At 65.3% G+C, this 107198-nt stretch carries 119 protein-coding genes and 3 tRNA genes (1 of these 122 running past the window's edge); 62 read left to right on the top strand and 60 right to left on the bottom strand.

The features are described 5' to 3' along the window. Positions 1–351 (top strand): DUF4013 domain-containing protein (locus tag EKH81_RS07140; protein WP_162224519.1); only part of this gene is annotated, 351 nt, incomplete at its 5' end. Between the two features lie 12 nt (positions 352–363). Here EKH81_RS07140 and EKH81_RS07145 read toward each other — a convergent pair. The 3 genes from EKH81_RS07145 to EKH81_RS07155 form a co-directional block, all read right to left on the bottom strand. After that, positions 364–1989: a methyl-accepting chemotaxis protein gene (locus EKH81_RS07145; protein ID WP_162224520.1), complete on the bottom strand. Its 1626-nt coding sequence runs from the start codon at positions 1987–1989 to the stop codon at positions 364–366. Positions 1990–2219: 230 nt separating this feature from the next. Then, entirely contained in the window at positions 2220–2903 is a 684-nt protein-coding gene (locus EKH81_RS07150; RefSeq protein WP_162224521.1) for an HD domain-containing protein, read from the bottom strand. A gap of 54 nt (positions 2904–2957) precedes the next feature. Next, the gene (locus tag EKH81_RS07155) at positions 2958–3767 is read right to left on the bottom strand and encodes a hypothetical protein (RefSeq protein WP_162224522.1); all 810 of its coding nucleotides are present in this window, start codon (positions 3765–3767) and stop codon (positions 2958–2960) included. Positions 3768–3881: 114 nt separating this feature from the next. On the opposite strand from EKH81_RS07155, the gene EKH81_RS07160 reads away from it, so the two are divergent. The 5 genes from EKH81_RS07160 (at position 3882) to EKH81_RS07180 (ending at position 6099) form a co-directional block, all read left to right on the top strand. After that, the gene (locus EKH81_RS07160; protein ID WP_162224523.1) at positions 3882–4619 is read left to right on the top strand and encodes an MBL fold metallo-hydrolase; all 738 of its coding nucleotides are present in this window, start codon (positions 3882–3884) and stop codon (positions 4617–4619) included. 158 nt (positions 4620–4777) lie between these two features. Further along, the gene (locus tag EKH81_RS07165; protein WP_162224524.1) at positions 4778–5032 is read left to right on the top strand and encodes a DUF8075 family protein; all 255 of its coding nucleotides are present in this window, start codon (positions 4778–4780) and stop codon (positions 5030–5032) included. Beyond that, positions 5029–5238 (top strand): hypothetical protein, encoded by a 210-nt coding sequence (locus EKH81_RS07170; RefSeq protein WP_162224525.1) that lies wholly within the window; start codon positions 5029–5031, stop codon positions 5236–5238. The genes EKH81_RS07165 and EKH81_RS07170 overlap by 4 nt, the downstream gene beginning before the upstream one ends. Positions 5239–5312: 74 nt before the next feature. Then, a complete protein-coding gene (locus tag EKH81_RS07175) occupies positions 5313–5924 on the top strand; it encodes an FxsA family protein (RefSeq protein WP_162224526.1) in 612 nt (203 codons plus the stop codon). A 101-nt stretch (positions 5925–6025) separates the two neighbouring features. Further along, a tRNA-Ile gene (locus EKH81_RS07180) sits at positions 6026–6099 on the top strand. A 249-nt stretch (positions 6100–6348) separates the two neighbouring features. Here EKH81_RS07180 and EKH81_RS07185 read toward each other — a convergent pair. Beyond that, the gene (locus EKH81_RS07185; protein WP_238392141.1) at positions 6349–7002 is read right to left on the bottom strand and encodes a helix-turn-helix domain-containing protein; all 654 of its coding nucleotides are present in this window, start codon (positions 7000–7002) and stop codon (positions 6349–6351) included. A gap of 85 nt (positions 7003–7087) precedes the next feature. On the opposite strand from EKH81_RS07185, the gene EKH81_RS07190 reads away from it, so the two are divergent. The 4 genes from EKH81_RS07190 to EKH81_RS07205 all read left to right on the top strand — a co-directional run bounded on the left by EKH81_RS07190 (position 7088) and on the right by EKH81_RS07205 (position 11101). Beyond that, on the top strand, positions 7088–7993 hold the full coding sequence (locus EKH81_RS07190; RefSeq protein ID WP_162224527.1) for an alpha/beta fold hydrolase: 906 nt from the start codon (positions 7088–7090) through the stop codon (positions 7991–7993). A 477-nt stretch (positions 7994–8470) separates the two neighbouring features. Beyond that, positions 8471–9394, top strand: coding sequence for a DUF106 domain-containing protein (locus tag EKH81_RS07195; protein ID WP_162224528.1), 924 nt, complete (start codon positions 8471–8473; stop codon positions 9392–9394). Positions 9395–9650: 256 nt separating this feature from the next. Further along, a complete protein-coding gene (gene cmk, locus EKH81_RS07200) occupies positions 9651–10226 on the top strand; it encodes a (d)CMP kinase (protein ID WP_162224529.1) in 576 nt (191 codons plus the stop codon). Positions 10227–10231: 5 nt separating this feature from the next. After that, complete coding sequence (locus tag EKH81_RS07205; protein WP_162224530.1) at positions 10232–11101, top strand: RNA-guided pseudouridylation complex pseudouridine synthase subunit Cbf5; 870 nt, start codon at positions 10232–10234, stop codon at positions 11099–11101. A 19-nt stretch (positions 11102–11120) separates the two neighbouring features. Here EKH81_RS07205 and EKH81_RS07210 read toward each other — a convergent pair whose 3' ends face one another. The 3 genes from EKH81_RS07210 to EKH81_RS07220 form a co-directional block, all read right to left on the bottom strand. Continuing rightward, positions 11121–12575 carry a BGTF surface domain-containing protein gene (locus tag EKH81_RS07210; RefSeq protein WP_162224531.1) on the bottom strand — a complete coding sequence of 485 codons (1455 nt, stop codon included), beginning with the start codon at positions 12573–12575 and terminating at the stop codon, positions 11121–11123. Between the two features lie 158 nt (positions 12576–12733). Beyond that, the gene (locus EKH81_RS07215; protein WP_238392142.1) at positions 12734–13042 is read right to left on the bottom strand and encodes a J domain-containing protein; all 309 of its coding nucleotides are present in this window, start codon (positions 13040–13042) and stop codon (positions 12734–12736) included. 412 nt (positions 13043–13454) lie between these two features. Continuing rightward, a complete protein-coding gene (locus EKH81_RS07220) occupies positions 13455–14087 on the bottom strand; it encodes a DUF7504 family protein (RefSeq protein ID WP_162224532.1) in 633 nt (210 codons plus the stop codon). A gap of 591 nt (positions 14088–14678) precedes the next feature. On the opposite strand from EKH81_RS07220, the gene EKH81_RS07225 reads away from it, so the two are divergent. Both EKH81_RS07225 and EKH81_RS07230 read left to right on the top strand, forming a co-directional pair. Next, positions 14679–16385, top strand: a complete 1707-nt coding sequence (locus tag EKH81_RS07225) for a DUF255 domain-containing protein (protein WP_162224533.1) — start codon at positions 14679–14681, stop codon at positions 16383–16385. 58 nt (positions 16386–16443) lie between these two features. Continuing rightward, the gene (locus EKH81_RS07230; RefSeq protein ID WP_162224534.1) at positions 16444–17256 is read left to right on the top strand and encodes a TrmB family transcriptional regulator; all 813 of its coding nucleotides are present in this window, start codon (positions 16444–16446) and stop codon (positions 17254–17256) included. 289 nt (positions 17257–17545) lie between these two features. Here EKH81_RS07230 and EKH81_RS07235 read toward each other — a convergent pair whose 3' ends face one another. After that, positions 17546–18448 carry a Vms1/Ankzf1 family peptidyl-tRNA hydrolase gene (locus tag EKH81_RS07235; RefSeq protein WP_162224535.1) on the bottom strand — a complete coding sequence of 301 codons (903 nt, stop codon included), beginning with the start codon at positions 18446–18448 and terminating at the stop codon, positions 17546–17548. Between the two features lie 232 nt (positions 18449–18680). Here EKH81_RS07235 and EKH81_RS07240 point away from each other — a divergent pair, with 232 nt between their 5' ends. Further along, complete coding sequence (locus EKH81_RS07240; protein ID WP_162224536.1) at positions 18681–19697, top strand: metallophosphoesterase family protein; 1017 nt, start codon at positions 18681–18683, stop codon at positions 19695–19697. A gap of 21 nt (positions 19698–19718) precedes the next feature. On the opposite strand, the gene EKH81_RS07245 is transcribed toward EKH81_RS07240, so the two are convergent. Continuing rightward, entirely contained in the window at positions 19719–20807 is a 1089-nt protein-coding gene (locus EKH81_RS07245; protein WP_162224537.1) for a peptidoglycan recognition protein family protein, read from the bottom strand. 104 nt (positions 20808–20911) lie between these two features. Beyond that, complete coding sequence (gene carA / locus EKH81_RS07250) at positions 20912–21979, bottom strand: glutamine-hydrolyzing carbamoyl-phosphate synthase small subunit (protein WP_162224538.1); 1068 nt, start codon at positions 21977–21979, stop codon at positions 20912–20914. 102 nt (positions 21980–22081) lie between these two features. On the opposite strand from carA, the gene EKH81_RS07255 reads away from it, so the two are divergent. Both EKH81_RS07255 and EKH81_RS07260 read left to right on the top strand, forming a co-directional pair. Continuing rightward, positions 22082–22495, top strand: a complete 414-nt coding sequence (locus EKH81_RS07255) for an Lrp/AsnC family transcriptional regulator (RefSeq protein WP_162224539.1) — start codon at positions 22082–22084, stop codon at positions 22493–22495. Between the two features lie 190 nt (positions 22496–22685). Continuing rightward, positions 22686–24863: a hypothetical protein gene (locus EKH81_RS07260; RefSeq protein WP_162224540.1), complete on the top strand. Its 2178-nt coding sequence runs from the start codon at positions 22686–22688 to the stop codon at positions 24861–24863. A gap of 77 nt (positions 24864–24940) precedes the next feature. Here EKH81_RS07260 and EKH81_RS07265 read toward each other — a convergent pair whose 3' ends face one another. Beyond that, complete coding sequence (locus EKH81_RS07265; protein WP_162224541.1) at positions 24941–25660, bottom strand: CehA/McbA family metallohydrolase; 720 nt, start codon at positions 25658–25660, stop codon at positions 24941–24943. A 53-nt stretch (positions 25661–25713) separates the two neighbouring features. Here EKH81_RS07265 and EKH81_RS07270 point away from each other — a divergent pair, with 53 nt between their 5' ends. Beyond that, positions 25714–26694: a diacylglycerol/lipid kinase family protein gene (locus tag EKH81_RS07270; protein WP_162224542.1), complete on the top strand. Its 981-nt coding sequence runs from the start codon at positions 25714–25716 to the stop codon at positions 26692–26694. A gap of 101 nt (positions 26695–26795) precedes the next feature. On the opposite strand, the gene EKH81_RS07275 is transcribed toward EKH81_RS07270, so the two are convergent. The 3 genes from EKH81_RS07275 to EKH81_RS07285 all read right to left on the bottom strand — a co-directional run bounded on the left by EKH81_RS07275 (position 26796) and on the right by EKH81_RS07285 (position 28969). Continuing rightward, positions 26796–28013: an RNA-guided endonuclease InsQ/TnpB family protein gene (locus EKH81_RS07275; protein WP_162224543.1), complete on the bottom strand. Its 1218-nt coding sequence runs from the start codon at positions 28011–28013 to the stop codon at positions 26796–26798. Positions 28014–28140: 127 nt separating this feature from the next. Next, positions 28141–28362 carry a hypothetical protein gene (locus EKH81_RS07280; RefSeq protein ID WP_162224544.1) on the bottom strand — a complete coding sequence of 74 codons (222 nt, stop codon included), beginning with the start codon at positions 28360–28362 and terminating at the stop codon, positions 28141–28143. Positions 28363–28435: 73 nt separating this feature from the next. After that, the gene (locus EKH81_RS07285; protein ID WP_162224545.1) at positions 28436–28969 is read right to left on the bottom strand and encodes a DUF5815 family protein; all 534 of its coding nucleotides are present in this window, start codon (positions 28967–28969) and stop codon (positions 28436–28438) included. Positions 28970–29128: 159 nt separating this feature from the next. Here EKH81_RS07285 and EKH81_RS07290 point away from each other — a divergent pair, with 159 nt between their 5' ends. Then, positions 29129–29755 carry a superoxide dismutase gene (locus tag EKH81_RS07290; protein WP_162224546.1) on the top strand — a complete coding sequence of 209 codons (627 nt, stop codon included), beginning with the start codon at positions 29129–29131 and terminating at the stop codon, positions 29753–29755. A 210-nt stretch (positions 29756–29965) separates the two neighbouring features. After that, complete coding sequence (gene sod, locus EKH81_RS07295; RefSeq protein WP_162224547.1) at positions 29966–30577, top strand: superoxide dismutase; 612 nt, start codon at positions 29966–29968, stop codon at positions 30575–30577. Positions 30578–30693: 116 nt separating this feature from the next. Here sod and EKH81_RS07300 read toward each other — a convergent pair whose 3' ends face one another. From EKH81_RS07300 to EKH81_RS07325, 6 genes are all read right to left on the bottom strand, one after another. Beyond that, on the bottom strand, positions 30694–31125 hold the full coding sequence (locus tag EKH81_RS07300; protein WP_202935089.1) for a DUF7522 family protein: 432 nt from the start codon (positions 31123–31125) through the stop codon (positions 30694–30696). A gap of 173 nt (positions 31126–31298) precedes the next feature. After that, complete coding sequence (locus EKH81_RS07305) at positions 31299–32204, bottom strand: class I SAM-dependent methyltransferase (protein WP_162224548.1); 906 nt, start codon at positions 32202–32204, stop codon at positions 31299–31301. A gap of 357 nt (positions 32205–32561) precedes the next feature. Continuing rightward, entirely contained in the window at positions 32562–33392 is an 831-nt protein-coding gene (locus EKH81_RS07310; protein WP_162224549.1) for a ZIP family metal transporter, read from the bottom strand. A 120-nt stretch (positions 33393–33512) separates the two neighbouring features. After that, the gene (gene dacB / locus EKH81_RS07315; protein WP_162224550.1) at positions 33513–35003 is read right to left on the bottom strand and encodes a D-alanyl-D-alanine carboxypeptidase/D-alanyl-D-alanine endopeptidase; all 1491 of its coding nucleotides are present in this window, start codon (positions 35001–35003) and stop codon (positions 33513–33515) included. 150 nt (positions 35004–35153) lie between these two features. Next, entirely contained in the window at positions 35154–35840 is a 687-nt protein-coding gene (locus EKH81_RS07320; protein ID WP_162224551.1) for an SDR family oxidoreductase, read from the bottom strand. A gap of 67 nt (positions 35841–35907) precedes the next feature. After that, on the bottom strand, positions 35908–36339 hold the full coding sequence (locus EKH81_RS07325) for an Ig-like domain-containing protein (protein WP_162224552.1): 432 nt from the start codon (positions 36337–36339) through the stop codon (positions 35908–35910). 230 nt (positions 36340–36569) lie between these two features. Here EKH81_RS07325 and EKH81_RS07330 point away from each other — a divergent pair, with 230 nt between their 5' ends. Then, positions 36570–37073 carry a metal-dependent hydrolase gene (locus tag EKH81_RS07330; RefSeq protein WP_162224553.1) on the top strand — a complete coding sequence of 168 codons (504 nt, stop codon included), beginning with the start codon at positions 36570–36572 and terminating at the stop codon, positions 37071–37073. A gap of 130 nt (positions 37074–37203) precedes the next feature. On the opposite strand, the gene EKH81_RS07335 is transcribed toward EKH81_RS07330, so the two are convergent. Both EKH81_RS07335 and EKH81_RS19290 read right to left on the bottom strand, forming a co-directional pair. Further along, positions 37204–37620, bottom strand: a complete 417-nt coding sequence (locus EKH81_RS07335; RefSeq protein ID WP_162224554.1) for a DUF7344 domain-containing protein — start codon at positions 37618–37620, stop codon at positions 37204–37206. A gap of 90 nt (positions 37621–37710) precedes the next feature. Continuing rightward, the gene (locus tag EKH81_RS19290) at positions 37711–37857 is read right to left on the bottom strand and encodes a hypothetical protein (RefSeq protein WP_202935090.1); all 147 of its coding nucleotides are present in this window, start codon (positions 37855–37857) and stop codon (positions 37711–37713) included. Positions 37858–37982: 125 nt separating this feature from the next. Here EKH81_RS19290 and EKH81_RS07340 point away from each other — a divergent pair, with 125 nt between their 5' ends. The 3 genes from EKH81_RS07340 (at position 37983) to EKH81_RS07350 (ending at position 39608) form a co-directional block, all read left to right on the top strand. Then, positions 37983–38402 (top strand): pyridoxamine 5'-phosphate oxidase family protein, encoded by a 420-nt coding sequence (locus EKH81_RS07340; protein ID WP_162224555.1) that lies wholly within the window; start codon positions 37983–37985, stop codon positions 38400–38402. 48 nt (positions 38403–38450) lie between these two features. Further along, positions 38451–38873, top strand: a complete 423-nt coding sequence (gene msrB, locus EKH81_RS07345; protein WP_162224556.1) for a peptide-methionine (R)-S-oxide reductase MsrB — start codon at positions 38451–38453, stop codon at positions 38871–38873. Positions 38874–38936: 63 nt separating this feature from the next. After that, positions 38937–39608 carry a PKD domain-containing protein gene (locus EKH81_RS07350; RefSeq protein ID WP_162224557.1) on the top strand — a complete coding sequence of 224 codons (672 nt, stop codon included), beginning with the start codon at positions 38937–38939 and terminating at the stop codon, positions 39606–39608. A 13-nt stretch (positions 39609–39621) separates the two neighbouring features. Here the strand turns inward: EKH81_RS07350 and EKH81_RS07355 are convergent, their stop codons facing one another. Then, positions 39622–40431 carry a manganese catalase family protein gene (locus EKH81_RS07355; RefSeq protein WP_162224558.1) on the bottom strand — a complete coding sequence of 270 codons (810 nt, stop codon included), beginning with the start codon at positions 40429–40431 and terminating at the stop codon, positions 39622–39624. Between the two features lie 205 nt (positions 40432–40636). On the opposite strand from EKH81_RS07355, the gene EKH81_RS07360 reads away from it, so the two are divergent. Both EKH81_RS07360 and EKH81_RS07365 read left to right on the top strand, forming a co-directional pair. Beyond that, the gene (locus tag EKH81_RS07360) at positions 40637–41164 is read left to right on the top strand and encodes a hypothetical protein (RefSeq protein ID WP_162224559.1); all 528 of its coding nucleotides are present in this window, start codon (positions 40637–40639) and stop codon (positions 41162–41164) included. A 47-nt stretch (positions 41165–41211) separates the two neighbouring features. Continuing rightward, complete coding sequence (locus EKH81_RS07365) at positions 41212–41601, top strand: pyridoxamine 5'-phosphate oxidase family protein (RefSeq protein ID WP_162224560.1); 390 nt, start codon at positions 41212–41214, stop codon at positions 41599–41601. 390 nt (positions 41602–41991) lie between these two features. On the opposite strand, the gene EKH81_RS07370 is transcribed toward EKH81_RS07365, so the two are convergent. Continuing rightward, the gene (locus EKH81_RS07370) at positions 41992–42588 is read right to left on the bottom strand and encodes a sulfite oxidase-like oxidoreductase (protein WP_162224561.1); all 597 of its coding nucleotides are present in this window, start codon (positions 42586–42588) and stop codon (positions 41992–41994) included. A 107-nt stretch (positions 42589–42695) separates the two neighbouring features. Between EKH81_RS07370 and EKH81_RS07375 the strand changes: the two genes are divergently transcribed. Then, positions 42696–43361, top strand: a complete 666-nt coding sequence (locus EKH81_RS07375) for a DUF502 domain-containing protein (protein ID WP_162224562.1) — start codon at positions 42696–42698, stop codon at positions 43359–43361. A 55-nt stretch (positions 43362–43416) separates the two neighbouring features. Here the strand turns inward: EKH81_RS07375 and EKH81_RS07380 are convergent, their stop codons facing one another. Next, positions 43417–43827: a DUF8215 family protein gene (locus tag EKH81_RS07380; protein ID WP_162224563.1), complete on the bottom strand. Its 411-nt coding sequence runs from the start codon at positions 43825–43827 to the stop codon at positions 43417–43419. 1 nt (position 43828) lies between these two features. After that, on the bottom strand, positions 43829–44896 hold the full coding sequence (locus EKH81_RS07385; RefSeq protein ID WP_162224564.1) for an mRNA surveillance protein pelota: 1068 nt from the start codon (positions 44894–44896) through the stop codon (positions 43829–43831). A 281-nt stretch (positions 44897–45177) separates the two neighbouring features. On the opposite strand from EKH81_RS07385, the gene EKH81_RS07390 reads away from it, so the two are divergent. Further along, positions 45178–47937: an ATP-dependent helicase gene (locus tag EKH81_RS07390; RefSeq protein WP_162224565.1), complete on the top strand. Its 2760-nt coding sequence runs from the start codon at positions 45178–45180 to the stop codon at positions 47935–47937. Between the two features lie 28 nt (positions 47938–47965). Here the strand turns inward: EKH81_RS07390 and EKH81_RS07395 are convergent, their stop codons facing one another. The 5 genes from EKH81_RS07395 to EKH81_RS07415 all read right to left on the bottom strand — a co-directional run bounded on the left by EKH81_RS07395 (position 47966) and on the right by EKH81_RS07415 (position 53171). Continuing rightward, on the bottom strand, positions 47966–48349 hold the full coding sequence (locus tag EKH81_RS07395; protein WP_162224566.1) for a single stranded DNA-binding domain-containing protein: 384 nt from the start codon (positions 48347–48349) through the stop codon (positions 47966–47968). Between the two features lie 99 nt (positions 48350–48448). Further along, positions 48449–49360, bottom strand: a complete 912-nt coding sequence (locus tag EKH81_RS07400) for a hypothetical protein (RefSeq protein WP_162224567.1) — start codon at positions 49358–49360, stop codon at positions 48449–48451. A 110-nt stretch (positions 49361–49470) separates the two neighbouring features. Then, positions 49471–50463, bottom strand: coding sequence for a 3'-5' exonuclease family protein (locus EKH81_RS07405; protein ID WP_162224568.1), 993 nt, complete (start codon positions 50461–50463; stop codon positions 49471–49473). A gap of 52 nt (positions 50464–50515) precedes the next feature. Continuing rightward, positions 50516–51775: an outer membrane protein assembly factor BamB family protein gene (locus EKH81_RS07410; RefSeq protein ID WP_162224569.1), complete on the bottom strand. Its 1260-nt coding sequence runs from the start codon at positions 51773–51775 to the stop codon at positions 50516–50518. A gap of 55 nt (positions 51776–51830) precedes the next feature. Then, positions 51831–53171, bottom strand: coding sequence for a lactate racemase domain-containing protein (locus EKH81_RS07415; protein WP_162224570.1), 1341 nt, complete (start codon positions 53169–53171; stop codon positions 51831–51833). A 145-nt stretch (positions 53172–53316) separates the two neighbouring features. Here EKH81_RS07415 and EKH81_RS07420 point away from each other — a divergent pair, with 145 nt between their 5' ends. Then, on the top strand, positions 53317–53730 hold the full coding sequence (locus tag EKH81_RS07420) for a DUF2178 domain-containing protein (RefSeq protein ID WP_162224571.1): 414 nt from the start codon (positions 53317–53319) through the stop codon (positions 53728–53730). After that, entirely contained in the window at positions 53727–53921 is a 195-nt protein-coding gene (locus tag EKH81_RS07425; RefSeq protein ID WP_162224572.1) for a helix-turn-helix transcriptional regulator, read from the top strand. Before EKH81_RS07420 ends, EKH81_RS07425 begins: the two co-directional genes overlap by 4 nt. Here EKH81_RS07425 and EKH81_RS07430 read toward each other — a convergent pair. Further along, entirely contained in the window at positions 53918–54982 is a 1065-nt protein-coding gene (locus tag EKH81_RS07430; protein WP_162224573.1) for a M20/M25/M40 family metallo-hydrolase, read from the bottom strand. The genes EKH81_RS07425 and EKH81_RS07430 overlap by 4 nt on opposite strands. A gap of 449 nt (positions 54983–55431) precedes the next feature. Between EKH81_RS07430 and EKH81_RS07435 the strand changes: the two genes are divergently transcribed. Next, on the top strand, positions 55432–55737 hold the full coding sequence (locus tag EKH81_RS07435; RefSeq protein ID WP_162224574.1) for a hypothetical protein: 306 nt from the start codon (positions 55432–55434) through the stop codon (positions 55735–55737). A gap of 14 nt (positions 55738–55751) precedes the next feature. Here EKH81_RS07435 and EKH81_RS07440 read toward each other — a convergent pair whose 3' ends face one another. Next, on the bottom strand, positions 55752–56618 hold the full coding sequence (locus EKH81_RS07440; protein WP_162224575.1) for an NmrA/HSCARG family protein: 867 nt from the start codon (positions 56616–56618) through the stop codon (positions 55752–55754). Between the two features lie 99 nt (positions 56619–56717). Here EKH81_RS07440 and EKH81_RS07445 point away from each other — a divergent pair, with 99 nt between their 5' ends. After that, complete coding sequence (locus tag EKH81_RS07445; protein ID WP_202935091.1) at positions 56718–56996, top strand: hypothetical protein; 279 nt, start codon at positions 56718–56720, stop codon at positions 56994–56996. Positions 56997–57041: 45 nt separating this feature from the next. Here the strand turns inward: EKH81_RS07445 and EKH81_RS07450 are convergent, their stop codons facing one another. Both EKH81_RS07450 and EKH81_RS07455 read right to left on the bottom strand, forming a co-directional pair. Continuing rightward, entirely contained in the window at positions 57042–58790 is a 1749-nt protein-coding gene (locus EKH81_RS07450; RefSeq protein ID WP_162224576.1) for an adenine deaminase C-terminal domain-containing protein, read from the bottom strand. Continuing rightward, positions 58787–59773: an MBL fold metallo-hydrolase gene (locus tag EKH81_RS07455; protein ID WP_162224577.1), complete on the bottom strand. Its 987-nt coding sequence runs from the start codon at positions 59771–59773 to the stop codon at positions 58787–58789. The genes EKH81_RS07450 and EKH81_RS07455 overlap by 4 nt, the downstream gene beginning before the upstream one ends. A 166-nt stretch (positions 59774–59939) precedes the next feature. Between EKH81_RS07455 and EKH81_RS07460 the strand changes: the two genes are divergently transcribed. The 6 genes from EKH81_RS07460 (at position 59940) to EKH81_RS07485 (ending at position 64241) form a co-directional block, all read left to right on the top strand. Next, entirely contained in the window at positions 59940–60173 is a 234-nt protein-coding gene (locus EKH81_RS07460; RefSeq protein WP_132059835.1) for a DUF7553 family protein, read from the top strand. 78 nt (positions 60174–60251) lie between these two features. Continuing rightward, a tRNA-Val gene (locus tag EKH81_RS07465) sits at positions 60252–60326 on the top strand. A 489-nt stretch (positions 60327–60815) separates the two neighbouring features. Then, on the top strand, positions 60816–61760 hold the full coding sequence (locus EKH81_RS07470) for an ABC transporter permease (RefSeq protein WP_132059833.1): 945 nt from the start codon (positions 60816–60818) through the stop codon (positions 61758–61760). Further along, positions 61757–62950 (top strand): ABC transporter permease, encoded by a 1194-nt coding sequence (locus EKH81_RS07475; RefSeq protein ID WP_132059831.1) that lies wholly within the window; start codon positions 61757–61759, stop codon positions 62948–62950. Before EKH81_RS07470 ends, EKH81_RS07475 begins: the two co-directional genes overlap by 4 nt. Before the next feature lie 233 nt (positions 62951–63183). Next, the gene (locus EKH81_RS07480; RefSeq protein WP_132059829.1) at positions 63184–63390 is read left to right on the top strand and encodes a hypothetical protein; all 207 of its coding nucleotides are present in this window, start codon (positions 63184–63186) and stop codon (positions 63388–63390) included. Then, entirely contained in the window at positions 63387–64241 is an 855-nt protein-coding gene (locus EKH81_RS07485) for a beta-keto acid cleavage family enzyme (RefSeq protein WP_132059827.1), read from the top strand. Before EKH81_RS07480 ends, EKH81_RS07485 begins: the two co-directional genes overlap by 4 nt. Here the strand turns inward: EKH81_RS07485 and EKH81_RS07490 are convergent, their stop codons facing one another. Both EKH81_RS07490 and EKH81_RS07495 read right to left on the bottom strand, forming a co-directional pair. Continuing rightward, entirely contained in the window at positions 64242–64778 is a 537-nt protein-coding gene (locus tag EKH81_RS07490) for a GNAT family N-acetyltransferase (protein ID WP_132059824.1), read from the bottom strand. 102 nt (positions 64779–64880) lie between these two features. Beyond that, on the bottom strand, positions 64881–65213 hold the full coding sequence (locus EKH81_RS07495) for a winged helix-turn-helix transcriptional regulator (RefSeq protein WP_132059822.1): 333 nt from the start codon (positions 65211–65213) through the stop codon (positions 64881–64883). Positions 65214–65387: 174 nt separating this feature from the next. On the opposite strand from EKH81_RS07495, the gene EKH81_RS07500 reads away from it, so the two are divergent. The 4 genes from EKH81_RS07500 to EKH81_RS07515 all read left to right on the top strand — a co-directional run bounded on the left by EKH81_RS07500 (position 65388) and on the right by EKH81_RS07515 (position 67838). Further along, positions 65388–66347, top strand: a complete 960-nt coding sequence (locus EKH81_RS07500; RefSeq protein ID WP_132059820.1) for a ring-cleaving dioxygenase — start codon at positions 65388–65390, stop codon at positions 66345–66347. Between the two features lies 1 nt (position 66348). Beyond that, positions 66349–66990, top strand: a complete 642-nt coding sequence (locus tag EKH81_RS07505) for an alpha/beta hydrolase (protein WP_132059818.1) — start codon at positions 66349–66351, stop codon at positions 66988–66990. A 123-nt stretch (positions 66991–67113) separates the two neighbouring features. After that, on the top strand, positions 67114–67398 hold the full coding sequence (locus EKH81_RS07510; RefSeq protein ID WP_132059816.1) for a DUF7511 domain-containing protein: 285 nt from the start codon (positions 67114–67116) through the stop codon (positions 67396–67398). Between the two features lie 86 nt (positions 67399–67484). Continuing rightward, on the top strand, positions 67485–67838 hold the full coding sequence (locus tag EKH81_RS07515) for a DUF7577 domain-containing protein (protein WP_132059814.1): 354 nt from the start codon (positions 67485–67487) through the stop codon (positions 67836–67838). A gap of 100 nt (positions 67839–67938) precedes the next feature. On the opposite strand, the gene psmA is transcribed toward EKH81_RS07515, so the two are convergent. Further along, a complete protein-coding gene (gene psmA / locus EKH81_RS07520; RefSeq protein ID WP_132059812.1) occupies positions 67939–68706 on the bottom strand; it encodes an archaeal proteasome endopeptidase complex subunit alpha in 768 nt (255 codons plus the stop codon). 7 nt (positions 68707–68713) lie between these two features. Continuing rightward, a complete protein-coding gene (locus tag EKH81_RS07525; protein ID WP_132059810.1) occupies positions 68714–69193 on the bottom strand; it encodes an Rpp14/Pop5 family protein in 480 nt (159 codons plus the stop codon). Between the two features lie 144 nt (positions 69194–69337). On the opposite strand from EKH81_RS07525, the gene EKH81_RS07530 reads away from it, so the two are divergent. Further along, entirely contained in the window at positions 69338–69496 is a 159-nt protein-coding gene (locus tag EKH81_RS07530; RefSeq protein WP_132059808.1) for a ribbon-helix-helix protein, CopG family, read from the top strand. A gap of 29 nt (positions 69497–69525) precedes the next feature. On the opposite strand, the gene EKH81_RS07535 is transcribed toward EKH81_RS07530, so the two are convergent. Next, complete coding sequence (locus EKH81_RS07535; RefSeq protein ID WP_132059806.1) at positions 69526–70140, bottom strand: class I SAM-dependent methyltransferase; 615 nt, start codon at positions 70138–70140, stop codon at positions 69526–69528. Beyond that, the gene (locus EKH81_RS07540) at positions 70124–70840 is read right to left on the bottom strand and encodes an RNase P subunit p30 family protein (RefSeq protein ID WP_132059804.1); all 717 of its coding nucleotides are present in this window, start codon (positions 70838–70840) and stop codon (positions 70124–70126) included. Before EKH81_RS07540 ends, EKH81_RS07535 begins: the two co-directional genes overlap by 17 nt. Before the next feature lie 197 nt (positions 70841–71037). Between EKH81_RS07540 and EKH81_RS07545 the strand changes: the two genes are divergently transcribed. Then, the gene (locus EKH81_RS07545; RefSeq protein WP_132059802.1) at positions 71038–71451 is read left to right on the top strand and encodes a hypothetical protein; all 414 of its coding nucleotides are present in this window, start codon (positions 71038–71040) and stop codon (positions 71449–71451) included. Between the two features lie 219 nt (positions 71452–71670). On the opposite strand, the gene EKH81_RS07550 is transcribed toward EKH81_RS07545, so the two are convergent. After that, complete coding sequence (locus EKH81_RS07550; protein ID WP_132059800.1) at positions 71671–72000, bottom strand: ribbon-helix-helix protein; 330 nt, start codon at positions 71998–72000, stop codon at positions 71671–71673. A 169-nt stretch (positions 72001–72169) separates the two neighbouring features. Here EKH81_RS07550 and EKH81_RS07555 point away from each other — a divergent pair, with 169 nt between their 5' ends. Then, complete coding sequence (locus EKH81_RS07555; protein WP_132059798.1) at positions 72170–72433, top strand: YgaP family membrane protein; 264 nt, start codon at positions 72170–72172, stop codon at positions 72431–72433. A 31-nt stretch (positions 72434–72464) separates the two neighbouring features. Here the strand turns inward: EKH81_RS07555 and EKH81_RS07560 are convergent, their stop codons facing one another. Then, entirely contained in the window at positions 72465–72710 is a 246-nt protein-coding gene (locus EKH81_RS07560; protein WP_162224578.1) for a hypothetical protein, read from the bottom strand. Between the two features lie 256 nt (positions 72711–72966). Between EKH81_RS07560 and EKH81_RS07565 the strand changes: the two genes are divergently transcribed. The 3 genes from EKH81_RS07565 to EKH81_RS07575 all read left to right on the top strand — a co-directional run bounded on the left by EKH81_RS07565 (position 72967) and on the right by EKH81_RS07575 (position 76644). Next, positions 72967–73908, top strand: a complete 942-nt coding sequence (locus tag EKH81_RS07565; RefSeq protein ID WP_132059796.1) for an HhH-GPD family protein — start codon at positions 72967–72969, stop codon at positions 73906–73908. Between the two features lie 100 nt (positions 73909–74008). Further along, positions 74009–75100: an aminopeptidase gene (locus tag EKH81_RS07570; protein ID WP_132059794.1), complete on the top strand. Its 1092-nt coding sequence runs from the start codon at positions 74009–74011 to the stop codon at positions 75098–75100. A gap of 101 nt (positions 75101–75201) precedes the next feature. After that, positions 75202–76644, top strand: coding sequence for a serpin family protein (locus EKH81_RS07575; protein ID WP_132059792.1), 1443 nt, complete (start codon positions 75202–75204; stop codon positions 76642–76644). A 143-nt stretch (positions 76645–76787) separates the two neighbouring features. On the opposite strand, the gene gdhB is transcribed toward EKH81_RS07575, so the two are convergent. The 3 genes from gdhB to EKH81_RS07590 form a co-directional block, all read right to left on the bottom strand. Then, positions 76788–78062, bottom strand: a complete 1275-nt coding sequence (gene gdhB / locus EKH81_RS07580) for a glutamate dehydrogenase GdhB (protein ID WP_132059790.1) — start codon at positions 78060–78062, stop codon at positions 76788–76790. Position 78063: 1 nt separating this feature from the next. Continuing rightward, complete coding sequence (locus EKH81_RS07585; RefSeq protein WP_132059788.1) at positions 78064–78213, bottom strand: rubrerythrin-like domain-containing protein; 150 nt, start codon at positions 78211–78213, stop codon at positions 78064–78066. Between the two features lie 82 nt (positions 78214–78295). Beyond that, positions 78296–81271, bottom strand: a complete 2976-nt coding sequence (locus tag EKH81_RS07590; protein WP_132059786.1) for a bacterio-opsin activator domain-containing protein — start codon at positions 81269–81271, stop codon at positions 78296–78298. A 96-nt stretch (positions 81272–81367) separates the two neighbouring features. Here EKH81_RS07590 and EKH81_RS07595 point away from each other — a divergent pair, with 96 nt between their 5' ends. The 4 genes from EKH81_RS07595 to EKH81_RS19300 all read left to right on the top strand — a co-directional run bounded on the left by EKH81_RS07595 (position 81368) and on the right by EKH81_RS19300 (position 83513). Beyond that, positions 81368–81955, top strand: coding sequence for an NADPH-dependent FMN reductase (locus EKH81_RS07595; RefSeq protein ID WP_132059784.1), 588 nt, complete (start codon positions 81368–81370; stop codon positions 81953–81955). Positions 81956–82028: 73 nt separating this feature from the next. Next, positions 82029–82613, top strand: a complete 585-nt coding sequence (locus EKH81_RS07600) for a thymidine kinase (protein ID WP_132059782.1) — start codon at positions 82029–82031, stop codon at positions 82611–82613. A gap of 7 nt (positions 82614–82620) precedes the next feature. Next, positions 82621–83274, top strand: coding sequence for a YIP1 family protein (locus EKH81_RS07605; RefSeq protein ID WP_132059779.1), 654 nt, complete (start codon positions 82621–82623; stop codon positions 83272–83274). 92 nt (positions 83275–83366) lie between these two features. After that, on the top strand, positions 83367–83513 hold the full coding sequence (locus tag EKH81_RS19300; protein WP_202935093.1) for a hypothetical protein: 147 nt from the start codon (positions 83367–83369) through the stop codon (positions 83511–83513). A gap of 352 nt (positions 83514–83865) precedes the next feature. Here EKH81_RS19300 and EKH81_RS07610 read toward each other — a convergent pair whose 3' ends face one another. Beyond that, complete coding sequence (locus tag EKH81_RS07610) at positions 83866–84147, bottom strand: amphi-Trp domain-containing protein (protein WP_132059777.1); 282 nt, start codon at positions 84145–84147, stop codon at positions 83866–83868. Positions 84148–84292: 145 nt separating this feature from the next. Between EKH81_RS07610 and EKH81_RS07615 the strand changes: the two genes are divergently transcribed. Beyond that, a complete protein-coding gene (locus EKH81_RS07615) occupies positions 84293–84580 on the top strand; it encodes a helix-turn-helix transcriptional regulator (RefSeq protein WP_132059775.1) in 288 nt (95 codons plus the stop codon). A gap of 33 nt (positions 84581–84613) precedes the next feature. On the opposite strand, the gene EKH81_RS07620 is transcribed toward EKH81_RS07615, so the two are convergent. Further along, complete coding sequence (locus EKH81_RS07620) at positions 84614–85906, bottom strand: AI-2E family transporter (RefSeq protein WP_132059773.1); 1293 nt, start codon at positions 85904–85906, stop codon at positions 84614–84616. A 135-nt stretch (positions 85907–86041) separates the two neighbouring features. On the opposite strand from EKH81_RS07620, the gene EKH81_RS07625 reads away from it, so the two are divergent. Together EKH81_RS07625 and EKH81_RS07630 are read left to right on the top strand one after the other, a co-directional pair. Then, entirely contained in the window at positions 86042–87310 is a 1269-nt protein-coding gene (locus EKH81_RS07625) for an MgtC/SapB family protein (protein WP_132059771.1), read from the top strand. Positions 87311–87382: 72 nt separating this feature from the next. Continuing rightward, positions 87383–88714, top strand: coding sequence for an aminotransferase class III-fold pyridoxal phosphate-dependent enzyme (locus tag EKH81_RS07630; RefSeq protein ID WP_132059769.1), 1332 nt, complete (start codon positions 87383–87385; stop codon positions 88712–88714). A 451-nt stretch (positions 88715–89165) separates the two neighbouring features. On the opposite strand, the gene EKH81_RS07635 is transcribed toward EKH81_RS07630, so the two are convergent. Next, positions 89166–90134, bottom strand: a complete 969-nt coding sequence (locus tag EKH81_RS07635) for a beta-ribofuranosylaminobenzene 5'-phosphate synthase family protein (RefSeq protein WP_132059767.1) — start codon at positions 90132–90134, stop codon at positions 89166–89168. A 54-nt stretch (positions 90135–90188) separates the two neighbouring features. Next, complete coding sequence (locus EKH81_RS07640; RefSeq protein ID WP_132059765.1) at positions 90189–91145, bottom strand: glycosyltransferase; 957 nt, start codon at positions 91143–91145, stop codon at positions 90189–90191. 176 nt (positions 91146–91321) lie between these two features. Here EKH81_RS07640 and ilvD point away from each other — a divergent pair, with 176 nt between their 5' ends. Then, positions 91322–93031 carry a dihydroxy-acid dehydratase gene (gene ilvD / locus EKH81_RS07645; RefSeq protein WP_132059763.1) on the top strand — a complete coding sequence of 570 codons (1710 nt, stop codon included), beginning with the start codon at positions 91322–91324 and terminating at the stop codon, positions 93029–93031. Positions 93032–93331: 300 nt separating this feature from the next. Here the strand turns inward: ilvD and EKH81_RS07650 are convergent, their stop codons facing one another. After that, positions 93332–94033: a hypothetical protein gene (locus tag EKH81_RS07650; protein ID WP_132059762.1), complete on the bottom strand. Its 702-nt coding sequence runs from the start codon at positions 94031–94033 to the stop codon at positions 93332–93334. Positions 94034–94236: 203 nt separating this feature from the next. Between EKH81_RS07650 and EKH81_RS07655 the strand changes: the two genes are divergently transcribed. Next, on the top strand, positions 94237–94767 hold the full coding sequence (locus EKH81_RS07655) for a hypothetical protein (RefSeq protein ID WP_132059760.1): 531 nt from the start codon (positions 94237–94239) through the stop codon (positions 94765–94767). A gap of 61 nt (positions 94768–94828) precedes the next feature. Here the strand turns inward: EKH81_RS07655 and EKH81_RS07660 are convergent, their stop codons facing one another. Next, positions 94829–95899, bottom strand: a complete 1071-nt coding sequence (locus EKH81_RS07660) for a beta-keto acid cleavage family enzyme (RefSeq protein WP_132059758.1) — start codon at positions 95897–95899, stop codon at positions 94829–94831. Between the two features lie 265 nt (positions 95900–96164). Between EKH81_RS07660 and EKH81_RS07665 the strand changes: the two genes are divergently transcribed. Beyond that, positions 96165–97064 (top strand): polysaccharide deacetylase family protein, encoded by a 900-nt coding sequence (locus EKH81_RS07665; RefSeq protein WP_132059757.1) that lies wholly within the window; start codon positions 96165–96167, stop codon positions 97062–97064. On the opposite strand, the gene EKH81_RS07670 is transcribed toward EKH81_RS07665, so the two are convergent. Together EKH81_RS07670 and EKH81_RS07675 are read right to left on the bottom strand one after the other, a co-directional pair. Continuing rightward, positions 97061–97810 carry a fumarylacetoacetate hydrolase family protein gene (locus EKH81_RS07670; protein ID WP_132059755.1) on the bottom strand — a complete coding sequence of 250 codons (750 nt, stop codon included), beginning with the start codon at positions 97808–97810 and terminating at the stop codon, positions 97061–97063. The two genes, EKH81_RS07665 and EKH81_RS07670, sit on opposite strands and share 4 nt — an antisense overlap. 105 nt (positions 97811–97915) lie before the next feature. Further along, the gene (locus tag EKH81_RS07675) at positions 97916–98245 is read right to left on the bottom strand and encodes a hypothetical protein (RefSeq protein WP_132059753.1); all 330 of its coding nucleotides are present in this window, start codon (positions 98243–98245) and stop codon (positions 97916–97918) included. 381 nt (positions 98246–98626) lie between these two features. Here EKH81_RS07675 and EKH81_RS07680 point away from each other — a divergent pair, with 381 nt between their 5' ends. From EKH81_RS07680 to EKH81_RS07690, 3 genes are all read left to right on the top strand, one after another. Then, positions 98627–98899, top strand: coding sequence for a winged helix-turn-helix domain-containing protein (locus tag EKH81_RS07680; protein WP_132059751.1), 273 nt, complete (start codon positions 98627–98629; stop codon positions 98897–98899). An 8-nt stretch (positions 98900–98907) separates the two neighbouring features. Continuing rightward, positions 98908–99171, top strand: a complete 264-nt coding sequence (locus tag EKH81_RS07685) for a winged helix-turn-helix domain-containing protein (RefSeq protein WP_132059847.1) — start codon at positions 98908–98910, stop codon at positions 99169–99171. Between the two features lie 85 nt (positions 99172–99256). Continuing rightward, positions 99257–99523: a transcriptional regulator gene (locus EKH81_RS07690; protein WP_132059749.1), complete on the top strand. Its 267-nt coding sequence runs from the start codon at positions 99257–99259 to the stop codon at positions 99521–99523. 82 nt (positions 99524–99605) lie between these two features. On the opposite strand, the gene EKH81_RS07695 is transcribed toward EKH81_RS07690, so the two are convergent. The 3 genes from EKH81_RS07695 to EKH81_RS07705 all read right to left on the bottom strand — a co-directional run bounded on the left by EKH81_RS07695 (position 99606) and on the right by EKH81_RS07705 (position 102004). Beyond that, positions 99606–100511: a DUF6414 family protein gene (locus EKH81_RS07695; RefSeq protein WP_132059747.1), complete on the bottom strand. Its 906-nt coding sequence runs from the start codon at positions 100509–100511 to the stop codon at positions 99606–99608. A gap of 290 nt (positions 100512–100801) precedes the next feature. Then, positions 100802–100872 (bottom strand) — tRNA-Pro (locus EKH81_RS07700). Positions 100873–100930: 58 nt separating this feature from the next. Beyond that, complete coding sequence (locus EKH81_RS07705; RefSeq protein WP_132059745.1) at positions 100931–102004, bottom strand: succinylglutamate desuccinylase/aspartoacylase family protein; 1074 nt, start codon at positions 102002–102004, stop codon at positions 100931–100933. 233 nt (positions 102005–102237) lie between these two features. Here EKH81_RS07705 and EKH81_RS07710 point away from each other — a divergent pair, with 233 nt between their 5' ends. From EKH81_RS07710 to EKH81_RS07720, 3 genes are all read left to right on the top strand, one after another. After that, a complete protein-coding gene (locus EKH81_RS07710; RefSeq protein ID WP_162224579.1) occupies positions 102238–103245 on the top strand; it encodes a restriction endonuclease in 1008 nt (335 codons plus the stop codon). Between the two features lie 125 nt (positions 103246–103370). Continuing rightward, positions 103371–105011, top strand: a complete 1641-nt coding sequence (locus EKH81_RS07715) for a GTPBP1 family GTP-binding protein (protein ID WP_132059741.1) — start codon at positions 103371–103373, stop codon at positions 105009–105011. A gap of 145 nt (positions 105012–105156) precedes the next feature. Next, complete coding sequence (locus EKH81_RS07720) at positions 105157–105477, top strand: hypothetical protein (protein WP_132059739.1); 321 nt, start codon at positions 105157–105159, stop codon at positions 105475–105477. A 15-nt stretch (positions 105478–105492) separates the two neighbouring features. Here the strand turns inward: EKH81_RS07720 and EKH81_RS07725 are convergent, their stop codons facing one another. The 3 genes from EKH81_RS07725 to mch all read right to left on the bottom strand — a co-directional run. Then, complete coding sequence (locus EKH81_RS07725) at positions 105493–106191, bottom strand: HAD family hydrolase (protein ID WP_132059737.1); 699 nt, start codon at positions 106189–106191, stop codon at positions 105493–105495. A gap of 444 nt (positions 106192–106635) precedes the next feature. After that, positions 106636–107124, bottom strand: coding sequence for a double winged helix-containing putative transcriptional regulator (locus tag EKH81_RS07730; RefSeq protein ID WP_132059735.1), 489 nt, complete (start codon positions 107122–107124; stop codon positions 106636–106638). A gap of 2 nt (positions 107125–107126) precedes the next feature. Beyond that, positions 107127–107198, bottom strand: the end of a protein-coding gene (gene mch, locus EKH81_RS07735; protein WP_132059733.1) for a methenyltetrahydromethanopterin cyclohydrolase. The gene runs 861 nt beyond the window's last position; the window shows 72 of its 933 coding nt (coding positions 862–933); its start codon lies off the right edge, out of view; the stop codon is at positions 107127–107129.

Raw genomic sequence — 107198 nt, forward strand, 5'->3', positions numbered from 1 at the left:
CGCCCGGCCGCGCTCGCCGACGCGCTCGGAACGACTGTCGTCGTCTTCGGCGGGGGGACCGTCGTGCTGTTCGTCTCGCTGACGTTCGCGTATCTCCTGCCCGCGGCGCTCGTCGAGGTGGCGCGGCGCGGGACGCTCCGCGCCGCGCTGGAGTTCGGTGCGCTCGGGCGGACCGCCTTCGACGCGGGCTACCTCCTCGCGTGGGCGGCGGCGCTGGCGCTCGCGGGTCTCTCGGGCGCGCTTTTCGGTGCGCTCGCGGTGCTCGGCCGTCCCGGTGAAGTGGTCGCGCTCGGGGTCGCGGTCTACGCGGCCGTCGCCGTCGCGCGCTTGACGGGACGCGCCGCGAGATAGCCGAATCGCGAGCTACTCGATTTCCGCAGCCTCGTCCTCGCCGAGTCGGAAGTCGGCGAGCATCTCCTGAAGGGTGTCGGACGTGCCGGTGACTTCGGAGGCGGCGTCGGCGACCTCCTCGGCCGCGTCGGTCTGCTGGTCGAGACCCGCCGCAATTTCCTCGATTCCGGCGCTGACCTCGCCGCTCGCGTCCGAGACGTCCTCGACCAACTGCGACACCTCCTCGGCGTTGGCGGCCTGGTCGTTGGTCGCGTGGCGTATCTCTTCGAGACCCTCGCTGGTCTCTCGGACCGCGGCCTCTATCGTCTCGATGTGTTCGACCACCGTCCGGACCGCCCCGACCCCGGTCTTGACCTGTCGGTTGCTCTCCTCGATGGTGTCGGCGGTCTCGCCGATACCGTCTTTGAGTCGGTCGAGCGAGTCGGAAATCTCCTCGACCGCCTCCTTCGACTCCTCGGCGAGCGACTTGACCTCGTTTGCGACCACCTGAAAGCCCGCGCCGTCGCCGTCGGCCCGGGCGGCCTCGATGTTGGCGTTGAGCGCGAGCAGATTCGTCTGGTCGGCGATATCGGCTATCATCTCGGTCATCCGGTCGATGGTCTCCATCCGGTCCTGGAGGTCGTCTATCATCTCGATGTTGCGCTCGGAGGCGTCGCTCGCCGCGTCGATGGTCTCGATGGCGTCGTCCGCGGTTTCGGTGCCCTCGCGCGCTCGCTCGGCGGCCTCGCCCGACCGGGCGTCTATCTCCTGGACCGTCGCGGTTATCTCCTCGACCGACGCCGAGAGGTCGGCGACGTTCTCCTCGGCGCGTATCGCGCGGTCGGCCTGCCGTTCGGCGACGCTGGCGACTTCGGTGCTCGACTCGTTGATGTCGGAGATGGCTTCGGTGGCTTCGTCGCTCGTCGAATGCATCTCCGCGCCGATGGCGGCGAGTTCGTCGGACTGCTGGCGAGTCCGCCACAGGACTCCCCGGAGATACCGGACCGCGTCGCCGAGGTCTTCGGCCATCGAGTCGTACTCGGCGTAGACGTTGTCGATGGCTTCGAAGTGCTCGTCGGGTTCGGGAATCGAGGGGTCCACCGTGAGGTCGCCGTCGCTCAGGCGCGCGAGACTCGATTCGAGTTCGGCCACGACCGTCTCCTGATACGCTTCGAGTATCTCCTCGCGCTGCCGGAGTTCGACTCGCTCGGTGATGTCGCGGTTGATTTCGAGCGCGCCCACGATTCCGCCCGCGTCGTCGTAGAGTGGCATGACGCTCCTGCTGACCGGCACCTCGCCGCTCTCGACCTCGATGGTGTCTTCGAGGTTCTGAACCGGGTCGCCGGTGTCGAGTACCTCGCGCATCACTGAGTTGTCGGCTTCCTCGAGGTCGAACAGGCAGACGCCGATGAGGTCGTCGCGGGTCTTCTCGAAGAGGTCGAGCGCCTCGTCGTTGATGCGGTCGATGGTCCCCTCCCCGTCCACCGTGAAGATTGGATAGCCGAGACCGTCGAGGACGCTCTGGACCACGGATTCGGCCGTGGATTTCCCGGCGGTCGCGGTGTCGTCCGTCGCTTCTCGGTCGCGTCGTCCGGCGGTTTCTGCGCGGGCGTCGGTTTCCGCGCTCAGACCGACGATTCCAGCGAGCGATTCCAGCATATCTTGGCACTCTCCCGCATAGGTACATAAATATGAGTTCTATTATTTTCCCTGATAACGCGGGTGACGTTCTTTCGAAGTGGGCGGTGTTCAAATTCCACACCATCTCATCTGAACGTGTACATTCGTAGAAACGTAGATTCTCGTGAGCCGACCAGTCGGCCGCGAATCGGCTCTTAGTTGACCGGATTCGGCTCCCAGTCGGCCGCGAACCGGCCCTCAATCGGCGGCTACTCGTCTCTCGGTAGCTCCTCACCGAACCACTCGCGCTCGAACCGCTCCACGAACGCCGTCAAGAAGTCGTGGCGGTCCGCGGCGAGTTCGCGGGCGGCGTCGGTGTGCATCTCGTCTTCGAGTTCGAGGAGTTTGTCGTAACAGTGGCCGATGCCCGAGGGTCCGTCGCCGTCGGGGTCCCAGAGGGGGTTGCCGTAGACTCCCGTGAACGCGAAGTTCCGGGCGATACCGACCGCGCCGATTGCGTCGAGGTTGTCGGCATCCCGGAGGATTTCAGCCTCGACGGATTCGGCCGGGCGTTCGACGCCGCGGTAGTCGTATTCGTCGTGGACCTCGACGCAGTGGAGGACCGCGGGAATCTTCGCCTCGGGGAAGCCCGCGCGTTCGAGGACGGTCCGGACCTCGGGGAGCGATTCCTCGGGGTGGACCGCCTCGGTTCCGTTCATCGCGCGGTGGACGTCGTGGGTGAGCGCGGCCGCGCCCACCACCTCCCGGTCGGCACCTTCGATTTCGGCGAGTCTCGTTGCGAGGTCGAACACGCGTCTCGCGTGGTCCATGTCGTGGCCCGAGGCGTCGTCGCCGAGCCACGACTCCATCTCGGCGGCCACGGCTCGAAACAGGGGTGTGTCGGCGAACTCGTAGTCGTCGCTCGAAGTCGCGTCGGGGTTCGATTTCGGCATGGAGGGTCTCGTTTCGAGTGACGGAAGGCGCGAAAATGTATCTTTCCCCGCAAGTCAGAGCGGGAGTCCGACGCCGAGGCTGGCGACCAGCAGGCCGACGCCGACGAGCGCGAGAATCGCGCCGACGGGAATCCGCCAGACGCCGAACTTCCTGGACCGGACGAGGTCCTCCTCGGGGCGGTCCGAAATCAGGAACATCGGCTCCTCGCGCTCGTCGGCTTTTCGAATCTCCATGTGCTCGGGCTTGGTCGGGCCGACCAAATCGCCCTCCGGGTGGACGGTACCGTAGACGTACACCTCTTCGCCGGGCTTGATGAGGTGATGGTGGTACTTCCGGTCGCCCTCCTGTTGGCCCCAGTCGAGCGCCTCGATGAGCGGGCGGTCGGACGCGCCGGGCGTCGAGTCGGAGGCGAGGAACTTCCGGATGGGCTTTGGCGGGTCGTCGGGACCGCCGACTTCGATGGTGGCCTCTGCGCCCTCGTCGATGTCGAACTCCGCGCCGCCGGGCCGGACCACTATCGAGGCGGTGTCGTCCTCGACCTCGAACGCCGACACCGACACGCTCCCGCTCCCCTCGGTGCGCCAACTGGAGTGCTTGCCACCCTCGTCCCACTCCTCTATCTCCCACGTCGCCGCGAGACACGTCTCGTCGGTGAACGGCGCGCGGAGCGTCTCGCCGTCGATGGGCTTTGCGGTCCCGGTTATCTCGGCCGGGCCGAGGTCGAGATTCCAGATGTCCTCTGTCGGCGTCTCTTCAATCAGTTTCCGCTGTCTGTGGAGGGTCAGCCCGCGGTAGCACAGCCACGCGCCGACGCCGACTGCGGCGAGCGAGAGGACGGTCCAAATCAGGGTTTCGGAGGGCATGCGTTCGTCTGGCGAACCGTATTCGAGCGTCGAATAATTGACGGTTTTTGACGCTTCCGATACGCTCCGCCCGGTCCCAAAGCCGTTATCACCCTCCGGACCGGGGGTTCGCACATGCGAGTCACGTTTCTCGGAACCGGAAGCGCGATGCCGACCGGCGAGCGCTACCAGACCGGCCTCCTCCTCGAAGACGGGGAACGCCGACTCCTCGTGGACTGCGGGAGCGGCGTCCTCCACCGCCTCCAGCAGTCGGGCGTCGGCTACGAAGCCGTCTCGTCGGTCCTGCTGACCCACCACCACCTCGACCACGTCTCGGACCTGCTCGCCCTCCTGAAAGCCCGATGGCTCGCGGGCGAAGAACACCTCGAAGTCGTGGGCCCCGAGGGGACCAAAGACCTCCTCGACGGCCTGCTCGACGTTCACGACTACCTCGACGGCCGGGTAGACCTCCAGGTCCGGGAGGTCGGCGAACACGCGTTCGAGGTCGCCGGATTCGACGTGGAGGGGTTCGAGACCCGCCACTCGATGCCGTCGCTCGCCTACCGGTTCGGGGAGCAGTTCGCCTTCAGCGGCGACACCGCGGCGTTCGAAGGCCTCGCGAACTTCGCCGACGGGTGCGACGTGCTGCTCCACGACTGTTCGTTCCCAGACGAGGTAGACGTTGAAAACCACCCGACGCCGACCCAACTGGGTCGGGCGCTCGGTGACTCCGGTACCGACATCGGGACGGTGTTCCTGACCCATCTCTACCCCCACACCGACGGCCGCCACGAGGACATGCTGGAATCCATCGGGGCGGGGTACGACGGTCCCGTGAGATTCGCGGCCGATTTGCAGACCGTCGAACTGTAACGGCGTTCGGCCGGACTCTGATGGCGTTTTCACCTCGGACCGTTTTGCTTCTCGGACAGTTCGGACTGTTCTGTTTCGGGCCGAGAGCGTTTTCGGTCGAGCGGGGTTCGGGCCGAGAGCGTTATTCGCGTCGGCGTGGTAGCCCCGGTGACACACCCATGCCACTCATCCGTTTCGAGACCGCCGACACCACCGAACGAACCCAAATCGGCGAGGGACTCGTCCGATTCGCGGTGCAGGCCGGGCGACTCGAAACCGGCCGCGACGAGGGGCGATACTTCCTCCAGCACGCCGACGGTTGCGGCGAGAGCGGCGAGCGACTCGCGCCGGGCGACCCCTTCTTTTTCGACACCGAGACGGGCGAGATTCTGTGCGACGAACACGGTCGAACGCGCGAGGAGACCGACCGATGAGGGCGCTTCGGCTCCTCGCAATCGGTCTCGGACTGGCGGAACTCCTCGCGCCGAGACGCGTCATCGACGCGGCGACTCGGCTGGCCTACGAGTCGCCCGAGGAGTTCGCGGTGAAGCCGTGGGTCGTGACCGCGGTTCGAATCGAGGGGCTGGCGTTTCTCGGTCTCGCGGCGTGGCTGACTCGGAGAGCGACGGGCGACGAGTGAGGGCCGGACTCGCTGCGGACGAAGTCGGCACCTAAAGCGTTTTACCGCGCGACCGATTAGTTCGACCCACGAACATGGTGAAACGGGTCCTACTCGCGCTCCTGCTCATCCCCTTCCTCGACGCGCTGTTCCTCGTCTACGTCGCGACGCAGCTCGGCGGCCCGCTCACGGTCGCGCTCGTGGTGCTGACCGCGCTCCTCGGGATGCTGTTCGTCCGCGCGGAGGGCCGTCACACCGTCCGAAAGCTCCAGCGCAACCTCGCGAAGGGCGAGGTGCCGACCGACGAACTCACCGACGGCGCGCTCCTCATCGCGGCGGGCGCGTTCCTGCTCACGCCGGGTCTCGTGACCGACACCGTGGGCTTCCTGCTCGCGTTCCCGCCCTCGCGAATCCTCGCCCGCGAGGCGGTCCAGCGGTGGGTCGTCGAACCCTACCTCGAAAAGAAGACCGGCGGATTCGCCACGGGCAACGTCTACACCTTCGGTTTCCCGAACCCCGACGACGCCAGCGGCGGCGCGACCGGTCCGGGTCCGAGCGCGGGACCGAACTTCGGCGGGTCGGCCGACGCGAGCGATTCGGCCGCTGACGCGACCGGTTCGGGTCGGTCGAGCGCGAGCGACGACACCGTTCGGATGGACGACGACGCCTACGACATCGAGTTCGACGACGAGACCGACCGCGACTGAGGGCGGGACTCGCCCGCCGAACCGCGCGACGGCGACCGGAATTTCGGTTCGAAAGGAAACGCTTAAAGGTCCAACCGCGCAATCATCGAATGCGCTCAATTGGGCCAATAGCTCAATCAGGTTGAGCGCTCGGCTGATAACCGGGAGGTTCGCGGTTCAAATCCGCGTTGGCCCATCCCAATTCCGGGCGGTTTTTCACCGCCCGAACCGGGGCGTACCCCTCCCCAGCCACTTAATCTCGGCACTTAACACCCCGACAGAACCGGGTGTTTTTCGGAGAGTCCACCCGGAAAACGAACGCCTCCCCGCGCACTCTAACGTTTCCCATAGCCGGAGGTGGCGTCTGTGATTGCCGTCGAAACCGCCTCAGAGCGGTCCACCTGCGATTTCTGTGGGCGCACGTCACCCCGAAAATCCATCTGTTTCAGGTGAACTGCCTAATGAGTCGTACTTCTGCCTTTTGCAGATGGTTCGAGGCAGTACTCGTTGCACAGTCGAGAACTTCGGCTACGTCTGCGACACTTCCAGTACGGGGATGCTCGTAGTACCCAACCTTCACCGCCGCTTGAAGCGCCTCACGTTGTCGGGCAGTGAGATTGACAGCAGGGATGCCCGGCCGAGCATCGTACTCGCCGACCTCAGACACCTCTGTAGTAATTTCTTCAGGTAGCCTGTCGAGAACTCCCCCTAGGGCTTCAGGTTCGCCGACGATATCGAAGTCTACTCTCCCGTTCGGCCGATAGGCGAGTGGTGGTACAAGAACCACGGACGGCTGTTCGAACGCTGTACGGAAGCGCTTGAATACATCTTTCTCACGCTCTCGAACGTATGCGTAGAACGAATTATCCTCGACGGGTGTGATATCGTAGTCGACTGTCGGCTTTGCACTGGCAATGTGCTGTTCGTATCGCTTTCGATCTCCGATAATATAAAACAGCGTGTGGACAATGTCACCCTCGCCCAGTAAGTTCCACGTGACGAGCCAACTGCGCTCAAGAGCCTCAGAATCGGTCAGAAGTCGCTGCATCGGATGTTGGACTTCCCGTTCGTACTGCAGTGACAGATGGAGGTATTTCATAGGTAGTGCACCGACCGCCTCGCTTTTAAATACACTAGAACATCCGACAACGATTGAATCCGGTTACGGCCCTAACCCGCAACTGATGGCAGTCACAGAAGCACCCACGGACACAAATGCATCGTTACTTGATGCACACGGTCTCGAATCCTCCTACCGCAAAATTAACGACTTGAAGTTACACGTCGCGGCCGCGGGCGACCCCGAGGGTCCACTGGTCGTCCTTCTGCACGGCCATCCCGATTTCTGGTACGGCTGGCGTGACCAGATCGGACCGCTCGTTGACGCTGGCTTCCGTGTGGTCGTCCCAGACCAGCGTGGTTGTAATTTGAGTGACGCCCCTGATGGTATCGATGCGTATCAACTTTCGAATCTAACAGCTGATGTCTGTGAACTGATCCACAGCGAGGACCGAACGTCAGCCCACGTCGTTGGGCACGATTTTGGTGGCTTTGTCGCTTGGAACATCGCCCTCCGGCACCCGTCCATGGTCAATCACCTCGGGATCTTGAACGTCCCCCATCCGACGGTCTATGGAGAGACCCTACGCTCGAGTCCCCAACAGATCATTCGGAGCTGGTACGTGTGGTTTTATCAGGTCCCGAAGCTCCCCGAGTGGCTCCTTCGCCGGAACGATATGGATAACATGGTTGACTCTCTCAAAATCACGTCAAATGAAGGTACATTCGACAATGAAACGATTGAGCGCTACAAGACGGCCTGGAAAAACACCGGCATCGAACCAAGGATCAACTGGTATCGTGGGTTCCGTCGGTCAGACAGCCCTCCGCGCGACACTGTCACCCAGCCAACGCTGATTTGCTGGGGCGAAGATGACATCGCTCTTCGCCCTTCGATGGCTGAAGAGAGCCTCCACTACTGCGAGGATGGGAAACTTCGAATGTTCCCCAATACGTCACACTGGGTCCATCACGAGCGTGAAGAGGTAACTGACGAGCTAGTCCGGCATCTCACGCGGACCTCATCGTAGGTGTCGCACAGAGTCCTCAAATTTTCATCCGAGTTTTATCCGAGTTTCACCCGAGTCACATCCGTTCGATGGCCAAGTTACAGATGTGTTGTGAGGGATGAAGAGACCGCAATACTGCAGTAGCTTCTGCAGATCTGTGATGAGACGCACAGACGAGAGTTTCGGCCTGAGATTCTCGCGACCGACGAGGTGCCGGTCGAGTACGAGGCCGCGGAGTTGTCGGTCGAGACGGTGGACGAGTAAGGCCGGTTCGAGTATTCTATTTGATTATCTTGGAGTATCATATGGGGAAGGAGTCTGTCTCAAGTAGTGACTATTAGCGCGTTCGTATTCGTTGGAATCATCCAGCACGCGAAAGCGAAGGGTGAGAAGTAGTCCAGTGCGCGATCTATTATTTTCCGAGTCGAGACCGACAGCGACGATTCGGCCCCGACCAAGAGCGAAAGTTGATTAACGGAGGATACTAAACTCGGGGTAATGGCACGGACCGCGGACAAAATCGAGTCGCTCATCGCCGAAGACCCGGCGATGGCCGACGCAGTAGCGGTCATCTACGACCGCACGGACGGCGGCTCCGAGGGCATCGAGTGGGCCGCCGTGAACGACGAGCTCACGAGTGGCCAGTGGGGACGGCTCATCGAGAAGGACGTACTCGAAAGCGCCGGGGACGAGTTCCGACTGTCGGACCCCGCTGCGGTGGAGGCGGCGCTCGAAGACGACCCCACCACGAGCATCTCGACCGGGACAGACGACGACGACGGCGTCGATGTGGACCTCGACGACGACGGTTCGTCGTGGACAAAGTGGGACAAACTGGCGGCGGTCGGCTCGGTCGGGCTGTTTCTCGGCTACTCCCAGCGGTCGGTTCGGGACGTAATCGGGAGCGCGGTCAACGTCTTCGTGGGTCCCATCGAGTCCGTCCTCCCGTTCTACGTGGTCGTGCTCGTCCTGGCGCTGTTCACCGGGCTGTTCTCGACGCTTCTCCAGGCCAACCTCATGGACATGGAGAAGATGGGAGCCTACCAACAGCGGATGAAGGACATCCAGAAAAAGCGCAAGGAGGCCAAAGAGCGCGGCGACGACGAGGCGATGGAGCGCATCCGCGAAGAGCAGATGGACGCCATGGGCGACCAGCTCGGCATGTTCAAAGAGCAGTTCCGCCCGATGGTGTGGACGATGTTCTTCACCATCCCGGTGTTCCTCTGGATTTACTGGATGGTCCTCGACGGTCACATCCCGGCGGCCGAGACCCAAATCGTCGCGCCGCTGGTCGGCGAGGTGGAGTGGCGAGACGGCGTCGTCGGACCGATGCAGATGTGGATCGTCTGGTACTTCCTCTGCTCGATGGGGTTCACCCAACTGATTCGGAAGTCGCTGAACATCCAGACGACGCCGACGTAATCCGCGTTTTCGGTCGCCGTTCTCGTTCTCCCGTTCCCCTTTTTGGTTCGTAGTCACGCGACTTTCGTCCGTCCAAATCTCGATTTCCGTCCGGGCCGCGACGTTCACCGTCCGGTCGCGCGAGCGCCGCTCGCGCGACCGGACCTCGAAGTGGGTGAGAGCCAGACCGCGCGTGAGACACCCACACTGACCCGGCAAACCACGCCGACCCGCCGAAGTTCAAAACCTCTTTTATACTCCCGCTCGGAGAGGGAATATGTTAATCACAGTTTCCGGACCGCCGGGAGTCGGAAAGAGCACGACCGCCTCGGCGCTCGCCGACGTGCTCGGACTCGACCACGTCAGCGGCGGCGACATCTTCCGCGAGGTGGCCGACGAACGGGGCTACTCCGCGCTCGAATTCAACAAACTCGCCGAGGAGAACGACCAGATAGACAAGGAACTCGACCGCCGCCTGCAGGAAATCGCGGCCGAGCGCGACGACGTGGTGCTCGAATCCCGACTCGCCGGGTGGCTGGCCGCCGACAACGCCGACTTCCGGGTGTGGCTCGACGCGCCGCTCGACGTGCGCGCCGAGCGCATCGGCGACCGCGAGGACAAGCCGACCGCCGACGCCCGCGAGGAGACCGCGGCTCGCGAGGGGAGCGAGGCCGACCGCTACGAGATGTACTACGGCATCGACGTGACCGACCTCACCATCTACGACCTCTCCATCAACACCGCGCGATGGGACGCCGACGCGGTCGTGGACATGCTCGTGACCGCCATCGACGAGTACGATCCCGACGCCGACGAGGGGAAGTATCCGGTCGAGGCGACGTTCGAATTTTGACCCCGATGCTCCGCGGCCACCCCGACGAACGCTCGCCCGCCGAACTCTGCTCGTTCGGCGTCGTGAACCTCGACAAGCCGCCGGGTCCCTCGGCCCATCAGGTCGCCGGGTGGGTTCGAGATATGGCAGGGGTCGAACGCGCCGCACACGCCGGAACCCTCGACCCGAAGGTCACCGGGTGTCTCCCGGTGCTGACGGGCGACGCCACTCGACTCTCGCAGGTGTTTTTGGAGGGCGGCAAGGAGTACGTCGCGGTCCTCGAATGCCACGACGCCCCACCCGCCGACATCGACGCCATCGTCGCGGAGTTCGAGGGACCGCTGTATCAGAAGCCGCCGCGAAAGAGCGCGGTCGTCAGAAAGCTTCGGGTTCGGGAGGTGTACGACCTCGACGTGCTGGAGGTGAAGGGTCGGAAAGCCCTGCTCCGGATTCGGTGCGAGAGCGGGACCTACATCAGAAAGCTGTGTCACGACATCGGACTCGCGCTCGGGACGGGCGCGCACATGGGCGACCTCCGTCGGACCGCGACCGACCCCTTCGACGACTCGACGCTCGTCACGATGGAGGACCTCGCCGACGGACTCGCGCGGTGGGAAGAAGACGGCGAAGCCGACTGGCTCCGAGAAGTCGTTAGCCCGGCCGAGCGCGCGCTGGCTCACCTCCCGAGCGTCACCGTCGCGCCGAGCGCGGCCGAGCAGGTCGCCCACGGCGCGCAGGTGTACGCCCCCGGAGTCATCGACGCCGACGACGCGGACGAAGGCTCGCTCGTGGCGTGTTACACGCCCAACGAGGCCGCGGTCTGCTTGGGCACGATGGCCGGGGACGCCGACGCCGAAGACGGCGTCGTCGTCGAACTCGAGCGCGTGTTGGTCTGAGACCCGGACGACGAATTTTTCACGACCGCCGAACCGCCAACAGTCCGGCCGCCGCCAGCGCGACCAGCGCGACGAGCGCGTCGAAGCCCGGCACGCCCCCGCCGCTCGACTCCACGACGGCCCGCTGAGTGTGCGGTCCCGGCGACACCTGCGTGACGCCGTCTCCCGAGGTCTCGGGTGCGGCGGTCGTCGTGTCGGTGGGTTCGGCTGTGTCGGTAGGCGCGTCCGTGGGTTGGGTCGTGGTCTCGGTTGGTTCGTCGGTCGCCGTCTCGGTGGGTTCGGTCGTGTTCGTCTCGGGCGCTTCGGTCGTCGTCTCTACCGTGGTTCCGCCCGCCACGACCGCGTCGTGGCGCTGATTCTGGTCGCGGAGCCGAATCTCGAACTCCCGACCGGGTTCGAGGTCGCTGAAGTCGAACGTCGTGGCGAACTCCCGGTCGTTCGAGATGGTCAGCGTCCGGGGCTTGCGGAACGGCGGAATCTTCTCGTCGCGCGCGGTCACGTTTATCTTCGTCCCCGGAGCGAGCGTCGTGCGCGCGGAGACCCTCGTCTCGCCGTCTACGACCATCTCGTCGCCCTCGTAGTCGAGGTTCACCTTGCGGTCTACGATTCGAACGTCGGTCGAAACCGCCTCGCGGTCGTCGGCGAGGGGGCCGTCGGACCCGACCGAGAACGTCGCGTTGTACCAGTCGCCGGGCTGGATGTCGTGGTCGCTGGTGTCCACGAACAGGTAGAACCCCTCGCCGTCGGGGTGGCGGACGAGGCGCTCGACCGAGTCGCCGTCGAACTCGTTCAGGTCGACGTTCATCCGTCTGTTCGACTGGGTGAACGACATCGAGAGACCGTGACGGTCGCCGTCGAGGACGCGTTTCGAGACGACGCCGTCGAGACCGGTAGCATCGACCCCCACCACGAGCCAGTCGCCCCGAGCGACCGTCCCGTTGGCCGGAAGCGCGGTCGTCGCGTTCGTGACTTCGTTCGCGGCCAGCGAATCGACCTTCGTATCTTTGGGGGCGAGTCGCGTGCTGATACCGTCTGTCGAGCGCTCCTCGACGACGAACCCGCCGACGGCCTGCTCGACGCCGCCGACCGTCACGTTCATCTCGTACTCGGCGGTGTCGAGCGGCCCGTCGAGCGGGTCGGTCCGGAGGTCCACGCTCCGGACGTTCCCGTTGCTCGCCCACACTCGCTCGTTCCGGGCGTACTCGTCGGCTTGGGCGGCTTTGTACGTGTTGAGTCGGAGCGTGGTCGTCCCTTTATTCACGCCGACCTGCATCCAGAAGCCCTGGTCCGGCGAGCCGAGATTCACAGTTCCAGCCGAGTCCGTGTTGACCGTGATGTTCACGATGTCGCCCTGCTGTTCGGTGACGACGCTCGGCTCGAACGACCCGTCGGCGGCGCTCGCGCCGCCGACGAGCCACGGGGTCGCAGGCGCGACGAGGAGGGCGACGACGACGAGCGCCGTCGAGTACTGCAAGGCTGTGAAGTTTCGCGGAAATCTCGCTGACATGCGTGCGGGGGAGAGTAATCGATGTGTTACGACCCATCCGTAATAAATCCGCGTGGTGGTCGCCGCGCTCTCGCCGACTTCCGGACTCGGACTGGCAGGTCACTCCCGGACGCCGAACCGGCGGGTCAGTCCGCGTCCTGGAGTCGCTCGTACGCCTCCTTGACCCGGAGAAACTCGTCCTCGTCGCCGGTGTCGCGGTCGGGGTGGACCGACTTGACTCGCTCGCGGTACGCCCGGCGGACCGCGTCGGCGTCGGCACCGGGGTCGAGACCGAGCGTCCGGTACGCTTCGGCCGCGCTCGGCCCGGTGTCGCGGGGGGGGGGGGGGGGGCGGGCCCCCCCCCCCCCCCCCCCCCCCGCCCCTCGAACCTCGTCCGGCGTCTCGCGCGCCGAACCCGCCGCGACGTCCCGAAAACGACTCTCTGGGTCCGGCACCGAACCCGCCGCGCTCGGTCTCGACCCGACGGTAGCGCCCGGCGTGACCGGCCTCGACCCGCTCGCGGAGGCGACCGCTGGCTTGGTACCACACCAGATACGCCGCCGCCGCGAACGGCAGCGCGACGGCGAGCAACACGGGGCCGTAGACGAACGCCAGCACGAACTCCAGCGTGGCGATGCCCGCCAGGACCGCCGCCAGGCCGAACAGGAGTCGCGTCTGGTTCACGGTCGAATTTGGTGGGCCGGGGTTGTAAGCGTCTCGCCGTCGGTGAGGGTGGCGGTCGCCAGCGCTCCGAATCATACTGTCGGCTGTAAGTACGCGAGGCTCACTCGACAGGAGTATTCGTTCCGTCAGCTCTTCCCCTCGTCTTCTGTGTATCCTCTATTCGAAGAATTACGTCCGACAGTATCAGGGTCGCGACCGCACGTGTTCGAGTTCGAAGTCGAGACGCCCGCTCGCCGACTCCTCGACCCAGAGCAGCAGGTCGGCGAGTTCGCGGACTCGCGCCATCGTGGCGTCGTCGTGGGCGGTGAAGTCGATGCGGAAAATCGAGAAGCCGTCGATGGTCCGGGACTCCTCGGTGGTCCGTCGCACGAACCGGGTTACGACTCCCGAGTCCACCGATTCGAGGAGGGGCGTGAGCGACTGAAACACGAGGTGTCGTCGCCGAACCTCGCGCGAACGCGGCAGGGTCACGTCCCCGAGCGCCATCGAGAGTCGCTCGATTTCGTGAGGGCCGGGGACGTACGCCGTCGGTGTCTCCGCGTAGGTCGCGGGGAGATTCTGGTCTCCCGAGACGGTGTCCACGACCCCGAGCGAGTCGGCGGGTTCGCCGTCGGTGACAGACCGATACCGCCGGACCATCCACTCGGCGTCGGTCTCGGTCGTCACGAGAACCGCGCTTTCTCCCGGGGTGCTTCGACGGCGCGCGAGTCGCAAATCGAGGTTGTAGCGTTCGAGGTCGCCCGACTCCGCGATGACGAGGGTCCGTCCGGCCACCAGCGCGGGCACCTCCGGCATCGCGTCGGCGGGTCGGGTCACGACCCACCACCGCCGGTGTCGCGACGGTCCCCCGATTCGCGTCTCGCGGGCGGTTCGCTCGCGAGAGCGGTCGAGCGACGACGCTCGCGGAGACGCGTTGGACGGGGAAGGGGTGTTTCGTGAATCATGATGCTCCGAAAGTCGGACGACCGAACCGACAGCGCGGGAATCGCGGCTGTCGAGAGACGTGCGACCGAGACGCGATTGTCGGGCCGCAGAGAAGCGTGAGGCCCGACGGTACTCTATGTGTATTTTCAGATTCCGCGGGGAAATACGTTTCGTTTGGAACGAGACGCCGACCGAAGCGCCCGTTCCAACAGCAGAGTTAAGTGGACGCGAAAGAAGCGTAGATTACGGACCTCTTTGCGCCACTCGTTCGAATCGGGCGACTGCCGAGAGTCGCCCGATTCGAACGACGCCGGTTCGACCCCGGCCGTTCGACTCCGGCCGCCCGATGATGCCGTTCGGCGGAGGGCGCACTCGCGGGAGGAGTCTCTCCTCCTGCTCTCTTGCCACGAACTTCGAACGCGCTTTTGGCCGTGAACTTCGACACATAGCAAGACCCATCCCGCCCGGATTCCAATCTCGGATATGGACGACAGCGCCGAACGGACCAAAGTCGAGTGGCGCGAGTGGGGACCAGACGCCTTCGCCGAAGCCCAAGAGACGGATACGCCCGTCCTGCTCTCGCTGTCGGCGACGTGGTGTTCGTGGTGTCACGAGATGGACCGCGAGGCCTACGGGAGCCCCGTGGTCGCGGCCAACGTCAACGACTCGTTCGTACCGATTCGGGTGGACATCGACCGTCACCCGCGGGTTCGCGAGCGATACAACGTCGGCGGATTTCCTTCGAACGTGTTCGCCACGCCCGAGGGCGACCCCCTGACGGGCGCGACCTACCTCGGAATCGACGGCATGCGACAGGTTCTCGAACGCGTTCGGGACCTCTGGACCCACAAGGGCCGGGACGCCGCCCGGATTCCCCGAAGCCTCCGCGAGCGACCCCCGGCGGGCGAACTCTCGCCCGAAATCGAGCGCCTCGTGGCGGGCCAGTTGGACGAGAAATTCGACTCGCAGTTCGGTGGGTGGGGCGACAGCGAGAAGTTCCCCCTCCCCCGGACCGTGGAGTTCGCGCTCAAGCGCGAGCGCGAGCAGGCGCTCGCCACCCTGACCGCGGTCAGAAAGTACCTCCACGACGACTACGACGGCGGCTTCTTCCGGTTCGCGGAGGGTCGCGACTGGTCGGAAGTCCACCACGAGAAACTTCTCTCGACAAACGCCGCGCTCGTCCGGGCGTTCACCGAGGCGTACCTCCACACGGGCGACGACGACTACCGCGAGACCGCCGAGCGCGCGGTCGAGTATCTCACGACGACGCTCTGGACCGGCGACTCTTTTGCCGCGAGCCAAGCGCCCGGCGACGAACCGGAAGCCGAGGACACCGCCGACCCCGGGTACTACGGACTCGACCCGAGCGACCGCGAGGCGGCCGACTCGCCCGCGGTCGATGAGACCGTCCTCGCCGACTCGAACGCGATGGCCGTCGATGCGCTGCTGACGTTCCACGCGTACACGGACGACGAGCGCGCCAGCACATACGCCGAGCGCGCGCTCGACCACCTCCGGTCGGAACTCATCGAAGACGGCGTCGTCACGCACTTCCGGACCGAGGATTCGGAAGGCGAGTCCGGCCTGCTCGCCGACCACGCCCACGTCGTGTCGGCGCTCACGACCGCCCGGCAGGTCCTCGGGGACGACGAGTACCTCGACCTCGCGCGCGAGGTGGCCGACCACGCGCTCGAAAATCTCCGGGACGAGGGCGGAGACGAAGACGCTAGCGACGCCGACGGTGACGAACCGCCCGCGTTCGTGGACGGTCCGAGCGAGGGTCCCGGCCTGCTGGACCGGCCGCTCCGACCGCTCGACGACAACGCCGAGATGGCGGGCGCGCTGACCGACCTCGCACTCCTGACCGGCGAGGACCGCTATCGGCAGGCGGCCGAGGACGCTATCGCGGCGTTCGCGGGCGCGGCCGACCGATTCGGCGTGCAGGTCGCGGGCTACGCGACCGCGGCCGCGCGACTCTGTCGCGACCCGCTCGTCGTCGCGGTCGCCGACGAGGCGGGGTCGGACCTCCACCGCGCGGCGCTCCGGTTGGCCGACCACGAGAAGGTCGTGATTCCCGACGCCGAGGGACCCGCCGAGGGAACAGCCGTCGTCGTCGCCGAGGGTGAGCGTTCGGCCCCCGCGAGCACGCCCGAGGAACTCGGCGAGCGAGTCGCCGACGCCCGACTCTAGTTCCCACGCTGACAAACGGGGTGGGAGTTTATATGCCGCGAGCGTAATACGCCGGAGTATGGCAAGTCTGCGAGACCTCGGCCTGTCGGAGTACGAGGCCCGAGCGTACCGGTCGTTGCTCGACGCGGGACCGACAACCGCCAAGGAGTTGTCACGCGCGAGCGACGTGCCGATGGGTCGCATCTACGACGTGCTTTCGAGTCTGGAGACTCACAGTTTGGTGCGCTCACAGAGCGCGAGTCGTCCCAAGAAGTACGTCGCGGTCGAACCCGACACCGCGCTGAATCGGCTGTTGGAGGACAAAATCGCCGACCTCGAAGAGCAGGCCGACCAGTACGAGGGCATCGTGGACACCCTCTCGGACGAACTCGAAGCCGCCGAACCGGTCGAAGAGCAGTTCTGGACCGCGGCGGTCGGAGCCGAGGAGTCCATCGACCTGCTCGTAGAACGCCTCGACGCCGCCGACCGGCGAATCGTGATGGTTGTCGGCCGGTCGTCGGCGCAGTTCGACCTCGGAAACGTCGGCGACCTCGTGGCCGAACACCTCGACGCCGCGCTCGAACGCGGTGTCGAGGTGTCGCTCCTCATGACGCCCACGATGGTCGAGACGCTCCCCGAGAGCGTCGGCGAACTCTACGCCGAGACGCTCTCTGACCATCCCGAGTTCACGGTCCGGACCGCCGCGGGGGTTCAGGGGACGTTCAATCTCATCGACAGCGTCGAGGTGTGCATCGAGGTGGCGAACCCCCTGAATCCGGGCGAGCCGTTCGCGATGATAGACCTCAAGGACCCGGAATTCGCAGCCGACGTGCGCGAGGAGTTCGCGCCCCGGTGGGAGGAGGCCGAACCCCTCTCCATCGGCGGCTCGTGAACTCCGGCCGAGTTCGGTTCCGAAACTGCGGCCGACCGCTGTTCCGAGAACCGACACCGACCACCGTTCCGCGAACCGACACCGACCACGGGACGCGCCGCGTCTGCGCTCGCCACGCGAGCGCAGACGCACGCGGGGAGGAACGGGGCGCGGTGCCGTGCGGAGCGGTCGCGGGGCGGTCTCATAGGTACCGGGAGTAGCTAGCTAGCTTCTTTCCGCGTCAGTCACCGCGAGCTCAGGCGTCAAAAACGTCGTTACCTCACACTCAGCCACCGAAAACGCAGCCGCCTCAAATCCGATAGAGTCGCGTCGTCCAGAACTCCCGAAACGCGTCACCGAGCGCGGCCTCGGGCTTGCCGGTCGCATCGACCGCCGCGGTCGCGACCGCGCGGTCTTCGAACTCCCCCAGAAGCGTTCGCTCGCCCACGACGAACACCCGGTCTGCGTCCGCCGCCGAAATCGCGGCCTCGCACTTTTCGAGGTGGTCGTCTATCTGTGCATCGCGCCGACGCTCGAATCGGCCCTGCGAGAAGCCGCCCTTCGAGTGGTCGGATTTCACGTCGCTCTCGAACCCCTCGAAATCGACGCGCTCGCGCCCCTCGTAGGTGCCGAGCGCGAACACGTCCGAGCGCACGAGCGCGAGCGCGAACCGGCCGGTCGGCAGGAACCACTCGCGGTCGAGTCGGAAGCCGTCGGCCCACTCGGTGAAGGTGTCGGGCGCGACCGGCGGCGCGAGCGCGGCGCTGACGAGACCCGCGTCGTCGGCGACCGCGAGACACGGGGCGGCCCGGCCCACCAGCGAGGCGTGGCCGCCAAAGGCGTCCTCGACCGCCTCCGGGAGTCGGCGGTCGTCGTCCACCATCGCGGTCAGCGCGGCCTCCGGTTCGGTTTCGACCGAATCGAGTCGGTCGAGTATCGCGGCGAGTCGGTCGCCGCTGACGGTCTCGACGCCCCGAAAGTCGAGGTCGGCGTCGTCGGCGTCGTCGGCGTCGTGGCGTCCGACTCGGTCTTCGAGTTCCGCGATGCGGTCTTCGAGTCGGTTGACGCGCTCTTCGGCCTCCTGTCGGGCGGTCGCGGCCTCCGCCCGGCGCTCCTCCTCGGCCGCCGCCCGGCGTTCGAGGTGGCGGTTCTCTTCTTCGAGTTCGTCGATACGCGCCTTGAGGTCGGCGCGCCCGAGTAGCTCGTCGAGCATTCGCCGGAAACAGCGTCCGCGGGCGTGAAGTAGTTTCCCCTCCGAGTCGGTGTGGGATTTTCCTCCGAACGGGCGCGGATACGGGCTGTGTCGGGTCTCGAATCGGGAGCGAACGTCCGACTTCGCTCTCTGTGGGAGCGAAGAAAAGCCTCAAAACTATATAGTCTATTGCCTAAACTATATATTATGTGCGCCAACTTTATCCGGTTCAGACGGGTATCACCACACGACAATGAGCATGGAGGGGACCGGGGTACGAGCCGAATCGACCGACGCGACACCACGTGAAACCGCCGACACCGACGATTTCACAGTTCTGAGTGCCGACGCGGGCGCGCGAACGCTCGCGCACTTCGCGCACCCGAGAGCCGACACCGAGACCGCGCTAGCCATCGTTTCAGACCCGCACGTCTCGACCGGTAAGGAAGGGACGTGGAAGGTGTTCCACCGGACCGAGGAGCGACTCCGGGCCGCGCTCGCCGACGCAACCGCCCGCGAGGTGGACGGCGTGGTGTTCGCGGGCGACCTAACCGAAGACGGCAGGCCCGAGGACTTCGCGGGCGTCACCGACCTCCTCGGCGACCTCCGGATTCCCGCGGTCGCGGTGCCGGGCAACCACGACGTGCCGAAGTCGTTCAAGGCTCACGAGACGCCGCCGCTCTCGACGTTCGAGGATAGATTCACGCCGGGGGAACTCCCGTTCCGAGCGGCCTTCGGCGGCGTGGACGTGCTGGGACTCGACTCCGCCTCGGCCCCGGACGGGAGCCTCGACGCGACCCACGCCGGTTCGATTTCGGCCGCCCAGCGCGAGTGGCTCGACGCCGCGCTCGCCGAGTCCGACGCGGCGCTGGTCGTGACCCACCACAACCTCCCCGGGCTCGGTGACTGCTTCGGCGACGAATCGGCGGTGCCCCATCCGCCCGTCGAGGGTGCGGCGGCGTTCGCGCGAACTCTCGCGCGCCACGACGCGCTTCACGTCTCGGGCCACGTTCATCTCCCGGCCGTCACGCGGTGCGAGGGCGCGACCGGTGTGGTGTGTCCCGCGCTCTCGTCGTTCCCGCAGGCGTACACCCTCCTCGAAGTCGGCCCGGACGGGACCACTCTCAGTCTGGTCCCGGTCGCCGATTCGGAGGGGGTGGCCGAGGCGCACGAACTCGCCCGGACCCACTCGGCACGGAGCAGAACCGTCTCGGAGGTCGTGGCCGACCAGCTTTCGGACCTGCCGCTGGCTGACGAGCGGGACCGATAAAAGGAGCCGCGGGCGTCCGATTTAGCCGACGAGGTACTCCCACGTCTGCGGACCGACGACGCCATCGGCCGTGATGGCGCTCGCGCTCTGGAACGACTCGACCGCGCTCTGGGTTCCGGACCCGAAGACGCCGTCCACCGAGACGTCGTAGCCGTGCTTGTACCGGAGACTGTCCTGGGCCGCGCGGACGGCCTGATTCTCGTCGCCGCTGCTCGCGGTGACGACGAGTTCGTCCCACGTGTTCGGCCCGACGACGCCGTCGACGGCGAGACCGCTGTCCGACTGGAGGCTCTCGACGTTGGTCTCGACCTCGGTGCCGTAGATACCGTCGTGGTACTCTATCGGGTAGCCGTTGGCTTCGAGGAGGTACTGGACCGCGTACACGTCGCGGTTCTCGTCGCCGTTCGAGTACGTCGGCCATCCGGCGGAACCGCCGTCACCGCCGTCGCCACCGTCTCCACCGTCGCCGTCGTCCACTTCGCCGTCCACGAGGTCCATGAAGTAGTTCCAGTCGAACGTGTCGCCGGGGTCGACCTTCCCGTCGGTGACGCCCGTGCAGTCTTCGTTCGGAATCTGGTTGTGTCCGATGATACCGCCCTGCCCGTCGTAGGGGTCACACGGCGCGAGGTCGAACGTCGGGTGGCGCTTGGGCACGTCGTACTTGTCGCAGATGTGTGCGACCGCTTCGGCGGTCTGCTCGTAGATGTTGTCGTTGAAATCGGTGGAGTTGGCGTAGCCTTCGAGTTCGAAGTTGACGCCCGTGTCGTTGTACGACCCGTCGCCGCCGTTGGTCCACGCGATGTCCTCGATATCGACCATCTGCATGATTTGGCCGGGTTCGTTGCCGATGACGAAGTGGGAACTCACGTTCGCGTCGGGGTTCTCGAACCAACTGTAGCCCGCCTCGTAGGAGCCTTCGATGGTGTGCATGACTATCCATCGAACGTCCGACGACGACCGATTCGCGTCGGTGTAGTTGCTCGGGTCGGCCGACCGGTACACGTCGGTGACGCTCTCCTGTGCGGTCGCGGTCGATGCACTGGTGAGGACGGCGCTCGTGGTGATAGCGCCGCCAGCTAGCTTGACGAAGTTTCGTCTGGATTTCTCCATACATTTATTATCCACGTCTAAGTTAAAAATTTTTGGTCTAGCGGACAAAGATTCCTCTACTCGACATCTGAACCGGGGCGAAACGAAAAACTGTTGACTCTACTTCAGTCGGCCGCGACCGGCGTTCGACAGTCCACCATGTCGAGCACGTCGTCGAAGAAGCCGAGGGTGTCGTTCGGGCCGGGGTTCGCCTCGGGGTGATACTGGCGGGTCAAGACTCGGAGGTCGTCGCTCTCCAGACCTTCCGGGGTGTCGTCGTTGACGTTGACCTGCGTGACTTCGAGGTCGCCGGGGTCGGCGACCGTGTAGCCGTGGTTCTGCGTCGTCATCACGACCTTCTCCGAGCGGAGGTCCCGAACCGGCTGATTCACACCCCGGTGGCCGAAGTCCATCTTCGCGGTCGAGCCGCCGAGCGCTCGCGCGATGATTTGCTGGCCGAGACAGATGCCCGCGAGCGGCACCTCGCCGACGAACTCCGAGACCAGCGACTCGGCGGCCTCGAAGTTCGCGGGGTCGCCCGGGCCGTTCGAGATGAACAGCACGTCCGGGGCGAGGTCGGAGACCTCGCCCGGACTCACGTCGTAGGGCAGAACGTGGACGGTCGCGCCGCGTTCGACCAGCGACTTCACGATGCTCTCTTTTGCGCCGCAGTCCACCAGCGCGACCTCCGTGTCGGCGTCGCCGTCGCCGGGGTAGGTCTTCTGAGCCGACACGCTGACCTGCGCGCCGATGTCCGTGTAGTCGCTCATCCCCGGACACTCCGCGAGCGCGGCCTTCGCGTCCTCGGGCGAGGCGTCGGGTCCGGCCGAGACGCCGCACTTCATCGCACCGCCCTCTCGGATTTCGCCGACGAGGTCGCGGGTGTCGAGGCGGTCCACCGCGGGAACGCCCTCCTCGGTCAGCCACTCGGCCACGTCGTCGGTGAGTTCGCGCGCGACGACCGCGCGCGGGTGGACGCGGCCGCTCTCGAATCGCTCGCTTCGGACGCCGTAGTTCCCGATGAGGGGGTACGAGAACGTTAGCACCTGCTCCTCGTAGGAGGGGTCGGTGAGACTCTCTTCGTATCCCGTGTACGCGGTCGTGAACACTAGTTCCCCGTGGGACGTGCCCGGAGCGCGACAGCGCGCCGCCACCACACTGCCACCTTCGAGCGCGACGTATGCGTCCGACATTACGAGATTCATACGAAATACCGCCTCATAAACCTTGCTTTCGTAGTTAGATTACGAATTTCGTAATTGTCAAGTACCCTCACCGAGTAGCCTCGAATCTCGATGGACGAACTGGACCGCGAAATCCTGAGCATCTTGCGCCGAGACGCCCGAAAGCCCTACACCGAAATCGCCGACGCGGTCGGGACGAGCGAGGGAACGGTCCGCAACCGCGTCGAACGCATGGCCGACGAAGGCGTCATCGAGCGGTTCACGGTCGCCACCCGGACCGGGAACGTGAAAGCGATGATAGAACTCGACGTGGCGGTGGACGTGAACACCTCCGACCTCGGCGGCACGGTCGCCGACTGGGACCAGGTGGACTTCGTCTGGCAGGTCTCGGGCGAGGAGGACATCGTATTGGTTGTGGACGCCGCCGACACGCAGAGCGTGAACGAACTCATCACGCGCGCGAGGGAGTTGGAGGAGGTCGTGAACACGAAGACCCGCCTGATTCTGAACGAGACGTTGGGTTGAGAGACGACCATCAGAAGCCGTCACTTTACCTCGACGTGCCTCTCCTTCGATTCGAGTGACGCCCGGGCAGTTCGTTTCACGGTCCAAAAGAACTATCGCCCGTCGGTGGCACCCGTGGATATGAATCGGAATACTCGTCAGCGCACGAAACTGTCTCGGTGTCCGGACCCGCGGAAAACGCCCGCGAGTGATGCGCCGACCGGCGGTCGGTGATTCCGTGTCGGGAGACCACCCTCGGGCGGTGAACCGCCGGACCGTCCTCGGAGCTATCGCCGGTACCGGAGTCGCGTCGCTCGCGGGGTGTGGCGCTCTCGAAACCGGCGAGGACAGCGAGACGACCGAACTCGACGACGAAACAGCGCACGACCTGGCGGTGGCGTTCGCGCCGGCGCTGTACTTCGACGAAGAAGAGCGGTGGTTCCCGACCGACCCGCGACCCTACGAGAGCGATGCGGACGGCGAGACGGTCGTCGATGGGTTCGACGCGCTCGACGGGTACACCGAACTGTACGAGAGCGCCGAGGCTCCCCCGAACCCGACGGTGTTCTATCACGCGGTCCAGTACGAGAACTCGCCGCTGGCCGTCGTCCAGTACTGGTGCTACTCGGCGTTCGACCAGTTCACGACGAACTTCCACTGGCACGACTGGGAGGTCCTTCACGTGTTCGTAGACACGGCGGGCGGAGATTCCTCGGACGGTTCGGCGGGGTCCGAAACTATCGCGGTGGGAGACCCCCAACTCTACGTCGCCAGTTCCCACTCCCGGAAGGTGCCCAACAACGAGTTCCTCGACCCGGACCGCGAGATGGTCCCGCGCATCCTCTCGGAACTCGGTTCCCATTCGAGCGCGCTGTCGCTCAACGAGGAACGAGACGCCTTCCAGCGACTTCCGATTGGCGACACGCTGGCCGACATCACCAACAGCGCCATGGAGGCCGTCGAGGACCTCGCCGAGATTCCGATTGCGTACGGTCTTCCCCGCGACGAGGGGTCGCGATTACCCTTCGTCGTCCCGGAACTCGACGGCGCACCGCTTTACGACCACGAGCGACTCCCGTCGGTCGAACGTTCGAGTCTTATCGACGACGACCTGACCGTCCGGTCGCTCGACGCGCTCTCCTCGCCGCCGACCGACCTGCCGGAGCGCGAGACCGGACTGGTGTTCCAGCACGCCCGGCGGGACGAGTCGGAGCCGGACGTGGAGTACGAGCTGGTCCCCGCGGGCGAACTCGAACACATCGCCGACTTCACCGGTCCGCAACTCAGCTTCGAGTTCGCGGTTCCCGACTTCGTCGAGAACGCCGTCGCGGGCCACATCACGACGACGGGAGCGCCGTGGGACCAACCGCGTTACGACAATCCCGCGGCCGACATCTCCGACCCGAACCACCGCGAGGCGCTGGCCAACCGCTACGACGCCGTCGGGGAGGCCGCACCGATAAACCGCGTCTTCGCGACCGTCACAGAAGCGGTTACGTCCGACGACGCCCCCGAAGACGAGGGGCTGACGACCGAAGCGTCGACGGTCGAGGCGGTCGCCATGCTGGAGAGCGAACCGGAAGCGGTCCCGACCTTCGGCGGCGTCGCGGTCGTCCACGACGTTCCGGAGGGAGACCACCGACTGACGGTCAATGGCGCTGGGGCCGCCCCGCACAGCGAGACCGTGTCGGTCGCGGGGGACGACTCCGTCACTGCGGCGGGCGTCGGCGGAGAGATACCGCTCGTGGCCCGGGAAAACGCGACGAGGCTCGAAGTCGACCCTCGCGAAACCGACCGCGACCTCAGCGACCTCGCCGTCGAGGACGACTTCGCGGGACGGCTGTACGACGCGCCGCTAACGGGCCCCGACGCCGTCTACGTCCACCGGGGCGGCGCGTACACGACCGAAGTGAGAGATACCGACGACGAAGTGGGCGCGTTTCGCGTCAATCCGGGCGACGAGGCGGCGGTCAGAATCGACGAACCCCGGACGGGAACGGCCTCGCTCGCGACGTTTCTGGCGGACGTCGCCGAGGAGACGCGGGCCGAAGTCGCCGCTGTGGCCGACGACGATGATGGCAACGACGATGAGGACGGTGACGACGACGACCGACGAGGTGGCGGGTCCGAAAACGCCGTGCGCGGACTCACGCGGGCGCTGGCCGCCGTCGGCGACGCCGCTCGACGGGCCGCCGAGCGCGCCGAGTCAGACGACCGGGGCGGGGCGAACAAGCAACTCGAAACCGTCGAAACCCGACTCGAACACGTCGCGAACAGACTCGACGAGGCCCGCGAGGACCTTCCGGGCGGATTGTCCCGGGCGACCGACCGCCGACTCGCTCAGGCGCGCCGTCGCTCCGAGCAGGCGCGCAACGCCCGAAAACTCTGACCGGCGACCCCGCCGGTCTCGGACGGAGCTACGACGCCGGCACGAAATCCATCGGCGACGGGTCAGAACGAGAACGGCTACTTCGGCGGTTCGCCCACGCCCGGCGACTCCAGCCACTCCGGCTTCTGCAGGTATCCCTTCTCCTCGTGAATCTCTCGATAGAACCGCCTCACAGTTCGATTTACCACCCCGCGATGCACGCGGGGTTCGACCCGGCCGTCTCGAATCGCTTCGACCACCGCCTCGGGCGTGAACACCTCGGCGTCGATTCGGGTGTACGCCCGGCCCACCTCGACCGGGTAGTGGGCGTCGCTCCCGCCGACCAGCGGCAGGGCGTGATTCTCGGCGAGTCGCCGGACCCACTCCTCGGTCCGGGGGTGCTTGCCGTTGATTTCGATGGCGTCGAACTCCACGTCGGTGTTCCGAACCGTGCTGTTGCGGTACGGGTGGGCGATGATGGCGGCACAGTCGCGGTCGTGGGCCAACTCCACGGTCTCTTCTGGCGTGAGTTCGCCGGGTTCGGTCCGACGCGGCGGGTCGGGACCGACCACGAGGACGTGGCCGTGCGTGGTCGTGACTTCGACGCCCGGAATCGTGGCGGCGTAGCCGATTTCTGTCTCCGGGTCGCCGAGGTCGAACGCCCGGTAGTAATCGTGATTCGTGAGCGCCACGGCGTCGAGACCGCGCGCCCGCGCGGCCGCCGCCAGCAGGCGAACTCCGACCGGGTCGTAGTACGCCGCGAGGTCGTCGTGGCCGTGAAAGAACCGCGTGTGTGCGTGCAAATCGACGGAGAACACGCGTGGTCTAACGCGCCGGTAAACCTTTGGCTTTCTGCCCCGACGTTCGAGCCATGTCCGGGGAGGGCGAGGACGGGAAGGACGGAGCGACTGCTGGCGGCGACACCGACGCGACTACCGAGGAGTACACCGCGCTCGACCGCGTGGCGGTGCTGAACCCACAGAGCGGCGACGCCGACCACCGCGAGCAGGTCCGGACGCTGGCCGACGAGTACGGCTACACCGTGCTGGAGTCGAGCGCGGAAAACGAGCCGTTCGAGTTCGCTCGACTCGCGGGGGCCGCCGGGACCGACTGCGTGCTGGCCGCGGGCGGCGACGGGACGGTCAACGAAGTGGCTCGCGGACTCGACGCCGCGGGCGCGCTCGAAGACGTGACCTTCGGCGTCGTTCCCGCGGGGACCGGCAACAACTTCGCGCAGAACGTCGGCGTCGAGGACGTGCGCCACGCGTTCGAGGTGGCTGAGCGCGGCGAGCGACGGCGTATCGACGTGGCGACCGCGGACGGACGCCTCTTTCTGAACTCCTGTATCGCCGGGCTGACCGCCGACGCGAGCGCCGCCACCTCCTCGGAGATGAAGGCGCGACTCGGCGTGCTGGCCTACGTGATAAACGGTCTCCGAACCGCCGCGGAGTTCGACGGACTCCCGCTCGCGGTCGAAGCGACCGGACCGGAGGGCAAGGAGACGTGGACCGGCGAAGCGGTCGCTGTTCTGGTGGGCAACGCCCGCCGGTTCCCGGCCGAAGGGCGCTCGCAGGCGAACGTCGAGGACGGCCTGCTCGAAGTCACCATCGTCGAACGCATGCCGCCCGCGAATCTGCTGGAGGAGGCCGCGGTCCAGCGACTGTTCGGCGAGGAGACCGAGAACGTGACCCACCTCCGGGCGTCGGAACTCGACGTGGCGGTCCAGCGCGACGAGCCGGTCAGCTTCAGCTTCGACGGCGAGATGGGCGCGTACCGCTCGCTCGCGATTCGGACGCGACCGCGGGTGCTGGAGGTGTGCGTCGGCGAGGTGTACGACCCGAATCCCGAGTAAATCGCCTCGGGGTCAAGTGGTTTGAGAGACTTCGTCTCTCGTCATCACGGAAGATCGAAGATCTCCCGAACGACCCCGAGGCTTTCGCGTGGACTCCCGTTCTATGCCTCAACCGAGGCAGGGGGTATGTACTCCCCACTCACGTTCAACGTCCCGCGATTCAAGCGCACATCTACGGGTGCGCCTCCGTCGTCTGCGTTTTGCCGACGACGGAGATACCGATAGCCGATGTTCTTGGAAGCGTTGTAGTCGGCGTGGTTCTCATACCCGCACTGCTGACACTCGAACGACTCCCCGTTACGGTTATCGTCGTGGGTAAACCCACACGTCGAGCAACGCTTCGACGTGTTACGCGGGTCAACCTGCACAGCTTCGATGCCGTGTTCTTCGGCCTTGTATTCGACGTACTCGTAGAGGCGTCGGAACGCCCAGACATGTTGCCACGTCGCCTCGGGGATGTTTTCCCGAATGTGGGTCAAGTCCTCAAACGCGATGTGCGAACAGTCGTTCTCGACGGCCTCCTCGATAAGTTCGTTCGCCACCGTGTGCAGGTGTATCTCGAACCGCCCGTCCTCTTTCTGTGCGACTGACTCGATGTTTTCGTGGGCGTGGCGAGACCCACACTGTTGAAGCGAGCCACGACGCTTCTCGTACTCTCGTCGCCAATGGTTGAACTCGTCTGCCGACCAGAATTGCCCTGTTGAAGCGACCGCGAGGTTGTTGACCCCCAAATCCACACCAAGGACTGTTCTGTGCTTGGAATTGGATTCGGACGATTCCTCATCTGCTTCCATTTTTCGCATTGAGGCGTGGAGATACCAATCACCGTCGCGGTACTGCAAGTGCGCCATCCGAAACTCGAAGTCCTCGTCGGAGACGTACTTCGTCGGCGGTGTCTCCGAGTCGTCGGGGAGGATGTAGTCGCACTCGACGCGCCCGTCTACGGTCGAAAGAGAAACGTGGTCGCGGTGGAACGTCGCGCTTCGCTTGTCGTAGACCGCGCTATCGGCAGAAAAGTGCGGTCGTGACGTGTTCTCACCACGTTCGAGACGCGAGACTCCGCTTTTGATGGCTTCGACCGCCCTGCGAATCCCTTTTTGGACGAGATTCGCGGTGAGGTCGGTTTCGTCGCGGAGTCGGTCGTAGAGGGCGCGTTCGGCTTTGGCTTTCGAGGTGACGTGGTAGCCGTCGTCGCCGTGCCAGCACCATTCGCCTGCGGTGTTGGCGCAGTGTTTGAACTGCTCGACAGTCTCTCGAAGCGAATCATCGGCTCCTTCGGAAGTGTCGAGTTTGATGACGGCAGTACGACGGTATTCCATTGCGTTTTCACATATGCTGACGGTGTTACTTATATATTTGAAAGTCGGCCTGCCATCGTAGCGTGATTGGTGTCGGCTTCCTCCCCAACCTCAAGCGTCGGGGCATCCGCCTCGTACCGCCTGTGAACTACGTTTCGAGTCGGTAGCGGTACGGCGACGACTCGATGACAGTCACCTCGCCGTCGCGGGCGCGCCGACCGAGGACGGTCGCGATTTGGTGCGGGCTGTCGAACTGTTCGCCGGACGCTTCGAGCAACTGGAGAATCTCGCGCGCGGTCAGCGGCTCGTCGGGGTCGGCTCGGGCGACGACGGTCCGAATCCGCTCGTAGGTGGCCGCTCGGGAGGCCATATCGGGTTTTCGGTCGAATTACACTTAACTCTCAGTCAGCCGCGCGTCTGACGAGTGTCGCCTGACGGAGCTGTCAGGCCGGCGTGTCGTTCGGGCCGGTGAAGTCGCGCTCGCGGCGGTACTGCTCGACGAACTCGGCCACGTCGAAGTTCAGCATGTCCTCCTCGAACTGGGTCATCGCGTCGTCGTCCTCGGCGTGGCTCAGGGCGTGTTCCATGAGTTCGACCACGAGTTCGACCAGAATCTCGTGGAGTCGCCGCGAGTCGAAGTCGGCGACCCACACCAGCGCGTAGCCCACGTCCTGGTCGTCCTCGACGTTCTCGCTGACCACGTCGCCGGGGAACTCCTCCAAGACGATGCCCATCAGGTGAGTCGTGCCGAACTCGCCCATGTCGTCGTCGGTGTCGATGGTCTCGCGCAGAATCCCGACCAGAAACTCGGGGAAAAAACGCGACGGCGGGTGGATGTCGGTGACGACCGCGTGGGAGTCGCCGCACCGACAGTCGTACTCCCGCATTCCCATGTCGAGTTCGTGGACGTGGACCGACTCGCCGCAGGGGAGGTCGAGTTCGGCCCCTCGACCGCCCGGAACGCGCGGTTCTGCCATGCGAACCGGTTGGGGTTTCGGGCGTTTAAACGCCGCGACTGCGGGCGCGCCCGCAGTCGCGGCGTAACCGAGTTGCGCACCCGGCGTCGCATATCGCAATCTCGACCACTCGCTTAACACTTAACCCCGTGGCCGTTGCCGAGGAGATGGGGGAGACGAATGGCTACTTACGAACTACCCGAACTACCGTACGACTACGACGCGCTCGAACCCGCCATCGACCAGCGAATCATGGAACTCCATCACGACAAGCACCATCAGGGGTACGTCGATGGCGCGAACAGCGCGCTCGAAAAATTGGAAGGAATGCGCGAGAGCGGCGACTTCGGAGACGTGCGCGCGGTCAAGCGAAGCCTCGCGTTCAATCTCTCGGGCCACGTCAACCACACCGTGTTCTGGGAGAACATGCACCCCGACGGCGGCGGCGAACCCGACGGCGAACTCGCCGACGCGCTCGACGAGCACTTCGGGAGCTACGACGGTTTCACGCAGGATTTCTCGGAGGCCGCGAAGGGCGTCGAAGGCTCCGGATGGGGAATGTTAGTCTACGACCACATCGCCGACAAGCCGATGGTCGCGGCGGCCGAGAACCACCAGAATCAGCACCCACAGGGTGCGACGCCCCTGCTGGTCCTCGACGTGTGGGAACACGCCTACTACCTTCAGTACGAGAACAACCGCGGGGAGTACGTCGAGAACTTCTGGGACGTGGTGAACTGGGACGACGTGGCCCAACGCTACGACCACGCCATGCAGGCCGACCCGATTCCGATGGGCACTCACTAATGACCTGACGGCCCGGTCGAAACGTTCCGAAAGCGTCCCTACTTTCACACGACTCGCGGGCGGGCGCGAGGACTCGCGCCCGCCCGCGAGCGAGGACGAGAGACGGGCTTCGAGCCGAGAGGCGAGCTTCGACGACCTAGTGGCGTGCTATCAAACGCCTTCTCAAGCTTTAACACCGAGAAGTGACATATATAGGATGGAGGAATATTCATGCCTGAAGAATCCAACCCCGAACTGCCACCGCTTCCGTACGACTACGACGCGCTCGAACCTCACATCTCCGAGCAGGTGCTGACGTGGCATCACGACACTCACCATCAGGGCTACGTCAACGGTCTCGAAAGCGCCGAACAGACGCTCGCGGAGAACCGCGAGAGCGGCGACTACTCCAGCACCGGCGGCGCGCTCGGTAGCGTGACCCACAACGGTTCGGGTCACTACCTGCACACGCTGTTCTGGGACAACATGGACCCGAACGGCGGCGGCGAACCCGAGGGCGACCTCCTCGACCGCATCGAGGAGGACTTCGGCTCCTACGAGGGCTGGAAAGGCGAGTTCGAGGCGGCCGCGAGCGCCGCGGGCGGCTGGGCGCTCCTCGTCTACGACCCGGTCGCCAAGCAGCTCCGCAACGTCGCGGTAGACAAGCACGACCAGGGCGCGCTCTGGGGCGCACACCCGATTCTGGCGCTCGACGTGTGGGAGCACTCCTACTACTACGACTACGGCCCGGACCGCGGCGACTTCGTGAGCAACTTCTTCGAAGTCGTGGACTGGGACGCCGTCGCGGAGAACTACGAGAAGACGGTCGGCAACCACGAGTAACGACGACGCGTTCCGCGTCGAGTCCGTCCGAACCTCGCGTTTTCTTTCGACCCGACCGAGTAGCCGCGGGTGTCGCCGTCTCGACGCTGTGACTCGGACGCCGACGCCGAAACGACTCACTCCGGTCGGAACGAGTCAATGTGATGGTCGGCGACCACGTCCATCAGATCGTCGTAGAGCGTCCCGAAGTCGTAGCCCCCCTCGCGGCGGTCGAAGCTGGCGAACACCCCGATTCTCTGGGCGTCGTTCGATAGAAACGTCCGGAACTGCTCGTAGCCGTCGAAGCCCCGGACGGTGTACTCGTAGGAGGTGTAGTGGAGGTCGGCGTAGGTGTCGCGGGTGACGTAGCCGTACCGCTCGTTGTCCACGTACTTCGCCACGTTGAGGTCCGCGATTTTGCGCTCCACGTCGTCGCGGAGATACATCGATTCGTGGTCAGACTGGTCGAACAGCCACACGTCGCGGAGGGCGTCGCTTCCGAACGCGGTCAGCGTCCGGAGGAGAGCGTCCTTCCCGTCCCCACCCTGCGCTCCTGTGTCAGCACACATACTTGTTATCTCGTGTGACAAGGAGCCGCATAAAAATTCGGTTCCGCGATTCCGTCGTCACCTCGTAGTGATTGCTGTGCGTATTTTCAGCACCCTCGAGAAATTTCGGGGTGTCGAGGGGTGAATCGGTCTCTCTGTGACTGCCTCCCGGGAAAGAGTCACAGCAACCGCTATCACGCTCTCGTGACCGCGAGCATGTGCTCCGAGCAGTCAACGGCGGTTCGGTCCTCTCGGAGCGTCCGGACGACCTCGCGCACGTCCGCGACCGCCTCGTCGCTCGCGTCGGCGAGTTCGCGTTTCATCCGAGCGGCGACGTTCTCCAGTCCGACCAGCGTCTCCACCTCGAAACCGGCCGCCTCCAGTTCGGCCTCGAACTCGTCGGCCCGGAAGCCGTGGCACGCCGCCCACCCCTCGCCGTCGGCGTGTTCGGCAACTCGCTCGGCGGTGTAGTCGCCGTCCTCGGCGATGGGCGCGAGCAGGCCGTGGGAGGCGTCGGGCACGAACTTGATGATGTCCCGGAGCATAGCGAATCGGCCGATAACCGAGGCGAAGACGGGCGCGCCGTCAGAGCATCGCTCTGACGAGCCCGCACTCGCTTCGCTCGTGCGGACGCCGGACCGGGCGACCCGCCGGAGTTCGGCCAGCGCGTCGGCGCGCTCGGCGTCGTCCACGACGTGCGAGAGGGGACCGCCGAGACAGCAGACGGCGTCGAACGATTCGTCGGCGAACGGGAGGTCCCGGAGGTCGGCCTGCTGGCACGTCACACGGGATTCGAGACCGCGCTCTTCGACCTTCTCGCGGGCGATTCGGACCTGTTCGGCGCTCAAGTCGCAGTGTTCGACCTCGTACCCTCGCTCGGCGAGCCAGCAGGTGTACCGGCCCGGCCCGCCGCCCGCGTCGAGGACGCGAACGGCGTCTGAGGCGGACTCGTCTCCCGAGTCGGGGAGGAACGCCGCGAGGTAGTCGGTCGTGTTCTCGAACTCCATCCGGGTCACGGGGTCGCGCTCGAGGCGCTCCCACTCGCCGTCTGCGAACTCGTCGTAGTACGTCTGGGGGTCTAAGTCTGCGTCTCGGCTCATTGCTGGTGTCGTTGAGTCGAGGTATTCGCGAACGAGCGATAAGTGTTGGCCTGGTGTGCGATTGCAGAACACGAACTCACTTCGACAGTCGGAACGACGAATATGACATCGAACACTGTCGCTCCCGACGCGAAGCTAGCTACTCCCGGTACCTAGGGAACCGCACAGCACTGCCACCGCGACCGCCACTGCACAGCACCGCGCCCCGTGCCTCCCCGCGTCTGCGTGAGCGAAGCGAACGCAGGCTCGTCGGAGCGTGCTCCGACGGCGTGCGCTCTCGGGCGCACTCTGCGCCCGAGAGCGCGGCGCATCCCGCGGACGGTGACAATTCGCGAAACGAAACGCGGGGCATTTCGCCTACCCCGCGTACTGGAGCGCGAGCCACGCCGCGAACACGACGACGCCGCCGAGTCCGGTGCTCAGGACCGCTCGGGTGCGGAGTTTGTCGAGCAGGCTGTGGGCGTCGTCGCTCACCTGCGCCACCTCGTACACCTCGCCGCCGAGTTCACACCGGGGCAGGAAGTCCATCGCGACGTGGAGGAACACCCCGGCCGCGAATCCGAAGACGAGCGCGTTCACGGGACCGCTGCTCGGGAGTTGGAGGAGTGCGGACGGAATCGCGGTAAGACCCACGCCCGCCGCGGGGAGCAGAAGGATTGACACGGGCTTGTCCGAGCGGCGGAGTCGGTGGGCCGCGGCGTAGCCCGCCGGACCCTTGTGGGAGACGATGGAGAGACCGAGCAACAGTCCGGGGTCGGGCATGTTGCCGTAGATGAGACCGATGATGGCTCCGGCCGACAGCGAGTGGGCCGTGAGTTCCGCGGCGGCGTGGTCGAAGGGGAGGCCCGTGTGAGTCGCCCGGTGGCCGAGGGTGTGGGCGCCGAATCCGACGAGGATACCGAACGCGATGCCGAAGCCGCCGAACTCGGCGTGCTGGCCGATTGCGCCCGGCACGATGAACACCGCCGCGCTCGTAATCATCGCGCCGCTGGCGAGTCCGTACCCCCACACCAGTCGCCCGGCGTCGGTCGAGACCCCGGCCTGCCCGCCCAGCACCGCCGCGCCCGCCATCGCGGCGAACGCCACCCACGCGATGACGGCGACCTTGGTGGTGCCCGCCCGGAGCGCGAACGGGGTGAGAACCGCGAGCGAGATGAGTCCGAGAAGCCCGATTCGAGAGAGTCGCATGCTTGTTAAGCAATTCTGTACGATTAATAAGGCCGTCGGTTCTTCGACTTCGAGCGGGACGGCACCGAGACGACGGTCGGAGCGCCGCTTCGGGCGCGAGAGCGAGCGTCGGGGACTCGACTACGCCCCGACTAACACCTTGACCAGCGCGTCTTGGTAGTCGCGGGCGTCCCCGATGCCGACGGTCAAGTTCGACATGAGCGTCGAGAACACCACGTCGGACCGGTCCGGACGCCGAATGACACCTGAGAGCGCGCGAGTCCCACGGACCGTCCCGGTCTTCGCTTGGACCGGCACGTCCACGTCGCCGAGGCGATACGCGAGCGTGCCCTCGCCGGGGGTCGCGAGCGACTCGAAGAAGTCGTCTGCCCACGGCTTCTTGCGGACCCATTCGAGCAACGAGACGACGGTCCGCGCCGAGATGAGGTTGAACTGCGAGAGGCCCGACCCGTCACGGAACACGGTCGTGTCGGCTCCCAACCCCTCGAAGTAGGACGCCGCGAGTTCAGTCCACGCGTCGAACGACCCGTCGCCGGTCGCGCGCCGAGCGGTCGCCAGCGCGAGCTGGTCGGCGACGACGTTGTTCGAGTTCTTCAGCATCGGGCCGATGCTCTCCCGAATCGGCGCGGACTCGATGGTCGCGTCGAACGCCGTCTCGGCGTCCGTCGACGCGGTTCGCAGGTCGATTTCGCCCTTGACCGTCACGCCCGCATCTTCGAGGGCGTCGGCGAACGCCGCCGCGGCGTGTTCGTCGGGGCGCATGACCGGCGCGAGGTCGGTCGCCTCGTACCCCGGCGTGAGTTCGCCGATGGCGTAGATGGTGTCGTTCACCCGGTCGAGGTAGGTGTAGAAGTAGCCGGTGTCGTCGGCAGACGCTTTCGAGAGGTGGGACTCGACGGTGACGTACTCCGAGTCGGGTTCGACCGTGAGGCTGATTTCGTCGTCGGTTCGCTCGGCAGTGAGCAACACCTTGTTCCAGTGGAGCGCGAGCGACGAACTCGGCGCGCCGTAGGAGTACTGCGGGTCCTCCCACGTCCAACCCTCCGGGTAGCCGGGACCGCGGACCGAGAACACCGGGCCGTAGCCCGACGTGTCGAACGCGGTGATATCGGCGACGACATCGCCGTGGACGGCGTTGATATCTCGGTCGGCGACGTTCTCGGCGAGCGTCGTCAGGTCGTCGCGCGTGAGGACAGCGCCCGTCCCGCGAATCACGAGGTCGCCGTGGAACTGCGTCCCCGTGGTCTCGCCCTCGCCGGTCACGGTCGTGGTGAATCGGTGGTCGGGACCGAGGTGTTCGAGCGCGAGTCCGGCCGCGAGGAGTTTCGCGTTTGACGCGGGCTTGACGGCCTTGTCGGCCTCGTGGCTCGCGAGAACGTCACCCTCTTCTCCGACCTCCTTGGCGTACACGGAGACGACGCCGCCGGGGAATTTCTCGGTCGCCTGCGCGAGCAGTTCCTCGACCGACGACGCCGCCGAAATCGATTCTCCGTTCGTATCGGCCGACGCCCGGTCCGCGAGTGCCGTCTCTCCAACCATCGCTCCGGCACCGAGCGCACCCGCGGCTCCGAGAACCGACCGCCTGCCGATGTTTCTATCTTTGTTTCTCATGCTCCAACACTGTTCTTTCCGCAAGAGGAAAGTAACTATGCCCTAGCATGAATGAGTATATCTTCGAGAACGCGACGTTACGACACCGAAGCGACTCACGGAATCTCGCAAAACGACTCACGCCACCCGCCGACTGTGCTACCTGCTGACTCACGCAGTCGCTTTCCGGTACTCCTTCAGACCGACGACCTTCCCGTCCACGTCCTCGGCGGGTGCGTCGGTCGCGGCCCAGTGGAACAGTCCGGCGGCGTCCTCGGGGTCTCGACCCGCCCCGCCCGTGAGTCGGGTGGCAACCACGCCGGGGTCCACCACGCACGCGGTCTGGTCGAGTTCGGTCGCGAACCCCCGGACGACCGCCTCGGCCGCGGCCTTCGACACCGCGTAGGAGCCGTATCCGGGCTTCGCCTCACGCGCGACGTTTCCGGAGGGGACCAGCACCCGCGCGTCGTCGGCCAGATGCGGCAGGGCCTCACGAACCGTCGCGAAGACGCCGCGAGCGTTCGTTCGGAGCGCGTCGTCGAAGGCCGCGTAGGCTTCCCCGGCCAGCGGGGTTTCGCCCGGCGACCCGTGGTAGACGCCCGCGCAGGCGACCACCACGTCGATGCCGCCGTCGCTCCCGCGGGCCGCGGTCTCCATCAGGCGCTCTACGTCGAATTCGTCGCGCACGTCCGCTCGCAGGCCCTCGACCTCGCCGTCGATGTCGGCGACCACTTCGTCGAGCGCGTCCTGCTCGCGCGCGCAGACGACCACGCGAGCGCCCTCGTCGGCGAACCGGCGGGCGACGGCCTCGCCGATGCCCCTGCTCGCGCCCGTCACGACTGCAGTCAGTCCGTCCATACGCTTCCGAAGGAGTTCCGTGCCTAAACTGGTTTCCGTGTGGTTTCGAGAGGCGCGAATCGCCGACTCAGATGGCGACGAGATTAATCCGAATGCCGCCGTCCCTGTCCACGACGACGCTCGCTCCGCTGTCCGGATTCTCCGTCCGAACGTCCCAATCGAACGTGGCGTTCTGTCCCGCGACGCTCGCCGACACGCGGTACGTTCCGGCCCGCGGGAAGTCGATGTCGAACTCCTTCGAACCGTCGCTCGCCAGCGTGACCGTTCGGTCGAACACCGCCGAGGCGTTCGATTCGTTGACGGCTTCGATAGTCACGGCGATTTCGGTTTCGTTCTCCGGGTAGTTCGCAATTCGAAGGTCGTAGTCGAGCGGTCTGACGTACTCCGCGGTCGTCGTCTCCCGAGTCGTGGTCTCTCGGCTCGTCTGCGAGTGCGTCGTCGGAGTTGTGGTGGTCACGTCCACGGTTGTGGTGGTCGTATCCGGGGCAGTGGTAGTCACGCTTGGAGTCGGGGTCGTCGCGGTCGGAGTCGTGGCGGGCGCTGACGGTGCCGAACCGCATCCGGCAACGACCAGCGCGACGACGACGGCTACCGTCGCGGCTCTCATCAAACCGCGCGAACATCTCGCTTCCACCGAACGGTTCGTGTCACTGTTCCAGTCAGTATCGTGTGTCGATAAGTGCTTTCTGGAGTCGCCGGGGTTAAACCGACCCAACACCCACGGCAGGTATGTTCCGCCCCGGTCACTACGGCGTCGCGCTCACCCTCTACGCGCCCGTCGGCTGCTGGCTCCTCGCGCTCGGCCACCCGACTCTCGCGCTCGCGGGCGGCGCGGGTCTCCTCTGGCTGGCGATGCTTCCCGACTGGGACACGTGGCTCCCGCTCATCTCCCACCGCGGCCCGACCCACACGCTCGCGTTCGCCGGGCTCGTCGCTGGCGCGGCGTGGGTCGCGGCGGCCGCGACCGGATTCGGGACCCATTCGGTCGGTCCGGTCGACCTCCGGACGTTCGCGGCCGGAATCGCGGCGCTCTCCGTCCTCTCGCATCTGGCGGCCGACGTGCTGACGCCGATGGGAGTGGCGCTGCTCTGGCCGGTGACCTCTCGGCGATTCACGCTGTCGGTGTGCCGGGCGAACAACCGAATCGCGAACTACCTGCTGTTCGCGCTCGGGGTGTTCGCCACCGCGAGCGCGGCGTCGTTCGGGACGATGCTGTTCTCCGGTGCGGTGTAGTCCGTTTTCCGGTTCGGTGTCGTCGCCAGCGGGCGACGACTCCGCGCCGAGACGACGGCGCGCGGCGGTCGCGCATCGCGCGACCGCCGCGAATGGTCTCGACGAGCGTGCGACCCAACGAGGGTTCGGGCTAAAACTCCGAGAGGGACGCGCTCTCGGCGGCGCGGCGGAGCGACCCTCGCTCGTCTTCGGCCGCGAGCGCGAGATAGCGCCGAAATAGCTCGGAGTCGAGCGCGAGTCGAGCGAATCGGCCCTCGTGGTCGTACTCGACGACGCCGACTTCGGCCAGCCTCGGGAGGTGGACGTGGTGGAGCGAGGTGGCGACCCGCTCGAAATCGGCCCCTTCGACCGACGCCACCTCGTCGGCGAGGTCCGAGAGCGCGACGCGACCCGCGGACTCGTACAGCGCGTAGAGCACGTTTCGGCGGCGTTCGGTCGCGAGAACGTCGAAAACCGAATCGAGCGAGCGAGGGTGCGAGCCATGGCTCTCGCCGGGCGCGGCGTTCGTGGACTGTTCCCCGGTCGAACTGTTCGACAGCTGACTCATGGCTCCGACATCCTATTCGTTTACCTTCATCATAAATGTGCGGGAATTCTCGGGCGAGACCAAACTCGGCGGTCGAACACCGAACCGCACTCACCACTCCCGATATGAGAGTTCGTCGGCCTTGGTCGTGACCGCGCGCATCATGCACCCGTGGCACATCCACATGTCGCCCCCGGTGCGCGCGACCAATCTGGTTCCCCCCGACTTTCGGTCCTCACAGATGTCACACACCTGCATACCTCCGTCGTCGTCGCGCTCGAACTTGAGTCTCTCGCCCGTTCCCGTCCGCCGAACCTCCGTCCCGACGGTCCGGCGACAGGAGGTGTTATGGTCGCGGGGGGCGTCCCTCCCGGGGAGAGACCGTGAAACACGTCGAATACGTCCACACGTTCGGGATGGAGGCCGAGGAACTCGACGAACTGCTCCGGACAGGGAGCGTCGGTGTCCTCGCGCTCGCCGACGACGGGGACGCCTACGCGGTTCCGGTCGCGTACGACTACGACGGCGAATCGCTCGTCGTCAGACTCGGTGCGTCCCCGGACAGCGAGAAGATGGCGCACCTCGAATCGACCGACACCGCGACTCTCGTCGTGCACGACGAGGGAACGCCATCGTGGAGCGTCCTCGCCCGCGGGTCGCTGCGCGAGCGCGACGACTTCGACGACCGCCGAGTCAACAGGCAGTTCTCCGCGCTCCGGGTGTTCGACGAGGAGATAGACGAGGTGGACGCCGCGGTGTACGAACTGGAGATGAGCGAGGTGACGGGGCGACGGACCGACTGATTGGCGAACTCGCGCAAGCCCTAACCCTCCCGCGCCCCAAGTCGGCCCATGAGCCAAGAGACGACTGACGACGCGTCCGAGACCCGCGACCTGCCCGAGACCGACGCCGAGTGGCGCGAGCGACTCACCGACGAGGAGTACCGCGTCCTCCGCGAGCAGGGGACCGAGTCGCCCTTCTCGGGCGAACACGTGGACCGAAAGGACGACGGTACGTACACCTGCGCAGGGTGTGGCGCGGAACTGTTCGACTCGGACACCAAGTTCGACTCGGGGTGCGGATGGCCGAGCTTTTACGACACCGACGACGACCGGGTCGAGACCCGCGAGGACCGAAGTCACGGGATGGTCCGAACCGAGGTCGTCTGCGCCGAGTGCGGCGGTCACCTCGGTCACATCTTCGACGACGGCCCGGAGCCGACCGGCAAGCGCTACTGCATCAACTCGGTCGCGCTCGACTTCGACGAGGAGTAGTTTCCTCTCCGAAAACTGTAACAAAACCGGTCGTTTTATTTCTCATTCCTGAGAGCTGTAGATATGGCTGGACCGTCAAGGGTACACACGGACGCCGAATCAGGAGAACAGACGACGCCGACCGACCAAACACCGGTTTCGAACGCCGAAGAGGTGGAGACCGCTGGCGAGTCGCTCACCGGCGCGTTCGACTACGCGCCCCACGTCCCGGTCGTCGGGGACAGCGTCTCGTTCGAAGCCGAGACCTCCGGCGGGGACGACCACCGGTACGAGTGGTCGTTCGGCGACGGCGCGACCGCGACGGGCGCACGCGTCACCCACACCTACGACGACGGCGGCGAAAAGGACGTGACCCTCACCGCGACCGACGACGACGGCGCGACCGACGGCATTCATCGGTCGCTCACCGTCTATCGCACGGCCGACATCGAACTCAGCGAGTTCGACCGCGAAGGCGGCGACGTGCTTCTACCGGTGTCGATTCGCGACGATGACACCACCGCGACCCCGATTCGCGGTGACTCGCTCCGATTCGGCTCTCCCGTGGCGATTTCGATGGGCGGCGGCGCGACTCCGGTTCGAACCGCCGAGCGCGACGACGGTCTCCGGGCGTGGTTCCGCGCGACCGACGCCGCCATGACGGGGTCGGAAACGAGGATGCGACTCGCCGGGCGCGCGGCCGACGGCGTTCCGGTCGTGGGGACCGCCGACACCGAGTCGGTCGCACAGTGGTAGCCCGCGCGACGGCTCAGTTGACCTCGTTGTGCATCTCCTCGATGACTGCTTCGAGGTCCGGCGTCCCGCCGCCGGGTTGGGAGTCGTACGAGAACTCTCCCTTGCCGTCGAACGACGCGCCCTCGGTCCACGGCTGTTCGGGGTCCTCCATCTCCTCGCGGAACGTGGACATAAACGTGTAATTGAAGTCCTGATTCTCCTTCTCTTGGGGGAAACTCGCGGGCACGGGGACGTGTTCGCCCATGCTTTCGAGCGCGGCGTGCCACTGATTCTGGTGCATCGTGTCGCGGGCGATGAGGTACGCGAGCATGTCCTTCATCCCTTCGTCGTCGGTGATTTCGTACAGCCGAGTCGCGAGGAGTCGGCCCGTCGATTCGGCCATCACGTTCGCGTACATGTCGGCCGCGAGGTTGCCGCTGGCGACGACGCAGTTTCCGTCGAACGGCACGCCGTTCGAATCGACGGGCATCGCGTGGAGTCCGGCCGACAGCGCCTGTCGGGGCTGGCCGCCGTCCATCATCGCCGCGATGACGGCGTCCTCGCGGGCGGCCTCGCGCGCCTCCTCGGGTGCGCCCTCCAGATTCTTCGCCACCGCGGTCGCGAGCATCTCGATGTGGCCCAACTCCTCGGCCGCGGTCTCCATCAGCAGGGTCCGGTACTCCTGCTTGTCGCGGGGCACCGCGAACGCCTGAAACATGTACTGGAGCGCGACCCGCATCTCGCCCTCCGCGCCGCCGATGGCCTGCTGGAGCATCTTGGCGAAGTAGGGGTCGGGTTCCTCGACTTCCACCTCGTACTGGAGTTCGTTATCGTGGTAGAACATCCCGGAAAAAGTTGGAACGCTGACTTTCTTAGGCGTCGTGGCCACGAATCAGTTCGAATTTGTAACGACTCTGTACCCGAGCCGAGTTCGGTCGCCGGAGACCGGCGACCGAACTCGACTGGTCCCTCCGCCCGTGAACCCGACCGGCCCCTCCGCCCGGCGGGAAATTTATCACGGTACGCCAACAAGATGCGCGTAGAATCGCATGCAGGGGGACGGGACACACCGAGAGACCGCGGCCGAGTACGAACACCTCCGGACGAAGAAAAAAGAGCGTCAGGGCAACGAGGAGCACGCCGAAGTCCGGGACGTGTTCGTCGGCGAGGACGAAGTGAGCCTCGCGCTCGCGTTCGAGTGGACGACCGGAACCGAGCGACTCACCTACGATTTGGGCGACGACCGCGACGTGCTCAAACTCGAAGCCCTCGCGGCGTCCCACGGTTTCGAGTTCGAGCAAATCGGGTTTCTGGAGGGCGAGACCCTTCCGGTCGTCTACACCGGGAGCGAGTGGACGCCGACGGTCCACCGGGGGTACGCCGAGGGCGAGGGGTCGGTCTCCGAGACGTTTACCACCGAACTCCGACTGCTCGCCCGCGAACTCGCGCGGTCGCCCAAGATTCTGCGCCGACTGGTCGAACTCTCGCGGACGATGTCCACGAAACAGTTGATACTCGCAGTAATCATCGTCAAGAAACTCATCATCATCGCGCTCATCGCGTGGCTGCTGCTCTGAGCCGGGACGCCGGAATCGTTTTCCCGCGCTCAGTCGTGTGCCACACCATGGCTCACCCGGTTCCGCCCGAGGTCGAGGAACTACTCACGAGCGAACCGTTGATGGCTCACTTCGCCACCTGCGCAGATTCCCGTCCGCACGTCGCGCCGGTCTGGTACCACTACGCCGACGGCGTGGTCGAGGTGCTGACCACCGGGAAAAAGCTGGCGAACGTCCGCCAGAACCCCCGAGTAGCGATTTCGGTCCAGAAGGACACCGGAGGTCGGGCGGAGTGGATGGTGACCCTTCGCGGGACCGCCACGGTTGTCGAGGACCCCGACGCCCGCCGAGAGGCCGCCGCGCGCATCAATCCGAAGTACGGCGCGCAGGCCGCCGAGTACCCCGAAAACGTGCTGGTCCGGGTGACGGTTGGGTCGGCGAACTATCAGACGTACTGAAGGCGGGCGGAGAGTTGGTGTTGGTCGATGACGCAAACCACGGGAGACAGCAGGCGAACATCCGCCGAGAAACAGCAGACCGACCAACTTCGGGAGGACTGAAAGGGGCGGCGCGCTCGCGTTTACGTGGTCGCCTGCGCGACCCCTCTCCGCGGCGGGCGTTGCGGAGAGCCGCGGAGATGTCGCGTCAGCGACCGTCTCGTGAGCGAAGCGAACGAGACCTCGGCGGACGCGGTTTGTCCGTCGGTGGCGAGCGCGCCGGGGCTTTCTGGCTGTTCTTCACTGTGGCGGCTGTTGTTCGTAGCGAGCGTGCCGGGGCTTTCTGGCTGTTCCCGATTTTGATGTCCACGGTTCGTCTCGGCGGACAAGCGTTTCCGATTACCGAGACCCTCAGAACGAACTGTACCGCTCCTCGTTCCACGGATTCGCGGTGTTCGAGTACCCGCGTTTCTCCCAGTAGCCTCGTCTCGGCTCGGTCAGAAATTCGACGCTATCGACCCACTTCGCACCCTTGTAGGCGTACTTGTGTGGCGTCACCACCCGGAGGGGACCGCCGTGTTCGGAGGGCAACGGCTGGCCGTCGAGTTCGTGGGTGAACAGCACCTCCTCGCGCAGACACTCCTCCAGCGGGAGATTCGTGGTGTAGCCGTCGAGCGACCCGAACAGAACGTGGACCGCCTCGTCCTCGACGCCCGCCTCCTCGGCCAGCGTCGGGAAGGTGACGCCAGCGAACTCGTTGTCGAATCGGCTCCACCCGGTGACGCAGTGGAAGTCCTGTTTCTGGGTCTCTGTCGAGAGGTCGAGAAAGTCGCTCCACGAGAGCGCGAGATTGTCTTCGACCGCGCCCGAAACCGTGAATTCCCACGATTCCACGTCCCACCGGGGCGTCCCGCTCTTCGAGAGGACCGGGAATCGGTCGGTCCGGCGCTGGCCCGGCGGGAGTCGGTCGCCGCCGAACTCCTCGTGTATCGCGGTGGCGTCCTTCATGACGCATGGGGTCACGGCGGGCGAGGACATAGGGATACGGGCCGGACTGGAAAACGTCGCGCTCGACCGAGCCGTACGTTTATCATCCCCGGCTGTTAGCTCCCGTTATGGGCCTCGTGAGGCGTCTCAAGCAGAGTTTCGTCGCGGGACTGATACTCGTCGCGCCGCTCGTCGTCACGGCGTACGTCCTCGTGTTGCTCGTCGGCTGGTCGGCCCAACTGCTCGACCCGCTGGTCAGGGAGATGCAACTGCTGCGATACACCGACAACGTCGAACTCGCGGCCCAAGCGCTCGCGGCCGGAATGTTACTCACCGTCATCACCCTGCTCGGCGCGCTCGCACAGCGACAGGTCGGCAATCGGACGTTCCGGAGCGTCGGCCGAGTCGTGAACTTTGTTCCGCTCGTGAACACCGTCTACGGAAGCGTCAGGCAGGTCGCCACCGCGATGGTCGAACAGAACACCCGATACGAACGCGTCGTCCTCGTGGAGTACCCTCGCAAGGGCGTCTACGTCATCGGCCTGGTCACGGGCGACGGCCCGACCGCCGCCGAAACCGTGGCCGACGAGGACGTGTACAGCGTCTACCTCCCGAACAGTCCGAACCCGACCGGCGGGCGACTCCTGCTCGTCCCCGAATCGCAGGTCCACGAGACCGACATGAGCGTCAGGCGCGGGCTTCGGATGATACTCACCACCGGAGTCGCCACCGAGGGGAGAAGTGACCGAGCGACCGAGTCCCCACCGGAGCGCCCGCCGAAAGTCGAGGCGTGAGGCGCACCGATTGGTGCGCCTCACGCCGATTGACGTGCTCGCGTCGATTGCTGTCTCACGCCGTGTTCAGCCGATTCGACAGCGCGCGCATCCCCGCGACGGCGCGCGGGAGCGCGGCCATCGCCGCGACCGAGACGACGGCGGCGACGACCATCCCGACGCCCGGCGTGCCGGTCCGGAGGTGGGCGGCCGCCCCGGCGTAGCCCGCGGCCCCGATGGTCGCGCTGTAGTAGGCGACTCGGAGCGGGAGCGTGTAGGGGTCGCCCGCGCGCGGCCACTCGCCCGCCTCGACCCACCCGCCGCGGAAGGTGGCGGCCGCGCAGGTCGAGACCGCCACCGCGGTCAGCGCGGCGAGCGAAATCGGCCCCCTCGGCGTGGCGAAGAACAGGACCGACAGCGCCGGAATCGACAGAATCGAGATTTCGAGCCCCGCGAAGAACACGTAGTCGAGCCAGCGTTCGAGCATGTCAGTCGAGTCGGTAACGCAGGAGCGCGGCGATGCCGCCGAACGCCCCGAGTTGGTCGCCGGGCGGGAACTCGCTCGAAAACACGGTCACGTCGCCGCCCTTCTGTTCGACTTCCGTGATGAGGTCGTTCACGTCGAACGGCCACTCGCCCTCGCCGCTTCGCTCCTCGCGCAGGCGCTCGTCGAGGAGCAGGAGGTGTTCGATGGCTCCGAAGTCCGACGCCTTCTTGACCTGCTCGACGCCGTAGGCGACCTTCGCGCCCTCGCCGATGCGCTTGGTGAGTTCGTCGATGAGTTCGGCCTCCTCGGCGATTCGGGTCTCCTTCTGAACCTCCTCGACCGCGCCGCGCTTGAGGACTTCGTGGACGCCCCGGTCGCCGACCGCGCTCGTATCGACTGTCGTGATTTTCTCGGTCAGGTCCGCGGCGTTCTCCTCGATGTAGTCGTAGGCGTCCTGCTTCGTGAACCCCGGTCCGGCGAGGACGATGGCGTCCACGTCCATCCGCGAGAGCGCGGCCGTGAGTTCCGCGAACAGTTCGTCGCGCCCTCGCGCGAACTCCCCCTTCCCGGTCGTGCCCGAGAACTCGCCGCGCTCGTCGGCCCCGTACTGAGTGACTTCGTGGATGTGGGCCTTCCCCTCCTCAACCGTGACGATTGCCACGTCGGGGTTGTCGGTCGCCTCCTCGGCCTCTTCGAGTCGCTCGATTTGGTCGGGCTTCCAGCGCTTCTGAATCTCGATTTCCTTGGTCTCCTCGACGTTGAGGGTGTGGTGCTGGCCGAGTTGGTCCTCGCGCGAGCAGTCGGCGATGACGCCGCTGATTCGGAGTCGGTTGGCGAACTTGTGGAACTCCACGTCGTCGACTTCGATGGCGACCCACAGGTGTTCGCGCTCGCCGCCCGTGTCGCGCATCTGGTCGTCGTTGCGCTGGATGCGCCGGGTGGTGTCGCCCGACACCCGGTCGCCGGGTTCGAGGACGTAGGTGAGATGCCAGAGGTCGTCGAGGCTCTCGGGGACGAGCGTGATGCGCTCGCCGCCGCCCTCGACGCGCTGGCGGCTCTGGATTCGCATGTTTCGACGTGAGTCGCGGGCTGATAAGTCACCTGCGGTCGAAGCCGCCGTCGAAGTCGCCGACGCCGCCGCGAGCGCGGCAGCGTCGGCGACTGAATTTAAATAGTACGAAAATCCGACGAGGCGTTGTAAAAGGGGGCAAAAAGGCGATTCGACCGGTATTACACTTCCGTCGTGTACCAAATATTTAAATACATACTTCGAGCGAGGTTCGGAGCAAATTTCACTTTCGCTCCGGGGGCCAAACCGTCTTACGTGCCCGAGTCCAAGGGGCGACCACGATGGGAGCGCGGGACCTGTTGGCGCGCGGGGGATTCGACTTCGACCCCGAGGCGGTCGAACTCGACGACGCCGACGTGTTGGAGTCGCTCGAACCCGCGGTCCGGGAGTGGTGGGTCGAGCAGTTCGGGGAGTACGTCCCCGAGAACGGCGGCTTCTTCACGCCGCCCCAGAAGGAGGCGATTCCGCTCGTTCGCGACCGCGAGAACGCGCTCGTCGCCTCACCGACCGGGAGCGGCAAGACCTTGGCGTCGTTCACCGCGATTCTGAACGAACTGTTCGCCCGCGAGCGCGAGACGGAAGACGGCCTCGAAAATTCGGTTTACTGCCTGTACGTCTCGCCGCTCAAGTCGCTCGCCAACGACATCCACCGGAATCTGGCGGTCCCCCTGCAGGGCATCGCCGCGAAGATGGACGGCGACCCCACGGTCCGCCACGCGATTCGCCACGGCGACACCGATTCGGCGGACCGCCAGAAGATGCTGGAGGAGACGCCCCACATCCTCAACACCACGCCCGAGACGCTCGCGATTCTGCTCAACTCCCCGAAGTTCAAGAAGAAGCTCGAAACCGTCGAGTACGTCGTTGTGGACGAGATTCACAGCCTCGCCGACGGCAAGCGCGGCACCCACCTCGCGGTGAGTCTGGAGCGACTCGAAAACATGGTCGAGTCGTCGCCGACCCGAATCGGATGCTCGGCGACCGTCGAACCACTCGACGACATCGCGGAGTTTCTGGTGGGATGTGAAAATGGCGAGGAACCCGGAGAGAGTCGCCCTCGCGAGTGCGAAATCGTGGACACCCGGTTCGTCCGGGAGTTCGACATGGAACTCCAGTGTCCGACCGACGACCTCGTTCACACCCCTCGCGAGGTGGTGAACGAGCGATTCTACGACCAACTCCACGACCTGATTCGAGACCACACCAACACCCTCGTGTTCACCAACACTCGGTCGGGCGCGGAGCGCGTCCTCCACAATCTCCGCGAGCGATACGACCGCTACGACGAGGACAACTCCGGGTGTCACCACGGAAGCCTCTCGAAGGACGCCCGCCAGTCCATCGAGCGGGACTTGAAGGAGGGTACGCTCGACGTGGTGACGACCTCCACCAGCCTCGAACTCGGCATCGACATGCCCCACATCGACCTCGTGGTGCAGGTCGGGTCCCCGAAGTCGGTGGCCTCGCTCCTCCAGCGCGTCGGCCGGGCGGGCCACCAACTCGGCCAGACCGTCACGGGCAGGGTCATCGCGCTCGACCGCGACGAACTCGTCGAGTGCGCCGTGATGCTCAAGAAGGCCGAGGAGGGCTTCGTAGACCGGGTGTTCGTACCCGAGGCCGCCTACGACGTGGCGGCCCAGCACGTCTACGGGATGGCGATAAACGAGGTCCGACCCGAGCGCGAGGTTCGGGCCACCCTCCGGCGGGCCTACCCCTACCGGAACTTCTCGGACGGCCAGTTCGAGACCCTGTTTCGGTACCTCACCTCGGACTACGACGGCTTGGAGGACAAGCACGTCTACGCCAAAATCTGGCGCGACGAGAACGACCCGCCCGACGGCGAGTATCACTACCCGGAGTTCGACGTGGGGCAACCCCTAATCGGCAAGCGCGGGCGACTCGCGCGGGTCATCTACATGACCAACATCGGAACGATTCCCGACTCGTTCACCTGCGACGTGTACACCCGTGCCGACAGCGAGTGGGTGGGGAATCTCGACGAGGCGTACCTCGACACCCTCGAAGCGGGCGACGTGTTCGTCCTCGGCGGCCAGAACTTCGAGTTCCGGTACCGTCGCGGGTCGAAGGTGTACGCCGACCGGACGAACGCCCGGCCCACCGTCCCGTCGTGGTTCTCAGAGCGCCTGCCCCTCTCCTACGACCTCGGCCGGGCCATCCTCGACTTTCAGGCCGACCTCCTCGAAAGATTCGAGAAGCGGGGCAAGCCCGCAGTCCGGGTGTGGCTTCGGGAGTTCCCGCTGGACGAAAACAGCGTCCGCGCCATCGCCCGGATGTACGACGAGCAGGTCCGGTACGCCGGTCCCGAGAGCGTCAGCACCGACGCGAGGCTCTCGGTCGAAATCGAACTCGACCGCAACGAGTACGAGCGCCACTACTACGTCCACTCGAACTACGGTCGGAAGTTCAACGACGGTCTCTCGCGGGTGGTCGCCTACCGGTGTGCGAACGCCGCCAACACCAACGTCTCGGTCGCGGTCGCGGACAACGGCTTCACGGTGTCGATGCCGCTGAATCGGAAGGTGGACGTGGCCGAAATCCTCCGGGACATCGAACCCGAGGCGGTCCGGAGCGACCTCCGGGCCGCGCTCTCGGGCACCGAACTCCTCCAGCGGTACTTCCGAATCAACGCCACCCGGTCGCTGATGATTCTCAAGCGGTACAAGGGCTACGAGAAGTCCGCGAGCGAACAGCAGGTCTCCAGCGAGATGCTGCTCGGATTCGCGGAGGACTTAGACGAGTTCGCGGTCATCGAGGAGACCTACCGCGAAATCATCGAGGACAAACTCGCGGTGTCGGCCATCGAGGACGTGATGGGCGACGCGCAGGCCGGGGCTATCGAGGTGGTCCAACAGCGCGTCGATTCGCCGACGCCCAAGGCGTTCGGTCTCGCCACGCTGATGGCGAGCGACGTGGTCCTAGCCGAAGACGAGAGCGCCGTCTTGCAGGAGTTCCACGAGCGCGTGCTGGAGGAAATCGGAGGCGAGCACGACACCAGCGGGGAGGCTTCGGCAGCGGAGTAGCGAGGAATCCGAACGCGGATGGCGCTCGCTATCGAAGAACGCTCTTTAGCTTCGAAAACTCCGTACCGGGGATACGGTAGACACCGTTTCGGTTCTCGACGACGGATTCTTGTTCGAGGTGGCGCAGTGCGGGATACACCGTTCCCATCGAGGCATCGAGCAACTGTGTAAGTTCGCTCGGCGCTACCCACGGCGATTCGCTTTCCAGTTCCGCTTTGACGCGCTGGAGGAACAGCGCGGTGGCGACTCGTTTCTGTGGCGGAAGGTTCTCGAACGAGTCCTTGAAGAAGACCGTGTAACTGCCGTCTTCGCCGTCACCGACGAGTGCAGCGTGATTCGACACCAACGTTGCAATCTCGTCCGCACTCGTTCCGTTGTGATGGACGAGCGGGGTTTTGTCTAATGTACTCATCTGTTATTTCCTCGTTCGGTTGGGCGAATACGTCGATTTCGTTCCCATTCTACCGCTACTCTCCATATAAACTTTCCCTCATTAGTTACGCTCACGGTATTATTTCGTCCCATTTTCTGATTCGTCTCCTGCTGTTCTGTCATCGTCTGACTGCTCTTCTGTTGCATCGAGTTCCCTTTGTGCTATTTCGAACTGTCCGTCCTCGCCGCCGCCTCGACCTACTCCGACGCCATCGCTGTCTGTCTCGGGTACATCAGTCTCTTGGTCTGTTTCGTGCAGAAAGTCGAGTTCGACGGACCGGTTCTGCTGGCTAAGAACTTCAAGATAGTACTCGATAACCATGTACTTTGCAACGTCTTTGCTGAACTCACTGCCCCGGTTGTAGAACAGTCCCGCTCCGACGAGCGAAATCGAAACCAGATACGGGAACGTCCAAACCGGAACTGCCGACTGAAATACGCCACTGGCCGTGAGTAGCGAGTAGGCGATGAACCAAAGTGCCAACAGAACCATCGTTACGAACATCCCGCGCATCGCCAGATACAGTGCTTGCAATCGGAGCGCTCGTGACCGGGATGTCGCTTCCAGTTTTGCGAGGATAATCTTGTGTAGCCGATTCCAATCTTCGAACTCCGAGGTAAGACCGAGTTCGGCTCGAAACGTCTCGATAAAGTAAGCATCAACTGTGCTAATATTTATATTCGATTTCATTTCTGCAACATTTTCTTCGTCACCGGCTTCGTCCTCTTGCCGATCCACTTTCTGAATGTGATTCGCAAAGTCCTGCCCGGATGACTGAACGATTCCCCCGAGTGCTTGAACGAACAGTCCTGTAGCGAACGAAAGAACGAGAAGAAGTGATAGGCTACCGATTCTTACACTGACGAATAGACCGTCAACGCCGACGTACGGGAAGAGTAGACCGATTACGAGTACCGCACCCGGGAGAAAATTGGCAAAGATATCGTATAGATTGAAATTTGCATACCTTTGCTGTTGAGAGACGCTCATCGTCTGAACCTTCCTGCCCACCCTTATAAAAATCTATGCTAATTCGCGCTAAATTATAGTGGTGTGGCTCCTTTCAATTCTCGGGAAGTACTTGTCCGTGTCGTATGCGCTCAGTTCTCGTACAGGTCGAACAGCGGTCGCACGTCCCCGACCACGTACCGTCGAATCATCTCGCGGAGCGCCCGACACTCGACGCTCTCGTCCTCGCCTCGCTCGCACAGTTCGAGGTAGCGTTCGCCGAAGTACGGCACGTCCCCGCCGTCGATTTCGGGGCTCGAAAGCGCCGACCCGGATTTGCCCTGCTCGACTCGCCACGCCGTCGGATTCAGCGAGTGGTCGTAGATATCCCAGTGAGTCGGCTCCACGTCGGCGACGTGGGTCAGCTTTGCTCCGCGGTCGATGTCGCGGTACTCGACGGTCTCCAGAAGGTCCTCGAAGGGGTTCGTCGCCGCGCCCGCCAAGCGGGGGCGATTTCGGAGGTGTTCGATGTCGAAGTCCCGGCCCATGTACGTCACGAGCGTCGAGGGGTCGCGTCGCTCTATCCACTCACAGACCGCTTCGACCAGTTCGACTTCGGATTCGGGATGGGGGCTATCCCGGAATAGCACGGTCGTCTCGGCGGGGGCGTCGGGGTCGGGTCGGTAGCCGAGCGCCACGCAGAGCAGTTCGACGTGTTCGGAGTTTCCGAGGTCGATGTCGGCCTCCGATTCGGTCGCGAGCGTCTCGATGTCGAGTGCGAGAACGCCACCGGACTGCGATTCGCGCCGGTCGGTTTCGGTCCGAACTATCGGGGCGAAATCAGGGGAGGGCCGCTGGACCTGTTCGACGGTCATCTTTCCGAAATTCGACCGGAGTTCGGGGTTCTGATTGTAGACGTTCCCGCTCGCGTTGCGGAGCACGTACCACTGGTCGGGCTTGAGGGTGTAGCTGTCGCCGTCACCCGCGAAAACGGTGAGTCCGAACTGTTTTCCGGACTTGTCGACCAGCGTGGCCTTCAGGTCGAAACTGTCGTTTTCGACTTCAGTCACCGACTCGACGCGAACGAGGATATCCATCGACTCGTTCTGCTCGATGTCGTCGCGGGTGGTCTCGGGGTACGACATACCGTCACCAAGTGCCGAACCACCCTTCAATCGTTCCGTATGGGGCCGAGAATTACTCCCCGAGCGCGTAGACGTTCCCGTCCGAGCAGTTCACGAACACACGACCATCGGCCACGGCGGGCGAGGAGTCCACGTAGTCGTCGAACTCGACGCGCCACGCTTCGGAGCCACTCTCGGCGTCCACCGCCGAGACGCCGCTCGCACATCCGAGGTATACCACGCCGTCGGCGACGGCGGGCGACGAGCGCACGTCGCGTTCGATGTCGTAGCTCCACGTCTCCGCGCCGTGGTCGGCGTCGAGCGCGTAGAGTTTCGCGGTGGCGTCGGGCGGGTCGCACGTGTCGTCCTCCGGGCAGGCGACGTTCCCGTGACACGCGACGTACACCGTCCCCTCGGCGACCGCGGGCGAACACCGGACGCTCGGCCAGTCGAGGTCGAACGTCCAGTTGGGGTCGCCCGTCTCGGCGTCGAGCGCGAAGAGGGTGCCCACCGCGCCGAAGTAGAGGATTTCGTTCGAGACGGTCGGCGACGAGAACACGCTCCGGTTCACCTCGAACGACCATCGCTCCTCGCCCGTTTCGGCGTCGAGCGCCCGAACGTGTCCGTCGTCGTCGCCGAAGTACACCCGGCCGCCGACGACCGCGGGCGAGGTGGAAATCCAGTCGGACACCTCGAACGCCCAGCGCGTATCCCCGGTATCGGCGTCGAGCGCGAACAGCGCCCCGCTTCGGTCCACCTCGTCGTCGTCCGACACGACCGCCGGGGAGTCGCCCGCGGTACCGACGTACACCGTTTCGTCGGCGACCGTCGGCGAGGAGTCGTGAAGGTCGTGTCCGAGGTCGGTCTCCCACCGGCGCTCGCCCGTTTCGGCATCGACCGCGACGAACTGCTGGCCGTCGGTACCGACGTACACCGACCCGTCGGCGAACGCGGGCGCGTGGCTCACCCATCCGTCGGTCTCGAACTCCCAGCGTCGCTCGCCCGTCTCGGCGTCGAGCGCGTGGAGGTTTCCGCCGGTGCCCGAACTCCCGGTGTAGACGGTGTCGCCGACCACGATGGGAGAGGTGTTCGCGGTCGGGCTTCCGGTTTCGAACGTCCAGACGACGCTCACGTCGTCGGTCGGTCCCGAGACGTCGGGCGCGTGGCCGGTGTTCGCACGGTCGTAGCCGAAGGTGGTCCATCCGGCCTCGCCCGGGGAATCGGCGTCGGCGGCCGTCGTGTTCCCACCTCCGAATCCGTCGGTGGCGAGACAGCCACCCGTCGCGACCCCCGCTCCGACCCCGACGAATCGGAGGAGACTCCGTCTGTTCATGTTACCCCGCAAACATTCGATAGTGAAAGTCGTGTCGAATGGTGAATGTGTTCTGTTAGCCTTCGACGAGCAGGGTGTCGAGCGCGGAGGGGACCACGAGAACGTCGCTCCCGTCCGGTATCGCGGCTTCGACCGATTCGCGGGCGCACATCAGACACGCCTCGGCGACCTCGGGGTGCTCGCTGTTCGTGACGAACACGTCGTAGTCCCGGAGGACGCGCGCGACGACGAACGCGCGCTGTGCGCCCGCCTCGTAGCCCGCTCGCATCTCCTCGTACAGCGAGTCGGCGGTGTCGGCGCGACTCAGTCGGTCGTAGAATCGTTTCTCGCCGGTCCCCTCGCCAGCGCCTTCGATGAGTCTCGCGGGGAGGACGATGCGCCCGCGCGCTCGCGGGCCGCTTGACTCCGTACTCGCCCCTCCTTCCGATTCCTCGCTCGCGTCCGAATCACTCCGCCCCTCGCTCGCGTCCGACGCGCGGCGCGCGTCGGACGCGAGCGGGTCGGAGTCGCCGAGTGCGACGTAGGTGGCCGCCCGCGTGGCCTGATACAGATTCGCGTCCTTGGGCGCGCCGACGCCCGCGACGACCGCGTCGTACGTCCCTTCGACCGGAACTGAAAGTGCCTCTTTCGCGGTCTCGGCGAGGTCGGCGACGACCGCGCGGTGGTCGCCCGCGCTCGCGCCGAGGAAGCCGTCGGGACCGTGAGTAACGTTGAGACAGAAGTCCACGCCGATGAGGTCGCCTGCGCGGTCGAGGGTCTCGCGGAAGGGGTTGTCCTCGATGCGTCCGAGACGGACGTTCTCGTGGGCGAGCATCGCCGGGCCGTGGGTGTACCGGATGAGCGACTCGCCGCCCGCGCCGATGACGGCGGTTTTCGCGCCGCCGGAGAACCCGGCGTACTGGTGGGGTTCGACCATGCCGGTCGAAATCACGGCATCGGCGTCCGCGACCGCGGGGTTGAGTTCGACCGGGACGCGCTCGCCGTCGAGTCCCTCGACGGTGCCGACTTCGCGGGCGGCGTCGGCATCGTGATTTTGTGCGAGGTCGGCGTACTCGCCCAGTCCGTCGCGGAGTTCGGCGTCCGTCATCGGCCGGTGGAGGCCCAGTCCGACCACGACGACGACCTGCTCGCGGTCGATTCCGGCGCGCCTGAGTTCCGAAAAGAGCGCGTCCACCAGCACGTCGTCGGGCGTCGCGCGGGTCACGTCGGTCACGACGATTGCGACCTCGTCGCCGGGCGCGAGTCGGTCGGCCAGCGGCGGGCCGTGGGGGTCGGCGAGCGCGGATTCGGCCGCATTCCGGGGGTCCACGGGGTCGCCGCCTGCCGGTTCGGCGACCGTCACGTCGCAGTCCGAGAGGTCGATGTCGAGGGTGGTGTCGCCGTAGGGGATTCGCATTCTCTCGGGTCGTACGCGGCGCGGGTGCGTGAAACGCTCGGTCGAATCCGTGGCGAAGATGGGCGTCAGATTTAAGTCGATGTGTAAAGTCTCCTTTACTGTAAAGTGTGCTTTACGGAAAGGTCGCTTTACACCTTTCCAAACTATGACGACGACACAACCGATTCAGAAAGGACGACGGTACAGGAAACTCATATTCGGACTCATCGGGGTCGGCATCGTGAGCCTGCTCGTCGGCATGACCGTCGAGCAGTCGCTCGCGGGACTCGTGGTGTACGCGGTGACCGTCGGCGGCGGCGTCGCGCTGACGCTGTACTTCGAGCACCTGAGTTCGATTCCCATGCAGGACGAGCGCGAGCGCGAACTCGGCGAACGCGCCAGCAGCATCACGTTCCAACTGTTCGGCTACCTCGGCCTGTTCGGATTCGTCGCGCTCCTCCTGCTCGACGCGACCGGCCAGCGCGCCCTCGGTTCGACCGCCGAGACGCTCCTGTACGCGTACGCCGTGATTACGCTGTCGTGGGGCGGTATCTACACCGTCCTCCGGTACCGGTCATGAAAAACGACCTCCGGGAGCGCCGCGAGACCGACGACCTGAGTCAGGCCGACCTCGCGGCCGCGGTCGGCGTGACTCGCCAGACTATCAACGCCATCGAGCGCGAGCGATACGACCCCTCGCTCGAACTCGCGTTCGAACTGGCTCGTCACTTCGAGTGTCGAATCGAGGATATTTTCCGACCCGAGAGTTAGAGTTCGACGCCGAATCCGTCGCGACCCGCCGACCGCTCGGCGAACGCCGCGAGCAGGTCGGCCGCCGCGTCCAAGTCCTCGGTGTCGATGACCTCGACCGGGGTGTGCATGTACCGGTTCGGGAGGCCGAGATTCAGCGACGGAATCCCGCCCTGCGACGTGTAGAAGGCGTCCGCGTCGGTGCCGGTCGAGCGGCCTGACGCCTGCAACTGGACCGGCATGTCGGCGTCGGCGGCCGCCTCGCGGACGAGGCGGACGACTTCGGGGTGGTTCGCCGACCCGCGCGCGACGACCGGCCCGCCGCCGAGTTCGACCTCGCCGTGTTGATGTTTCGCGTCGTCGAGGTCCGGGCTATCGACCGCGTGGGTCACGTCGGTCGCGATGGCGGCGTCGGCGTCAAGGTCGAAGCCGACCATCTTCGCGCCCTGCAAGCCGACCTCCTCTTGGACCGTGCTGACCGCGTAGACGGTCGCGTCCACCTCCGCCTCGGCTGCGCGCCGGGCGGCCTCCGCGGCGACCCAGATGCCGACCCGGTTGTCCATCCCGCGCGCGGCCATCCGGGTGCCCGCGAGCTCCCGAATCGGCGTGTCGAAGGTGATGGGGTCGCCCACGTCCACGAGGTCGCGGGCTTCGGTCTCGGTCTCTGCGCCGATATCGACGTGCTGTTCGACCACGTCTTCGATTTCGTCGTCCTCGGGGTCCCGGAGGTGGATGGCGGTCTGGCCGACGACGCCCCGGACGACTCCGTCGTCGGTGTGGATTTCGACGTGCTGGCCCTTCGAGACGGTGCGGTCCGACCCGCCGACTCGCGAGGGGTGAACGTAGCCGTCCTCGTCGATACTCGACACCATCAGTCCGATTTCGTCGGCGTGGCCGGTGAACGCCACCGAGGGGTCGCCGCCCTCTACTACCGCCACGGCGTTCCCGTACTCGTCGGTGCGAACGTCGTCGGCGAACTCCGAGACGTACTCGACCCAGACGCGCTGTACGTCGGCTTCGAAGCCGGACGGGCTTGGTGTGGTCAACAACGAGTCGAGGAAGTCGCGGCGTGGCTCGTCCATACATCCGCGAAACGACTCCGCGATAATGAACGTCACGGAGACGGACCGCGTTTCGAGACGCGAAGGCCGGTGGACCAACGACCGGGCAGGACTTCCGAAAGACACGTCTTTCGACTTCCCGCTCGGTTCCCTCGCGGGAATGAAAGGGGCGGTGCGGTCGCGTTCATTTTAGTCGTCTCAGCGGCCCCTATTCGGCGCGAGGTGTGCGGAGAGCGCCGAATATGTCGCTGAGCGACCGTCACGCGAGCGGAGTGAGCGTGACCTCGGCAGTCGCAGCCCGCGCAGGAGCGCAGCGACGAGCAGGACCGTCTGCCGGTGGCGACCGCACCGGGGCTTTCTATCTCGTCTCGACCCCGGCGCTGGCAAAATCTGCGACACCAACTGCGTCTCCAAACGTAAGGCGTCTTATCCGCCCCAACCGCTAAGTTCGCGCTCGGCGAACCCCCGGTATGGGAATCCTCGAAATACACTTCCACGACTCGGATTTCAGTTGGAACGTCAATCCGCGCGGTTCGGAGGACGGCGGCGCGCTCCCGTTCGGTAGCGACGAGTCCGAATCCCAACCGGAGACCGACGGGGGCGAGACGCCCGCGCCGTCGGTCGCGAACAAACTTCGGACTGTGGGGATGCTCGCGGTTCTCGTCGGTCTCGGCGTGGCGCTCAGTCGCCTCCGGAGTCGGCGCGCGCGGAAGGCGGCCGAGTCGAACGAGCAGGGTTCGTCGGGCCGTCGCTTCTCGCTCTCGCGGTCGAAGTAGTCCCACAGTCCCGGTCAGGACTGTTCGCTCCACTCGCTCGTTTCGAGATAGCCGCGGAGCGTGGTGAAGTCCACATCGTGATTCTCCCGGAGGGCGTCGATGTCGGCCCGATAGCCCTCTTCGTTGAACCACTCGAACATGACCGCGTACTCCTCGCCCATCTGCTCGCGCACGTCATGGACCGAGACGTGAACCGGTTCGACCTCCCGGCCCAGCGCGTCGGAAAATGTCTCGGCCGCGCTTTCGAGCGTGTGCTCGTCGCTCGCGAGTTCGTACGCCTCGCCGAGATACGTCTCGGGGTCGGCGAGCGCCTCGGCGACGAACGCGCCGAGGGTGTCCACGTCGAGCATCTGGAGCGAGACGCCCTCCGCGAGTCCCATCGCCAACTGACCGCTTTCGATGTCCTCGCGCGTGCCCTCGAAGTTCTGCATGAAGAAGACGGGCCGAACGACGGTCGCGGGCAGGTCGAGGTCGCGGATGCGCTCTTCGATTTCCCACTTCGAATCGAAGTGCGAGACGCCCGTGTCGCGCTCCGCGCCGCCGACGGAACTGAACACGAAGTGGTCGATACCCGCCTCGGCGGCGGCCTCCGCGAGGTTGGTCCCCTGTTCGACTTCGCCCTCGTAGCCCACCTCCCAGAAGTTGGTCATTCCGAACACGGTGTCCACGTCCTCCACGAGCGGCCGAATGGAGTTCTTCTCGGCGAGGTCGGCCGAGACGACTTCCGCGCCGCGCTCTCCGAGTTCGTGGGCCTCGGTGCTCTCGGGGTGTCGGGTCAGCGCGTACACCTCGAACTCGCCGTGGTCGCCCGACAGCAGGTGGTCCGCGACCGCTCCGCCCTGCGTGCCGGTCGCGCCGGTCACGAGTACGCTCTCTGGCATGGTCGGAGAGTCAACGGCGAGTGTCGGGATAAATCGGGCGGCCGCCGTGACCCGTGCGCCCACTACGCTTTTTGTCCAGTTCGTCGAACATCGTGTGCTATGTCATCACACACCTATTCGGTGTACCTCGTCCAGCATCCGGGGTCGCAGGGCGGCGAGCGCCAGGTCACGTCGCCGGTCTCGGGGTCGGCGCTCGACTTCTACGAGTCGGGCGTGTGGCTGACCCGCGAGGAGGGCAAGAACTTCTTCCCCTACGAGCAGATACGGACCATCCGCGAGCATCCGGGCGGCGATTCAGAGACCGAGAGTAGCGACTCAGGCGAACACGGAGACGACTCGGTTCGCGACGAGGGCGCGGAGGAGGATATGTTGGAGTGAGTCCCGAGGAACTGCGAAGGACCTCGGAAGAATTGTCGGACTGAGTCAGAGTTCAAGTCCGACGACTTCGCGGTTCAGGATGTCTGCGTACCCCGAAAAGGAGAGTTTGAGTTGCGGGACGCCGGGGAAGGTGAGCGTCTGGAGCGCGAGCATCGGGCGCTCTACGTCCGCTCCGAGTCGCCGAATCGCGGCCCCGACCGCGCTGTAGAGCTTCGCGGTCTCCTCGACTTCGAGGTCCGAACAGACGCCCGCGATTCGAGTCGGGAGTTCCGCGACGACTCCCTCGTCTTCGACGACCGCCCACCCGCCGCCCATCTCCTCGACGCGGCCGACCGCGGTTTGCATCGCGTCGTCGTCGGCACCAACCGCGACGACGCCGGTCGCTTCCCACGTCACGCTGGTCGCGACCGCACCCCGTTCGAGACCGTAGCCAGTCAGGAATCCGGTGAATCCGGTGCCATCGCCCTTCGGGTGGCGGTCGAGCAGGGTCGCCTTCAAAATTCCGGCGTCGGGGTCGGCGACCAGTTCGTCGCCTTCGACCGGGGGCGAGACGGTCGTCTCGCCCGACAGCAGGCCGCCCCGGTACTCGATTGCGCGGACCGTCGGGGTGTCGCCGCTCTCGCCCGCGACGGCGTCGGCCGGCACCCGGAACTCCGCGGGGTCGGTCGAGACGTTCACCGAGTCGTAGAACGCCTCGGGGTACTCGTGGGTCCGGGGCGCGACCTTCGACTCGCCCTTGTTGTAGACCACTTCGCCGCCGCTCACGACAGTCGAGACCGTGACGGCTTCGAGGTCGCTGATGAGAACGATGTCGGCGGTGCTACCGGGCGAGAGCGACCCGACTCCCTCGGCGTCGAGTCCGAAGTGTCGGGCGGGGTTGAGGGTCGCCATCAGGAGCGCGTCGGCAGGTTCGACGCCCTCCTCGATGGCCCGCCGGACGACCGCGTCCATGTACCCCTCGTCGATGAGTTCGCTCGGCCACATGCCGTCCGACGACAGCGAGACTTCGGCGGGGTCCACGTCGGGGTAGGCGTCGCCGACGGCGGCCATGTCGTCGCGAATCGAGCCGTAGCGACCGATTGCGTGGACGCCGTTCTCGACGCGCTCCACGATGTCCTCGCCCGAGATGGCCTCGTGGTCGTCGTCGATGATGGTGGCGAACGCCGAGAGTTTCGCACCCGAGCATCCGGCGGCGTGGCCCGAGACGGTCTTTCCCTCCTCGCGAGCGCGCTCGTAGAGCATCTCGGCGGGCGTGTCTCGCCCGACGGCGTGAATCCAGTCGGTCTCGCCGACGCCGACCACGCGGTCGTCGGCGAGCAGGTCCGCGAGGGCTTGGGCCTCCTCGTCGTCGGCGCGCCGGGGTTCGAAGGTGTCGAGCAGGGGTTGGGGCGGGACGGTGACTCGGACCCGGACCGGGAGGTAGGAGGTCGCGGCGAGCAACTGCTCGACGCCCTCCGCGCCGAACGCCGGGCCGTAGCCCGTGACCTCCGACACCACGGTCGTCGTGCCGTGTTCGACCGCGTAATGATATGCGCTCTCGAACGTCTGGTGCAAATCGAGGTGGGTGTGTGCGTCCACGAACCCCGGCGCGACGACGCGGTTGCTCGCGGTGATTACTCTCGTGTCCTCGCCGATGACCGACTCCGCGTCCTCGGGGAGTGCGGCGATTCGGTCGTCCACCACGGCCACGTCGCGGGCCTGGAACTCGCGGCACTCGGGAACGAAGACCCGACCGCCGGTAATCACGAGGTCGGCGGGCTCCTCGCCGAGCGCGACCGATTGGAGGTCGTTCACGCAGTCACCTCCCAGACCACGACGCCGCCCTGTTCGCGGGCTTCGACCTCGTCGCGTTCCGCCAGCACGTCGAGGTGGCCGACCGCCTCGCTCATCGCCGGGAAGTACTCGGTCGCGGGCAGGTCGTCGAACAGGCCGTCCATCACCTCGACCGCCGTCGTGGGACCCTCCTCGGCCACGATTTCCCGGACGTTCGCGGTCCGGTCCTCGTGGGCGGCCAGCACCTCGTCGATTCGCTGGCTCGGATTCTCGATTTCCGCGCGGTGGCCCGGCAGAAACCGGTCGAACTCCCGGTCGCGGAGTCGTTCGAGCGACCGATTGAACGCCGGGAGGACGCGGGGTCGCTCGCCGCCCTCCTCGGTGGGTGGCTGGAGCAGGGGGTTGGGCGTGATTTCGGCCAGCACGTGGTCGCCGACGAGCGCGCTCGCGCGCTCGTCGGCGACTGCATGGGTGTCGCCTTCGGCGTCCGTTTCGTACGTGAAGATGGTCTCGCCGGGCGCGTGGCCCGTCACGCGCTCGGCGGTGAGTCGAGTCTCGCCGACGGCGACCGTGTCGCCGTCGGCGAGCTTCACGTCGGTCTCGACGCTCGGCGCGACCGAGAGGAACGACTCGGGGAGGTCGGTGACGGTCTCGGCGGTCGTGCGCGCCATCCCGTGGCGCTCGAAGAAGTCGGCGAAGAACGACTGCTCGTAGTCGAGTCGGCCGTCGAAATCCGCGATTATCCGCGCCGTCTCGGGACTCGCGACCACCCGCGCGCCGTGGTCGCGCAGACGACTGGCGAGTCCGAAGTGGTCCGGGTGGGGGTGGGTGACGAGGACCTGCTCCACGTCGGTCGGTCCCAGCCCGCGAGTTTCGAGTTCGTCGAGCAGGGCCGCCCACGCCTCCTCGCTCCCGGGTCCGGGGTCCACGAGCGTCCGCCCGGAGAGATAGGCGTTGACCGGCCCGACCTGAAACGGCGTCGGTATCGAGAGCCGCGCAAACATATCCGAATCCTCGCCACCTGCCGATAAACCGTTTTTGACACGCGCTGGCGATTTGCGAAACTGTCGCACGTGGCGCGAGACCGCCCCGTCGTGTGTCTCGCGCGACGGTCCCGCGGGGACAAAGCATATATCTGTCCTCTGCGTAAGAACATAATGGGTGAGAACGATGAATAAACATTTCCGAGACGCGTGGTACTACGCCCGACGTGCGGGCGAACACCTCGCCCGAGGCGCACGCGAGGAACTCGAACCGGTCGAACGCCGAGTTCGGGCCGCGACAGGCCGCGAACGCGACGAAACGACCCGCACGGAGAAGTGGCGCGACGGACTCGAAGCCACCGAAGCGAAAGCCGAACGGCGAGTCCGGGGCGCGGTCCGACGCGCCCGCAAGCGAGTCTGAGACCGCGCGTTCCCCGTCCGCGATTTTTCGAACGTAAAGTAAGCCTTAAGTCCGGGAAGGGGGAACGTTGGACTGCGCGGGTTGGTAGTCTAGCCCGGTTATGACAGCTCCTTCACACGGAGCAGGTCGGCGGTTCGAATCCGCCCCAACCCATACTTCTGCCGCGAACAACACGGCGAGAGCCTTGTGCGCTCGCCACTCCGCGAGCGGCGGATTGCTGAATGTTGGGGCGGATTCGAACCACCACGCGAACCGTTTCACCTGTGGTCTGCGAATCTGTGCCATGGCCTGCCCGTATCTCGACTACCGCGAGTCGTCGGACGACGACTCGTTCGAGACGGCCCGCGCGTACTGCACCGTCGGGATGATTTCTCCGGCCGATATTACGGCCCACCTCTCGTAGGTAGAGGCGCCGAAAATCGGGCCGGGGTTCCCGCACTCGCCCGTAGTTGTCACCCCTTCGATTAACCGACTGGCTAGCCGCGCCGGGAACGCCACCACGCGTCGAGTCATGAAAGAAATTTTATACCACCAAGAGAGAACGAACAATGACGGTATGATACCGTGGTATGAACGAACGCGCTCGACGTTCGAATGTGATTCGGGGAGTCCGTCGCTCCGAACCGAGGAATCGCGAGGAATATGAACCGTAAGCAGTACCTCGTGTACCGACTCGTCTGGACGGTAGTCGGCGCGTGGGGCGCGCTCTCGGGTATCTTTCTGGCTTTCGCGCTCGCGCCCGACCCGGGGCAGTACAAAATCTGTCCCGGCGGTGGCTGTCGAGCAGCGTATCGCGCCGCGAGAAACTACGACGCGCCGCTTCACGAGCGGTATCTGTCGTGGATGGAGGGGTTTCTAACTTTCGACCTCGGAACGACGGTACGCGGCGAACCCATCGCAGGCGTTCTCGCCGACGCGAGTACCGTGACGCTCACCTACCTCGTACTCTCGGTCGCACTCGCGGTTATCGCCGGCGTCGGCGTGGGACTGTTCGTCGCGATGCGACCGGACAGTAAACTCCTCCGCGCCGTTCGAGCCGTCTCGTACGTCGGATTCGCGATTCCCACGTTCGTCGCCGCGTTGGGGGTGTTCTTCGTCGCGGTGGAGTATCTCGGCATCTACACGCTGGAGTACGACCACGAGCAGGCGCTGTTCACGGCTCGGAATCTCGTCGCACTCACGTTACCCGCGGGCGTCGTGACGGTGAACTTGTTCGCGATTCAGTTGCGGTACGCCCGTTCGGAATCGGTCGACATTCTGCAGAGAGACTTCATACGGGCGCTTCATGCCCGCGGGATGGGCACGGCGGTAGTGGTCAGGCACGTCCTCAAAAACGGGGCGACCTCGTTGCTGTCGGTGTTCTTCTCCGAACTCGTCGGCGTCGTGTTCGTCGTCCTCGTCGTGGTCGAAGTCATCTTCGACATTCCCGGATTCGGCCAGTTGCTCTACCGAGGAATACAGCAGCGCGACCTCGGCATCATTCTCGCGACCACGACCTTCCCCATCCTGCTGGTCATGGTCGGGAATTTCGTGCAGGACGTTGCGTACACCATCATCGACCCGAGAATCGAATCGGGGGCAGAATGAGTCGCCCAATCATCGCGAACGAGGAGGTTGCGGACGCCGACGGCCGAGACTCGCGACTGGCGCGGCGTGACTGGGCGTTCCTCGGGGTTTTAGCCGTCCTCACGGTTCTCCTCGTCGCGGACTGGCGAGGAGCGTTTCGGGTCGATTACGTCCTCTTCTCGTACGACTTCACGGGACTGGATTGGTTGTTCGTCTACGCCCTCGCGGTCCTCGCGTTCTACTTCGTCCTACCGCTGGCCATCAAACGACGACGGACCGCCGCGTACTGGCGGCGACTTCGGGCGGACCGGTGGGCGACCGCGAGTTTCGTCGTCCTCGTTGCGTTCGTGCTTCTCGGTCTCTTCGGACCGCTCGTCTTCCACCCTGACCGGCCTGTCTTCGGTGAGATGGGGCCGTACGGGGTCCCACTGACCCAACCGCCCGTCGGGTTCGATATCTTGTGGGGCGGCCCCTGTGCCGGTGCCGAGATAGACGGTCGCTGTCACGGGACGTGGCAGTACCCGCTCGGAACGACGCCGGGCGGGAAGGACGTGGTCGGGATGATAGTCGCCGGGACGCGAGTCGCGCTGGAAATCTCGGTCATCTGCGTCGCACTCCTCGTTCCGCTGGCGACCGTAGTTGGGACGACTGCCGCGACCTACGGCGGTCGAGTCGACGAGTTTCTCATGCGGTACGTCGATATTCAGCAGTCGATTCCGGCGTTCTTCGTGATTATTCTCGCCCAAGAGACGCTCGGCTACATCAACAAGGACACCGGCGGGAGCCTCCTGCTCGTCGTCCTCGTGTTCGGATTCATGAACTGGGGCGGAATCGCCCGGATTGTCCGGTCCGAGGCGCTCGAACTACAGGAGCAGTCTCACGTCCACGCCGCGAGGATTGCGGGGATGAGTGAATTCCGAATCGTGAGAACTCACGTCGTTCCGAACGCGCTCAGCACCATCTTCACCGCAGTTACGGTTCAAATCAGTTGGCTGTTGCTCCTCGAAACGACGCTGTCGTTTCTGGGCATCGGTTCGAAAGTCCACCCGTCGTGGGGGTACGTGATGACGACCAGCGCGCGGTCAGACTTCTTCCCGACCCACCACTGGTGGGGCGTCCTGTTTCCAGCGATTGTGCTTGCGGTGGCTGTCGTCGCACTCCAGATTCTCGGAGACGCCCTCAGAGACGTGACCGACCCTCGGATGAAGTAGCGCTCGCGGGAAGCGATTGAACCGTCGCCGAAGTACGCGACCCTGTTCTACCCGTCTCCGCCCTCTCGGGGACCGCAATCGTCGGACTTACCCTCTCACAGAACACCTCGAATACATCATATTCCCGACCGATGTATGACGTGGGCCGACGTGTGCGTCGTTGCGGGTCGCTACGGAATGCTCGAACACTACCGCACACGAACCATTTTACCCGCGGTCTGCGAACCTGTCCCATGACCTGCCCGTATCTCGACTACCGCGAGGCGTCCGGCGACGACTCGTTCGAGACGGCCCGCGCGTACTGCACCGTCGCCGAGCGGTTCGTACAGCCGATGCGCGCCGACATCTGCAACGACCGCTACGACCTCGACCACGAGGCCCACTGCGAAATCTATCGGGAACACGAGGACGGGACAGAGTCATCGGGTGACGACTCGTGAGCTACGACGCGTACCTCGGTGGTGAGCCAGTCATCATCACCGCCGCGTTGACCGGGGGCGTCCACGGGAAGGAGGCCAACCCCAATATTCCCGAGACGCCCGAAGAAATCGGTCGCGCGGCCGCCGACGCCGAGGCCGCGGGCGCGTCGGTCGTCCACCTCCACGCCCGGAAGCCGAACGGCGAGCGCGCCTTCTCGACCGAGCGATTTCAGGCGATTACCGACGAGGTGCGCGCCCGAACCGACGACATCATCGTCCAGCACTCGACCGGCGGGACGGGTGCCCCCCTCGAAGTTCGGCGGCAACCGCTTCGCACCGACCCCGCGCCCGAGATGGCGAGCCTCGACATGGGGCCGCTGAACCGCTACGACCACCTCACGAGCGAGAACACGCGCGGGATGGTCGATTCCCTGCACGACGAGATGGTCGAGCGCGGCATCAAGCCCGAACTGGAGGTGTTCAACGACGGCCATCTCAACGAGACTCACCAGCTTTTGGACCGCCGGAGCCTCGCCGACCCGGTGTACGCCACGCTCATCTTCGGGTCCGGAACCCTGACCCGGCCCCGCCCCCGGAACTTCCTGAACGCAATCGACAATCTGCCCGAAGGCGCACGATTCAACACGCTCGCATTCGGCCGCCACCAACTCCCGTTCGCGGCGATGGGGATGCTGTTCGGGGGTCACGTTCGGGTGGGTCTGGAGGACAACGTCTACTATCGGCGGGGGGAGTTAGCCGAGAGCAACGCCCAGTTGGTCGAGCGGGTGGCCGACCTCGCGTCGCTACTCGGCCGTGAGGTCGCGACCACGCGAGAGGCGAGAGAAATTCTCGGACTGGAGAGCCAGCGGTAGTCACCGCGAGAGCGAACTCGTCTCGACCGTCATCCGATTCCGAGTGGTCTCAAAGCCGACCTTCTTGTAGAAGCTCAGCGCGCGCTCGTTGTCAACGTCTACGTCAAGGGCGAGTTCCGAACACCCTTCCTCCCGTGCGCGTTCGACTGCACGCTCCATCAGTTCGCCAGCGAGTCCCTCGCCACGGTAGCTCCCACGGACGTAGAAATCACAGACGAGCAGGCGGTCCGGGCGGTCGAAAACGTCCGGTGCCTCGTCGATGTCGGTCGCGATGAAGCCGACGAAGTTACCGTCCGCGACGGCGATATCTCGTTCTGACTTTCCGTCGTCCGCGGGGTCGAAAGCGACCACGATTCGGTAGCTCTCCGTCCCGAGCCGTTCCATCTGGAAGTCCATCTCCGCGCTTACCACATCGGTATCGTCCGCGAGTGCGAACCCGTCGATGATCGCTTGCAGTTCGCGCTGGTACGGGACCCGCAACGCCTCGACGTATCGGCCTACAGCGGCTTCCTCGGCAGGCAATCGAAGGAACTCCATGGTTGACAGATTCCCCGAATAGTAATTTATCTCACGGTTCTAGGGAATCCTGAAGCGGCCGTCCCGTTCTGCGTCGGCGGACCGAGAATCGTCCAACAACCGCTACAGCCACTCGTCGGCCCACGACTCGACTTCGTCGAAGACCGGCCGGAGCGACTCGCCCTTGTCGGTCAGGCTGTAGTAGGTCGCCACCGGGGCGTCCTCCTCCAGTCGCCGGGTCACGAACCCCATCTCCCCGAGGTCGTCGAGGACGCGCGAGAGCGTCCGGGAACTCGCGTCGGTCGAGCGCTTGAGTTCGTTGAAGCGCTTCTCGCCGTCCTGGAGGTCGTGGAGCACGATGAGTCGCCACTGGGAGCCGATTTGTTCGAGCGAGTCGATGACCGAACACGCGCTCTCGCTGTACTCCTCGTCGGCCTGGTGGTCGCCGATTGCCATTACCGGACGAAGGCGCTCGGCTCGGATATAGGTTCCTCTTCGAATCAGGTAACGTCGTGCAACCGGCTTGCAGACGTTGACGGCGACGACGCTCCTCCGGGGCGATGACGCGGGCGTCACCCGGTGACGCCCGCGTCCGCGAGCGCCTAAGTGCGTTCGGAACCGAGCAGGGGTATGACCGAGCGCGTCCACGGCATCCACCACGTGACCGCCATCGCGGGTGACCCGCAGGCGAACGCGGACTTCTACACCGAAGTCCTCGGCCTGCGCCTCGTGAAGCGAACCGTGAACTTCGACGACACCACGACGTACCACCTCTACTACGGCGACGAGACCGGCACACCCGGCACCATCCTCACGTTCTTCCCGTTCGGAAACGCCCGCGGCGGGCGACCCGGACGCGGACAGGCGACCGCGACCGGATTCGTCGTCCCCGAGGGAGCTATCGACTACTGGGCCGACCGCCTCGAATCCGAGGGGCTCGACGTTGACGACCCCGAGGAGCGATTCGGCGAGACGGTCGTCGGGTTCCGCGACCCGGACGGCCAGCCGCTCGAACTGATTGCGGGCGACTCCGACATCGAACCGTGGGCCGACGGCCCGATTCCGGAAGAGTACGCTGTCCAGGGGTTCCACGGCGTCACGCTCCACACCCGCGACCCCGACGTGACCGGGTCGGTCCTCGAAGCGATGGGCTACGAGCGCGAGGCCGAAGAAGACGACCCCGAGGGCGGCGACCGCGTCCGGTACCGAACCGACGCCGAGCGCGCGACCGTCGTGGACCTGCTCACGCGCGAAGGCGAGCGCGCCGCGCCCGGCATCGGCACGGTCCACCACGTCGCCTTCCGGACGCCCGACGACGACTCGCAGATGGCGTGGCGCGACCGACTTTCGGAGGCCGGACTGTCGGTGACTCCGCAGAAGGACCGCCAGTACTTCCGGTCCATCTACTTCCGGGAACCCGGCGGCGTCCTGTTCGAAATCGCGACCGACCCGCCGGGATTCACCCGCGACGAGTCGGTCACGGACCTCGGAACCGACCTCAAACTACCGTCGTGGCTCGAAGGCGACCGCGAGCGAATCGAGCAGTCGCTCGCCGACCTCGAACCCGCCGACGCTCCGGAGGTGAGCTGAGATGCCCGGACCCCACCAGAATCAGTCGCTCGCGACCGCGGGCGCGGACCCCGAGGACGCGACTGCCGGTGTCGTGATGGTCCACGGGCGCGGTGCGAGCGCGCAGAGCATCCTCGGGATGGCCCGCGAGTTCGGTGTCGATGACGTGGCCTACGTCGCGCCGCAGGCTCAGCGCGGGACGTGGTATCCGAACTCCTTCATGGCCCCAATCCCGTCAAACGAACCGCACCTGACCTCGGCGCTCGAGGCCGTCGGAGACGCGATTTCGACCCTCTCGAACGCCGGAATTCCCGAGGACAGAATCCTCCTGCTCGGCTTCTCGCAGGGCGCGTGCCTCTCCAGCGAATTCGTCGCCCGGAACGCCCGACGATACGGCGGTCTCGCGGCGTTCAGCGGCGGCCTCATCGGTCCGGAAGGAACGCCGCGCGATTACGACGGGTCGCTCGACGGCACGCCCGTCTTTCTGGGGTGTAGCGACCGCGACCCCCACATCCCGGTTGAGCGCGTCCACGAGACCGCCGACGTGTTCGAAGCGATGGACGCCGACGTGACCGAGCGCATCTACGAGGGGATGGGCCACACCGTTAACGAGGACGAAATCGAGTTCGTCGCCGACCTGCTCGCCGACCTCACCGCCGACTGAGCCGAGGGGTTCGCAGGCCGCGTTCGCGACTCGCTTCCACCCTATCGCTCCAAACAACTATATATTAATCATAGAAAATATTTAACTGTTTGTCGCCGTCCGTGCGGATGTAGTTGGCCCACCATGAGCACGGACCCCGATTCCCTCGACACGGCGACTGACTCGAACCTCACGCAAACCGGCTCGGAACCCACCGTCTCGAACCCCGCCGAACCCATCACGCGGGAGTCCGACGCCCTCCCGCGCGACGACCGGCCGTTTCTCGGTCTCCGTTCGGTCGTCGTGACCTACGACGACCGCCCCGACCGCCGGACCGTCTACCCCGAGGGTCTTTCCAGCGTCGAGCGCATGTCCACATGGTTCACCGCGAACGACGGCGCGTTCGTGGACCTCGACGGCGCGCGGTGACGCAACCGCGCGCCGCCGGACAGTTTCAAATCACTATTTCAATTTACGCTAGAATTTTTAAGTGATCTCGCTCAGCCGTCTCGTATATGGACCTCGCGTATCGCCTGCTACTCTACGCCGTCGCCACGGTCGGTCCGACCCTGCTGTTTCTCGGTCTCGTGCGCTTTCTGGAGTGGTTGCGTGACGACGCACTGCTCGTCCGTATCGCCGAGAGCGAGGATGCGGCCCCGAACGCGCGTCAGGCCGCCGCGAACGCTGTCGAGAAGCGCGATGGCCCGCCGCTCACGGTTTCGCAGGCCGCCGTCCGAGCCATCGAAGACGAGGTGATTCGAACCGACGGCGAGAATCGAAGGTCCGAGTCCGTCGCCTGCCCGGCTTGTGGTGAGGCGAATCCCACTGACGTGACCTACTGCCAGCAGTGTGTCGGGAAACTGGACTGACTCGGCGACCTCTCCGGTGGCGGAGTCGTCCGTCACGGATTGGACTACGCGGGGAGACGCGACCGGTTCGACAGCGAAACTGCGGAAAGAAGGACCGGGGTTACTCTTCGGGTTCCTGCTCGTCGCTGTCGTCGTCGCTACCGAGCAGGTCGAGTTCCGCGAGATACTCCTCGGTCTCGTCGTTCGAGAGTTCGAGGAACGACTCGGACTCGGCGTCCACGGTCGCCAAGCCGACGCCCTCGGGGCTGAGTTCGTTGTCGTTGACCGAAGCCAGCGCGCGGAGCGCGAGTTCGATGCCGCCGTCCAGGTCCATCGCCTCGGTGTAGTTGTCTTCGAGGTACTCCTGAAGCTCGCCGCGGTCCGCGCCGACTGCGAGCGCCTTCCACTCGTAGGGCGTCCCCGACGGGTCGGTCTCGTAGAGGCGGGGTTCGCCGTTCTCGATGCCGCCGATGATGAGCGCGACGCCGAACGGGCGCGCGCCGCCGACCTGCGTGTACTGCTGGATGTGGTCGGTGACTTCCTTGGTCAGCGTCTCGACGCCGATGGGTTCGCCGTAGCGCAGGCGGTTGACCTGGGCCTGCCGTCGAGCGAAGTCGATGAGCTGACGGGCGTCGGCGACGTGGCCCGCCGAGGCGATGCCGATGTGGTTGTCGGCTTTGTGAATCTTTTCGACGCTGGTCCGTTCCATGAGTTCCGAACGGATGCGCTTGTCCACGGCCAGCACGACGCCGCCTTCCGTGCGGACGCCGATACTCGCCGTGCCGCGCTTGACGGCCTCGCGGGCGTACTCGACTTGGTAGAGGCGTCCGTCCGGGGAGAAGATGGTAATCCCGCGGTCGTAGGCCTGCTGTTGGGCTTGTCCCTGCATAGTGGTATCACTCGAAATCGAGTTCCGTCGCGCCCGCGAACGCGCCGTCGGTCCGCACGTCGTAGCGATTGCCTCGCACGACTGCGGACCGCTGGTCGTCCTCGAACACGACTTTTCTCTCGTCAGGAATTTGGCCGTCTCGTCGTAAATACTTTTCTTCACAGGCACGGACCGTACCGCTTATACCTGCGACGAACAGGCCCACGGGGTCGCCCCGAATCTCGTCCACGCACGCGAGCGCCGCGCGGGCCTCGTCGGCGTGTCCGTGGCGCGCGCGGACGATGGCCTCGCCCGTGCCGTCCGCGAACTCGAAGTGGAGGACTTTGCAGTCGGCGTCGGCGCTTCCGGCGTCGCCGAGGAGGTTCTGAGTCGCGAACCAGACGCTCCGCTGGAAGTCCCGGCGGTCGAGGTCGGCGTCGGGCCACGTTTCGAGGTGGACCGCGAGGTAGCGCCAGCGCGGCCGGAGGTGTTTTGGGAGGTGTTTCATCGGTAGTTGGCGGGGTTTGGCGCGGACGCGGCTTGAAAGGTGGGTTTGGATTGTCTAGAAGTGTCGAGAAACGCGGGTAAATGTCTAACGTCGCACGTCCGTCTGACGAATCTATTTGTGTCCAGTGTTCGGAACGTCTCGCACATGAATCTCGACCACCTCGACTTGGAGGAAGTCACTATCGAACTGGAGGAGGCCGAACTCGAACAGATAGACGATATCGCGTTCGCGGAGTATCGGGACAACCGGGAGGCCGCGATTCGGGATTTGTTGGACGTGTGGTTGAAAGGGCGCGAGGAGTGAGGTGTCGCGAGAGTCGGTCGAAATCTCCCCTACACTTCTTCGGCGCGCTCGGCCACCAACACGCCCACCTGCTCGTGAACTCGCTCCACGGCCACCAGCGAGAACCCGACATCGGTCATGACATCCGCGAGATGCCCCACGGTCGAAGGGTCGTCCACTTCCGGGCCGTAAAACGGCTCGTCGGGGTCCGGCAGTCCGAAGAACATCACGTCGCCCAAGACGAACCGTCGGGGACCCATCTCGGCGATGACTTCGATGGCCTCGCGCTTCTCCTCGTCGCTCAGGTGGTGCATCGCGAAGTTCGAGACAACGATATCGGCTTCCTCGACATTCGGCTCTCGGAAGCGTCCTTCTCCAAATTCCACGTTCTCGATGCCTTGCTCGTCGGCCTTCTCCTGGGCGCGCTCCATCATTCCCTCGCTGATGTCCCGGCCGATTACCTTCTCGGCGTCGTCGGCGAGCGCCAGCGCGATGGCTCCCGTGCCGGTGCCGAGGTCCACCACGGTATCTCCCTCCTCGGGGGCGGCGTGTTCGACCACGAGCGAGACGCAGGCGCGGTACTCCTCGGTGTCGTTCTGGCTGTCGTCGTACTCGCCCGCCACGTCGTCGAAGCGCGCGGCGTGTTCCTCAAGGCTCTTCTTCATACCTGCCGCGTTTGACCCCCGGCGCTATGAAATCGTCGGACGCGCGCTCGCGGTTGCGCTCGGCGAGGCGACCCCACTCGCGAAGGCCGTCTCGAATCTGGTCCTCGGAGAAGCCGATGGTCTCGCCGATGGCGACCAGTTCGCGCGGGCCGCGAATCTGGAGGTGATTCGTCGGGTCGGCGCTCACGACGAACGGCGCGTCGTACTGGGTCACGATTTCCCGAAGCTTTCGAAGGTCTTGGAGGGCTTGGACGCGCGGTCCGCCGTCGCTCCGGAGGACCCGCGAGAGATTGAACTCCACGCGAACGTCGTACTCGGCGGCGGCCTTCGCGAGCACGTGGTTGAAGTCACCACGGCCTTCCATCGGGTGAGCCAGCACGTCCACGCGGTCGGACTCGACCGCGAAGCGATTCAGGCTGGGCGTCCCGCCGTGGACCAACAGCACGGTACACTTGGGTCGGTAGTTCCCGACGTGGCCCGCCGCGACCTCGGGGTTGTCGGCCCGGATTTCGACCGCCTCGACCACGTCCACGCCGTACTCCTCGCGGATGCGCTCGGGGTCGGTGTCGTACTCGGCGGTCGCGTCGCTGTGGTTGCGCACGACCACGCCGTCGAACTCGTAGTCGGCGGCGGTGGCGGCCATGCGCGCCACGGTGCTGTCGCCGTCCGGATGGGCGTGAACGCCCTCGTAAAATACCATGTAGAATCCGTTCTTTCGGCCTGATAGTTCTCTCGGCAAGGCTTTGATTCTGTCCCTTCGGCTCTCGTCCCATCAACTGAACAGATTTATTGTCTTTCAGAAATCGGTAGTCAATAGTGACTCGGCGGGACCCTACCAGTCGAGATAACTGGTCGAGCGACAGAATGGAAATCGCGTATCGAGAGTCGCGAGCCGTCTTGGACGCTCAAAAGCGGACTATTAGCGAGATAGACGACAAGGCGACCCGCGCAGTTCGGATAACCGTCCTTCTCCTCGGAGGTCTCATTTCGGTTTGGCAGTTCGCTGGCACCGTGTTCAACACGTGGTTAGCGTTCTGGGGTGGAGTGTCCCTGTTTTGCTCCTTGGGGTTCGGCGTCGCCACATATCACGAATCAGACCTCATACTCGGCCCTACCGAGGAGTATCTCGACGAACTCAATTACCAATCAGAGAGTCTCGAAGGCGGTTGGGAGACGGACCTCGTGGACTCGTACAGTGGGTTCGTCGGCACGAACGCCGAGGATATCGAGTTCAACGGAAATCTCCTGCTCGGACAGCAAGTCTTCTTGGTCGAAGGTGTACTCCTGTTTGGACTCTCAATCGTATTCTAACCCCGGAATTTTTATGTCTCACCGCCGTACGATACAATATATGAGTCGGCAGTCGCAGGCAGAACTGGAACGCAAAGGCCAACGGAGCAACAAAAGTCCCGCGCTTCTGACGAAGTTGCTCCGCCGCGCTACTACGGCCAAGTCTGACGACGAATAGTTCTTCGAAGGGGATAACACTCTGTCACCGGCAAATAGTACCGAGCAAAAGCACCCGAGCCCTCAGAACTGATACCGTCGGTCGTCGTTCTGCTGGGCCTGTGGGAACTGATTCGCGCCGGTCATCTCGCCGTAGGTCATCCCCGTCAGGTACTCGTCGTAGGTGGTGTCGTAGCCGCCCCGGAGGTGGAAGTCGAGGTTCCCGGTCTCGACCGCGCTCTGGAACAGCATGTGGACCGCCCGCCGGAGGAGTTCGTCGGTGTCCTCGGGGTCGAGCGCGACGTTGAGCATCGCGAGTTCGTTCCGGGTCTCGCGGTCGAGACCCACCGCGAGTTCGTCGCCGAGGTCGGCGTACTCGGCTTCTAAATCGTCCTGAAGGTCGTCGAGACTCATGCCCGAACCGTCGGGCGCGGGCCGGAAACGCCTTTCGACCCGTGGCGACGGTCGCCCTGTGGCGACCGTCGCTGCTCACTGCTGCCCGGCGCTCGCCTCCGCCCGCCGTTCGGTTCCTCCGCCGCGAACTTCAAGTAGTCGGGCGTGGTGGCCCTCGTGGGGAACTACGATGGAGAAAAACGTCGGCGGACTCGACCAAGGCATCCGCATCACGCTCGGGCCGCTCCTGCTCGTGGCCGCAATCGGCTCGCTGGTGAGAAGCATCCGGCTCAGACCCTCGCTCACGGCGGGCGCGTTCGCGGTCGGCGCGATACTCACCGTCACGGGCCTGACCCAGCAGTGTCCCGGAAATCGCGCGCTCGGACTGGACACGTACGGTCCGAGCGAACTGTCCGAGGAGGCCCGGACGGTGCGCGAGCGAGCGGTTCAGTAGCGCGAACCCGGTCGTTCTCGACTATTTTGGCCTACAGCAGTTGCTCGTCACACTCTCGACAGGTCGCCCTGTCGGCCCAGTTTCTGGTTCCGCACCCGGGACACTCCGCCGACCCCGCGCCGTCCTCGTTGTGCCCCTCGAACGCCCACAGGCCGCCGACGAGCATCAGTCCGACACCCGCACCCAGCAGGCCGACGACGCCGATTGTCGGTAGCGCGACCGCTCCCGCGACGAGTGCGGCCCCGGCGACGAACAGCGTCCGCGGAGCGTCGGTCACGGTGGAGCGGTGTTGCGGGTCGGGAATAAACCCTCTGCAGTCGCCGTGGAGTTTGGCGAAAGCGGCGCGGGGGGGGGGGGGGGGGGGGGGGGGGGGCGCCGGCCCCGCGAGGGGCGGAGCCCCCACCGGGGCCGGGGGGGGGGCGGGGAATAACCCTTCTGTGGGCGCGGTGGTTTTTTGCTACCGGGGCGCGGCGATTCGGCGCGGTTGCGCCGAATCGCCGCGCCTTTACCGGACTCGTCCCTACCTGGATTCGATGAGCGACGCCGACGAACGCGACTCCTCGCTCCCCGACAACCGTCCCGAGATTCGGACGGCCCTGATTTCGTGGTACGAGGCCGACCACCGACGCTTCCCGTGGCGCGAGACCGACGACGCCTACGAGATTCTGATTTCGGAGGTCATGAGCCAGCAGACCCAACTCGGCCGGGTCGTCGAGGCGTGGGAGGCGTTCCTCGACCGGTGGCCGACCGCCGAAGAGTTGGCGGCCGCCGACCGGGCCGACGTGGTAGGGTTCTGGACGACCCACAGCCTCGGCTACAACAATCGCGCGAAGTACCTTCACGAGGCCGCTCGGCAGGTGGTCGAGGAGTACGACGGTGACTTCCCGACGACCCCCGCCGAACTCAAGAATCTGATGGGTGTGGGTCCCTACACCGCGAACGCGGTCGCCTCGTTCGCGTTCAACAACGGCGACGCCGTGGTCGATACCAACGTCAAGCGCGTGCTCCACCGCGCCTTCGACGTGCCCGACGACGACGCCGAGTTCGAGGCCGCCGCGACCGAGCTGATGCCGGAGGGCGAGTCCCGCGTCTGGAACAACGCCATCATGGAACTGGGTGGGGTCGCGTGCGAGAAGTCGCCGAAGTGCGAGTCTGCGGGATGTCCGTGGCGCGAGTGGTGTCACGCCTACGAGACCGGCGATTTTACGGCTCCCGACGTTCCCACGCAACCGAGTTTCGAGGGGAGTCGGCGGCAGTTTCGGGGGCGCGTGATTTCGACGCTCAAAGAGTACGACGAACTCCCGCTGTCGAAACTCGGCCCGCGCGTGCGAGTGGACTACAGTTCCGACGGCCAGTACGGTCGGAAGTGGCTCGAAGGGATTCTGTCGGACCTCGAACGCGACGGTCTGGTCGAATTTGCGGCCGACGAAAACGCCAACGGAGAGACCGAAACGGTTGCACGGCTCAGACGGTAGCAATCTACTGCGTTCGTCACCCGATTCTTACTGAGTTACTTTCACTTTCACCTCGCTTGGCGGAGGTATTTGTGACAGCAGAGAGTCAATTCGGTCGCCAATGGACGACCGCATTCAGCGACACGCCGAGATTCTCGTGGACCACTGCACCGATGTCGCCCCCGACGACAACGTACTCGTGCGAGCGCCGTCGTCGGCCGACGACCTCGTCGTCGCGCTCTACGAGCAGTTGGGCCAGCGCGGCGCGCGACCGACGCTCTCGTGGACGAACTCGCGGGCGGGTCGCGCCTACGCTCGTGCGATGGACGAGGCGGATTTCCGACCGAAAGACCACCGACTCGCGGCGATGGAAGAAACCGACGTGGTGATTCTGATTCGGGGCGCGACGAACGCCGCCGAGACCAGCGACGTGGACCCGGAGAAGGGCGCGGCCGCGAGTCAAGCACGACAGCCGATTCTCGAAGAACGCCTCGACAAGCGGTGGGTCATGACCCAACATCCCACGCCCGCCGATGCACAGCAGGCCGGGATGAGCACCGCGGCGTGGGAGGAGTTCGTCTACGACGCCGTGAACCGAGATTGGGACGCCCAGCGGGAGTTTCAAGAGCAGATGGTCGAGATTCTCGACCCCGCCAGCGAAGTCCGAATCGTCTCGGGCGACGCCACCGACCTTCGGATGTCCGTCGAGGGGATGGACGCCGCCAACGACTCCGGCGAGAAGAACATGCCCGGCGGCGAAGCGTTCACCGTTCCGGTTCCCGACAGCGTCGAGGGAACGGTGTTCGTGGACGTGCCGTTCCGCGAGGGTGGCCGAGAAGTCCACGACGCCCGGCTCGAATTCGAGGACGGCGAGGTCGTCGAATGTTCGGCCAGTCGGAACGAGGACGCGCTGGAAACGCTCCTCGACACCGACGAGGGCGCGCGCCGCCTCGGCGAACTCGGCATCGGGATGAATCGCGGCATCGACCGGACCACCCACCACATGCTGTTCGACGAGAAGATGGGCGACACCATCCACGTCGCGCTCGGAAACGCAGTCGAGGAGTGCGTGCCCGAGGGCCGCGAGTTCAACGAGAGTGGTCGCCACGTCGATTTGCTCGTGGACGTGAGCGAGGATTCATTCATCGAAGTCGATGGCGAGGTGGTCCAGCGAAACGGGACGTTCGTGTTCGAGGACGGCTTCGAGGGGTAACGAAGCGAGCGAGACAGCGCGAGAGCCGAGCCGTGCGGGTGACTGAAGCGCCCGTTTCACCCTACGGAAAGCGTTTACCACCCCCGATGGAATCCGGAGATATGCAAACCGACAGACGCCACGCGCTCTCGCTGACCGGCGCGTTTCTCGCGGGACTCGCTGGCTGTACCGGACGCGATTCGGACCCCGGCGCGACGACCGGGACGACCACCGACGAGCCGACGGCAGACACCACGACCACCGGTGACGACACCGACGAGACCACCACGACCGACGATGACCCCGCCGAGTTCGAGGACTTCGACGCGCCGCCGTTCCCCGAAATCGACCCCGTGACCGACCTCGAAATCGGCGAGGAGGCCCTCGCCGACCAGATTCGTGGAAACGTCGAGTTCGCGCTCGATTTGATGGCGGTCCTCCGCGAGCAGGCGGGCGGGAATCTGTTCGTCTCGCCGTACAGCGTCTCGGTCGCGCTCGCGATGACCTACGCTGGGGCTCGGGGAACCACCGCCGAGGAGATGGCCGACGCGCTCCAGTTCGTCCTCGGGCAGGACGACCTTCACCCGGCGTTCGGGGCGCTCGAAGCCGAGTTCGCGCGCCGAAACGAGGACGGACAGGAAGCGAGCGGGACGACCGGACCCGGGGACGACGACGAGGACGCTGGCCCGGCGTTCGAACTCAGCACCGCGAACGCGCTGTGGGGAGAGGACGGCTATCCCTTCCGCGAGGACTTCCTCGACCTGCTCGACGCCTACTACGGCGCGGGGATGAACCTCGTGGACTTCTCGGGCGACCCCGATGCCGCGCGCCGGGAAATCAACGACTGGGTCGCCGTGCGGACGAACGACCGAATCGAAGACCTGCTTCCAAAGCCGTCCATCGACGCGACGACCCGCCTCGTGCTGACGAACGCGGTCTACTTCAGCGCGCGCTGGAAGTTCCCCTTCGACGAGGACGCCACCGAACCCCGGCCGTTCACCGCGCTCGACGGGACGAGTTCGGAGGTGCCGACGATGACCTTCTCCCAGTCTATCAAGCTTCAGCACGCCGAAATCGGCGGCAATCACCTCGTGGAACTTCCCTACGCCAACGGCGAGACGAGCATGGTAGTCGTCGTCCCCGCCGAGGGGGAGTTCGAGGCGTTCGAGGAGTCGTTCTCCGTGGACCGACTCGCAATCATGCTGGAGGAGGCCAGCATCGCGCTGGTGGACCTCTCGCTCCCGAAGTTCGGAATCGAGTCGGAGTTCGGTCTGGTCGAGACGATGCAGAAACTCGGCATGGAAGCCGCGTTCTCGAACGCCGACTTCTCAGGGATGGCCGAGGGAGGGGACCTGTTCGTGGACGACATCCGGCACAAGAGCTTCGTGGAGGTGGACGAACTCGGCACCGAAGCCGCGGCCGCGACCGCCGTGGTGATGAACGAGAGCGCGCCGCCCCGAAACGTCGATTTGAACGTCGATAGACCGTTCCTGTTCTACATCCGGGACAAGCCTACGGAGACGCCGCTGTTCGTCGGACGCGTGACGGAGATTTCCGGAGAATAACGGACCGCACTCCCGCCCCTGACCCGGCGCATCGCCGAACGTCCGTGCAAGCAAATCCCTTTGAAGCGAACGCGATGCGCCCACCGTGTTCGGAGTTCGCTTCGGGCAATTCGGGCCGAGCGACCGACGGCCCGAGCGCCGACCTACGGCCAGAGACCGCGCGCGTCCTTCGCGGCTCCGACCCGGCCGAGCGCGACGACGTAGGCGGCGTCGCGCCAGCTAAGGTCGCGCGCTTCGACCTCGGCGCGCACGTCGTCCCACGCCGAGAGCATCTGCGATTCGAGTTCTTCGTTGACGCGCTCGCGCGACCACTGGCGGCGGTTGATGTCCTGGAGCCACTCGAAGTACGAGACAGTCACACCGCCCGCGTTCGCCAGAATGTCGGGAATCACCGGGACGCCCATCTCTTCGAGGATGGCGTCGGCCGTCGAAGTCGTCGGGCCGTTCGCGCCCTCGACCACGATGTCGGCGAGCACGTCGCCCGCGTTGTCGGCGGTGATGACGTTGCCGATGGCCGCCGGGACGAGCACGTCCACGTCGAGTTCGAGAATTTCCTCGTTGGTGAGCGTGTTCGGCGCGTCGTAGGTCATGACGGCTTCGGGCTGTTCCTCGTGCGAAGGAACCGCGTGCGTGTCGAGTCCGGTCGTGTCGTACGCCGCGCCGTTGACGTCGCTGACGGCGACGACGTTCGCACCCCAGTCGTCGAGCGCGCGGGCGGCGTTCGCGCCCACGCTCCCGAACCCTTGGACCGCGACCGTCGTCTCCTCGATATTCTTGTCGTAGTAGTCGATGGCCTCGCGAGCGACGATAGCGACGCTTCGACCGGGGGCCTCCTCCCGACCGTAGCTCCCGCCGATGACGGGCGGTTTGCCGGTCACGACGCCCGGCGTGGTTTCACCCTCCTGCATGGAGTAGGCGTCCATGAACCACGCCATCGTCTGAGCGTCGGTGCCCATGTCGGGGGCCGGGATGTCGCTTTTCGGCCCGATGGTGTCGCGAATCTCCTCGGCGAATCGCCGGGTGAGTCGCTCCTTCTCGTCGCGGCTCAGGTCCTTGGGGTTGACGACGACGCCGCCTTTCGCGCCGCCGAAGGGCAGGTCCATCACCGCGCACTTCCACGTCATCCACATCGAGAGGCCGACGCACTCCTCGGCCGTGACTTCGGGGTGGTAGCGCAGGCCGCCCTTGTACGGCCCGCGAACGTCGTCGTGCTGGGCGCGGTAGCCCGTGAACACCTCGACGTTCCCGTCGTCGCGTTCGAGCGGGACCGACACCTCCACGACTCTGGTGGGGTGTCTGAGTCGCTCGATGACGCCGGGGTCGGTGTCGACGTGCGCGGCGGCCGCCGAAAGCTGTCGGAGCGCGGTTTCGAGCGCCGATTCGGGCTCCGTCTCGATGTCCGGTGATTGGTTTGCCATCTTACTCGTAGGGCATCCGTCGGTTTCGCATCGCCGTCCCGCAGTCCGGGCAGCTGCCGGGGTAGCTGTCGGCGCGTAGGGTCGTGCCACAACGCAGACACTCGTAGTTGTACTCGTCGTCGGAAACGTACTCGACGTCGCTGTGTCTCATCTCGGTAAAAATTGCTAAGGGACGCCGTCCTCATTTGAGGTCGTGTTGAATAGTCACCCCTGAAACGAAGTCGCACGGTTTACTATTCAACTTTCGTCGAGGTGGTCGGGGTCGGCGCGCTCTCGAACACCGACGCGAGCAGTTTTCGCTCGATTCGGCGCACGTGGTCGTAGAACGCGGTGTGGGAGATGTCGAGCATCGCGGCGACGTCGCGGCCGGTCACGTCCCGCTGGGCGTCGAAGAAGCCGCTGTGGTACGCGACCTGCGCGACTTCGAGTTGGCGTTCGGTGAGGTCGTCGCGGAAGCGCCCGCGAGCGTCGTTGGTCTCCAGCGTGCGCACCTGCTCGCGCTGGGCGACCAACTCCGCGCCGTCGTACGCGTTCGAGACCACCTCGTCGATGGACCGGGCGGTCACCGAGTCGGGAACGTCCACGGTCAGTGAGATTCCCTCCGGGGTCGCCTGAAGCCGACGGAGCATCGCCCCGTGGTCGGCGAGGATTCGCGTGACGAAGTGGTCTCGCACTCGGAGACCGACGAGTCCATCGGACTCGTCGGTCTCCCGAATCGGTTCCGCGTCGGTGACGCCGACGAACCCGTCGGCGGCCTCGACCACCCGGTCGAGCGGCGCGTCCTCGACTGTGGCGAACACGAGCGTCGTGCCGTCGTCGTGGGTCACGTCGCCTTCCACGCGAATCGTCGCGCCGGTCTCGTCGGCGAGTCGCCGGAGGACCGTGCTCCGGTCGGAGATTCGGTAGTCGAGTTGGACCACGGTGTCGCTCCGGAGCGCCTCCTTGCGCTGGACCGCGTTGATTGCCGACGCCACGGTGTCGCCGAGTTCGCACAGCACCGACCGGACCATGTCGTCGAACGCGTCGGGACGATTCGCGTACACCGTCAGCGTCCCGAACAGCACGTCGTCGTAGGCGAGCGGAATCGCCAGCACCGATTGGAAGTCCCGCGACACCGCCTCGGCGCACCACGGACCGGCCCGGAGGTGGTCGGCGACGTTCGAGACGAGCGCGGCCTCGCGGTCGGCCGCCGCCTCCACGCTCGGCTCGACGCTCGCGGCGTCGGCGTCGAGTTCCAGCGGGACGCCATCGAGATACCCCTGCTCGTCTCCGGCCCACGCCCGCGGGCGGAGCGTCGTCCCGGAGGCGGTGGTCTCGCCGACCCACGCGAACGCGAACCGGTCGTCGGTCGTGAGTCGGTCGCAGACCGCGCGCTCTATCTCGTCGCGGGTCTCGGCCCGAACCAGCGCTTGGTCGATTTCCCGGATGAACCCGTTCACCTGATTCAGTTGCGAGAGCTTCCGGTTCTGTCGCTGGAGCGCCGAGTCGCGCTCGCGGAGTTCGGTCTCGCGCTCGACCCGGTCGAGCGCCGCCTCGGTGGTCGCCGAGAGGAGTTCGGCGACCTCCTCGCTCACCTCGTCGAACGCGCCGTCGTGCGACCGGGGCGCGTCGGGCGCGCCCCGGTCGCCCCCGGCGACTGCGACGAACACGCCGTGGTCGCCGAGCGGAACCGCGACGTAATCGTCCGCCAGTGCCAGCGGTGAGTCTCGGAGTTCGGGCCGGTCGTCGGGCGTCCCGGTTTCGGGCGTCACCACGTCACGCGTCAGCGTCTCGTCGGCTACGAACGCCCTGGCGATGGCGGACGAGTCATCGAGACCTACCGCCGAGTGCGACTCGGTCGCGGCGTCGAACGCATCGGACGCGGCCGTCGGAATCAGTTCGTTCTCCTCGCGGTCGAACCGGTAGACGGCCGTGGCCGCGGTCGGCAGAATCGAGGCCGCGTCCGCGACCACCCGGTCGGCGATTTCGGCGGCGGTTTCGGCGTAGAGCAGGTCGCGACTCGTCCGGTGAAGCTGGGTCAGCGCCCGTTCGCGCTGTTTGCGCTTGGTGATGTCCCGACAGCTGTAGAGGGTGGTCCCGCCCTGAATCGAGACGTTCCGAACGTTGACGAGCAGCGCGTGTTCGCGGCCCGTTTTGTCGGTCGCGGTGCACTCGACGTTGGTCAGCACGGTCTCGGATTCGAGTCGGTCGCGGTCGAACAGGTCGTCACCGAGGAGTGCGTCGATGGTGCCGAACTCGTAGATTTCCTCGACGGTGTAGCCGAAGATGAAGTGGACGTTCGGGCAGACGTAGGTGAACGCGCCGTCGTCGTCGGTGACCAGCACCGTGTCGGTCATGTTGTTCAGCGTCACGCGGTGGAGCTCCTCGGACTCCCGGAGTTCCTCCTCCAGTCGGACGCGCTCGGCGACTTCGTGGCCCTCGACTACGACTCGACCGGTCTCGCCGACCGGTCGGACCGAGAATTCGAATCGGCGCTCGCGGTCCCCGCTCGCGAGTCCGGCCTCGAAGGTCGCGTACTCGCCGTCCGTGGCCGACCGGACGGCGCGCTGGAGGTCGCGCCGGGACTCGCCGACCGCCGCCCACGGAAGGCCCCAGAACCGCTTGCCGAGAACCGCGGTCTCGTCGAGTCGGAGGGCGTCGAGGGCGACGCGGTTCGCCCGGACGACGGTGCCGTCGGCGTCGAGGACGGCGACGAATCGCTCGGGGTCTCCGAAGCACGCGTCGAACTGGGCCGCTCGCTCGCGGTGTCGCCGGTCGTCGCGGTGGTCCCGGACCGCTCTGAGGCATCGGTCCGCGAGACGAGCGCCGTCGTTTTTGTCGTCGCCGTCGCTGACGCTTTCGTCGTCCCCGTCGTCGCCGACCGGAACGTAGTCGGCGACCCCGGCCGCGAAAGCCTCGCTTGCGAGCGACTCGTCGCCCGCCTCAGGTGCCAGCACGAACGGCGTCGTCACGTCCAGAGCGCGAATCTCACCGAGCAGTTCGAGTCCGGTTCCGCCGTCGAGTCGGTGGGCGGCGACCACGCAGTCGGTCGCATCGGAGCGCGCTTCCAGCACCTCGACCGCGCGCTCGAACCTCCCGACCGCCCGGACCGAGACGCCGTCGGTGGTCCCGATACGCGGTCGGATTCGCTCCTGCCACGAATCCGGGCCGACGAGGAGGATGCGCGCGTCCTCCTCGTCGGCGTCCGGAGAACGCCGAATCCTATCCATCGTCGGTGGTATGGAACTCCGAGCAATAACCCTTCGTATCGCCGGTCACGCCGCGCGCAGAGCTACCTATTTCCGCCTCGCGCCCAATCGGGGAGTATGGCAAATCCACCTCACGTCGTCGGACTCTGCGGCAGTCTGCGAGACGAGAGCGTCACTAGAGTCGCGCTGGAACGCGCCCTGAACGAAGTCGAGACGCACGGCGGCGACGCCGAACTGCTCGACCTGCGCGAGTACGACCTGCCCGCCTTGGACCCCGACGTGGACGACGAGGACGCGGGTGACGCCACCGCGCTCGCTCGCGACGTGCGCGCGGCCGACGCCGTCATCCTCGGGACGCCGATGTACCACGGGTCGTACTCGTCGGTGCTGAAGACCGCGCTCGACTACTGCGGCTTCGACGAGTTCGAGTCCAAGACCGTGGGCCTGCTCGCGGTGTCGGGCGGCAGCTTTCCCATCACCGCGCTCGAACACCTCCGGTCGGTCTGCCGGGCGCTCGACGCGTGGGTCCTGCCGTATCAGGCCGCGGTGCCCCGTTCGCACTCGGCGGTTCGGGACGGCAGTTTCACCGACGAGAAACTGGAGGAACGAGTGGTCCGACTCGGCGAGGAGACGGTGAAGTACGCCAACATCGAGCCGTCACCGCCGTCGATGGAGAGCGAGGAGAACGTCGGCGCGGTGGACTGACACGGAGCGGGCGCGGCCGGCGACCGACCCGATTCGGCAATCCTTTTGGCGCTCCTCTGAGCGCACATCCGACATGCACAAGATAACGAACAGCGGGTGGGTCGAGGTCGTGACCGGGTGCATGTTCTCCGGGAAGACCGAGGAACTGCTCCGCAGGCTCCGCCGGGCCGAAATCGCCGGGCAGGAGGTCGCGGTGTTCAAACCCTCGCTCGACAACCGCTACGGCGAGGGGACCGTCGGCTCGCACAGCGGCCGCCAGTGGGACGCGACCGTAGTAGACGCAGAAGCGGGCGTCTGGGAGATTCCCGAGACGCTCAACGGCGAGCAGGTCGTCGCCATCGACGAGGCCAACTTCTTCAGCGAGGAACTGGTCCCGGTGTGCGAACAGCTCGCAGACGACGACCGGCGAGTCATCGTCTCGGGTACCGACCAGACGTTCCGGGGCGAGCCGTTCGACCCGCTACCGCGACTCGTCGCGCTCGCGGAGTACGTCGATAAGTATCAGGCCATCTGCGCCGAGTGCGGCGAACCGGCGAGTCGGAATCAGCGACTCATCGACGGCGAACCCGCCCACGTCGAGGACCCGACTATCATGGTGGGTGCCGAGGAGTCGTACGAAGCCCGATGTCGCAACTGTCATACCCTTCGGACCGAGTAGTTCGACTGTGACACAGTGGGTCGAGAACCCCACGGGCGGGCGCGACCGCGGCCCCGTCGCGGTGGCTCGCGCGTGGGTCGAAGTCCTGATTCGCCCGAGACGGTTCTTCGAGCGCGCCATCGCGCCGGGCGACCAAGCGCCGGGGCTGGTGTTCGCCATGGTGGTCGTCCTCGTCGAGGAAGCGACCCGGTTCGCGCTCGTGCCGGGTGCGGCCCCGAGCTTCGGGAGTCAGCCTGCGCTCTCGGCGCTGCTCGGTCTCTTGCTCGCGGCGCTGTTCGTCGCGCCCGCGGTGCTCCACCTGACCGCGGCGCTCCAGACGCTCCTGCTCATGCTGGTCGTCCCCGACCGCGGGGGCATCAGCGAGACGGTGCAGGTCATCGCCTACGCGACCGCACCCTGTGTGTTCGCCGGGATTCCGAGTCCGACCGTGCGAGTCGTCTGTGCCGCCTACGGCGCGGTGCTGTTCGTCGTCGGACTTCGGGCGGTCCACGGGACCTCGACGCTCCGGGCGCTCCTCGCGGGGGCGATACCGGCGTCGCTGGTGTTCGGCTACGCGTTCCGCGGATTCGCGGCGCTCGAAGATGTCGTGGTGTGGCGCGCGAGCGAGGTCTGTCTCCGAATCGCGGAGCTCGGTTTCGAGGCCTGTCTTCCCGTCGCGTGACGGGCGGACGGCGCGATTTCGTCGGATGACGTGGCTCCGTCGGACGGCGCGACTCCACCGGACTCATTACTCGTGACGACGAACGTCGAACCATGCGAGACGAGGAGGAAATCCGCGAGCAGTACGAATTTCTCAAAGAGCAACTCGACGACGACGAGATGCGCCACGAGGGGATACGCCAAATGTTCACGTACTACAAGCGAGCGCTCGGTTGGGTACTCGAAGAAGAGTATATTTAATGGGGAAAATTCCGGCGACTCAGCGCTGGAAATACGGCTCTGTCGGTGTACCGGTACGCCTCTCCGACGCCGGTAGTTTTAAGTGTATACGGCGTTTTGATGCAAGTGACGCTTCGCTTGGAGGGCCGAAGCGTCAGCGGGGACCAATTCAGGGCGGCAAGCGGTCGCGGGGCTTTTTCACCCCCGCGTATTCCGCTTTCCTTTCGATAACTACGATTGCGAGCCTCGGCTGTGTGGATTTCGCTTGTGACTGACTCGACCCGTACCGACCTCGACCTGTTCGAAACGTGCGACCGTCCGAAAAGCGGACCGCTCGAAAAGCGTGACCGTCCGAAAAATTCGACTCGCGGCGTTACTCGATGCTGAGCGACGAGTCCGACCCCTGCTCGCCCTCGTCCCACTCGATTTCGAACTCGACGCTGAGTTCGCTCTGCCCGCCGCCCGAGGGCGTCTCGCGCTCGGCCTTGACCTCGAACGTCGGCTGTGCGGGCGGCGCGAGCGACACCGACTGGTCGCCCGCCGACAGCGAGAACTCCTGTCCGGATTCGAGCTTTTCGGCGACGGTCCGGAGGTACGCGGCGATGTCTTCGCGGCTCTGACGGCGCTCGGACTTGAACAGCACTTCTTCTGGCATACCTACAGAAAGACGCCGGACGGCCTTAAATTCGCGGTCGGCCAGCGAACGCAGGGCCCGGAGTCGTGCGGCCCCTCGCGGCGCGTGCGCGCCGCGAGGGGCCGTTATCTTCTTTTCTATCCGAAATGTATCCCGTACGGTACCGATGCACGACCTGACAGGATTTCAGCGCGACCTGCTGTACGTCATCGCAGGACTGGACGAACCGCACGGACTCGCCATCAAGGAGGAACTCGAAACCTACTACGAGAAGGAGATTCACCACGGTCGGCTGTATCCGAACCTCGACACGCTCGTGGACAAGGGGCTGGTCGAGAAGGGCCAGCGCGACCGTCGGACGAACTACTACACGCTGACTCGGCGCGGGACTCGGGAAATCGAGGCCCGCCGCGAGTGGGAGGCCCAGTACGTCGAACTGAGCGTCGAGGCGTGAGGTGCGGTCCCGGAGCAGGTGCGGGGGTTCTCGTCAGTCCTCGGCTTCCGAACCGCTACCGCTCGGTGCGTTCGCTGGCGTCTCCGGAGTGTCGTCCGACCCGGCATCCGTCGCGTCGTCGGTCGTCGCATCGTCCTCAGTCCCCGTCTCGTCGTCGATTGTGGTGCCGTCGGCCGTCGCGGACGCGTCGGTCGCTGGTTCGACGCGTTCGAACAGGTAGGTCGGGTCCACCGCCCACGGCCGAATCGGTTCGCCCCGTATCAGTTCGGGCATCACGATGCGGACGAAGTGGATGACGAACACCAGTATCATCGGGCCGAGGAAGATGCCGTACCACCCGAACAGCAGCGGGCCGAGGATGTACGCCAGCATCACGAGTCCGACGTGGAGGTCCTTGCCCGAGACGTACGGCCGGAGGACGAGGTCCGGAATCGTGTCCACGATGACGAACGACACCGCGAAGAAGAGCGCGGGGAACCACAGCACCTCGGGTGCCTGCACGCCCGCCTCGATACCGAGATACGCCGCCACCGGGAAGTAGACCAGTTTCATCCCGACCACGGGAATCAGGCTGGCCGCGCCCGCGAGCAGGCCGACGAGCGTGGGGTACGGCACGGCGAGTTCGGGCGGCGCGACCAGATTCAGCGTGTTGTACGACGCCGCGCCGATGGTGCCCGTGAACAGCGCGTTCAGGATGTTGCCGAAGAAGACGCTGTTCAAATCGCGGTCCACCGCCTTCCCGTACGCGGTGACGACGCCGCCGCTGTCGGCGAACTGCTGTCGGACGTACCCCGAGAGCCGGTGGTCGTCCCGGAGCAGGTAGAACGCGAGCGCAATCATCACGAACAGGTGGAGCAGACCGGTGCCGACGAAGCCGACGTATTCGAGCGCCGACAGCCCCACGTCGCGGATGAGTCCGGTGTTCGGGTTCGCGAGCAGTTCTTCGGGCGGTTGTGCGATAGTCGAGACGTTGAGGTACGGCCCGAGTTCGGTGAGAATCGCGTCGATGTCGCTCGGCACGGCTTCGGCTTCCTCCACGCGCTCGACCGCCTTCGCGAACTCCTGAAGCCCGATGGCTGCAGTGTAGGCGATTAACAGCAGGACGGGGAGCGCGAGCGCCAGCAGCGAGACGCCCGCGGCGAGACTCGGCGGTCGGACGGTCCGCCGAATCTGGCGGTACACCGGTCGGGTCGCGTAGTAGATGAAGACGCCGAAGACGAACGTGCCGACGAACGAGTAGACCACGTAGCCGACCGCCGCGGCGAGCGCGAACCCGACGGCCCACCACGCGGTCCGCGAGCGGTCGATGTCCCAGTCGGCGACCATGTTCGACTCACGGAGTCGGCGGGATAAAAAGGTTCGCTGGCTGTCGGGACTCCGGAGTCGGTCGCCGTCACGCGGGCGAGGTTCGTCGATACACCGCCAACGGGTTTTTAAATCAAGCCGCGTTATTTCTCCGAAGTGCAAGGTATCGCCGAGTCTATCGCATCAGCGCCGTTGGACGACCAAGTCGTCAGAATCGCTATCGCGGGTGCTCTGGGGCTGTTTCTCGGTCTGGAGCGAGAGTGGTCACGCAAGCCCGCCGGGATTCGGACGTTCACGCTCATCACGCTCCTCGGGGCGGTGTTCACGCTCCTCGACCGCGACGTATTGCTGTTGCTCGGGGGCCTGCTCGTCATCGTACAGGGCGTCCTGCTCGCGGTACAGGGGCTGACCGCCGACGAGGGCGACGACGAGGAGGGCCTCTCGCTCACCACCTCGGTGTCGATGCTGGTCGCGTTCGGCGTCGGCGCGCTCGTCATGGAGGGGTACATCATCGTCAGCGTGACCGTGGCGGTGCTGTCGTCGCTCCTGCTCGTGCTGAAACGCGAGCTACACAGTTTCGCGTGGGGACTCTCGCGCGAGGAACTCCGGTCGGCGGTCGAGTTCGCCATCCTCGCGTTCGTTATCTACCCGCTGCTCCCCGACGGGGAGTTCGCGTTCGGCGTCCAGCCGCGAGTGGTGTGGCTGATGGTCGTCACGGTCGCCGCAATCGGCATCGTCAACTACGCCGTCGTCGAGACGTACGGCGGTCGTGGCATCGCTGTCACCGGCTTTTTCGGCGGTCTCGCGTCCTCAACGGCGGTCGTCGGGACGATGCTCGACCACGTGAAACAGCGGCCCGAAGCCGCCTCCTACGGCGTGGCCGCCATCCTGCTCGCCGACGCCGCGATGGCGGTCCGAAACCTCGCCATCGCGCTCGCGTTCACCGTCGGGGGCGAGGCTCCGGTCCTCTACGGCGCGGTGTTGCCCCTCGGCGTGGTGATTCTCGGGAGCGTCGCCATCGCTGGCTACACCGCCGACTGGTCCGAGAAGGTGGACATCGACCTCGAAAGCCCGTTCTCGCTCCGGAACGCGCTGAGCTTCGGGGCCATCTTCCTGCTCGTCATCGTGGCGGGCGCGGTGGCCCAACAGCAGTTCGGCTCCGCCGGATTCTACGTGACCGCTCTGCTGTCGGGGCTGGTCTCCAGCGCGGGCGTGACCTCCTCGGCGGTCCTGCTCTACATCGGCGGGAACTTCGACGCTCAGACCGCGGTGTTCGGTATCCTGCTCGCGACTGCCTCCTCCATCGCGGTCAAGGCGGCGCTGACCCTCTCCGCGCCCGACCGCAACTTCGCCTACCGGGTCACTGGGTGGAGCACCGTCCTGCTCGCGGGGTCTGGAGTCGCGGCGGTCCTCGCCACCTTGTGAAAGAATTGCGGGAACCGGAACGGTGGGAATTAGAACGAATCCATTAAAGGGTGGGTCTTCATACCGGATGACATGGACCGTGATACTGCGGAACCGACCGTATCGGAGATGCCCGGAAAACGCGCCCGAGAGTGGTCCGACTACCACCACCAGTTCTCCGCGCCCAGCACCTACGTCTACGACTTCGTGTGGGACGTGACCGAGGAGGCCGAGGGACCGTTCTGTACCGACGTGGACGGCAACGTCCTGCTCGACTTCACGAGCCACGTCGCGTCCGCACCGCTGGGGTACAACAACCCCAAAATCATGGACAAACTCTCGGAGTTCGACCTCGTTGACCCCACCAAAATCGCGGGTCAGGACTTCTACGCCGCGGGCGGCTGGCCGCCCGAGGACCCCGAGTTCCCCGGTCCGACCCAGTTGATGGACCGGCTGACCGACCTCACGAGCCACTACGACCTCGACACCGTCTTCCTCTCGAACTCCGGCGCTGAGGCGGTCGAGAACGCCATCAAGGCGTGCTACGCCCAAGGCGGCCACCGCGCGTTCAACTTCGACGGCGCGTTCCACGGGCGCACGCTCGGCGCGCTCTCGCTGAACCGCTCGAAGCGCGCCCACCGAAAGGGCTACCCCGAAATCCCCGGCGTCGTCTCGGTTCCCTACCCCTCGACCGACGAGATGTACGAGCGCAAGTGGAAGACCGACGGCCCCGGCGGCAACGTGGTCGCCGACAAGCTCGACCCCGGACAGGGCGTTATCGACCCCGAGGAGGTCGCGTACCTCATCATGGAACCGGTACAGGGCGAGGGCGGCTACCGGGTGCCCCACGACGGCTTCGTCGAAGACATCGCCGAAATCCGCGAACGCTACGATATCAACATTATCAGCGACGAGATTCAGGCCGGACTCGGCCGGACCGGCGAGATGTGGGGCGTCGACCACCTCGACCTCGAACCCGACGTCATCACGTCGGCGAAGGGCCTGCGCGCTGGCGCGACCGTCGCCAACGAGGACCTGTTCCCCGACGAGACCGGCCGAATCTCCTCGACGTGGGGCGCTGGGTCCGTTCTCGACTCGCTCCAAGGCGTGCTCACCATCGACGCCATCGAGGACTACGACCTGCTCGACAACGTGACCGCGCGCGGTCGGCAACTCCGCGAGCTCATCGCGGACGCCGACCTCCCGAACCTCGAGGACGTGCGGGGCCGCGGCCTGATGCTCGCCGCGGAGTTCGACACCAAAGAACGCCGCGAGGCGGTCGTCGACGCCGCGCTCAAGCGCGGTCTGCTCATCCTCGGTTGCGGGTACAAGACGCTTCGATTCCTGCCGCCGCTCGACGTGACCGAGCGCGAAATCGAACTCGGCTTCGACGTGTTCGAGTCGGCGGTCCACGACGCGGCGTGAACTGAACGACTCGGCAGTTGACTCTCGGTTTTCGAATTTTCTGCGGTGTGAACTCTGACGGTTCCCGGTCAAATCCATCTCGCGAAGTGATATTTTAAATACGAAGCCGGGACCAACCCCGCTTGGACGCTTCGCGCGGTCACGCGAACGAAGTCTGCGCGAGCAAAGCGAGTGCAGGCTCGTCGGAGCGCGCTCCGACGGTGTGAGTGTGGCCTCGGAGGACGCGGCTTGTCCTCCGGCGGTCACGGGCAGATAGCTGGCGAGTCAGTCAGCAGTGTCGCAACGCGGTTTCGCCGCCGAACGGCGGCGAAACCGCCCCACCTCGTAACCGCCAGTCCGACTAACCCGAAAGGGCTGAGCCAACACCAAGCGCGACTAGCGGGTCTATCCACGAGACAGCGCGAGGCGCAGGCTGCACGGCGGCCTGCGCCTCGCGAGCGATAGAGAACGGTCACTGGGTCTCGATTCGCGCGCCCCGGTTTCGGGGACGAGCGACCAGCACGTCGCCGCCGACTCCGGCCGCCGCGAGCGCGTCGCGGGCCGCCTCGCGAGCCTCGTCGGCGAACGCCTCGGTCGTCACGCCGTACACCGCGGGCCCCCACGACGACTGTCCGGCCCCCGAAATCGACGCGGAGCGGCCGAGCTCCGCGACCACGTCGCCGACCGGCGGGCGGTAGACGCCGCCCTGCTCGTCGGCGTACCACGCGCCGTTGCGGCGGCCGATTTCCGCGACCGCCGCGCCGAACGCCTCGTGGTCGCCCGCGGCAACCGCGGGGAGGACGCGCCGAATCACGACCGCGGCGATTTCGTCGGCGAGGCCGGGGTCGGCACGCTCGACGACCGACCGCATGCTCTCGTCCTCGTCGTCGCCGCTCCGTCCCGGCTCCGAGTCGGGGAGCGCGACCACGAATCGCCAGTCAGCGGGTATCTCGTGGCGGGCCGCGACGTTCGGGACCGACCACTCGCCGCGCGGGGGTCGGTCGGCCGTGAATCGCTCGGTCGGGTGGCCGGTGTCGAGCACGAAACCGCCGCGCTCGAACGCCGCGATTCCGACGCCGCTCCGGCCGCCGCGACCCAACTTCGGGGCGCGCTCGCGGACTCGCGGCTCGCGGTCGTGGGCCGCCGCGACCGCCGCGAGGACGGTGAGTGCCAACTGGGTGCCGCTCCCGAGACCGACGTGCCGCGGAAGGGTTTTCTCGATTGTCACGCTCGCGCCCGGAACGCCGAGCAGTTCGACCGCGCGCTCGACGTGTGCGCGGGCCCGCTCGTGGTCGCAGCGGACGGACTCCGCAGGCTCGGCACGCGCGACGACTCGGGGCGCGCCGAGCGCCACGCCGAGCGACCCGTACAGTCGCTCGTGAGCCAGCGAGAGGTTCTGGAAGCCGAAGTGGAGGCGTCCTCCGGCGGCGACGCGGACCATGTCACCGGGTTGTACCGGGACCGGGTTCCCGATTCCGGCAGTGGCAAAAACTGGTCACGTTATCCGGTCGAGGACGTGCGCGGCGACTCGCTCGATGCCGTTCTCTTGGTCCGGGCTCCGCGGCGGATGCCGGACCGCGCGGGCGACGTGAGCGATGGAGTGTTCGACTTGAAACCCACGGACGCCTCGTCGTTCGAGGACTCTGGTCACGCCGTGTTGCTCGTCGGTGAACGGGTAGACGACGCACGGCGTGCCCGCGACCGCGGCCTCCATCACGGTCGAGTAGCCCGAGCAGACCACCACGTCGGCCGTCCGAATCCACGGCAGGAGCGCCGGGACCTCGTCCCATCCCGGTCCGCCGACGTACGTCACTCGGTGGCCTTCGGTTCGGAGAGTCTCCGCGAGCACGTCGAAGTTGGTGGAGTAGACGCTCGGGACGACCAGCACGCCGACGTCGTCCGGCGGCGACCGGTCGCCAGCGTCGAGTGCGATTGGCGGGACGTGAGTCACGCCCGGCGGGTCGCCCTCGTCGGGCGGCCAGACCGCGGGGTAGAGAAACGACTCCGCGACGCCTAACTGATACCGATTGACGAGCCACGTGAACACCTGCTCGACCGCGGCGTCGTAGTACGAGGCGGCGTTGTGGGTGACGATGTAGAGCGGCGTCCCCGTGACCGAGGCCGCCATCGCGGCGAACATGTCGTCGGTGACGAGCGCGGCGGGGTCCTCACGGCGGAGCCACCGGGCGAGGTCGAACACGCGCTTGCCGCTGTAGGGGACGCTTCTGGTCAGCACTCGGCCGAGCGACCCCTGCTGATAGTCGCCGATGTAATCGACCGGCGCGGCCCGGAACACGTCGTACCCGTTGCACTCGATGAACCGTGAGCCGGGACCGCCACCCGCGAGGACGACGTCCGCGCCCGCGTCCTCGACCGCCTGCGCGACGGCGAGCATCCGGGTCGCGTGGCCCGCGCCCTCGGGGTAGTGTGCGACGGCGACCGTCAGGTCCATGCCCATCCTTTCAACGGCCTTGCGAAAAGTATGTTCTCATTTCGCGATTCAGTCAAGTTCCCAACGGGAAGCCGCGGTCTCGGGCGGGCGAGTCACCGACGTGTCCGAGAACCAGACGAACCCGCAACGTCTGTCGAAGCACGACAACTTAAGCCGCTTCGGGGCTACCCCCGCGTATGACCGAGAAACCGGACCACCTCCGGAGTAACGAAGTGACGGAAGGCGTCGAGCGCGCACCGCATCGAGCGATGTTCCGCGCGATGGGGTACGACGACCACGACCTCTCCTCGCCGATGGTCGGCGTGGCGAACCCTGCGGCCGACGTGACGCCGTGCAACGTCCACTTGGACGACGTGGCGGCAGCGGCCTACGACGGCGTGGACGCCGCCGACGGGATGCCAATCGAGTTCGGCACCATCACCATCTCAGACGCGGTTTCGATGGGGACCGAGGGGATGCGCGCATCGCTCATCTCCCGAGAGGTCATCGCCGATTCAGTCGAACTGGTCGCGTTCGGCGAGCGACTCGACGGTCTCGTGACCGTCGCGGGATGCGACAAGAATCTACCGGGGATGATGATGGCCGCGATTCGGACCGACCTGCCCTCGGTGTTCCTCTACGGCGGGTCCATCATGCCCGGCGAACACGACGGCCGCGAGGTCACGGTCCAGAACGTCTTCGAGGGCGTCGGCGCGGTCGCGCAGGGCGACATGTCCGAGGACGAACTCGACGACCTCGAACGCCACGCCTGCCCCGGCGCGGGGTCGTGCGGCGGGATGTTCACCGCGAACACGATGGCGTCCATCTCCGAGGCGCTCGGTCTCGCGCCGCTCGGGAGCGCGGGCGCGCCAGCCGAACACGACGAGCGCTACGAAATCGCAGAACAGGCGGGCGAACTCGCGCTCGACTGCATCGAGAACGACCGCAAGCCCTCGGACGTGCTCGACAAGCGCTCGTTCGAGAACGCCATCGCGCTTCAGGTCGCCATCGGCGGGTCGACCAACGGCGTCCTCCACCTGCTCGCGCTCGCGGCCGAGGCGGGCATCGACCTCACCATCGAGGAGTTCGACGAGATTTCGCGCCGGACGCCGAAAATCGCGAACCTCCAACCGGGCGGCGAGCGCGTGATGAACGACCTCTACGAGCAGGGCGGCGTCCCGGTCATCGTCCGGAGACTGGTCGATGCGGGCCTGTTCGACGGCGACGCGATGACCGTGACCGGCCGGACGATTTCCGAGGAGTTGGAGCAACTGGACCTGCCCGACGACGACGAAATCGACGCCGAGTTCGTCCGCCCCGTCTCCGACCCGTTCCACGAGGAGGGAGCCATCAAGATTCTGACCGGCAACCTCGCGCCCGACGGCGCGGTGCTGAAGGTCACGGGCGAGGACAACTTCCACCACGAGGGTCCCGCCCGCGTGTTCGAAACCGAGGAGTCGGCGATGAAGTACGTCCAAGAGGGGAAAATCGAGTCGGGCGACGTTATCGTCATCCGAAACGAGGGACCGCAGGGCGGTCCCGGCATGCGCGAGATGCTCGGGGTCACGGCCGCGGTCGTCGGCGCGGGCCACGAGGACGACGTGGCGATGATTACCGACGGTCGGTTCTCGGGCGCGACCCGGGGACCGATGATTGGCCACGTCGCCCCCGAGTCGTTCGCGGGCGGCCCCATCGGCGCGCTCGAAGACGGCGACCACGTCACCGTGGACATCGCCGACCGGACGCTCGCAACCGACCTCTCCGACGAGGAAATCGAAGCGCGACTCGACGCTCGCGACGACCCCGAACCAGCGTACACGAACGGCGTGCTCGCGAAGTACGGCGCGACGTTCGGGTCGGCCGCAGAGGGTGCGGTGACGAATCCGGGCGTGAAGCGCGACGAATAACTGACCGAGCATACGGCGCGGAGCGCCGTTTCGCTGTGAGCGAGCGGCGATGCCGCGAGCGAGCAGGAGTTTTTCATCGACGTTTTTGCGAGGAGTGGTCGCCGAAGGCGACCCGACGATGTAAAAAGGTCGGTGGTGACGAATCCGGGCGTGAAGCGCCACGAATAGCTGACCGAGCATACGGCGCGAAGCGCCGTTTCACTGCTCGCTTGTGGCGTCGCCACGAGCGAGGGAGACGTTTTTATTGGCGGTTTCTGCAGGGAGGGTCGCCGATGGCGACCCTCCCTGCAGAAACGTCGGCTACCGAACGTCCACCACTAGCATCTCGGTCGCGCCCCGCTGAAACTCGAAGGGAACCGACCGAATCTCGGTCGCGTACCCCTCGTCCGAAAGCGTCTCCCGGAGGTCGTCCAGTCGAGAATATCGCTCCCCGTCGAATCGAGCGAGCGGATACACTCGGACCTCCTCGCGCGCGACACGGGCGAGTTCGCGGAGCGACTCGACGTGAAAGTCGTGGTCGAGTTTGTCCATGTAGAGGAACATGAGGTGGGCCGAGAGGACGAGCGAGAACGAGTCGTCGGCGAACGGGAGGTCCGGCAGTTTCGCGGGGAGGTACCGGTCGCCGTCGTAGTGGCGTTCGTAGTCGTCGATGAATCGCTGGTAGGCCGCGGTCCAGTGGGCGCGTACGTCGGCCACGTCGTCGTAGAACGACCAGACGAACTGGTCTTCGACGCCGTCGAACCCCGCGATAGCCGTGTCGATATCGGCCTCGCACTTGGCTCGGAGGTCCTCGGGCGGAACGTCGTACAGCAAATCGACGCCGACCGCGTCGATTCCCGAGGCGTTCGCCGCCGCGACGAACGCGCACGCGCCGCCCGGACAGTCGAGGACCGACTCGCCCTCCCACGCCGAGAGGTCGAGGTCGAACATTCGCTCGTACTCCGTCAGCGTTCGGCCGATGAATGCGACATCGTCGATTGCGTACCGCTCGGAACTGCCCATACGTATGCATTCCTGAATTTAGATTATAAATTTAATCTATATAGGGGCTCACTCGGAAGATTTTCTCGAACGCGGGAATCGGGCCTGAGAGGCGCTTCTGAGGCGTATAAGTTCAAAATACGTGGCGGCTTCGCGTTATCAATTATCATAATTGATAAAATCACAACAACAAAGCTAAGTAAAGTAATCATGAAATTTGGAGTATGCCTCAGTACGAAGCATTTAGCGCAAATTCGGAAGTCAATGGTCGCTCCGTTCGGTCCATCGTCGAAGGCGTCGGTCAGTTCTCCAGCGCGTACAAGGACCGCGCGCTCGACATTCTCGACAATCACGGCCTACCCGAACCCGAAGTCGGTACGTGGTACTCCCTGCAGTCGTATCTCGACGCGTTCGAAGAGCTCGCCGACACCGTCGGACCGAAGACGGTCGTCAAAATCGGCTCGGAGATTCCGAACGTCGTAGACTGGCCGCCCGAGGTCGGGTCGGTGGAGGCCGCGATGAGTGTGCTCGACGACGTGTATCAGATGAACCACCGCGGCGACGACATCGGCTACTACGAGTTCGAATCGACCGGTGACCGCGAGGGCGTGATGGAGACGCGAAACGCCTACCCGCCGGAACTCGACGAGGGACTCCTCAAGGGAACTGCAGAGCGATTCAGCGACGACGACGCGTTCGTCCGAATCGAGCAGGTCGAGGAGGGCGAACCGCGAGCCTTCGAGATTTCCTGGTAGTCGAGCGCAGAAAGCAGAGAACGGAGAGCAAAGAGCGGAGAGTAAGAGGGAGGGCCGTGCGTCAGCGGGGGGAAGTGTACTCCATTCCGAGGAACTCCCGCGCCCGGTCGGGGTCGGTGATGACCTCCCGACCGAGCGATTCGGCGAGTTCGACCGCGGTTTCGACGACCTCGGAGTTCTTCTCGATGAGTTCGTCCTTGTGGGGGTACATCCAGTAGGCGTCCTCGATGCCGACCCGGATGACGTTCGCACCTGCGACCAGCCCCATCACCAGCATGGGAAGCCAGTTTCGCCCGCCGGGGTACAGGCCGACGACGCTGTCCTCGACGGTCTGGCGGACGTTGTAAATCTCCGAGAGGACCTTGAAGTACGACCACGGGTCGTTAGTCGTCGTCTGGGAGTGATGCGACCCAGCGCGCAGACTCATCACGTAGGGGTCCCAGTCGAGTTCGCCAGCGTCGAGCAGGTGGTGTTTCACGTCGCGCAGGACGTGGCTGTCGTAGAGTTGGAAGATGGGCTTCACGCCGTTGTCCTCGTAGTAGCGCACCGCCTCTTTGATGGACGACAGCGAGTGGAGTGACCCGGCACCGAACAGGCCGATGGGGAGGATGACGCCGCCCTGACAGTACTTGTTGCCGTTTCCGCGTTCGAGCAGGTCGTGGACCGGCGAGACGTAGTCGGCGTGGTCGCTCACGCTCCAGCCCTGACTGAACGTGACAACGTCGCCACACTCCTCGAACACCGGGTCGAGGATGTCCACGAGCAGGTCGTTGTCGTTCCACTGCGGGCGGCGATTCTCGTCGCGCGGATGGACGTGGACCGCGGCGGCCCCGGCATCGACGCTGTCTACGAGTTCCTGAATCTGTTCTCCCTTCGTGTCGGGCACCGCGGGGTAGTGTTCGCCGCCGGGTTGCCACCCCGGATACGCACACTCGATGACGACGGGGCTGTCCATCGTGTCGATGGACTCCTCCTCGTGGACCGGAAAGAACTGCTTGGCGGCGTCCGACGTGAACGTCGATGCGGGTTCGAGTTCGTCGAACGAGAGGTCGTCGTAGAGGTTCTTGTGAAGCGGTTGCTCGTCCCATCCGGCGGGGGGTTCGGCGTCAGCGGGAGACCTTTGGGAGGACATTGCGTACAGAGACAGCACCCAATTACACTTAAATATTTCCTACAATGAAAATAAATTGGCCAGGCCATAGATTACAGAGTGCAATCGTTTTCAAAAAGCGTTGGTGCTGGCGGTTCTAGAAGTTCTTCCGGAAAGCGGCTACGAACCCTCTCTCGATGACCGGTCGAATCGAGAAAATCTGTCGGGAAACGCTCACTTCTCGACGGTTCTTTGAGCACTGCCGGTACGCCTATGGACGTTCCCGAAGTACCGTTTCGGTGGAACAATGGGGGACATCGACGTCGCAATCGGCGTGGACGCGGACTGCGTGGCGGGATGGCTCGGGTCGTACGGCGGCGCGGACTCGCCCGCCGACCTCTCTCGCGGCCTGTCGGCTGGCAACGAGGGCATCCCGCGGATGCTCGAACTGTTCGAGAGCGAGGACATCGAAACGTCGTGGTACGTGCCGGGCCACACCATCGAGACGTTCCGCGAGAACGTCGAGGCGATTGCGGCGGGCGGGCACGAAATCGGCATCCACGGCTACTCACACGAGAATCCGACCGACCTCTCGCGCGAGCAGGAGGCCGCGATAATCGAGGCCTCAATCGACCTCGTGGAGGACGTGACCGGCGACCGGCCGGTCGGCCACCGCGCGAGCTGGTGGGAGTTCAGCGAGAACACGCCCGACCTCGTCGAGGAGTACGACTTCCTCTACGACAGCAGCCTGATGGAGCGACAGTTCGAACCGGGATACATGCGGAAGGGCGACGAGTGGAAGCGCATCGACTACGACGAGGACCCCGAGACGTGGATGGAGCCGTATCAGTACGGCGAGGAGACCGACGTGGTCGAGATTCCGATAAGCTGGTACCGCGACGATATCCCGCCGATGCTGTTCATCAAACAGCCAATCTACCACGCGGGGTACAAGGACCCCGAGATGATGTACGAGCAGTACTACAAGCCGCAGTTCGACTACCTCTACAATCGGCGCGGGGCCGGGGTCTACACCTTCACCATCCACCCCGACATCCACGGCCTGCCCCACATGATTCGGCATCTCGAAGAGTTCATCACGTACGTCAAGGGCCACGAGAACGCCGAGTTCCGGACGCTCGAAACCATCGCCCGGAAGTACGACGACGACCCCTCGGTGTACGAGACTGAGGGGCAGTATATTTAGTCCGCAGTTCTCTCGGGGGTCGCGACCGTACCGGGGTCGGTGACTGTGTTCCGGAGCGTCCCCACGCCCTCGTAGGTGATTTCGACCTCGTCGCCGGGTTCGAGGAGTCCGGGATTCGCCGGGCTACCGAACGCGATTACGTCGCCCGGTCGGAGCGTGAATCGCTCGGAGAGGTAGGCGACGATTTCGTAGGGGTCGAACAGCATCAGTTCGGTGTTGGCGTCCTGTCGGCGCTCGCCCGCGACGTCGGTGTGCATATCGAGCGCGGTCGGGTCCACGTCGGTCTCTATCCACGGGCCGAGCGGTCCCGACCCGTCGAACGCCTTCCGGGCGGTTCGGCCCTGCTGGTCGAGCGCGTCCACGTCGTTCAGAATCGTGTAGCCTCGGACTTTCTCGGCGACCTCCTCGGGCGCGAGGTTTCGGCATCGCTCGCCGACGACCGCCGCCAGTTCTCCGGCGTAGGTGAGTTCGTCGGTGAATTCGGGATACGGAATCTCCTCGCCATGGGCGCGGAGCGCGGCCGGGGGCTTGATGAAGAAGTCGGGTTCGTCCGGGCGCTCGTACTCCATCTGGTCGATGGTCTCGGCGTAGTTGCGCCCCACGCAGTAGAGCGCGGTGGGTTCGCAGGGCGGCAGGAGTCGGCCGTCGCGGCCGACCTCGTAGCGCCCGTCGTCGGTGTGCAGGATTCCGTCCTCGTACCGGCCCGAGACCGGGCCGTCGGGGGTCAGCAGGCGTGCGAGTCGCATGGTCGGTGTTCGGAGGTGGCCGGGAAAGGCGTATCGACTGGGGAAAAGAAGTCGTCCGAGAGTGTCGAGCGGAAGTGTTGAGCGCGGTCGTCAGACCTCGCTCGCTCAGTCGTCGTCCATCCGGAGTTCGACTTCGAACTCGTAGTCGCTGTCCACCGGGACGAACGCCGGGTCCGGCTCCTCGACCGTCGGCGAGTCGGCGTCGAGCGCGACCAGGTCCTCGTCGGGACCGACGCGGGCGCTCGCGTGCGTGAAGAACTTCGTGTTCCACTTGAGCGTCACTCGGACGCGGCCCGCATCGATGTCGCCGGTCCACGCGCCCTCGCCCGCGGTCACGTCGTCGAGCGCCATCGGCTCGCCGTCGAGCAGGACGGTCAGCTCCTCGGCGAGCGACTCGCTGGCGTGCATGTCGCCGAGAATGTCCCAGTAGCTCATCGGGTCTCGACCTCCGGCGAGTCGCTGACGGTGTGCGTTCGACGCTTCGGTTCGAGGTCGCGCGTCACGGCAGGGCGTCGATTTGGTGTCGGTTCGGCCTGTCGTTCGGGGCTTTCAAGACCCCGTGCATCGTTGTCGGTCATGCTTCCGTACCTTAGCTACGGAGGCTCACGCGGACCCGATGTGCCAGCATCGGGGTCCGCTTTTGCGATGGACCCATCAGAGAGCGACGAGTCCGCGATTTTGTCTCCGTGTTAGAGAACATATCAGGGGATACTAATAAATCTAGCGTATCGTACGATACGCTATGGTGTGTTGTAGAACTCACTGCCGCGCCAGAACCAATCAGACTAACATCCTAATAAGTATGTACGAACTCAGATGCGACGGCCACGGGTGGACTGGATGACGCGCGCAGATGATGCGATTCTGGAGTTCTTACTGAACGAAGGAAATCGACCACTCAACGCAACTCCCGCCGTCGTTCAGGCCAATATCAATTATGAAATCTCTCACGTGAGAAATCGCCTCCGTGAGTTGCACTCCGCGGGATTAGTCGAGTACTACGATGAAGATCGGGGAATTTACCGGATAACGGAGAAAGGACGGGCGTATCTCGCTGGTGAGATTGACGCCGAGGAACTCGAAAAATAGTGAGTGAAATGCGCCCGCGTGTCTCGTGGATGAATCAGACGGACGACTACATTCTGGAGATATTGGATGAGTCTGATTTGATTCTCTCACCATCTATTATCGCGGTCAATCTCGATTACACGAGGAACTGGGTTTCTAAGAGACTGGGGAAACTGCGCGAAGCCGGTCTTGTAGAACGGCTCAACGAAGGCCACTACCGGATAACCGAGAAGGGTCGGGAGTATCTCGCTGGTGAGATTGAGGCGGATGAATTAGAGCCCAGCGATGGGTAGCCGTCTGTCAAGAGGCGTAGCGAGGAAGCGACTTCTGATTTGAAAAACCGAGGATGATAAAAATGAGAAGTCTATAGGGCAGAGTATGCGAAAACCCGGCGATTGGATGCAACTTCCTATTGACGAGCGTATTCTTGAGGCGCTCGAATCGTCGGGGATGATTCTCTCGCCAGCAGTGATTGCGAAAAACATCGAGAAGAGTCGAGACGAAGTGAACCGTCGGCTGTCGGTTCTTGTGGATTATGGGTTTGTGGAGCGAGTCGAGCGCGGTTACTACGTTGTGAGTGAGAGAGGTGAGCAGTATCTCGCTGGCGAGCTTGACGCGGAGGAACTAAAGTCCGAAGAGGAATAGGTCATACTGAATCCCGATACGACCAACAAGGAGATCTTCGTTCTCGGAGCGCCAAACTTTCATCCCGTCCTGCACTTATTGGCTACCAATAAACGGCGATAGGATGGATGACAATTGAACGGCCGCTAATTAGTAAGTCTTCATCCTCCATTTGAATGCCAATACCTTCGGCAGTTTCTTCCCAGTCATCTTGCCAATCAGTGGATTCCTGATCCTCAAAGTATCTGCCCATGATATTTGAGGCCCGTATTGGATCCCATTCTTCGTTTCTTGATATTCTCTCATCCACTCTTCCGAACAATACATAGTCTTTCTCTTCGAAAAATGCGTCTCTGTGAGGAACCTCGAATTTCCCTCGATCTAAGAGGGTTACAGCCGAGGTGTCTTGACACTGTATTCTTATTGGTACGCTTTCTCCAATGAGTTCCTCAGCCAAATCTCGGAAAATATCTCCGACTTGATATAGAGCGCTTAGTGCCTCTGCATCAGTGGAGTCATCTGGGTTCTCTCTGCTACCTGGAATATCGTCAGGATCCGGTATCTCTGATTCCTCCTCTTCATCAGTAAGATTTGCTTCTGTGACGGATTGCGCTGTCTCTTCATCAATTAAATTGAACAACGCTTTGATAGCAATCTCTATTTTGTAAAGAGACATCGGAGTAAATTTCCCACTGATTCTTACTACGTCCCCTCTGGCAACTTCTCTAGGGTCCGGGTTATCGTGAATCGGGATTTCTTCTTCCTCTAGTTTTTCTAAGAGACGCTCAAATCGATAGGGGGCAGTAGCACTCATTTGGGTCTCTGTACTATTTAGCGATCTTGAAGTCCGAGAACCTTTTATCACTTCAATATTACCCCCGCCACTATTTTCAGTTTCGTCCTCAGACACGTCTACTATTTCCTGAGGCTTGCCTTCCCCTAGCGATGACAGATGACTATTCACACTTATGTCATCGAGGTACACGAACTCCCTCAAATTGTCCGGCATATCCATTACTTAACATAACAGGCAAATAACGTTGACGGTGACCTGTACACTTAATGCAAGGGCGGAGACAGACCTCACTCGCGCGCCACACCACGACATCTTCGAGCGCCGCGCACAGGCCGAGCAGGGTCAGGCCCGCCCCGACTGCCGGGTCGTGTCGTGGAAGTCCTTCTTCGACTCGTTGATGATGAAGCCGCAAACTCACAGATGGACTTTTCGGGTTAGACGAACGCCCCAAGCTAAGTACTTCAGTTTGGCAAAAACGGCGAAAAATATCCGTAATTTTGGAATGGGACCGCTGAGATTCGAACTCAGGTCCTACCGACCCCATCGGCAGAGGATACCACTACCCTACGGTCCCGCGACGCGCCGTCGCGTGCAATTCGAAGAAAGCGCGTCCCCGAGTTAAGCGCTTCGTTTCACTCCGCGCCGTCGCCGTCGCGCGGAACCACGAGGTCGCCGTCGTCTCGGACCGCGAGACTCGCCAGCGCGTCGTTCTCGTAGGCCGCGACGCCGTGCATCCGCCCGAGGACGTAGCCGTCGTGGTCGGACTCGACCGTGGCCTTCCGGTCGCCGTGCGGGGTCACGATGTCCGCGATTACGTCACCCTCCGCAATCACGTCGCCCGCGCTCACGCGGTGGCGCGCGAGGCCGGGCGTGTCCGTGTGCGGGTGGACCGCGCGCTTGACCGGATAGCTGACCGGCGCGTCGAAGCCGACCGCGTCGGGGTCCGAGTCGCCGGGAAGCATCCCGAGGTGGCGCATGACGTTCCGCAGGCCCGTGACTCCGGCCGCGCGAATCTCCTCGTCCACGACCTCGTGGCCGCCCAACTCCGCAGTAAAGGCCGGGATGCCCGCCTCGTTCAGCGCCGCGCCCGCGGTCGAGCGTTGGAGGTTCTGCTCGGTGTACTCCTCGGCGGCGTACTCGTTCACGACCGGCATCCCGAAGGCGTCCACGAGGCCTTCGAGGTCGGCCGCGAGGTCGCGCGCTTCGTCCTCCGTTCGATGTTCGCCGAACAGGACTCGGTCCCGAATCGAGAACGGCACCGACCCGACGTGGGCGGTGTGGAGGTCCACGAGCGCGTCGGCCGAGTCGGCGAACGCGTCGTAGATTCGGCCGTCGATGACCTCTTGGACCTTCGGCGGGCGGGAACTCTCGGCGTCGTGGTCCGGAAAGTAGCGGTTCGGGTCGTCGCCGTCGTAGTAGGAGGTCCGGGAGGTCTGGCGAAGCCCCGCGGGGTTGAGATTCGGGAGACAGACCACGGTGCCCCGGAGTTCGCCCGCGAGGTCGTCGGTCATCGCGTCCTGCGCGACCGCGAGGCCCGTGACCTCGTTGCCGTGGATGGCGGCCGTAATCCAGAGCGTCGGGCCGTCTTGCTCGCCCTCCGCAATGAGGACAGGGAGGCGTTCGGGCGTTCCGGTGGGGAGGTCGGTCACGTCGAGCCACCCCGAGACGAGTTCGCCGGGTTCGGATTCCGCGGTTCCGAGTTGCATACTCGGAGGTGTCACGGCGAGGGTAAAAAGATGGGTTTGGCGGTAGACGCAACCCCGGATTCGCCGGAGAGACGGTGCGGATTCGCCGGGAGAACTGACCCGAATTCGACCGAGGGCGGGCGGTCGCGTGCGACCGCCCGCCCTCGGAGGCGCGGTGGGCGATGTTTTTTATAGGGGGACTGAGGATATGAATCCGAACAGCGTCCCCGCGGTGAGTATCCATGTTGCAGGGAATGGACCAATCCGAATTCGGGCAGTTCGTGGCGGCCCTCTGGGAGCAGCAGGGCTGGCAGACGACGGTCAAGCGCGACGGCGAGAAGACGTTCGTCGCGGTCCAGAAGCCACAGGCCGGAGAGGAGGGTCTCCTCTGGGCGGTTCCGGCCTCGAAGGGCGAGGTCGGCGGCAAGCAGGTCCAGCAGTTCGCGTCGCTCTGCCAGCAGTACGAGGTGGACGAGGCGGCCATCGTCTCGGCTGGACAGATGTCCGACCACGCCGAGAAGGTCGCAGCCGGAACCAAAATCCAACTCCTCGACGGCGAGAAGGTGCAGCGCTTCCTCCAGCGCCGGGACCTGACCGACCTCGTCGAGAAGTACGGTGACGGCGACACCGCGGGGGACGGTGCGGCCGGCGGAGACGAGTCCGGCGACTCGCCCCTCGACCGATTCGCCCCGCTCCGCAAGCGCGTCGGCTCACTCGTCGGGAGTCTCGGAACGAAGGGACTCGCGATTGCGGCCGTCCTCGTCGTCGCGGTGGTCGCGGTCGGCTTCCTCGGCGGGCCGTCGATTCCGTTCCTCGGCGGCGGGGGAGACGGTATCTCGGCCGAATCTGCGTCGCCCGACGACGCCAACGCCACGCTATCGGTGGCGTGGAACGCCGAACTGAAAGACGCCATCGACCCCAACGAGACCGACAATTTGGCCTACCCCGCGCCCGAGGGCCAGCAGTTCGTCGTCGTCCGGATGAGCATCAACAACACCGGTGAGGACCGCGCCCCCTTGAAGCAGGCCGCGTTCAAGTACCGGGCCAACGGGACGACCTACGAGAACGAGACGTTCCGCGACCACGACGGCTTCGTGGACTTCCCGATGGGTCCGGGCGAGAACCGGGTCGTCTGGACCGCGTTCGCGGTTCCGGAGGGCGAGACCGGCACCCTGTTCTACGACCAGAACGAGACCGCCGGAACCACGGCGGTCGAGTTCGAGCGCGACACCGCCATCTCGACCAACGTGACCGAACAGTGAACGCGGGCCGAGCGGCCGTCACGCAGAGCGGTGGACGCTACCGAAACGACGCCCGCGAGACCGTGGTAAACGTAGACATACTCATCCGGGCAAGGCTTTTGCCGCGTCCGACCTAACCTCGGCGTATGTGCCCGAAGCGGGCCACGCTGCAACGCGCTCTCGACCGCGGCGAGCGAGAGGGCGGCAGCGTCGAGTTCAAAGAGCGACTCACGAGGGACCTCCATCTCGCGGACGGTCGGATGGAGAGTCTGGCCGCACAACTCAGACACCGCGTGCTGTCGGGTGACGGCGAAGCCACCTACGTGGTCGGCGTCACCGACGACGGCGGCATCGCGGGCATCAGCCACGACGCCTTTTCGGAGTCGATGGACGTACTCAGCCTGCTTGCCGAGGAGGCTGGCGCGCACATCGAGGACGTCCAGACGTGGGGCATCGACGAGAACGGCACCGTCTCGCCCGACGGTGGCGACGGACTCGTCGGCCTCGCCACGATTCGGGAGGGTGCGATGCTCGACACCGACAGCGACCACATCGTCGTCGGCACCGCGGGCCACGTGGACCACGGCAAGTCCACGCTCGTCGGGTCGCTCGTGACCGGACAGGCCGACGACGGCGAGGGCGGCACGCGGGGCTACCTCGACGTGCAACCCCACGAGGTCGAGCGCGGTCTCTCGGCCGACCTCTCGTACGCGGTCTACGGCTTCGACGGCGAGGGACCGGTCCGGATGGACAACCCTCACCGGAAGACCGACCGCGCCAGAGTCGTCGAGGAGTCCGACCGCCTCGTCTCGTTCGTGGACACCGTGGGCCACGAGCCGTGGCTCAGGACCACGATTCGCGGACTCGTGGGCCAGAAGCTCGATTACGGCCTGCTGACCGTGGCGTCCGACGACGGCCCGACAAAGACGACCCGCGAACATCTCGGGGTCCTGCTCGCCACCGAACTCCCCACGATGGTCGCCATCACGAAGGCCGACGCCGTGACCGACGAGCGCGTTGCCGAAGTCGAACGAGAGGTCGAACGCCTGCTCCGAGACGCGGGCAAGACGCCGCTCCGAATCGAGCGCCACGGCATCGACGCCGCTATCGAGGAGATAGACGAGAACGTCGTGCCAGTCCTCACCACGAGCGCGGTCACGATGGAGGGACTCGACGCGCTCGACGAACTGTTCGAGCGCCTGCCGAAGACGACCGCCGACTCCGGGGAGTTCCGGATGTACATCGACCGGAGCTACAGCGTGACGGGGGTCGGCGCTGTCGCGTCCGGAACCATCATGTCGGGCGAAGTCGAGGCGGGCGACGAACTCCTCGTCGGTCCGATGGCCGACGGCGCGTTCCGCGAGGTCGAGGTCAGGTCCATCGAGATGCACTACCACCGCGTGGACGAGGCCAAGGCGGGCCGCATCGTCGGTATCGCGCTCAAGGGGGTGCGGGAACCCGACATCGAGCGCGGGATGGTCCTGCTCCCGGCCGACGCCGACCCCGAGCCGGTCCGGGAGTTCGAGGCCGAGGTCGTCGTGCTGAACCACCCGACCCGAATTGGCGACGGCTACGAGCCGGTGGTCCATCTCGAAACCGTGAGCGAGGCCGCGAAGTTCCACCCGCGAGGCGGCCAGCTCCTGCCGGGCGACTCGGGGACCACGAGAGTCCGATTCAAATTCCGACCGTACCTCGTGGAGGAGGGCCAGCGGTTCGTGTTCCGCGAGGGCCAGAGCAAGGGCGTCGGGACCGTAACCGACGTGAATCCCGGTTCGCGCTCGGAGTGAGCGCGAATCCCGACTCGCGTTCCGAGTGAGCGCGAACCTCGAACGAACACGAATCCCGAGCGAACGAAAACCCGGAGCCATCGACCGCTCGCGGTCGATGGCTCCGGTTCGACGGGGCTTTTATCCGCGCGCCGAGAGGTGAGCTATGAACCGAAATCGCGTCATCGAAGTGGTCGTCCGGATGTTCGTCGTCGCGCTGTTCGCGCTGAGCGTGGCGGGCGCGTTCGTCGCGGTGCAGGAAGGCGAGGGCGTGATTTCCGCGCTGTTCGGCGTGTACCTGACCGGACTGTTGCTCGTGGCGGTCGTGCGAGATTCGATGCAGACCCGAAACTGGCGGCTCGCGTTCTTCGCTGGCGTGGCGGTGTGGGGCGGCTACGAGTACGCCACGACGGGAAGCACGTTCTCGCTGGTGCTGGCCGGACTCGGCGTCCTGATGGTCGTGGCGAACGCGTTCGACGGTCGATAGTCGGCGGCTAGGCGGCTACCACGGGCGGTTCCGAAGCTCGCCGACCGACGCGAAGTCGTAGTCGGGTTCGGGGCCGGGAGTCGAGCCGTCGTTCGCCTGTACCCACGCCGACCGCAGGCCCGCTGCGTGCGCGCCCGTCACGTCGGACCCAAGCGAGTCGCCGACGTGAATTGCGCGGTCGGGGTCGCTTCCGAGCGCGTCGAGTGCGACTTCGAACGGCTCGGGGTCGGGCTTGGCGGCCGCGTCGTGGCCCGCGAACACGACCGTCTCGAAGTGGTCGCCGAGTCCGGCGGCCGCCAGTTTCGCGGTCTGCATCTCGGGCGGGCCGTTGGTCACGAGACCGAGCGCAAAGTCGTCGGCGAGCGCGTCGAGCGCCTCGCGAGCGCCGGGGAGCGCCCGCACACGGGACTGGTCGCGCGCCGCCGCGAACGCGTCGGCGACGGCGCGGCCCTCCTCGGGGTCGCGGCCCGAATCCGCGGCGATTTCGGCGAAGCAGTTCGCGCGTCCCTCGTCGATGGACACCCCGGGTCCGAGGTGGTCGTCGAAGCGGTCGAAGTACGCTTCGACCTCGAAGAAGGGGTCGAACCCTGCGCGCTCGAACGCGATTTCGAGGACCTCGCCGGGGCTTCGCTCGTACTCCACGAGCGTCCCGTCGAGGTCGAACAGGACGGTGTCGATTTTTGTGGTAGTGTCCGGAGTCGCGTTCGAATCCATGTGTTCGTATCGGGACGTTGGAAGCGTCTCGTGATAAAAGTCGTCCGCTACGGATGGATGTCGAGGAGTCGGGTAGGGACTCGGGAACCGTGGAGGTCGGAGTTCGTAGTAGGACTGGTGGAGGTCGGAGTTCGTAGTAGGACTGGTGGAGGTCGGAGTTCGTAGTAGGACTGGTGGAGGTCGGAGTTCGTAGTAGGACTGGTGAAGCTACCTACTCCCGGTACATATGAAACCGCACCGCGACCGCACAGCCACCACACAGCCACCGCACAGCCACCACACAGCCACCGCACAGCCACCGCGCCCCGTGCCTCCCCGCGTGCGCGCTCGGTCGCGGCCGCACCGCAGATGCGACCGAGCGCGCGGCGCGTCCCGTTGTCTGTGGAAATCCGCGTAATCGCGTGGTCTGTGAAGATGCGCGAAACTGAGGGACGAAGACCGAATCTACGCCGCCCGATACCCGTCCTCGCTCTTCTCGGCCAGTCCGAGTAGCACGCACCAGTCGAGCACGTGGCCCACGCGCTCGCCCCAGATTTCCTGCCACGAATTCGGATTCTTGTGGTGTTCCCACGTCGGCACCTCGTCGCGGAATTGCTCGAACACCTCGTCGGCCGAGAGCGGTCGGTCGGCGTCGGCCAGAGTCGAGAGGACCGCCGGAGCCCCGAAGACGTGGTCGCGGAATCGCTCCCGGAGGTACTCGGGGTCGGGGTCCCGCCGGATGCGGCTGAACCCTGACGGGCCTTCCTCGGCCAGTCCGAGCGCCCGGAGGAAGGTGAGCCACGTCCGGGCCGCGTCTCGACTCGGGAGGTCGGTCCGGCTCAGGAGGCGCGCACAGCAGTCGTCCTCGCTCCCCGGCACGAGCGGGACCGCGCGCTGGGCGTCCGCCACGAAGTCGAGCGTTTCGGGGGGTTCGGGAACGAGTTTGAATCGCATCGTTACAGGCCGAAGCTCTCGGCCAGCAGGTCCTCGTCGCGCTCGCCGACGACGTGGGTGTCGCCGCCCACGAC

This window comes from Halorussus amylolyticus, assembly GCF_004143485.2.
GTDB classification, from domain to species: Archaea; Halobacteriota; Halobacteria; order Halobacteriales; family Haladaptataceae; genus Halorussus; species Halorussus amylolyticus.

What these genes read in the sequence shown, in the direction of transcription:
- EKH81_RS07495 (WP_132059822.1), bottom strand. Translation starts at nt 65,213, where the DNA reads ATGGCAATCGGCGACCACCAGGCCGACGAGGAGTACAGCGAGAGCGCG.
- EKH81_RS07640 (WP_132059765.1), bottom strand. Translation starts at nt 91,145, where the DNA reads ATGGACCTGACGGTCGCCGTCGCACACTACCCCGAGGGCGCGGGCCAC.
- EKH81_RS07635 (WP_132059767.1), bottom strand. Translation starts at nt 90,134, where the DNA reads ATGGTCCGCGTCGCCGCCGGAGGACGCCTCCACTTCGGCTTCCAGAAC.
- EKH81_RS07535 (WP_132059806.1), bottom strand. Translation starts at nt 70,140, where the DNA reads ATGAAGAAGAGCCTTGAGGAACACGCCGCGCGCTTCGACGACGTGGCG.
- carA (WP_162224538.1), bottom strand. Translation starts at nt 21,979, where the DNA reads ATGTCGGACGCATACGTCGCGCTCGAAGGTGGCAGTGTGGTGGCGGCG.
- EKH81_RS07300 (WP_202935089.1), bottom strand. Translation starts at nt 31,125, where the DNA reads ATGTGTGCTGACACAGGAGCGCAGGGTGGGGACGGGAAGGACGCTCTC.
- EKH81_RS07690 (WP_132059749.1), top strand. Translation starts at nt 99,257, where the DNA reads ATGCGAAAACCCGGCGATTGGATGCAACTTCCTATTGACGAGCGTATT.
- psmA (WP_132059812.1), bottom strand. Translation starts at nt 68,706, where the DNA reads ATGCAGGGACAAGCCCAACAGCAGGCCTACGACCGCGGGATTACCATC.
- EKH81_RS07405 (WP_162224568.1), bottom strand. Translation starts at nt 50,463, where the DNA reads ATGTCGTACCCCGAGACCACCCGCGACGACATCGAGCAGAACGAGTCG.
- EKH81_RS07565 (WP_132059796.1), top strand. Translation starts at nt 72,967, where the DNA reads ATGAGCGACGCCGACGAACGCGACTCCTCGCTCCCCGACAACCGTCCC.
- EKH81_RS07400 (WP_162224567.1), bottom strand. Translation starts at nt 49,360, where the DNA reads ATGAGCGTCTCTCAACAGCAAAGGTATGCAAATTTCAATCTATACGAT.
- EKH81_RS07515 (WP_132059814.1), top strand. Translation starts at nt 67,485, where the DNA reads ATGGACCTCGCGTATCGCCTGCTACTCTACGCCGTCGCCACGGTCGGT.
- EKH81_RS07550 (WP_132059800.1), bottom strand. Translation starts at nt 72,000, where the DNA reads ATGAGTCTCGACGACCTTCAGGACGATTTAGAAGCCGAGTACGCCGAC.
- EKH81_RS07375 (WP_162224562.1), top strand. Translation starts at nt 42,696, where the DNA reads ATGGGCCTCGTGAGGCGTCTCAAGCAGAGTTTCGTCGCGGGACTGATA.
- EKH81_RS07355 (WP_162224558.1), bottom strand. Translation starts at nt 40,431, where the DNA reads ATGTTCTACCACGATAACGAACTCCAGTACGAGGTGGAAGTCGAGGAA.
- EKH81_RS07415 (WP_162224570.1), bottom strand. Translation starts at nt 53,171, where the DNA reads ATGCGAATCCCCTACGGCGACACCACCCTCGACATCGACCTCTCGGAC.
- EKH81_RS07675 (WP_132059753.1), bottom strand. Translation starts at nt 98,245, where the DNA reads ATGAGCTACTGGGACATTCTCGGCGACATGCACGCCAGCGAGTCGCTC.
- EKH81_RS07240 (WP_162224536.1), top strand. Translation starts at nt 18,681, where the DNA reads ATGAGCATGGAGGGGACCGGGGTACGAGCCGAATCGACCGACGCGACA.
- EKH81_RS07475 (WP_132059831.1), top strand. Translation starts at nt 61,757, where the DNA reads ATGAGTCGCCCAATCATCGCGAACGAGGAGGTTGCGGACGCCGACGGC.
- EKH81_RS19300 (WP_202935093.1), top strand. Translation starts at nt 83,367, where the DNA reads ATGCGAGACGAGGAGGAAATCCGCGAGCAGTACGAATTTCTCAAAGAG.
- EKH81_RS07320 (WP_162224551.1), bottom strand. Translation starts at nt 35,840, where the DNA reads ATGGACGGACTGACTGCAGTCGTGACGGGCGCGAGCAGGGGCATCGGC.
- EKH81_RS07380 (WP_162224563.1), bottom strand. Translation starts at nt 43,827, where the DNA reads ATGCTCGAACGCTGGCTCGACTACGTGTTCTTCGCGGGGCTCGAAATC.
- dacB (WP_162224550.1), bottom strand. Translation starts at nt 35,003, where the DNA reads ATGAGAAACAAAGATAGAAACATCGGCAGGCGGTCGGTTCTCGGAGCC.
- EKH81_RS07230 (WP_162224534.1), top strand. Translation starts at nt 16,444, where the DNA reads ATGGCAAGTCTGCGAGACCTCGGCCTGTCGGAGTACGAGGCCCGAGCG.
- EKH81_RS07705 (WP_132059745.1), bottom strand. Translation starts at nt 102,004, where the DNA reads ATGCAACTCGGAACCGCGGAATCCGAACCCGGCGAACTCGTCTCGGGG.
- EKH81_RS07470 (WP_132059833.1), top strand. Translation starts at nt 60,816, where the DNA reads ATGAACCGTAAGCAGTACCTCGTGTACCGACTCGTCTGGACGGTAGTC.
- EKH81_RS07620 (WP_132059773.1), bottom strand. Translation starts at nt 85,906, where the DNA reads ATGGTCGCCGACTGGGACATCGACCGCTCGCGGACCGCGTGGTGGGCC.
- EKH81_RS07650 (WP_132059762.1), bottom strand. Translation starts at nt 94,033, where the DNA reads ATGGGCAGTTCCGAGCGGTACGCAATCGACGATGTCGCATTCATCGGC.
- EKH81_RS07175 (WP_162224526.1), top strand. Translation starts at nt 5,313, where the DNA reads ATGGTGAAACGGGTCCTACTCGCGCTCCTGCTCATCCCCTTCCTCGAC.
- EKH81_RS07595 (WP_132059784.1), top strand. Translation starts at nt 81,368, where the DNA reads ATGGCAAATCCACCTCACGTCGTCGGACTCTGCGGCAGTCTGCGAGAC.
- EKH81_RS07150 (WP_162224521.1), bottom strand. Translation starts at nt 2,903, where the DNA reads ATGCCGAAATCGAACCCCGACGCGACTTCGAGCGACGACTACGAGTTC.
- EKH81_RS07610 (WP_132059777.1), bottom strand. Translation starts at nt 84,147, where the DNA reads ATGCCAGAAGAAGTGCTGTTCAAGTCCGAGCGCCGTCAGAGCCGCGAA.
- EKH81_RS07575 (WP_132059792.1), top strand. Translation starts at nt 75,202, where the DNA reads ATGCAAACCGACAGACGCCACGCGCTCTCGCTGACCGGCGCGTTTCTC.
- EKH81_RS07665 (WP_132059757.1), top strand. Translation starts at nt 96,165, where the DNA reads ATGGGGGACATCGACGTCGCAATCGGCGTGGACGCGGACTGCGTGGCG.
- EKH81_RS07505 (WP_132059818.1), top strand. Translation starts at nt 66,349, where the DNA reads ATGCCCGGACCCCACCAGAATCAGTCGCTCGCGACCGCGGGCGCGGAC.
- EKH81_RS07720 (WP_132059739.1), top strand. Translation starts at nt 105,157, where the DNA reads ATGAACCGAAATCGCGTCATCGAAGTGGTCGTCCGGATGTTCGTCGTC.
- EKH81_RS07275 (WP_162224543.1), bottom strand. Translation starts at nt 28,013, where the DNA reads ATGGAATACCGTCGTACTGCCGTCATCAAACTCGACACTTCCGAAGGA.
- EKH81_RS07445 (WP_202935091.1), top strand. Translation starts at nt 56,718, where the DNA reads ATGTCATCACACACCTATTCGGTGTACCTCGTCCAGCATCCGGGGTCG.
- sod (WP_162224547.1), top strand. Translation starts at nt 29,966, where the DNA reads ATGCCTGAAGAATCCAACCCCGAACTGCCACCGCTTCCGTACGACTAC.
- EKH81_RS07455 (WP_162224577.1), bottom strand. Translation starts at nt 59,773, where the DNA reads ATGTTTGCGCGGCTCTCGATACCGACGCCGTTTCAGGTCGGGCCGGTC.
- EKH81_RS07435 (WP_162224574.1), top strand. Translation starts at nt 55,432, where the DNA reads ATGGGAATCCTCGAAATACACTTCCACGACTCGGATTTCAGTTGGAAC.
- EKH81_RS19290 (WP_202935090.1), bottom strand. Translation starts at nt 37,857, where the DNA reads ATGCAGGTGTGTGACATCTGTGAGGACCGAAAGTCGGGGGGAACCAGA.
- msrB (WP_162224556.1), top strand. Translation starts at nt 38,451, where the DNA reads ATGAGCCAAGAGACGACTGACGACGCGTCCGAGACCCGCGACCTGCCC.
- EKH81_RS07260 (WP_162224540.1), top strand. Translation starts at nt 22,686, where the DNA reads ATGCGCCGACCGGCGGTCGGTGATTCCGTGTCGGGAGACCACCCTCGG.
- EKH81_RS07480 (WP_132059829.1), top strand. Translation starts at nt 63,184, where the DNA reads ATGACCTGCCCGTATCTCGACTACCGCGAGGCGTCCGGCGACGACTCG.
- EKH81_RS07165 (WP_162224524.1), top strand. Translation starts at nt 4,778, where the DNA reads ATGCCACTCATCCGTTTCGAGACCGCCGACACCACCGAACGAACCCAA.
- EKH81_RS07540 (WP_132059804.1), bottom strand. Translation starts at nt 70,840, where the DNA reads ATGGTATTTTACGAGGGCGTTCACGCCCATCCGGACGGCGACAGCACC.
- EKH81_RS07685 (WP_132059847.1), top strand. Translation starts at nt 98,908, where the DNA reads ATGCGCCCGCGTGTCTCGTGGATGAATCAGACGGACGACTACATTCTG.
- EKH81_RS07255 (WP_162224539.1), top strand. Translation starts at nt 22,082, where the DNA reads ATGGACGAACTGGACCGCGAAATCCTGAGCATCTTGCGCCGAGACGCC.
- EKH81_RS07570 (WP_132059794.1), top strand. Translation starts at nt 74,009, where the DNA reads ATGGACGACCGCATTCAGCGACACGCCGAGATTCTCGTGGACCACTGC.
- EKH81_RS07430 (WP_162224573.1), bottom strand. Translation starts at nt 54,982, where the DNA reads ATGGACGAGCCACGCCGCGACTTCCTCGACTCGTTGTTGACCACACCA.
- EKH81_RS07660 (WP_132059758.1), bottom strand. Translation starts at nt 95,899, where the DNA reads ATGTCCTCCCAAAGGTCTCCCGCTGACGCCGAACCCCCCGCCGGATGG.
- EKH81_RS07145 (WP_162224520.1), bottom strand. Translation starts at nt 1,989, where the DNA reads ATGCTGGAATCGCTCGCTGGAATCGTCGGTCTGAGCGCGGAAACCGAC.
- EKH81_RS07500 (WP_132059820.1), top strand. Translation starts at nt 65,388, where the DNA reads ATGACCGAGCGCGTCCACGGCATCCACCACGTGACCGCCATCGCGGGT.
- EKH81_RS07555 (WP_132059798.1), top strand. Translation starts at nt 72,170, where the DNA reads ATGGAGAAAAACGTCGGCGGACTCGACCAAGGCATCCGCATCACGCTC.
- EKH81_RS07655 (WP_132059760.1), top strand. Translation starts at nt 94,237, where the DNA reads ATGCCTCAGTACGAAGCATTTAGCGCAAATTCGGAAGTCAATGGTCGC.
- EKH81_RS07530 (WP_132059808.1), top strand. Translation starts at nt 69,338, where the DNA reads ATGAATCTCGACCACCTCGACTTGGAGGAAGTCACTATCGAACTGGAG.
- EKH81_RS07305 (WP_162224548.1), bottom strand. Translation starts at nt 32,204, where the DNA reads ATGAGCCGAGACGCAGACTTAGACCCCCAGACGTACTACGACGAGTTC.
- gdhB (WP_132059790.1), bottom strand. Translation starts at nt 78,062, where the DNA reads ATGGCAAACCAATCACCGGACATCGAGACGGAGCCCGAATCGGCGCTC.
- EKH81_RS07395 (WP_162224566.1), bottom strand. Translation starts at nt 48,349, where the DNA reads ATGAGTACATTAGACAAAACCCCGCTCGTCCATCACAACGGAACGAGT.
- EKH81_RS07425 (WP_162224572.1), top strand. Translation starts at nt 53,727, where the DNA reads ATGAAAAACGACCTCCGGGAGCGCCGCGAGACCGACGACCTGAGTCAG.
- EKH81_RS07420 (WP_162224571.1), top strand. Translation starts at nt 53,317, where the DNA reads ATGACGACGACACAACCGATTCAGAAAGGACGACGGTACAGGAAACTC.
- EKH81_RS07385 (WP_162224564.1), bottom strand. Translation starts at nt 44,896, where the DNA reads ATGCGAATCCAGAGCCGCCAGCGCGTCGAGGGCGGCGGCGAGCGCATC.
- EKH81_RS07270 (WP_162224542.1), top strand. Translation starts at nt 25,714, where the DNA reads ATGTCCGGGGAGGGCGAGGACGGGAAGGACGGAGCGACTGCTGGCGGC.
- EKH81_RS07615 (WP_132059775.1), top strand. Translation starts at nt 84,293, where the DNA reads ATGCACGACCTGACAGGATTTCAGCGCGACCTGCTGTACGTCATCGCA.
- EKH81_RS07410 (WP_162224569.1), bottom strand. Translation starts at nt 51,775, where the DNA reads ATGAACAGACGGAGTCTCCTCCGATTCGTCGGGGTCGGAGCGGGGGTC.
- EKH81_RS07190 (WP_162224527.1), top strand. Translation starts at nt 7,088, where the DNA reads ATGGCAGTCACAGAAGCACCCACGGACACAAATGCATCGTTACTTGAT.
- EKH81_RS07185 (WP_238392141.1), bottom strand. Translation starts at nt 7,002, where the DNA reads ATGAAATACCTCCATCTGTCACTGCAGTACGAACGGGAAGTCCAACAT.
- EKH81_RS07155 (WP_162224522.1), bottom strand. Translation starts at nt 3,767, where the DNA reads ATGCCCTCCGAAACCCTGATTTGGACCGTCCTCTCGCTCGCCGCAGTC.
- EKH81_RS07525 (WP_132059810.1), bottom strand. Translation starts at nt 69,193, where the DNA reads ATGAAACACCTCCCAAAACACCTCCGGCCGCGCTGGCGCTACCTCGCG.
- EKH81_RS07160 (WP_162224523.1), top strand. Translation starts at nt 3,882, where the DNA reads ATGCGAGTCACGTTTCTCGGAACCGGAAGCGCGATGCCGACCGGCGAG.
- EKH81_RS07245 (WP_162224537.1), bottom strand. Translation starts at nt 20,807, where the DNA reads ATGGAGAAATCCAGACGAAACTTCGTCAAGCTAGCTGGCGGCGCTATC.
- EKH81_RS07725 (WP_132059737.1), bottom strand. Translation starts at nt 106,191, where the DNA reads ATGGATTCGAACGCGACTCCGGACACTACCACAAAAATCGACACCGTC.
- EKH81_RS07670 (WP_132059755.1), bottom strand. Translation starts at nt 97,810, where the DNA reads ATGCGACTCGCACGCCTGCTGACCCCCGACGGCCCGGTCTCGGGCCGG.
- EKH81_RS07225 (WP_162224533.1), top strand. Translation starts at nt 14,679, where the DNA reads ATGGACGACAGCGCCGAACGGACCAAAGTCGAGTGGCGCGAGTGGGGA.
- EKH81_RS07335 (WP_162224554.1), bottom strand. Translation starts at nt 37,620, where the DNA reads ATGAGTCAGCTGTCGAACAGTTCGACCGGGGAACAGTCCACGAACGCC.
- EKH81_RS07680 (WP_132059751.1), top strand. Translation starts at nt 98,627, where the DNA reads ATGCGACGGCCACGGGTGGACTGGATGACGCGCGCAGATGATGCGATT.
- EKH81_RS07350 (WP_162224557.1), top strand. Translation starts at nt 38,937, where the DNA reads ATGGCTGGACCGTCAAGGGTACACACGGACGCCGAATCAGGAGAACAG.
- EKH81_RS07330 (WP_162224553.1), top strand. Translation starts at nt 36,570, where the DNA reads ATGTTCCGCCCCGGTCACTACGGCGTCGCGCTCACCCTCTACGCGCCC.
- EKH81_RS07365 (WP_162224560.1), top strand. Translation starts at nt 41,212, where the DNA reads ATGGCTCACCCGGTTCCGCCCGAGGTCGAGGAACTACTCACGAGCGAA.
- EKH81_RS07360 (WP_162224559.1), top strand. Translation starts at nt 40,637, where the DNA reads ATGCAGGGGGACGGGACACACCGAGAGACCGCGGCCGAGTACGAACAC.
- cmk (WP_162224529.1), top strand. Translation starts at nt 9,651, where the DNA reads ATGTTAATCACAGTTTCCGGACCGCCGGGAGTCGGAAAGAGCACGACC.
- EKH81_RS07490 (WP_132059824.1), bottom strand. Translation starts at nt 64,778, where the DNA reads ATGGAGTTCCTTCGATTGCCTGCCGAGGAAGCCGCTGTAGGCCGATAC.
- EKH81_RS07630 (WP_132059769.1), top strand. Translation starts at nt 87,383, where the DNA reads ATGGACCGTGATACTGCGGAACCGACCGTATCGGAGATGCCCGGAAAA.
- EKH81_RS07170 (WP_162224525.1), top strand. Translation starts at nt 5,029, where the DNA reads ATGAGGGCGCTTCGGCTCCTCGCAATCGGTCTCGGACTGGCGGAACTC.
- EKH81_RS07280 (WP_162224544.1), bottom strand. Translation starts at nt 28,362, where the DNA reads ATGGCCTCCCGAGCGGCCACCTACGAGCGGATTCGGACCGTCGTCGCC.
- EKH81_RS07730 (WP_132059735.1), bottom strand. Translation starts at nt 107,124, where the DNA reads ATGCGATTCAAACTCGTTCCCGAACCCCCCGAAACGCTCGACTTCGTG.
- EKH81_RS07710 (WP_162224579.1), top strand. Translation starts at nt 102,238, where the DNA reads ATGGACCAATCCGAATTCGGGCAGTTCGTGGCGGCCCTCTGGGAGCAG.
- EKH81_RS07310 (WP_162224549.1), bottom strand. Translation starts at nt 33,392, where the DNA reads ATGCGACTCTCTCGAATCGGGCTTCTCGGACTCATCTCGCTCGCGGTT.
- EKH81_RS07205 (WP_162224530.1), top strand. Translation starts at nt 10,232, where the DNA reads ATGCTCCGCGGCCACCCCGACGAACGCTCGCCCGCCGAACTCTGCTCG.
- EKH81_RS07390 (WP_162224565.1), top strand. Translation starts at nt 45,178, where the DNA reads ATGGGAGCGCGGGACCTGTTGGCGCGCGGGGGATTCGACTTCGACCCC.
- EKH81_RS07235 (WP_162224535.1), bottom strand. Translation starts at nt 18,448, where the DNA reads ATGCTCGACGAGCTACTCGGGCGCGCCGACCTCAAGGCGCGTATCGAC.
- EKH81_RS07290 (WP_162224546.1), top strand. Translation starts at nt 29,129, where the DNA reads ATGGCTACTTACGAACTACCCGAACTACCGTACGACTACGACGCGCTC.
- EKH81_RS07600 (WP_132059782.1), top strand. Translation starts at nt 82,029, where the DNA reads ATGCACAAGATAACGAACAGCGGGTGGGTCGAGGTCGTGACCGGGTGC.
- EKH81_RS07510 (WP_132059816.1), top strand. Translation starts at nt 67,114, where the DNA reads ATGAGCACGGACCCCGATTCCCTCGACACGGCGACTGACTCGAACCTC.
- EKH81_RS07195 (WP_162224528.1), top strand. Translation starts at nt 8,471, where the DNA reads ATGGCACGGACCGCGGACAAAATCGAGTCGCTCATCGCCGAAGACCCG.
- EKH81_RS07585 (WP_132059788.1), bottom strand. Translation starts at nt 78,213, where the DNA reads ATGAGACACAGCGACGTCGAGTACGTTTCCGACGACGAGTACAACTAC.
- ilvD (WP_132059763.1), top strand. Translation starts at nt 91,322, where the DNA reads ATGACCGAGAAACCGGACCACCTCCGGAGTAACGAAGTGACGGAAGGC.
- EKH81_RS07285 (WP_162224545.1), bottom strand. Translation starts at nt 28,969, where the DNA reads ATGGCAGAACCGCGCGTTCCGGGCGGTCGAGGGGCCGAACTCGACCTC.
- EKH81_RS07440 (WP_162224575.1), bottom strand. Translation starts at nt 56,618, where the DNA reads ATGCCAGAGAGCGTACTCGTGACCGGCGCGACCGGCACGCAGGGCGGA.
- EKH81_RS07695 (WP_132059747.1), bottom strand. Translation starts at nt 100,511, where the DNA reads ATGCCGGACAATTTGAGGGAGTTCGTGTACCTCGATGACATAAGTGTG.
- EKH81_RS07460 (WP_132059835.1), top strand. Translation starts at nt 59,940, where the DNA reads ATGAATAAACATTTCCGAGACGCGTGGTACTACGCCCGACGTGCGGGC.
- EKH81_RS07370 (WP_162224561.1), bottom strand. Translation starts at nt 42,588, where the DNA reads ATGAAGGACGCCACCGCGATACACGAGGAGTTCGGCGGCGACCGACTC.
- EKH81_RS07715 (WP_132059741.1), top strand. Translation starts at nt 103,371, where the DNA reads ATGTGCCCGAAGCGGGCCACGCTGCAACGCGCTCTCGACCGCGGCGAG.
- EKH81_RS07590 (WP_132059786.1), bottom strand. Translation starts at nt 81,271, where the DNA reads ATGGATAGGATTCGGCGTTCTCCGGACGCCGACGAGGAGGACGCGCGC.